85 protein-coding genes and 6 tRNA genes are annotated in these 100,913 nt (G+C 68.5%); 30 read left to right on the forward strand and 61 right to left on the reverse strand.

Annotated features, from left to right (window positions below; all coding sequences use genetic code 11):
• A partial coding sequence (locus Q664_RS34155; protein ID WP_152622505.1) for a fibronectin type III domain-containing protein occupies positions 1 to 1,775 on the reverse strand: 1,775 nt, incomplete at its 3' end.
• 328 nt (positions 1,776 to 2,103) lie between these two features.
• Here Q664_RS34155 and Q664_RS53055 point away from each other — a divergent pair.
• Entirely contained in the window at positions 2,104 to 5,124 is a 3,021-nt protein-coding gene (locus Q664_RS53055) for a protein kinase domain-containing protein (RefSeq protein WP_052519017.1), read from the forward strand.
• Here Q664_RS53055 and Q664_RS34165 read toward each other — a convergent pair.
• From Q664_RS34165 to Q664_RS34235, 15 genes are all read right to left on the reverse strand, one after another.
• A complete protein-coding gene (locus tag Q664_RS34165; RefSeq protein WP_052519018.1) occupies positions 5,094 to 6,386 on the reverse strand; it encodes a sigma 54-interacting transcriptional regulator in 1,293 nt (430 codons plus the stop codon). The two genes, Q664_RS53055 and Q664_RS34165, sit on opposite strands and share 31 nt — an antisense overlap.
• A gap of 82 nt (positions 6,387 to 6,468) precedes the next feature.
• Positions 6,469 to 6,789, reverse strand: a complete 321-nt coding sequence (gene grxD / locus Q664_RS34170) for a Grx4 family monothiol glutaredoxin (RefSeq protein WP_043405557.1) — start codon at positions 6,787 to 6,789, stop codon at positions 6,469 to 6,471.
• A gap of 15 nt (positions 6,790 to 6,804) precedes the next feature.
• Positions 6,805 to 7,062, reverse strand: a complete 258-nt coding sequence (locus Q664_RS34175) for a BolA family protein (RefSeq protein WP_043405371.1) — start codon at positions 7,060 to 7,062, stop codon at positions 6,805 to 6,807.
• Positions 7,062 to 7,607 (reverse strand): YqgE/AlgH family protein, encoded by a 546-nt coding sequence (locus Q664_RS34180; protein ID WP_043405374.1) that lies wholly within the window; start codon positions 7,605 to 7,607, stop codon positions 7,062 to 7,064. The genes Q664_RS34175 and Q664_RS34180 overlap by 1 nt, the downstream gene beginning before the upstream one ends.
• 81 nt (positions 7,608 to 7,688) lie before the next feature.
• On the reverse strand, positions 7,689 to 8,144 hold the full coding sequence (locus Q664_RS34185) for a response regulator (RefSeq protein ID WP_043405376.1): 456 nt from the start codon (positions 8,142 to 8,144) through the stop codon (positions 7,689 to 7,691).
• 99 nt (positions 8,145 to 8,243) lie between these two features.
• Positions 8,244 to 9,059, reverse strand: coding sequence for an ABC transporter permease subunit (locus Q664_RS34190; RefSeq protein ID WP_043405379.1), 816 nt, complete (start codon positions 9,057 to 9,059; stop codon positions 8,244 to 8,246).
• Positions 9,056 to 9,940: an ABC transporter permease subunit gene (locus Q664_RS34195; protein WP_043405382.1), complete on the reverse strand. Its 885-nt coding sequence runs from the start codon at positions 9,938 to 9,940 to the stop codon at positions 9,056 to 9,058. Before Q664_RS34195 ends, Q664_RS34190 begins: the two co-directional genes overlap by 4 nt.
• A gap of 3 nt (positions 9,941 to 9,943) precedes the next feature.
• A complete protein-coding gene (locus Q664_RS34200; protein ID WP_043405387.1) occupies positions 9,944 to 11,605 on the reverse strand; it encodes a peptide ABC transporter substrate-binding protein in 1,662 nt (553 codons plus the stop codon).
• A gap of 312 nt (positions 11,606 to 11,917) precedes the next feature.
• Entirely contained in the window at positions 11,918 to 14,356 is a 2,439-nt protein-coding gene (lon, locus tag Q664_RS34205) for an endopeptidase La (RefSeq protein WP_043405390.1), read from the reverse strand.
• Between the two features lie 199 nt (positions 14,357 to 14,555).
• A complete protein-coding gene (locus Q664_RS34210) occupies positions 14,556 to 16,631 on the reverse strand; it encodes a prolyl oligopeptidase family serine peptidase (protein WP_043405392.1) in 2,076 nt (691 codons plus the stop codon).
• A gap of 213 nt (positions 16,632 to 16,844) precedes the next feature.
• On the reverse strand, positions 16,845 to 18,125 hold the full coding sequence (gene clpX / locus Q664_RS34215) for an ATP-dependent Clp protease ATP-binding subunit ClpX (RefSeq protein WP_043405394.1): 1,281 nt from the start codon (positions 18,123 to 18,125) through the stop codon (positions 16,845 to 16,847).
• Between the two features lie 206 nt (positions 18,126 to 18,331).
• The gene (clpP, locus tag Q664_RS34220) at positions 18,332 to 18,952 is read right to left on the reverse strand and encodes an ATP-dependent Clp endopeptidase proteolytic subunit ClpP (protein WP_043405396.1); all 621 of its coding nucleotides are present in this window, start codon (positions 18,950 to 18,952) and stop codon (positions 18,332 to 18,334) included.
• 35 nt (positions 18,953 to 18,987) lie between these two features.
• The gene (tig, locus tag Q664_RS34225; protein WP_043405398.1) at positions 18,988 to 20,268 is read right to left on the reverse strand and encodes a trigger factor; all 1,281 of its coding nucleotides are present in this window, start codon (positions 20,266 to 20,268) and stop codon (positions 18,988 to 18,990) included.
• A gap of 118 nt (positions 20,269 to 20,386) precedes the next feature.
• A tRNA-Leu gene (locus Q664_RS34230) sits at positions 20,387 to 20,468 on the reverse strand.
• 108 nt (positions 20,469 to 20,576) lie between these two features.
• Positions 20,577 to 20,649: transfer RNA gene (locus tag Q664_RS34235), tRNA-Lys, on the reverse strand.
• A gap of 262 nt (positions 20,650 to 20,911) precedes the next feature.
• Here Q664_RS34235 and bet point away from each other — a divergent pair.
• A complete protein-coding gene (gene bet, locus Q664_RS34240; protein ID WP_043405401.1) occupies positions 20,912 to 22,063 on the forward strand; it encodes a phage recombination protein Bet in 1,152 nt (383 codons plus the stop codon).
• Positions 22,064 to 22,102: 39 nt separating this feature from the next.
• On the opposite strand, the gene Q664_RS34245 is transcribed toward bet, so the two are convergent.
• From Q664_RS34245 to Q664_RS34255, 3 genes are all read right to left on the reverse strand, one after another.
• Positions 22,103 to 22,176 (reverse strand) — tRNA-Arg (locus Q664_RS34245).
• 24 nt (positions 22,177 to 22,200) lie between these two features.
• Positions 22,201 to 22,274, reverse strand: a tRNA-His gene (locus Q664_RS34250).
• A gap of 279 nt (positions 22,275 to 22,553) precedes the next feature.
• Positions 22,554 to 24,455 (reverse strand): glycoside hydrolase family 15 protein, encoded by a 1,902-nt coding sequence (locus Q664_RS34255; RefSeq protein WP_052519019.1) that lies wholly within the window; start codon positions 24,453 to 24,455, stop codon positions 22,554 to 22,556.
• 357 nt (positions 24,456 to 24,812) lie between these two features.
• Between Q664_RS34255 and Q664_RS34260 the strand changes: the two genes are divergently transcribed.
• The gene (locus Q664_RS34260) at positions 24,813 to 26,420 is read left to right on the forward strand and encodes a vitamin K epoxide reductase family protein (protein WP_084610544.1); all 1,608 of its coding nucleotides are present in this window, start codon (positions 24,813 to 24,815) and stop codon (positions 26,418 to 26,420) included.
• 100 nt (positions 26,421 to 26,520) lie between these two features.
• On the opposite strand, the gene Q664_RS34265 is transcribed toward Q664_RS34260, so the two are convergent.
• The 10 genes from Q664_RS34265 to Q664_RS34310 form a co-directional block, all read right to left on the reverse strand.
• A tRNA-Arg gene (locus Q664_RS34265) sits at positions 26,521 to 26,594 on the reverse strand.
• 32 nt (positions 26,595 to 26,626) lie between these two features.
• Positions 26,627 to 26,700, reverse strand: a tRNA-Pro gene (locus Q664_RS34270).
• Positions 26,701 to 26,764: 64 nt separating this feature from the next.
• Positions 26,765 to 27,373 carry an RdgB/HAM1 family non-canonical purine NTP pyrophosphatase gene (rdgB, locus tag Q664_RS34275; RefSeq protein ID WP_043405403.1) on the reverse strand — a complete coding sequence of 203 codons (609 nt, stop codon included), beginning with the start codon at positions 27,371 to 27,373 and terminating at the stop codon, positions 26,765 to 26,767.
• Positions 27,370 to 28,086: a ribonuclease PH gene (gene rph, locus Q664_RS34280; RefSeq protein WP_043405406.1), complete on the reverse strand. Its 717-nt coding sequence runs from the start codon at positions 28,084 to 28,086 to the stop codon at positions 27,370 to 27,372. Before rph ends, rdgB begins: the two co-directional genes overlap by 4 nt.
• A 93-nt stretch (positions 28,087 to 28,179) precedes the next feature.
• Positions 28,180 to 28,989 (reverse strand): N-acetylmuramoyl-L-alanine amidase family protein, encoded by an 810-nt coding sequence (locus Q664_RS34285; protein ID WP_043405409.1) that lies wholly within the window; start codon positions 28,987 to 28,989, stop codon positions 28,180 to 28,182.
• Between the two features lie 59 nt (positions 28,990 to 29,048).
• Positions 29,049 to 30,101: a selenide, water dikinase SelD gene (gene selD / locus Q664_RS34290; protein WP_200883803.1), complete on the reverse strand. Its 1,053-nt coding sequence runs from the start codon at positions 30,099 to 30,101 to the stop codon at positions 29,049 to 29,051.
• A gap of 11 nt (positions 30,102 to 30,112) precedes the next feature.
• Positions 30,113 to 31,063, reverse strand: a complete 951-nt coding sequence (locus Q664_RS34295) for a DUF4388 domain-containing protein (RefSeq protein ID WP_043405412.1) — start codon at positions 31,061 to 31,063, stop codon at positions 30,113 to 30,115.
• A gap of 101 nt (positions 31,064 to 31,164) precedes the next feature.
• Entirely contained in the window at positions 31,165 to 31,878 is a 714-nt protein-coding gene (locus tag Q664_RS34300) for a hypothetical protein (RefSeq protein WP_043405414.1), read from the reverse strand.
• A 10-nt stretch (positions 31,879 to 31,888) separates the two neighbouring features.
• Positions 31,889 to 32,668, reverse strand: a complete 780-nt coding sequence (locus Q664_RS34305) for an outer membrane protein assembly factor BamD (RefSeq protein WP_043405417.1) — start codon at positions 32,666 to 32,668, stop codon at positions 31,889 to 31,891.
• A gap of 15 nt (positions 32,669 to 32,683) precedes the next feature.
• A complete protein-coding gene (locus tag Q664_RS34310; protein WP_043405420.1) occupies positions 32,684 to 33,181 on the reverse strand; it encodes a regulatory protein RecX in 498 nt (165 codons plus the stop codon).
• 34 nt (positions 33,182 to 33,215) lie between these two features.
• Between Q664_RS34310 and Q664_RS34315 the strand changes: the two genes are divergently transcribed.
• The gene (locus Q664_RS34315; protein ID WP_043405423.1) at positions 33,216 to 33,956 is read left to right on the forward strand and encodes a hypothetical protein; all 741 of its coding nucleotides are present in this window, start codon (positions 33,216 to 33,218) and stop codon (positions 33,954 to 33,956) included.
• Between the two features lie 165 nt (positions 33,957 to 34,121).
• Here the strand turns inward: Q664_RS34315 and Q664_RS34320 are convergent, their stop codons facing one another.
• The 4 genes from Q664_RS34320 to Q664_RS34335 all read right to left on the reverse strand — a co-directional run bounded on the left by Q664_RS34320 (position 34,122) and on the right by Q664_RS34335 (position 38,816).
• Positions 34,122 to 35,498: a type IV pilus twitching motility protein PilT gene (locus Q664_RS34320; protein WP_043405426.1), complete on the reverse strand. Its 1,377-nt coding sequence runs from the start codon at positions 35,496 to 35,498 to the stop codon at positions 34,122 to 34,124.
• Between the two features lie 151 nt (positions 35,499 to 35,649).
• Complete coding sequence (rpsI, locus tag Q664_RS34325; RefSeq protein WP_043405429.1) at positions 35,650 to 36,051, reverse strand: 30S ribosomal protein S9; 402 nt, start codon at positions 36,049 to 36,051, stop codon at positions 35,650 to 35,652.
• 51 nt (positions 36,052 to 36,102) lie between these two features.
• Positions 36,103 to 36,549, reverse strand: coding sequence for a 50S ribosomal protein L13 (gene rplM, locus Q664_RS34330; protein ID WP_043405432.1), 447 nt, complete (start codon positions 36,547 to 36,549; stop codon positions 36,103 to 36,105).
• 143 nt (positions 36,550 to 36,692) lie between these two features.
• Positions 36,693 to 38,816 carry an ATP-dependent helicase gene (locus Q664_RS34335; RefSeq protein ID WP_043405435.1) on the reverse strand — a complete coding sequence of 708 codons (2,124 nt, stop codon included), beginning with the start codon at positions 38,814 to 38,816 and terminating at the stop codon, positions 36,693 to 36,695.
• A gap of 34 nt (positions 38,817 to 38,850) precedes the next feature.
• On the opposite strand from Q664_RS34335, the gene Q664_RS34340 reads away from it, so the two are divergent.
• Positions 38,851 to 39,477, forward strand: coding sequence for a hypothetical protein (locus Q664_RS34340; protein WP_043405438.1), 627 nt, complete (start codon positions 38,851 to 38,853; stop codon positions 39,475 to 39,477).
• Complete coding sequence (locus Q664_RS34345) at positions 39,471 to 39,965, forward strand: caib/baif family protein (protein WP_200883804.1); 495 nt, start codon at positions 39,471 to 39,473, stop codon at positions 39,963 to 39,965. The genes Q664_RS34340 and Q664_RS34345 overlap by 7 nt, the downstream gene beginning before the upstream one ends.
• Positions 39,966 to 39,984: 19 nt before the next feature.
• On the opposite strand, the gene Q664_RS34350 is transcribed toward Q664_RS34345, so the two are convergent.
• The 8 genes from Q664_RS34350 to Q664_RS34385 all read right to left on the reverse strand — a co-directional run bounded on the left by Q664_RS34350 (position 39,985) and on the right by Q664_RS34385 (position 51,544).
• On the reverse strand, positions 39,985 to 41,172 hold the full coding sequence (locus Q664_RS34350; RefSeq protein WP_043405442.1) for a class I SAM-dependent rRNA methyltransferase: 1,188 nt from the start codon (positions 41,170 to 41,172) through the stop codon (positions 39,985 to 39,987).
• Between the two features lie 8 nt (positions 41,173 to 41,180).
• A complete protein-coding gene (locus Q664_RS34355) occupies positions 41,181 to 42,371 on the reverse strand; it encodes a metallopeptidase family protein (protein ID WP_043405445.1) in 1,191 nt (396 codons plus the stop codon).
• Between the two features lie 149 nt (positions 42,372 to 42,520).
• Positions 42,521 to 47,113: a PilC/PilY family type IV pilus protein gene (locus Q664_RS34360; protein ID WP_052519020.1), complete on the reverse strand. Its 4,593-nt coding sequence runs from the start codon at positions 47,111 to 47,113 to the stop codon at positions 42,521 to 42,523.
• An 11-nt stretch (positions 47,114 to 47,124) separates the two neighbouring features.
• Positions 47,125 to 47,637 (reverse strand): hypothetical protein, encoded by a 513-nt coding sequence (locus Q664_RS34365; RefSeq protein WP_043405448.1) that lies wholly within the window; start codon positions 47,635 to 47,637, stop codon positions 47,125 to 47,127.
• A gap of 6 nt (positions 47,638 to 47,643) precedes the next feature.
• Entirely contained in the window at positions 47,644 to 48,828 is a 1,185-nt protein-coding gene (locus Q664_RS34370; protein ID WP_043405569.1) for a PilW family protein, read from the reverse strand.
• A gap of 9 nt (positions 48,829 to 48,837) precedes the next feature.
• Positions 48,838 to 49,350, reverse strand: coding sequence for a prepilin cleavage protein (locus Q664_RS34375; protein ID WP_152622507.1), 513 nt, complete (start codon positions 49,348 to 49,350; stop codon positions 48,838 to 48,840).
• Between the two features lie 107 nt (positions 49,351 to 49,457).
• A complete protein-coding gene (locus tag Q664_RS34380) occupies positions 49,458 to 50,132 on the reverse strand; it encodes a pilus assembly FimT family protein (RefSeq protein WP_052519023.1) in 675 nt (224 codons plus the stop codon).
• A gap of 455 nt (positions 50,133 to 50,587) precedes the next feature.
• Complete coding sequence (locus Q664_RS34385; protein ID WP_043405455.1) at positions 50,588 to 51,544, reverse strand: DHH family phosphoesterase; 957 nt, start codon at positions 51,542 to 51,544, stop codon at positions 50,588 to 50,590.
• Positions 51,545 to 51,783: 239 nt separating this feature from the next.
• On the opposite strand from Q664_RS34385, the gene Q664_RS34390 reads away from it, so the two are divergent.
• Positions 51,784 to 52,017: a hypothetical protein gene (locus tag Q664_RS34390; RefSeq protein WP_043405458.1), complete on the forward strand. Its 234-nt coding sequence runs from the start codon at positions 51,784 to 51,786 to the stop codon at positions 52,015 to 52,017.
• A gap of 60 nt (positions 52,018 to 52,077) precedes the next feature.
• Here the strand turns inward: Q664_RS34390 and Q664_RS34395 are convergent, their stop codons facing one another.
• Together Q664_RS34395 and Q664_RS34400 are read right to left on the reverse strand one after the other, a co-directional pair.
• Positions 52,078 to 52,323 carry a hypothetical protein gene (locus Q664_RS34395; RefSeq protein ID WP_043405461.1) on the reverse strand — a complete coding sequence of 82 codons (246 nt, stop codon included), beginning with the start codon at positions 52,321 to 52,323 and terminating at the stop codon, positions 52,078 to 52,080.
• A 179-nt stretch (positions 52,324 to 52,502) separates the two neighbouring features.
• Positions 52,503 to 53,987, reverse strand: coding sequence for a TolB-like translocation protein (locus tag Q664_RS34400; RefSeq protein WP_043405464.1), 1,485 nt, complete (start codon positions 53,985 to 53,987; stop codon positions 52,503 to 52,505).
• 131 nt (positions 53,988 to 54,118) lie between these two features.
• On the opposite strand from Q664_RS34400, the gene Q664_RS34405 reads away from it, so the two are divergent.
• The 4 genes from Q664_RS34405 (at position 54,119) to Q664_RS58250 (ending at position 57,126) form a co-directional block, all read left to right on the forward strand.
• Complete coding sequence (locus Q664_RS34405; protein ID WP_043405467.1) at positions 54,119 to 54,910, forward strand: TatD family hydrolase; 792 nt, start codon at positions 54,119 to 54,121, stop codon at positions 54,908 to 54,910.
• Between the two features lie 34 nt (positions 54,911 to 54,944).
• The gene (locus tag Q664_RS34410) at positions 54,945 to 55,811 is read left to right on the forward strand and encodes a tRNA threonylcarbamoyladenosine dehydratase (RefSeq protein WP_043405470.1); all 867 of its coding nucleotides are present in this window, start codon (positions 54,945 to 54,947) and stop codon (positions 55,809 to 55,811) included.
• Positions 55,812 to 56,002: 191 nt separating this feature from the next.
• Positions 56,003 to 56,476 carry a hypothetical protein gene (locus Q664_RS59495; protein WP_160174562.1) on the forward strand — a complete coding sequence of 158 codons (474 nt, stop codon included), beginning with the start codon at positions 56,003 to 56,005 and terminating at the stop codon, positions 56,474 to 56,476.
• Positions 56,473 to 57,126: a hypothetical protein gene (locus Q664_RS58250; RefSeq protein ID WP_075207591.1), complete on the forward strand. Its 654-nt coding sequence runs from the start codon at positions 56,473 to 56,475 to the stop codon at positions 57,124 to 57,126. The genes Q664_RS59495 and Q664_RS58250 overlap by 4 nt, the downstream gene beginning before the upstream one ends.
• A 95-nt stretch (positions 57,127 to 57,221) precedes the next feature.
• On the opposite strand, the gene Q664_RS34415 is transcribed toward Q664_RS58250, so the two are convergent.
• From Q664_RS34415 to Q664_RS34420, 3 genes are all read right to left on the reverse strand, one after another.
• Positions 57,222 to 57,590, reverse strand: coding sequence for a hypothetical protein (locus tag Q664_RS34415; RefSeq protein ID WP_052519024.1), 369 nt, complete (start codon positions 57,588 to 57,590; stop codon positions 57,222 to 57,224).
• Entirely contained in the window at positions 57,587 to 58,225 is a 639-nt protein-coding gene (locus tag Q664_RS61495) for a hypothetical protein (RefSeq protein ID WP_075207592.1), read from the reverse strand. Before Q664_RS61495 ends, Q664_RS34415 begins: the two co-directional genes overlap by 4 nt.
• 101 nt (positions 58,226 to 58,326) lie before the next feature.
• Positions 58,327 to 59,280, reverse strand: a complete 954-nt coding sequence (locus Q664_RS34420; RefSeq protein WP_043405474.1) for a PD-(D/E)XK nuclease family protein — start codon at positions 59,278 to 59,280, stop codon at positions 58,327 to 58,329.
• A 115-nt stretch (positions 59,281 to 59,395) separates the two neighbouring features.
• Between Q664_RS34420 and Q664_RS34425 the strand changes: the two genes are divergently transcribed.
• From Q664_RS34425 to Q664_RS34435, 3 genes are all read left to right on the forward strand, one after another.
• The gene (locus Q664_RS34425) at positions 59,396 to 60,205 is read left to right on the forward strand and encodes an SDR family oxidoreductase (RefSeq protein ID WP_043405477.1); all 810 of its coding nucleotides are present in this window, start codon (positions 59,396 to 59,398) and stop codon (positions 60,203 to 60,205) included.
• A gap of 13 nt (positions 60,206 to 60,218) precedes the next feature.
• The gene (gene mutY, locus Q664_RS34430) at positions 60,219 to 61,349 is read left to right on the forward strand and encodes an A/G-specific adenine glycosylase (RefSeq protein ID WP_043405480.1); all 1,131 of its coding nucleotides are present in this window, start codon (positions 60,219 to 60,221) and stop codon (positions 61,347 to 61,349) included.
• A 138-nt stretch (positions 61,350 to 61,487) separates the two neighbouring features.
• Positions 61,488 to 61,703, forward strand: a complete 216-nt coding sequence (locus tag Q664_RS34435; protein WP_043405483.1) for a DUF2934 domain-containing protein — start codon at positions 61,488 to 61,490, stop codon at positions 61,701 to 61,703.
• Between the two features lie 83 nt (positions 61,704 to 61,786).
• On the opposite strand, the gene Q664_RS34440 is transcribed toward Q664_RS34435, so the two are convergent.
• Positions 61,787 to 62,878, reverse strand: coding sequence for a uroporphyrinogen decarboxylase/cobalamine-independent methonine synthase family protein (locus Q664_RS34440; RefSeq protein ID WP_043405486.1), 1,092 nt, complete (start codon positions 62,876 to 62,878; stop codon positions 61,787 to 61,789).
• A 15-nt stretch (positions 62,879 to 62,893) separates the two neighbouring features.
• The gene (locus tag Q664_RS34445; RefSeq protein ID WP_052519025.1) at positions 62,894 to 63,811 is read right to left on the reverse strand and encodes an alpha/beta fold hydrolase; all 918 of its coding nucleotides are present in this window, start codon (positions 63,809 to 63,811) and stop codon (positions 62,894 to 62,896) included.
• Between the two features lie 51 nt (positions 63,812 to 63,862).
• Here Q664_RS34445 and Q664_RS34450 point away from each other — a divergent pair, with 51 nt between their 5' ends.
• Positions 63,863 to 64,714 carry a YwqG family protein gene (locus Q664_RS34450; RefSeq protein ID WP_043405488.1) on the forward strand — a complete coding sequence of 284 codons (852 nt, stop codon included), beginning with the start codon at positions 63,863 to 63,865 and terminating at the stop codon, positions 64,712 to 64,714.
• Between the two features lie 96 nt (positions 64,715 to 64,810).
• Entirely contained in the window at positions 64,811 to 66,220 is a 1,410-nt protein-coding gene (locus tag Q664_RS34455) for a cytochrome P450 (RefSeq protein WP_052519026.1), read from the forward strand.
• 52 nt (positions 66,221 to 66,272) lie between these two features.
• On the opposite strand, the gene Q664_RS34460 is transcribed toward Q664_RS34455, so the two are convergent.
• The 4 genes from Q664_RS34460 to Q664_RS34475 all read right to left on the reverse strand — a co-directional run bounded on the left by Q664_RS34460 (position 66,273) and on the right by Q664_RS34475 (position 73,400).
• Positions 66,273 to 67,811: a prenyltransferase/squalene oxidase repeat-containing protein gene (locus Q664_RS34460; protein ID WP_043405491.1), complete on the reverse strand. Its 1,539-nt coding sequence runs from the start codon at positions 67,809 to 67,811 to the stop codon at positions 66,273 to 66,275.
• Positions 67,811 to 68,821: a terpene synthase family protein gene (locus Q664_RS34465; protein WP_043405495.1), complete on the reverse strand. Its 1,011-nt coding sequence runs from the start codon at positions 68,819 to 68,821 to the stop codon at positions 67,811 to 67,813. The genes Q664_RS34460 and Q664_RS34465 overlap by 1 nt, the downstream gene beginning before the upstream one ends.
• 170 nt (positions 68,822 to 68,991) lie before the next feature.
• A complete protein-coding gene (gene metH, locus Q664_RS34470) occupies positions 68,992 to 72,507 on the reverse strand; it encodes a methionine synthase (RefSeq protein WP_043405499.1) in 3,516 nt (1,171 codons plus the stop codon).
• Complete coding sequence (locus Q664_RS34475; RefSeq protein ID WP_043405502.1) at positions 72,504 to 73,400, reverse strand: ArsR/SmtB family transcription factor; 897 nt, start codon at positions 73,398 to 73,400, stop codon at positions 72,504 to 72,506. Before Q664_RS34475 ends, metH begins: the two co-directional genes overlap by 4 nt.
• Positions 73,401 to 73,508: 108 nt before the next feature.
• On the opposite strand from Q664_RS34475, the gene Q664_RS34480 reads away from it, so the two are divergent.
• The 3 genes from Q664_RS34480 (at position 73,509) to Q664_RS34490 (ending at position 76,222) form a co-directional block, all read left to right on the forward strand.
• Positions 73,509 to 74,384, forward strand: a complete 876-nt coding sequence (locus Q664_RS34480) for a patatin-like phospholipase family protein (RefSeq protein ID WP_084610546.1) — start codon at positions 73,509 to 73,511, stop codon at positions 74,382 to 74,384.
• A 75-nt stretch (positions 74,385 to 74,459) separates the two neighbouring features.
• Positions 74,460 to 75,584 carry a saccharopine dehydrogenase family protein gene (locus Q664_RS34485; RefSeq protein WP_200883805.1) on the forward strand — a complete coding sequence of 375 codons (1,125 nt, stop codon included), beginning with the start codon at positions 74,460 to 74,462 and terminating at the stop codon, positions 75,582 to 75,584.
• Entirely contained in the window at positions 75,581 to 76,222 is a 642-nt protein-coding gene (locus Q664_RS34490) for a TetR/AcrR family transcriptional regulator (RefSeq protein ID WP_043405508.1), read from the forward strand. The genes Q664_RS34485 and Q664_RS34490 overlap by 4 nt, the downstream gene beginning before the upstream one ends.
• Here Q664_RS34490 and Q664_RS34495 read toward each other — a convergent pair.
• The 3 genes from Q664_RS34495 to Q664_RS34505 are packed head-to-tail and all read right to left on the reverse strand — an operon-like array spanning position 76,210 to position 78,412.
• Positions 76,210 to 76,650 carry a CoA-binding protein gene (locus tag Q664_RS34495; protein ID WP_043405511.1) on the reverse strand — a complete coding sequence of 147 codons (441 nt, stop codon included), beginning with the start codon at positions 76,648 to 76,650 and terminating at the stop codon, positions 76,210 to 76,212. The two genes, Q664_RS34490 and Q664_RS34495, sit on opposite strands and share 13 nt — an antisense overlap.
• On the reverse strand, positions 76,650 to 77,552 hold the full coding sequence (locus Q664_RS62355) for a hypothetical protein (protein WP_043405514.1): 903 nt from the start codon (positions 77,550 to 77,552) through the stop codon (positions 76,650 to 76,652). Before Q664_RS62355 ends, Q664_RS34495 begins: the two co-directional genes overlap by 1 nt.
• A 50-nt stretch (positions 77,553 to 77,602) precedes the next feature.
• Entirely contained in the window at positions 77,603 to 78,412 is an 810-nt protein-coding gene (locus tag Q664_RS34505; RefSeq protein ID WP_043405518.1) for a hypothetical protein, read from the reverse strand.
• Positions 78,413 to 79,300: 888 nt separating this feature from the next.
• On the opposite strand from Q664_RS34505, the gene Q664_RS53060 reads away from it, so the two are divergent.
• Together Q664_RS53060 and Q664_RS53065 are read left to right on the forward strand one after the other, a co-directional pair.
• Entirely contained in the window at positions 79,301 to 80,137 is an 837-nt protein-coding gene (locus tag Q664_RS53060; protein WP_160174563.1) for a DUF2381 family protein, read from the forward strand.
• Positions 80,134 to 81,987 (forward strand): serine/threonine protein kinase, encoded by a 1,854-nt coding sequence (locus Q664_RS53065; RefSeq protein WP_052519028.1) that lies wholly within the window; start codon positions 80,134 to 80,136, stop codon positions 81,985 to 81,987. Before Q664_RS53060 ends, Q664_RS53065 begins: the two co-directional genes overlap by 4 nt.
• A gap of 2,187 nt (positions 81,988 to 84,174) precedes the next feature.
• Here the strand turns inward: Q664_RS53065 and Q664_RS59500 are convergent.
• The 4 genes from Q664_RS59500 to Q664_RS34535 form a co-directional block, all read right to left on the reverse strand.
• On the reverse strand, positions 84,175 to 84,405 hold the full coding sequence (locus Q664_RS59500; protein ID WP_043405521.1) for a hypothetical protein: 231 nt from the start codon (positions 84,403 to 84,405) through the stop codon (positions 84,175 to 84,177).
• Positions 84,406 to 85,503: 1,098 nt separating this feature from the next.
• The gene (locus Q664_RS34525) at positions 85,504 to 85,794 is read right to left on the reverse strand and encodes a hypothetical protein (protein ID WP_160174564.1); all 291 of its coding nucleotides are present in this window, start codon (positions 85,792 to 85,794) and stop codon (positions 85,504 to 85,506) included.
• Positions 85,795 to 86,839: 1,045 nt separating this feature from the next.
• Positions 86,840 to 87,070 carry a hypothetical protein gene (locus tag Q664_RS34530; protein WP_043405527.1) on the reverse strand — a complete coding sequence of 77 codons (231 nt, stop codon included), beginning with the start codon at positions 87,068 to 87,070 and terminating at the stop codon, positions 86,840 to 86,842.
• A gap of 9 nt (positions 87,071 to 87,079) precedes the next feature.
• On the reverse strand, positions 87,080 to 87,397 hold the full coding sequence (locus Q664_RS34535; RefSeq protein ID WP_043405530.1) for a DUF2795 domain-containing protein: 318 nt from the start codon (positions 87,395 to 87,397) through the stop codon (positions 87,080 to 87,082).
• Between the two features lie 180 nt (positions 87,398 to 87,577).
• Between Q664_RS34535 and Q664_RS34540 the strand changes: the two genes are divergently transcribed.
• The 5 genes from Q664_RS34540 to eutB all read left to right on the forward strand — a co-directional run bounded on the left by Q664_RS34540 (position 87,578) and on the right by eutB (position 93,373).
• Complete coding sequence (locus Q664_RS34540; RefSeq protein ID WP_052519029.1) at positions 87,578 to 89,182, forward strand: YiiX/YebB-like N1pC/P60 family cysteine hydrolase; 1,605 nt, start codon at positions 87,578 to 87,580, stop codon at positions 89,180 to 89,182.
• 13 nt (positions 89,183 to 89,195) lie between these two features.
• The gene (locus Q664_RS34545; protein ID WP_043405533.1) at positions 89,196 to 89,474 is read left to right on the forward strand and encodes a hypothetical protein; all 279 of its coding nucleotides are present in this window, start codon (positions 89,196 to 89,198) and stop codon (positions 89,472 to 89,474) included.
• A 69-nt stretch (positions 89,475 to 89,543) separates the two neighbouring features.
• Positions 89,544 to 90,380 carry a SirB1 family protein gene (locus tag Q664_RS34550; protein WP_235216986.1) on the forward strand — a complete coding sequence of 279 codons (837 nt, stop codon included), beginning with the start codon at positions 89,544 to 89,546 and terminating at the stop codon, positions 90,378 to 90,380.
• Between the two features lie 4 nt (positions 90,381 to 90,384).
• Positions 90,385 to 90,945 carry an NUDIX hydrolase gene (locus Q664_RS34555; protein WP_043405537.1) on the forward strand — a complete coding sequence of 187 codons (561 nt, stop codon included), beginning with the start codon at positions 90,385 to 90,387 and terminating at the stop codon, positions 90,943 to 90,945.
• A 91-nt stretch (positions 90,946 to 91,036) separates the two neighbouring features.
• Positions 91,037 to 93,373, forward strand: coding sequence for an ethanolamine ammonia-lyase subunit EutB (gene eutB / locus Q664_RS34560; protein WP_084610548.1), 2,337 nt, complete (start codon positions 91,037 to 91,039; stop codon positions 93,371 to 93,373).
• Between the two features lie 22 nt (positions 93,374 to 93,395).
• On the opposite strand, the gene Q664_RS34565 is transcribed toward eutB, so the two are convergent.
• Complete coding sequence (locus tag Q664_RS34565) at positions 93,396 to 94,376, reverse strand: alpha/beta hydrolase (RefSeq protein WP_043405597.1); 981 nt, start codon at positions 94,374 to 94,376, stop codon at positions 93,396 to 93,398.
• A gap of 238 nt (positions 94,377 to 94,614) precedes the next feature.
• Between Q664_RS34565 and Q664_RS34570 the strand changes: the two genes are divergently transcribed.
• Both Q664_RS34570 and Q664_RS34575 read left to right on the forward strand, forming a co-directional pair.
• Positions 94,615 to 95,421, forward strand: a complete 807-nt coding sequence (locus Q664_RS34570; protein WP_043405540.1) for a lysophospholipid acyltransferase family protein — start codon at positions 94,615 to 94,617, stop codon at positions 95,419 to 95,421.
• A complete protein-coding gene (locus tag Q664_RS34575) occupies positions 95,418 to 96,398 on the forward strand; it encodes an SDR family oxidoreductase (protein ID WP_043405543.1) in 981 nt (326 codons plus the stop codon). The genes Q664_RS34570 and Q664_RS34575 overlap by 4 nt, the downstream gene beginning before the upstream one ends.
• Before the next feature lie 15 nt (positions 96,399 to 96,413).
• Here Q664_RS34575 and Q664_RS34580 read toward each other — a convergent pair whose 3' ends face one another.
• On the reverse strand, positions 96,414 to 96,869 hold the full coding sequence (locus Q664_RS34580; protein ID WP_043405600.1) for a DUF4265 domain-containing protein: 456 nt from the start codon (positions 96,867 to 96,869) through the stop codon (positions 96,414 to 96,416).
• A 125-nt stretch (positions 96,870 to 96,994) separates the two neighbouring features.
• Between Q664_RS34580 and Q664_RS34585 the strand changes: the two genes are divergently transcribed.
• Positions 96,995 to 99,280, forward strand: a complete 2,286-nt coding sequence (locus Q664_RS34585; RefSeq protein WP_043405547.1) for a mucoidy inhibitor MuiA family protein — start codon at positions 96,995 to 96,997, stop codon at positions 99,278 to 99,280.
• Complete coding sequence (locus Q664_RS34590) at positions 99,280 to 100,836, forward strand: DUF4139 domain-containing protein (protein WP_043405550.1); 1,557 nt, start codon at positions 99,280 to 99,282, stop codon at positions 100,834 to 100,836. Before Q664_RS34585 ends, Q664_RS34590 begins: the two co-directional genes overlap by 1 nt.
• Positions 100,837 to 100,913 lie beyond the last annotated feature (77 nt).

The raw sequence follows: 100,913 nt of genomic DNA on the forward strand, positions 1-100,913 counted from the left end.
CCGCTGAGGGTATCAATGACGCACTCTGCTTCGGGCAGACATACGGACGCGGAGATCGGCTCACAGTCCTTGTCGAAGATCCCGTTGTCCACGATGTGGTAGGATTTGTACTGGGAGCGCGTGTTCTTCTCGAGCTGATGGATTCTTGTTCCCAACCAGGAAAAGAGGTTCTCGCCCTCGGGGATGACGCCTGGATTCGGCGCGTCGGGTCCCGGTGTCTCGTAGACACTGGGATGGCGGCACTCATTCCAGAAATTCGCATTCATGCACGCGGTCTTGGCCGTCTGCAGATCCTGATGGCCCTTGAGGCAGTCTTCCGTCCACTGGCCATAACTCTTGAGGAGGTCGCAGCGCGCGTCCCTCTGGATATCGAGCAAGATCCAGTTCTTGAGATTCTGGAGCATCGGGTTGTAATTGGTGAAGATCTGGAAGTAGCTGTAGTTGCTCAAGGAGAGGGGGATTTCATAGTCGCGCAGGGTTTGAGTGACGACCCGGTGGTTGGCCGGCTTGACACTGTTCACGAACGCCTGGAATACGCTATCGAAGTTGAACTGGCTGATACCTGCCAGGGTGAGCGGGTCGCCGCCCACTGAATAGGCCTCCACGGAGACATTCAACTTCTCCAGGAGCTCGCGGGTCTGCGCCGACACCTGGCTGGTCCCATTCGCATTCAGCGACGTCTTGAGATTGGCCTCCAGGCTGAGGGCCGCGCTCTCGCTTTCCTGAGCGGAGAAACGCTTGCCGTCGAACCGGAACACCATGTACAGCTTGGCGCCCTGGGTGAGCGAGTTGACATACTTGTCACCGCAGCGCGCCCGGAACCACTTCTGCTGGTTCGCATCCCGGAGCGACAGGAGATCGACGAACTCTGGCTTGAGCTGCTCGATGGGCGTCTCGAGCGACCAGCTTTCGGCTTCATAGGACCACCGGAGCACGATGAGCTTCTGGTAGATGTCCGTCACCTGATGGATGACACGCGCCTTGCCTCCGGCCAGCTCGCCCCGATAGCCGCCGTCCTCGAAGGAAAGGGCTCCGGACATGCTCACGTCGAGCAGACTGAAGAGGTGGGTGGTGCTGGTGGACAGGTTGATGGACATGCTCGATGAGCCCACCGGAACCTTCTTGACGCGGAAGTCCGGATGGACGTTGTTGAGGCAGAACTGGCTGTAGGCATCCAGGAGCAGGTCGAATCCCTGGCCGAGGTAGAACAGCCCATCTCCTGCGCTGGAGCTGCTCGTGGCGGACAACTCCGCCAGGTCGCTCCGGAAGCCCACCTGGGTCGAGGCATACTGTGCGTTCTGCTGATCATGGGCGGCCAGGAACGGCAACTGGCTGTACAGCTTCATGTCCGGCGGCAGGTTGACGATCATCTGCGAGCCCGTCCTGTAGCCGCCGCATCCCACCGAATTGCACCCGCGAACCCGGTAGCGGTACACGCCCGAGGTCCGCCCGGTCACCCCAAAGGAGCGGCCAAGCCCCCTGTAGCGCATCTGCCAGGCGCCGTTGCCGCGCTGCTCGTACAGCTCATAGGTCACCGGCCCATTCAGGGAGAGGCTGAAGCTCCAGCTCACCGTGAAAGCGGGCTTGCTGGTGTAGGAGACATGGCTGATCTCCCGGGGCACGGACGGCCCCAACAACTCGTTCGAGATGGAAGCACAGCCCTCGTCCGGGCACGGGGACTCCAACTCCGAGGCCACCTCCAGGTCGGTCCCACAGGCCCCCAGCAGCAGCGACGACAAACACAACAGCATGGCGCTCAACCGGTCACGTCTCACGTATCAGCACTCCCGCGAATGAGGTGGGACGCCGCGCGCCCGTCCGTGCAGTCCGGTTCGAAGCCCGCGAGGTCCGCCGCGGTGTTCAGCAATGCACGTACCAGGACGCCCCCGGCCCCCGCGCTCCCGCGCTCCCGCGCCCGGGAGCGGCGGCACGGGCCCCGAAGGCCGCCAGCTGCATCCACCTGGAGCCACCTCCCCCACCGCACTGCCTCCGCTCGGATTCAGCGAGGCACCTTGGCGCCGGGCCCATCACACCTTGGCCGTCCCGCCCCGCCCCACCTATGCTTGGAGTGTAGTTGGGGCTCGCCGCGACCCGGTGTGAAGTATGTCTGCCACGAACGAGAGAACCGCCACGGCGGGCGATGAGCAGATGGCCCGGAAGGAGCCGTGCCCGCTCGGCCCGGGCGACGTCGTGGCCCGGCGCTATGCCATCGAATACCCGCTGGGAGAAGGGACGTTCAGCTGGGTGCTGGCGGCGCTCGAGCTGACGGGGGCCCCCCCCAGACGCGTGGCCCTCAAGGTGCTCCGGCCCCACTTCGCCACCCTCCCGGACGTCGTGCACAGGTTCGAGCAGCGGGAGTTGGCGCTCCTGCGCCGCGTCCAGGCCACCGGCCCCTCGCCCCACGTCGTGCGCGCCATCGAGCCCACCCTCGTGCGGCACGGAGGGCTGCTGTGCCTGGTGCTCGAGTTCATCGACGGCCCCTCCCTCCGCGAGCGCCTCGAGGCGGGCCGGTTCGAGCCGGCTCAGGTGAGGCGGCTCGGCGTGGGGCTCGCCCGGGGGCTGGCCGCCATCCACGCCGCGGGCGGCGTGCACCGGGATCTCAAACCCACCAACGTCCGGCTGCGCGGTGGCCAGGAGCCCGTCATCGTCGACCTCGGCATCACCCGGGCACTCTGGGAGGGACGGGAGTACTCCACCCCCGGGCTCGCGCCGATGACGCCCCGCTATGCGTCTCCCGAGCAGCTCGCCGGCCGCGACGCCGGTTTCGCCAGCGACATCTACTCGCTGGGGGTGCTGCTCTACGAGCTGCTCACCGGAGACGTGCCACACGCCGGAGAGGCGCTCGCCCGGGGACATGACGAGCTGTTCGGGTGGGTGGCGCGCTGCCTGGAGCGCGACCCGGAGCGGAGACCGGCGGCCCACGAACTGGCCACCGCGCTCGCCACGCCCTCCCGCCCCCGGCGGCGTCCAGGGCGCCCGTGGGCCCTTCCGGGTGCGCTGCTCCTGTTGGGGCTGGGAGCCGCCGTGCTCTGGCGCGCCCCACCGGCTCCGGCCCCTCGCCCGCGCCCGGTGGAGGGGGCTCCCTTCGCCCCGGACCTGACGGGCCCCGCCTGGAGCCGGAAGCTGGGAAGCACCGGCCGGCGTCAGTACATCCACCTGGCGTCCGGGGCCCGCGGGGACGTGTTCGCCGCCGGGGCCTTCCAGGGGAGCCTCGACTTCGGCCTCGGGCCGCTGGTGAGCGCGGGCAACGACGATGTCTTCGTGGCCCGGCTCGCCCCGGATGGGCGGCCACGCTGGAGCCGGCGCTTCGGCGATGGCGGGGTGCAGCAGGCCACCACCCTCGCCGTCGATTCCGAGGAGCACGTCTTCATCGCCGGACACTTCATCGATGCCCTGGACCTCGACGGCCACCCCCTCTTCAACCCCGCGGGCTCCGACGTCTTCCTCGCCCGCCTGTCCCCCGACGGACGGACGCAATGGAGCCGCCGCTTCGGCGACGCCAGTGAGCAGCACGCCGTCTCCCTGGCCGCCCACCCCGAGGGAGGCGTCGTGCTGGCCGGAAGCTTCCGGGGCACCATCGACTTCGGGCCGGGAGCGCTCGTCAGCGAGGGCCACACGGATGTCTTCCTGGCCCGCTTCTCCCCCGAGGGCCAGCCCCTGTGGAGCCACCGCTTCGGCGACGCGCGGAGCCAGTCTCCCCTCCACCTCGCCGTGGACCCGTCGGGCACCATCGTCCTCACCAGCGTCACCGAGGGCGGCCCCGGGCCCGGTGGAGAACGCCTGCCCGGCGCCCCGGAGGGCTGGAGTCATGTCGTGGCCCTCTTCGGCGCGGACGGGCGTCACCTCTGGAGCCAGCGGTTCGACGGCGCGGGAAGCGGGGCCACGGCGCTCGCCACCTTCGACTCCCGGGGGCAGGTCGTCGTCATGAGGCGGGAGGGAGAGGCTCCCGGCTCCAGGCCCGGGCTGTCCGCGCTCTGGTTCACCCCCTGGGGCCATCCGCTGCGGCGTCAGCGGCTCGACGGCCTGGAGCGGGCCTTCCCCGCGAGCCTCTCCGCCGCCCCGGAGGGACGGCTCGTGCTCACCGGGACGCTCCGGGAAGAGGGCGGGCCCTCCGCGCCGGGCGGGGTGGAGATGGATCTCTTCCTGCTCGAGCTCGAGCCGGACGGGAGCATCCTCGCGCTCCGCCGAGGCACGGGCCCCGGCCAGCAGGTGCCACGCAGCGTGACCGTGGATCCATGGGGCCGCATCTTCCTCGCGGGGACCTTCGAACGGACCCTCGCGCTGGAAGGACCACCGCTGTCGAACACGGGGGAGGCGGAGCTCTTCATCACCCGGCAGAACCCCTCCCCCCCGCACGAGCCCGGGCGGCTCCGGTGCCTCCCCCCCCCCGCCGGACTGGTGGCGTGGTATCCGCTCGACGCGCCGGACCCGGGCGCCGTGCTGGGAGACGCCCTCCCCGGCCGGACCTCCGGCGCCACCCACGCCGTGACGGGCCGGGTCCGCGACGGGCTCGCCCTGGACGGCGGCTACCTCGAGGCACCCGCTTCCGCCGCGCTCGACTTCGGCCGCGGTGCCTTCTCCGTCAGCGCGTGGATCCGCACCACCGATACCCGCGAAACACGGGTGCTGCTCGACAAGCGCCTCGAGCAGGAGGACACCTCCGCGGGCCCCACGCGCGGCTATTGCCTGTTCCTCTACCGCGGCAGGCTGAGCTTCCAGCTCGCGGACGGACACGGCTCCGGCAGGTGCAGGATGCGGCCCTCCGTCTCCTGCACCAACTACTGGTCCGGGCACTTCGTCGCCGATGGCGCCTGGCACCTCGTCACGGTGACGGTGGACCGACTGGCGCCCGACGGAGGGACGTTCTACGTCGACGGGCGGGCCGTGGCCCGGTTCGATCCCACCCTGCGCTCCGGCAGCCTCGACAACGGCCAGCCGCTGCGACTCGGCAGCCGCTCCTCCAGCGAGACGGGCCAGTGGAACGGCCACCTGGACGAGGTCGCCTTGTGGAACCGCGTCCTGACGCCCACCGAGGTGGCGCTCCTGTACCACGCGGGTGGCGAGGGCATGTGCCGCGACGCGCACGCGCCCCGTCAGTCCTCGCCGCCCCCGCGCAGCCCGTGACGCTTCATGGCCTGCTGCATGAACTTGCGCCCCACCCCCGCCAGCGCGGCGGCCCGCGAGACGTTGCCGCCCGTCTCCCGCAGGGCGCGCTCGATGTACTCCCGCTCGTAGGCCTCCGCGACGCGCTGCCGTCCAGCGAGCAGCGGCTCCGAGAGCTCCACCCCCAGCGCCCCGGGAGCGGGCCCCGCCCTGGCCCCGGGCTCCACGGGCTCCGGGGGGCCAATCGCATGGGCGCGCTCCACCGCGTTGCGCAACTCCCGGACGTTGCCCGGCCAGCTCTGCTCACAGAAGGCGTCCACCACGCTCTCGGGCAGCGGCGTGCGTCCCTTCTCGAAGTGCCGGACGAGCAACGGGATGTCCTCGAGACGCTCACGCAGGGGCGGCATGCGCACGGTGATGACCGCCAGGCGGTAGTAGAGATCCTCGCGGAAGCGGCCCCGGTCCACGTCCTGGGGCAGGGAGCGGTTCGTCGCCGCGATGACCCGGACGTCCACCCGCCGCGAGCCGCTGCCCCCCAGGCGCCGCACCTCGCGCGACTCCAACGCGCGCAGCAGCTTGGGCTGGAGCTCCAGGGGCAGCTCGCCCACCTCGTCCAGGAAGAGCGTCCCTCCGTGGGCCTCCTCGAAGACACCCGGGCGGTCCACCGTCGCGCCCGTGAAGGCGCCCCGCATCTGCCCGAAGAGCGCGCTCTCTATCAACGAGGGAGCCACGGAGGAGCAGTCGAAGACGACGAAGGGCCCCTCGGCCCGAGGGCTCTCCTGGTGCAGGCCGATGGCGGCCCACTCCTTGCCGGTGCCCGTCTCCCCCTCCACGAGCACGGTGGCGTCCGTGGGAGCGGCCCGCTCCAGGAGCGAGAACACGCGGCGCATGGCGATGCTCCGGCCGAGCAGCTGGCCAAACGCCTCGCGGGAGGAGATGGGCAGCTCCACCACGTCGGCGAGCATGCGCAGGCGCAGCGTCGTCCCGCCCAGGGTGATGAGGGAATCCGGCCGGGCGTAGGCATCGCGCACCTGTGTGCCATCGATGCACGTGCCGTTGCGGCTGCCCGCGTCACTCACCCGGAGCGCATCCTTCTCGATGCGCAGATACAGGTGGAGCCGGCTGACCGTCGGGTCCGTCAGGACGAAGTCACAATCCCCGCCGCTGCCGATACACACCGAGAGCCCGGGAAGCTCGGCGCTCCTGCCCGCATCGGGTCCCTTGACGACCTCGATGCGGATCCTGTGCGAGCGCAGCTTGAGCCGCCCGGTCCCCTCTTCCATGGGATTGGTTCGCTCGTCCGCCCTCACGCTTCCCACGCTCCTCTGGGGACCCGGCGGCCCGCCCCGCGAGAATGCTCCGGACTCAGGCGGGCGTCTTGCCGGCGATCATCTCCGCCAGCTCGCCGCGCTCTTCCAGCTCCATGAGGATGTCCGAGCCCCCCACGAACTTCCCGTTGATGAACACCTGGGGAATCGTGGGCCAGTTGCTGTACTCCTTGATGCCCTGACGCACCTCGGGGTCCGCCAGCACGTCCACCGTGTGCACCTGCCCGTGCTGCTGCAGGATCTGCAGCGCGCGCGCGGAGAAGCCGCACTGCGGGAACATCGCGTTGCCCTTCATGAAGAGGACGATCTTGTTGTTGCGGACAGCCTCGTCGAAACGGGCCTTCAACTCGGGGGTCATCATTCGTTTACCTCGTCAGCGATTGCCGAACTTCTTCCACTGTTCGGGCGAGTAGGTCTTCAGCGCCAGCGCGTGCAGCTCGCCGGTCTTCAGCCAGTCCTGCAGCGGCGCATACACCAGCTGGTGCTGCTCCACCATGGACTTGCCCGCGAAGGCGGGGCTCACCACGCGGGCCTCGAAGTGGTCTCCGGTCCCCGTGGTGTCGCGCACGTCCACTTCCGAGCCGGGCAGCGCGCCCACGATCCGCTCGCGGATGGCATTTGGATCAAGCATCAGTTCAGTCCCTTCCCCTTCAAGAGCATCACGGGATCCACGCCCATGCTCTTGAGCGTGTTCTCCCAGAGCATTCCAGGGTCCCCCTCTAGCACGGGCCGGGCGGACGCCTCGGCATAGAGCCAGGAGCCGGAGGAGATTTCGTTCTCCAGCTGCTGGGCGCCCCAACCGGCATAGCCCAGGCAGAAGCGCACGTGGGCCGAGGGATCCTTCAGCAGGGGTCCGAGCGTATCCAGGGTGAGGCTCAGGAAGAGGCCGGGCACCACCTCGTGCTTCTCCTCGACGTTCTCGACGTCGTGGAGGACGAAGCCGCGGTGGTTCTCCACGGGGCCGCCCATGAAGACGGGCTGGTTCACCCGCTCGGGGGCGATGGTGAGGGACTGGTTCTTGGCCAGCTCCCCCAGCGTCAGCGAGGCCCCCCGGTTGATGATGAGGCCCATGGACCCGCCTTCACTGTGCTCGAGCATGAGGATGACCGAGCGGCGGAAGTTGGAATCCGTCAGTTGTGGCATGGCCACCAGGAGGCCAGGAGCGAGTGTCTGCATCAGAGGGAAGTGTCCGCCCTTCCCCCGCTTCGCGCAACCGAATCGTACCCACCCTGGACCGGGGGCCAGAGGGGTGCCCGCTCAGTGCCAGCTGGTGTGCCGGGACTGGAGCGCCTGGGCGAGCTTCTCGGGAGCCAGCGGCTTGCCGATGAACAGATCCGCGCCCAGCCCCTTGCACTTGCGGGCCATGGACGCGTCGCTCATCGCGCTCACGCCGATGAGGACGGCCTGGGGGAACTTCTCGCGCAAGCGGGCCATGAGGTTGGTGCCGCTGCGTCCGGGCAGGAAGACGTCCACGATGGCCGCGTCCATGCGCTTGTTGCGCACGGCGAACTCGGCCTCCTCGGCGCTGCCCACGGGGAGCGGTGCGTAGCCCCACTGCGTGAGCAGTTCCACCAGCAGCTCGCGGTGGGCCGGATCGTCCTCGACGATGAGGACCGTGCCCCGGACGGGCTCCAACTTCAGGTTGTCTTCGTCCCGGGTCTTGGAGCGGGCGTGACCCGTGGCGATCGGAAGCTCCTCGTTGACGATGGACATGGCAACCTTCTGGGCAGGGGGTTCGTGTGGTGCCAACGTCCACCGCACTGCCCGGAATTCCACACTCGCGGAGGGTGAAACGGAGGACCGCCGCTCCCCTCAGGCGCGGCGCGTCCCGGCCCCGAGTGCTCGAGAGGAGAGCGAGGCGCCGAGCACGAGCAACACCAGAAGCCCCCAGGCGGGCAGCACCACGCGGGCACCGCCCTCGTAGATGAGGGCCGCGTAGCTGGTGCCGAGGTAGCGGCCGAGCGACATGGGCTCCATCCGGGCGATGCCGAAGAAGCTGACGGTGGACTCGGTGAGGATGGCGGTCGGCAGGCGGCTGAGGAAGACGGCGAGCACGAAGGGCCGCAGCGAGGGCCAGAGGTGGACGCGCAGCAGGTGCCAGCGGCCGGCGCCGAGGGCCCGGGAGGCGGCGATGAACTCCTGGCCCTCCAGCGTGGCCAGGCGGTTGCGGAACATGCGCGCCGGGCCCGCCCAGCCCACCAGGGCCAGGGACACCACCATGAGGCCAAAGGGGCCCAATCCGCCCGCGTGGCCCGCGTCCAACATGGACTGGCCGGCGAGCTGGAGCACCATCACCACCAGCACGTCCGGCAGCGCGAAGACGGCGTCCACGGCGCGCAACACCCAATGCTCCACCCTGGCGCCCGCCGCCCGGGCGCTCATGGCCACGCCGAGCCCCAACACGGTGGACAGGGCACCGGCTGTCAGGCCGATGGCGAGGGAGACCCAGAGGCCACCGAAGGCCAGCTCGCACACGGTGCGGTCCGGATGGGTGGGGTCGGTGCCCAGGGGGCAGGTACGGGCGAGCGCCTCGGGGAAGACGCGGCCGGCGAGCCAACTGGCCAGCCCCAGGCCCACCAGCAGCACGAGGCCCACCCAGGCCCGCGTGGGGATGCGGCGGGCGCTCATGAGCGGGCCTCCCGGGCGCGGGGGTCCACGAGGAGCCGCACGAATTCCACCGCGAGCCCCACGAGGACGAGCAGCGAGGCGAAGACAGTGGTGGCCACCACGACGACGGCCACCTGCTTCTGCAGCACGGCGAGGACGTAGAGCTGGCCGAAGTATGGGAGGCCGAAGACGCGCTCGGCGGCGAAGGAGCCAGCGAGGAGCGCGGTGGCCACGGGCCCCACGGCGTCGAGCAGCGCGGGCAGCACGTTGGGCAGCACGTGGCGCCACAGCACGGAGCGTGGCGAGAGGCCCTTGCCGAGCGCGGTGCGCACGTAGTCGCGGGCCAGCTCGGTGTCCAGCGCATCCGCCACCAGGGTGCCGAGGAAGATGCCGGGCCAGACGGAGATGACGAACGCGGCGGTCAGCTCGGGCAACAGGTGGCCACGCTCCACCACGGCGGGCGCGAGCAGCAGCGCGGGGATGAAGACGGGGGTACCGAAGGCCGCGGCGGGCAACGCGTCGCCGAGCACGGAGAGCCGGCTGCGCCGCCAGCGGGCCCGGAGCAGCGCGAAGGCCAGCGCCCACCCGAGCGCGAGCACCAGGGCCACGAGTCCCACGCCCACGCTGCCGGAGAGCTTCCACAGCAGCTCGTCGCCGGTGATGCCCTGGGCGCTGGTGCCCAGGCGCTCGCCGCGGAAGAGCTTCTCCCACGGGCGGAGGAAGCCGAGCGGTTGTCCCAGGCCGAGGTCCCTCTGGTAGGACGCGAGCACCTCGGGGGCCACCTGGCGCTTGGCGTCATCCGCGGTGGTGAGGGGCAACGCGGCCATGAGGAAGTAGGACGCGATGGCGACGATGGGCACGAGCACGAGCTGCCGGCCGAGACGCAGGAGCGCGGGGGGCATGGCTCAGCGCACCTCCGTGGGAGTCCCGCTCAGGCGCAGCTCGCGCAGGGAGAGGAAGTTGAAGGGGTCCACGTCCACGCCACGCAGGGAGGCCCGCGTCCGGAAGTAGCGGTCCGGGTGGTAGAGCGGCGCGATGACGGCCATCTCGTCGAGGAGCACCGCCTGGGCCTGGCCATAGAGGGCACGCGAGCGGGCCTCGTCGGGCTCGGCGTCGGCCTCGTCCAGGAGCCGCTCGAAGCGGGCCATGGGCTCTCCGCCCCGCTGGGTTTCCCAGCCCGTCTGGTGGAGGCCGTTGCGCTCGAAGAGGGTGAAGAAGGTGTTGGGGTGCGCGTAGTCCGCGCCCAGGCGGCGCAGGTAGAGATCGTAGGCACGAGGGCCCTCGGCGGTGCGGCGGGCCACTTCGGCGGAGAAGTCCGAGCGCGCATCCAGCGTCACCTTCACGCCCACGGCGGCGAGCTGCGCGGCGAGGCGCTCGGCGATGGCCACCTCGGGCACGAAGGAGTCTCCCGAGCGGTAGACGAGCCGCAGCGGCCGGTCCAGTCCGGGGACTCCAGCGAGATCCGCGCGGGCCCGCTCGGGGTCGAAGTGGGGCAGACGCGCGGCCTCCTCGGGTGGGGCGGCCCCGGGCAGCTCGGGCGGGAGGAGGACGTGGCTGGGGCGTGCGGCGGGCAGCAGGCCCTTCATGAGGGCCTCGCGGTCGATGGCGTGGGACAGGGCCCGGCGGACCTCGGGCCGGTCGAGGGGTGGGCGCTCGGTGTTGATGGCGAGGAAGTAGGTGGAGAGGAGCGGCTCGCGCTGGAGATCGTCCGGGCGGCGGCCCTGGAGGGCCACGGCGCTGTCCACGAAGACGAAGTCCACGCGGCCGCGCTCGTAGAGGGCGGGACCGATCTCGGACTTCATGAGGGTGAGCACGGGGGCGGGCCGCTCCCCAGGGGCGAGTGGTGGCTGGAAGGCGGAGCGCGGGTTGTGGACGAGCCGTACGCGCTCGCCCGCGCGGTCCCAGTTCTCCACGCGGTAGGGGCCGAGCGCCAGGGGGTGGCCATCGCGAGGCCGGTCGAAGTAGTCGCGCACCTGCTCCTCGGTCTTGCCGGCGAGCACGGCGGAGGGCGCGGGGAAGAACAGGTACACGTTGGCGAGACGCGCGAGGAAGTAGTTGCGCGGGCGAGCCAGGGTGACGCGGAGGGTGTGCGGGTCGAGCGCCTCGACACCGGTGCGGGCGAGCGCGGCCTCGAGTTGCGCGGGGGGAGCGCCCTTCTCCTGGAGGTCGAGCACCTCGTCGGCGCCGGCGAGGTCGGCCAGTTCCCCGCGTTCACGGCCCTGGAGGGCGCGGTGCCAGCCGATGACGAAGTCCTGGGCGGTGAGGGGGGTGACACCGTCGGACCAGCGCACGTCCTGGCGGAGGTGGAAGGTGTAGACCTCCTGGCCGGTGGCGGTGCGGGAGCGCTCCCAGCGCTCGGCGAGCCCGGGCTGGACGGAGTGGTCCGGCGCGAGCGTGGTGAGCCCGCGCTGGGTGGCGAGCATGACGGGGTAGTTGGCCCAGCTGGTGGGGTCGGAGTAGCTCCAATCGAGCGTGGTGGGCATCGAAGGGACGACGACCTTGACGCCGGGGTCGGGCTGGAAGCCGCAGCGGCCACAGCCTCCGGCCACGAGGACCAGGACGAGCATCAAGGCGAGTGAGCGCACGCGGGGAGCCACCGGGGTGGGGTTGTATCGCGCAACCGGGGCCCATGGGGTGTGGAGTGCGCGCCCCTCCCCTCGCCCCCGGGAGGAGGGACGGGTGAGGTGCCTCGCATCCCTGGTTGCCCAGGTGGAGGCCCCACCGTGCCGCACGGGTTCACGGTCCAGTGGGGAACACTGGGACGGATACCCTCACCCCGTCCCTCTCCCGGAGGGCGAGGGGAAATGGGCGAAGAGGAAAGAGAGGCCAAAAAAAACGGGCCCCAGGGAAATCCCCGGGGCCCGCGAATCACATCATCCCTACGCCGGTGCCGAAGCAGCCGCGGTGGGAGCCACCTCGGTGGTCTTCTGCTGATCCTTGCGGCCGAACTCCTCGGGCTTCTCCAGGAGCAAGGCCTCGCGGAGCACATCGTCCACGAACTCCACGGGGATGATGCGCAGCTGGGAGCGGATCTTCTTCGGGATGTCCTTCAGATCCTTCTTGTTGGCCTTCGGGATGAGGACGGTCTTGATGCCGGCGCGGTGGGCGGCGAGCGTCTTCTCCTTCAGGCCGCCGATGGGCAGCACCCGGCCGCGCAGGGTGATCTCCCCCGTCATGGCCACGTCCTTGCGCACCTGGATGCGGGTGAGCGCGGACACGAGCGCCGTGCACATCGTCACACCGGCCGATGGACCGTCCTTCGGGATGGCGCCCTCGGGCAGGTGCACGTGGATGTCGTAGTTCTCGAACATCTTGCGGTCGATCCCGAACCGATCGGCCCGGGTCCGCACGTACGACATGGCCGCCTGGGCGGACTCCTGCATCACCTCGCCCAGCTTGCCGGTGATGATGAGCTTGCCCTTGCCCGGCATCACCGTGGCCTCGGTGGTGAGGATCTCTCCTCCCATCTCCGTCCACGCCAGGCCCGTGACGATACCCACCTGGTCCTCGCGCTCGGCCACGCCGTAGCGGAAGCGCGGGGTGCCCAGGTACTTCATCGCCTGCTTGCGGTCGACCACGATGTCGCGCCGGCCGTTCTTCAGGATGTCACGGGCGATCTTCCGGTACACGCCGCCGATCTCACGCTCCAGCGAGCGCACACCGGACTCACGCGTGTAGCGGTGGATGATGGTCCGCAGCGCGTCGTTGGTGATGTCGATCTTCAGGTCCAGGAGCCCGTTGGCCTCCTGCTCCTTGGGGATCAGGTAGCGCCGCGCGATGTTGAGCTTCTCGGGCTCGGTGTACCCCGCGATCCGGATGACCTCCATGCGGTCCTGCAGAGGACCGGGGATGTTGTGCATCGTGTTCGCGGTGCAGATGAACATCACCTTCGACAGGTCGTAGTCCAGGTCGAGGTAGTGGTCGTTGAAGTTGTGGTTCTGCTCGGGGTCCAGCACCTCCAGCAGCGCCGCGCTCGGGTCGCCGCGGAAGTCAGTGGACATCTTGTCGATCTCATCGAGCAGGAAGACGGGGTTGTTGCTGCCCGCCTTCTTCAGCGACTGGATGAGCTTGCCCGGCATGGCGCCAATGTACGTGCGCCGGTGGCCACGGATTTCCGCCTCGTCACGCACGCCGCCCAGCGACAGACGCACGAACTTGCGGCCGGTGGCGCGGGCGATGGAGCGAGCCAGCGACGTCTTGCCGACGCCCGGGGGCCCCACGAAGCAGAGCACGGGGCCCTTGAGCTTCTTCACCAGCTGCTGCACGGCCAGGTACTCGAGGATGCGCTCCTTGGGGCGCTTGAGGCCGTAGTGGTCCTCGTTGAGCACCCGCTCGGCCTCGACGACATCCAGACGGTCCTGGGTCTCCTCGTACCAGGGCAGGCTGATGATCCAGTCGATGTAGTTGCGGACGACGGTGGCCTCGGCGCTCATCGGGCTCATCATCCGGAGCTTCTTCAGCTCCTTCTTGACCTTGAGCGTGGCCTCCTTGCTCATCCGCTTGTTCTTGAGCTTCTCCTCGATCTCCTGGATCTCGTTCTTGAACTCGTCGCGCTCACCCAGCTCCTTCTGAATGGCCTGCATCTGCTCATTCAGGTAGTACTCCTTCTGGGTCTTCTCCATCTGCTTCTTGACGCGGGTGCGGATCTTCTTCTCGACCTGCAGTATCTCGATCTCACCCTGCATCAGCTCGTAGAGCTTCTCCAGCCGCTTGGCCGGGCTCTCCGTCTCGAGCAGCGCCTGCTTGTCGTTCAGCTTGAGCGACAGGTGGGCGACGATGGTGTCCGCGAGGCGCGCCGGATCGTCGATGCTCGCCACCTGCATGAGCATCTCGGGCGGAATGCGCTTGTTGAGCTTGACGAAGGCCTCGAAGACCGAGTGCACGCTGCGCACGAGCGCCTCGAGCTCGACGGACTTCTCGCTCTGCTCCTCGACCTCCTCCACATCCACCATGAAGAAGGCGTCGTTGGGCATGAACTTCTTCACGCGCGCCCGCCGCACGCCTTCCACGAGCACCTTCACCGTGCCATCGGGCAGGGGGAGGAGTTGGATGACGTGGCCGATGGTGCCGAAGTGGAAGATGTCCTCCGGCGTCGGGTCATTCGTCTTGGCCTTTTTCTGAGCGGCCAGGAGGATGACGGCCTTGTCGTCGGGGCCCTTGTGGGCCATCGCGTCCTTCAGCGCCGCGATGGACTTCTCCCGGCCGACGAACAGCGGGACCACCATGTGCGGAAACACGATGATGTCCCGCAGCGGAAGGAGCGGTACGGTGCTCCCACGCTTCTGGGCATCCCTCTTGTCGTCTCGTCCGAAGAACATGTATTCGCCACCTGCCTGCTTGCCACCCTTGGTTGCAAGCCCCTGGTAAAGTTGCCCGCCCGCACACCGAGAGTACGGACAGGTAAGACGGTCTCTATAACACGGCCCCTCCAGCGGCCGTTCCCCGGGTGAAAGATGGGGAACGTTGGCCTGCAAGCAAGGGAACACCCGGGGGGCCATCGGGTGTCCGGCCGGTGCTTTAGCGGGCCCGATTTGCGTTCGCAGCGGATGCAATGCCGCCCGCTTGAACGCCCAGCACCTCGAAAAGGAAGCTGTAGAGGTCCACGTTGGACTCGATGGCCTTGGCCACCTGGTCCGCCCCGCCGTGTCCAGCGTTGGCCTCGATACGTAACAGGGCGGGCGCGGCATGTCCCGCGTTCTGTACGAGGGCCACGAACTTGCGGGCATGCAGGGGGTCGACCCGGTCGTCGTGGTCCGCGGCCATCATCAGGAGGGCTGGGTAGCGCCCCCCCGCTCTCACGTGGTGATAGGGCGAGTAGGCGTGAAGCACCCGGAAGTCCTCCGGTTTTTCCGCCGTGCCGTACTCCGGAATCCACGTCTTGCCACTGCCGAACAGGTGGTAACGCACCATGTCCAGCAGGGGTACCTGGCACACCACTGCCCCGAAGAGCTCCGGGCGCTGGGTCATCGCGACCCCCACCAGCAGGCCGCCGTTGCTGCCACCGGCGATGGCCAGCTTGTCGGGCCGGGTATAGCCCTCGCGGATGAGGAACTCGGCCGCCGCGTGGAAGTCGTCGAAGACGTTCTGCTTGCGGTCCAGGCGGCCGGCCTCGTGCCAGGCCTTCCCGTACTCCCCTCCCCCGCGCAGGTTGGCCACCACGTAGATGCCCCCCGCGTCCAGCCAGGGGTAGATGCTGGAGCGGAACGAGGGCAGCATGCTCACGTTGAAGCCGCCGTACCCGTAGAGGAGCGTCGGGTTGTCCCCCGTCTTCTTCAGGTCCTCGCGGTGCACCAGGAAGAGGGGCACCCGCGTGCCATCCCTGGAGCGGTAGAAGGCCTGCTCCACCGTGTAGCGCTCCGGCTCGATGGGCAGCTCCACCCGGGCCCACAGCTCCACCCGCCCGCTGGACACGGACGTCTTGTAGACCTGCGGCGGAGTGCTGAAGGAGCTGTAGACGAACCAGGCCTCGTCGCGATCCTCCAGGCCGTAGAGGTTGCTCGCCGCGCCCAGGCCCGGCAGCGCCACGTCGCGCACCGGCTGGCCGTCCAGTGTCACCAGCCGCACCCGCGTGGTGGCGTCCTTCAGGTACGCCAGCGCCAGGTGGCCGCCCACGATGTTCATGCCCTGCAGCGCGGCCGTGGGGTCCTCGGGAACCAGCTCCTTCCACGCCGAGCGCTCGGGCCGCTCGGGAGACACCTTGAAGACGCGCTCCATGGGCGCGCCCTCGTCGGTCTGGACGTAGAAGGCGTCCTCCCAGACGTCCACCGAGTACCGGGCGCCCTCGCCCTTCACCAGCAGGCGGAAGTCCTTCTCCCCCACCCGCTTCCACCAGACGTCGTTCTCGCTCCAGCCGCGGGTGATGTAGACGAAGAGGTACTTGCCATCCCGGGTGACGTTGCCGCCGAGGAACGTCTTCGGGTCCCCCGTGCGCGGGTGCACCAGGGTGTCCGTCTTCGGATCCGTGCCCAACCGGTGCAGGCGCAGCTCGGTGTAGCCGGGCCGCTCGGCCACGGGGATGGACGGGTCCGTGGGCAGCCATGCGTAGTAGAAGGACTCGTTGTCCGGCGTCCAGCTCGGGGAGGCGTATTTGGCCCCCTCGATGACGTCCACCTCGCTCCACTTCCCCGTGTCCACGTCCAGCACGTGGAGGATGGCCTCGTCCGCCGCGTTCGGCTTGCGGCTGAAGGCCACCTTCCGGCCGTCCCACGAGGGCACCCAGACCCCGAGCGACACCGTGCCGTCCGGGCTCCAGGTGTTCGGGTCCAGCAGGACGCGCTCCTCGCCCTTCTCGCCCTCGCGCCAGTAGACGACGGCCTTTTCCTTGTCCTTGTGGGTGCGGACGTAGAAGTAGCGGTTTCCCCGCACCGCCGGCGCGGACAGGGACTCCACGTAGAAGAGCTCCGTGTAGCGCCGCCGCAGGGCCTCGCGGCCGGGGAGCCGCTCGAGGTGCTCCCGGGTGAAGGCGTTCTGGGCCTTCATCCACGCCTGGACCTCGGGGGACTTCTCGTCCTCGAGCCAGCGGTACGGGTCCGCCACCTCCACCCCGTGCAGGGTGTCCACCACCGCCTCGGTCCGCGTGGCTGGGTGATTCATCCGCTTCGTCTCCATATGAGGGACAGCAGATAAGGCAACGCCCCCGTCCGTCCCACGAAAAGCGCGGGACTGGAGGGGGCGCTCATGCGGCACGGTGCGGCGAGGGGAAGACCCTCACCCTGGCCCTCTCCCAGGGGGAGAGGGGACATACACCGTGAGCAACCCATTGGGCCCTCTCCCTCTGGGAGAGGGTCGGGGTGAGGGTTTGCGCGACTACGCGCTCTCCTTCTTGGGCTCCGTCTCCTTGTTCTCCTGGGAGTGGAGCACCACCGGCTCGCTCTTCTTGAGGATGACCTCCTCGGAGATCACCACCTCGCGGGCCGTCTTGCGCGAGGGCAGCTCGTACATCACGTCCAGCATCGCGCTCTCCAGGATGGAGCGCAGGCCGCGCGCTCCCGCCTTGCGGCGGATGGCCTCGGAGGCAATCGCCTTGAGCGCCCCATCCGTGAACTTCAGCGAGATGCCGTCCAGCTCGAAGAGCTTCTTGTACTGCTTCGTCAGCGCGTTCTTCGGCTGGCTGAGGATGTTCACCAGCGCCGACTCGTCCAGCTCCTCGAGCGCCGTCACGATGGGCAGACGGCCGATGAACTCCGGAATCATTCCGAACTTCAGCAGGTCCTCCGGCTCCACCTGCTTGAGCAGCTCGGTGAGGTTGCGCTGCTTCTTGGACTGGATGTCCGCGCCGAAGCCCAGGCTGCGGCCGCCCAGCCGCCGCTCGATGACCTGCTCCAGCCCGCCGAAGGCGCCGCCGCAGATGAAGAGGATGTTCGTCGTGTCCACCTGCAGGAACTCCTGCTGCGGGTGCTTGCGGCCACCCTTCGGCGGAACATTGGCGACGGTGCCCTCGATGATCTTCAGCAGGGCCTGCTGCACGCCCTCGCCCGACACGTCGCGGGTGATGGACGGGTTCTCCGACTTGCGGGCGATCTTGTCGATCTCGTCGATGTAGACGATGCCGCGCTGGGCCCGCTCGATGTCGTGGTCAGCCGCCTGGAGCAGGTTGACGATGATGTTCTCGACGTCCTCACCCACGTAGCCGGCCTCGGTGAGGCACGTGGCGTCCGCGATGGTGAAGGGCACGTTGAGGATGCGCGCCAACGTCTGCGCCAGCAGCGTCTTGCCGCTGCCCGTGGGGCCCAGCAGAAGGATGTTGCTCTTCTGCAGCTCCACGTCGTCCATGGCCACCTTGGACTCGATGCGCTTGTAGTGGTTGTGCACCGCCACCGAGAGCGTCTTCTTCGCCCGCTCCTGGCCGATCACGTACTCGTCGAGGATGGCCTTGATCTCACTGGGCCGCGGAATGCGCAGCTTCGTGTCCTTGGTCTCCTCGCGGTCGATCTCCTCCGCGATGATGTCGTTGCACAGCCCGATGCACTCGTCGCAGATGTAGACCGTCGGTCCCGCGATGAGCTTCTTCACCTCTTTCTGCGATTTGCCGCAGAACGAACAGCAGAGGGACTGGTTATCTCGCTTCTCCACGTTCTTACCCGCCATGTTTGCCCTCGCTGCAACTGCCTGGAGGTGCGCTCCCCAACCGGCCCGCCCCCCTGCCTTGAAACCAATCTAGTCAGCCCCTGTCCGGGACGTCCACGCACCTGCTCGATACTTAACGGCCCAAAACGACAGGCGCAGAAAACAGAAGCCGGAGACGCGGTGCAGCATTCCCGCGGCTCCGGCCCGTATGCCCCGCGAGGGGGCGCCTACTTGCGCTCGCCCGTGGGCGGCGTCAGCACCTTCCGGGGGTTCTGCACCTCGTCGAGGATGCCGTACGCCTTGGCCTCCGCCGCCCCCATGAAGTAGTCGCGATCCGTGTCCTTCTCCACACGCTCGATCGGCTGGCCGGTGTGCTTGACGATGAGCTCGTTGAGCTTGGCCCGCATGCGGAGGATTTCCTTGGCCTGGATTTCAATATCCGTGGCCTGCCCGCGCACCCCGCCCAGCGGCTGGTGGATCATGATGCGCGAGCTGGGCAGGGCGTAGCGCTTGCCCTTGGCCCCGGCAAGCAACAGCACCGCGCCCATGGAGGCCGCCTGGCCCACACAGATGGTGGACACCTGCGGCTTCACGTACTGCATGGTGTCGTAGATGGCGAGGCCCGCCGTCACGGAGCCACCGGGCGAGTTGATGTAGAGGTTGATGTCCTTGTCCGGGTCCTCGGACTCCAGGAACAGGAGCTGGGCGACGATGACGTTGGCGACGTCATCGTCGATCTCCGTGCCCAACATGACGATCCGGTCCTTCAGGAGCCGGCTGTAGATGTCGTACGAGCGCTCCCCGCGGTGGGTCTGCTCGATGACGTAGGGAACGGGCATGAAGGGCATGACAACCTCGTGAAGGGTCGAAGGAAGAAGAACTCCTAGGAATACTTCGCCTGACCCTTCAGGAATTCAATCGTCTTTTCTTCGCGAAGTCGGAGGCTCAACCCCTCGCGCTCGTTGGCGCCCTTGAAGTACTTGCGGACGACGGAGATGTCCTGCTTCGCCTCCTTGGCCAGCTCCTCGAGCTTCTTCTCCACGTCGGCGTCGCTGGTCTGGATGTTCTCCTTCTGAGCAATGGCCTCGATGAGCAGCGCCCCCTTCACCTCCTTGGTGGCCTCCTCACGCAGGTCCTCGCGCAGCCGGGCGAAGTCCAGGTTGAGCTGGCGGGGATCCATGCCCATGCGGGCCATGGCGCGCAGCCGGTTCTCCAGCATGTTGTCGATGGTGCGCTCCACCATCGCCTTGGGCACCTCGAAGGAGTTGCGCTCGATGAGGGCCTTGAAGAGCGCGTCGCGCTCCTCGCCCTGGGCCTTGTTGCGCTTGCCCTGCTCCAGGTCCGCGCGGATCTTCCCGCGCAGCTCCTCCATCGTCTGGGCCTCGCCCGTCTCCTTGGCGAAGGCGTCGTCGAGCTCGGGGACGACCTTCTTCTTCAGGCCCTTGACGGTGAACTTGAAGCGGGCCGTCTTGCCCTTGACGTCCTCCACCCGGTAGTCGGCGGGGAAGGTGTAGTCCAGCTCCTTGGCCTCGCCCACCTTGGTGCCCTCGAGGGCGGCCACGTTGGACTCCACCAGCTCGCCAGGGGCCAGCTCCACCGTCACGTCGTCGGCCTTGCTGCCGGGGAAGTCCTTGCCCTCCACGGTGGCGTGGTAGTCCACGGAGGCGAAGTCGCCCATCTGCGCCGTGTCACGGCCCTCGACGTTCTCCAGCCGCGCCATGCTCTCCCGCAGCTGGGTCAGGCGGTCGTCCACCTCCTTGTCCTCCACCTGGGTGGAGGAACGGGTGAGGGGCAGACCCTGGTAGTCCTTGGCCTCCACCTTGGGCTTCACCTCGACGCGCGCCTCGAAGGTGAAGGGGGCGTCGGTCTTGAGACCGGAGTTGTTGGTCACCTGCGGCGGGGCCACGGCGTCCACCTTGTGCTCACGGGCGGCCTCCAGCCAGGCGCTCTGCACCACGCGCTGGATGACCTCGTCCTCCACCTGCTCCCGGTAGCGCTGCTCGAGGATGCGGCGGGGAACCTTGCCCTGCCGGAAACCGGGCAGCTTCACCTGCTTGCCGAGCGCGGTATACGCGCGGGTGAGCTCCTCGGTCACGCGGGAGTTCTCGACCTCGATGGAGAGCTTCTTCTCGATGGGAGAGAGCTCCTCGATCTGGACCTTCATGGGGATGCCTCGCTCGCGCCGGGCACGGCCGGCGTGTCGAATGGGTGAAGAACAGAAGAAAGCAGGACGTGCGCGTTTAGGAGATAGGTCCGATCCGGTCAACGCGAAATGGCCGGAATGGGCGAGGAGGGACTCGAACCCTCACACCTTGCGGTACCAGATCCTAAGTCTGGCGCGTCTACCAGTTTCGCCACCCGCCCGGGGGCTGACCGTGCGTTCTAACCCGAAAACGGGGCTCCGGCGCACGGCAATCCAGGAGCCCAAAAAGGAACCGGGGCCCCCTCATCGCTGAAGGGGCCCCGGTCTGTTGAGAGCGGAGGGAATCGAACCCACAACCTATGGATTAAGAGTCCATTGCTCTACCAATTGAGCTACGCTCCCGACTCTTGTGCGCCGCCGCGGTTCGTCACCGCGCGTCGACGGGGACGGCTTGTACGGTGCGACGCGGTCCACGTCAAATGCTTTTTTTCGCACCCTCTCGCAACCCCTCCAGACCCCCTCCGCTGAGCCCGTCTGCCCTCCGAGCTGGCGCTGGACAGGCGTTCAGTATTGGGATGCCAACGCGCGCCGTCCAGGGTTGAATCCTCCCCGAGGTGCGGGCGGACGGAGGTCGTTCGCCCTTTTCGAAGGCGGAGACAGAGCAGTGGAAGCACACAACAAGGCGGAAACCGCGCAGGGCCAGTGGAGCTCCGAGCGCGTGGAACTCATCAAGCGGACCATCTGCCCCCGAGGAATCGGGGAGGACGAGTTCGCCCTCTTCATCGAGCAGTGCAAGCGCTCCGGGTTGGACCCGTTGCTGAAGGAGGCCTTCTGCGTGGCCCGGCGGCAGAACGCGGGCAACCGGGAGAAGCCCAACTGGGTGACTCGCTACGAGTTCCAGCCCTCGGAGGCGGGGATGCTGGCGCGCGCGGAGCGCTTCCCGGACTTCAAGGGCATCCAGGCGAGTGCGGTGTACGCCGAGGATGAGATCATCGTGGACCAGGGCAGGGGCGAGGTGCTGCACCGCTTCAACCCGGCCAAGCGCAAGGGCAGCCTGGTGGGAGCCTGGTCGCGCGTGGTGAGGGACGGGAAGTTGCCGGTGGTGGTGTGGCTGGACTTCGCGGGCTACGTCCAGCAGACGCCGCTGTGGGCCAAGATTCCCACGACGATGATCGAGAAGTGCGCGCGCGTGGCGGCGCTGCGCAAGGCGTACCCCGAGGCCTTCGGCGGCCTGTACGTGCGCGAGGAGATGCCGGCCGAGGAGTTCGAGCCCACACAGGCCGAGCCCGCGGCGTCGCACGGCTACGAGGTGCTGGGTGCGCGCTCCGGTCCGGTGAAGGCGTCCTTCCCTCCCCCGCCCGCGGCTCCGGAACCGGCGCCCGTGCAGGCCCAGGAGACGCACAGGGAGACCGTGCGTGAGCCCGAGCCGGTCCGGGAGTCCGTGAAGGCGCGTCCCGCGGCCACCTCCGCCAAGGAGGTCCGCGAGCCCGTGGTGGCCCGGGAGACTCCGGCGAAGGACGTGAAGGCCCGGGAGAAGGCCCCCGAGCCGGCTCCCGCCGCCGAGCCCACTCCGGCCGTGGAGGCCCCGGCGAAGCTGAAGAGCTCGTCGGTGGTGGTGGCCTTCGGTCCGCACAAGGGCAAGACGGCCTCCGAGCTCAACGACGAGGAGCTGGCCGAGACGATCGACCTGGCTCACGAGAAGTTGATGGAGCAGCCCAAGGCGAAGTGGGCCCGGCCGATGCGCGAGAACCTCGCGGCGCTCGAGACCGAGGCCGAGCTGCGCTGCCGCGTTCCCGCGGTGGACGCCAAGGCCTGAGGTCGAGCGTGGCAGCACCCTCGCAAGGGGGTGCTGCTGTGCGCCCAGAGGGACTTGAACCCCCAACCCTCGGCTTCGAAGGCCGATGCTCTATCCAGTTGAGCTATAGGCGCGAAAAGCGGGGGGGATGCAAAGAGGGCGGCCAACCGGGATCGAACCGGTAACCTCAGGAGTCACAGTCCTGCGCTCTAACCAGTTGAGCTATGGCCGCCGTTACGACGAACAACCCACGCGGGAACAACCGCGCTGAAGCGTGGCGGCTTCCCTACCGTGGAAACCGTTACGGTTCAAGCCCCTTTTGTCACCACGGAGAGGGTGGCGCGCCAGGCGGGGGGGCGAATCCTCCAACGGGCAGGGACTTTCCAACCTCCCCACCCGCCTCCAGGGGCCACGCCAGGGATGGGCGGCGAGGTAGGCGGCCCGGCGCTGGTCGCGCGGGGCGGCTCCCGTTCACAGGGCTCCGCCAGTCGTCACGCGCACCTCCGAGGCGTCAGGCCGGGGATTTCCCGTGGTGGACCGCCGCCGGCGCAGCGGGAGCACGGCCCCGCCGTCGCGTCTCGGCCTCCCCCAAGGTGAGCGCGGCCCGGATGAGCGTGAGGTGTGTGAATCCCTGGGGATGGTTCCCCCACAACTCGCCCGTTCGCGGGTCCACCTCCTCCGACATGAGGCCGAGGTCGTTCGCGTACTCGAGCAGCCGGCCGAAGAGCGCGTGCGCCTCGTCCAGCCGCCCGGCGAGCGCGAGGAAGTCGACCCACCAGAAGTTGCAGGCGGTGAAGGTGCCCTCCCGCCCTGGAAGCCCGTCATCCGCGGCGTAGCGGCGCAGCAATCCTCCGTCCGCGAGCCGCTCGGCGAGGCGGGCCTCCGTGGCGGCCATCCGCGGATCGTCCGCGGGCAGCAGGCCATAGCGGGGCAGGAGGAGTGGGCCGGCTCCGAGCTCCTCCTCGCCAATCGCCCAGGTGAAGGCCTGAGCCCCGGAGTGGAAGCCCTCCTCCAGGAGACTCCTGCGTGCCCCCTCCCGCGCCCGCTCCCAGGTGTCACGCCGCTCAGGCATTTCCAGCCCATCCCGCCTGGCCATCTTCAGTGCGCGATCGAGCGCCACCCAGCACAGCAGCCGGGACGTGAGGAAGTGCCGTGAGGGGCCGCGCAGCTCCCACATCCCTCGGCCGGGCTGGTGCCAGCGCTCGGCGGCGACGTCCGCCAGCCTCGTCACCAGGGCCCAGAGCTCCGGCTCCAGTGGACGCATGGAGGGCATGGCCTCCGAGCAGAGGTAGATGGCATTCACCACCTCCCCGAAGACGTCGTTCTGCCGCTGGGCAGCGGCCCCGTTGCCGACCCGTACCGGCCGTGAGCCGCGCCAGCCGGCCAGGTGTGGCAGCTCCACTTCCTCCTTCGGCGTCGTGCCATCCACCGCGTAGAGGATGGCCGGCACCCGGCTGGCGTGCCCCCGCTGCTTCAGCCAGCCGAGGAAGGCCATGGACTCGTCGTGGTAGCCCAGGCCCATCAAGGCCTCCACGCTCCACGCCGAGTCGCGGAGCCAGCAGAAGCGGTAGTCCCAGTTGCGCCTCCCGCCCGGCGCCTCGGGCAGCGAGGTGGTGGGCGCGGCCACCACCGCACCGGTGGGCGTATGGGTGAGCAGCTTGAGCAGGAGGGCGCTGCGCCGGAGCACGTCCGCGTACGGCCCGTCGTAGCGCCCCCGCGCGCTCCACTCCTCCCAACCGCGCTGGGTGTGGGCGAGCGCCGCCTCCGCCGCTTCCGCTGTCGGGGCCCTGGGCGCCACCTCCCTTCCGGCGGTCAGCGCCAGCCACCGCACCTCGCCCGCGTGCAGGACGAAGTGGCCCCGCACCCCGTGCTGGACCTGTTGCACCGCCAGGCCGCCGTGGATGACGAGGCGGAGGCCCTGCCCCGCACCGGAGGCACTCCACCCCCCGTCCACGGGAGCGAGCCGGGCCTCGGCGCGCGCATAGTCGGGGGTGGGGACGAAGTCCACGGCAACGTCCACCTGCCCCGCCAGGCACTCCACCCGGCGCAAGAGGCGCGAGCCCGCCTCCTCCGCCCGCGCAGGCAGTGGCATCAGGTCCGTCACCCTCAACCGCCCGGAGGGCGTCTGCCACTCGGTCTCGAGAATGTTGGTGTGGCCCACATAACGCCAGGCCACGCGCGCCGGTCCCACCGGCCCCACCCGGAAGAAACCGCCCTTGCGTGCATCCAACAGGCGGCAGAAGACCGCTGGCGCGTCGAAGCGCCCGGGACAGAGCCAGTCCACCGAGCCATCACGCGCCACGAGCGCCGCGGTGTGCCCATCACCGATGAGGGCGTAGTCGCGCAGCGGCAGGTCGCCCTGGCGAGCCCCCCCGTCCATCACCCGCTGCTGCTTGCCGCCGGTCTCGCCCATGGGTCTCTCCTCGGCCATGCCGTCGCATCACGGTGGACGGTGGCCCCTCGCGGCGGGCCGTCTCCTGGCCCCCGGGCACGCAGCGCGCAGGCCGCCGCGGCGCACAGCCGTCCCCGCCGCCACCGCACTCCACCCGCTCGCCTTCCCAGGGATGACGCTGTGCATGCGTGGGTGGGGCGCTACCCTCGTTGGCCCCTCCCCCACCACACGGACAGGCAACCACCCGCCGGGCACGGGCACCCGAGGGGCTCGGCTGGAGCCATCACGGCGGCCAGGCGGCCCTGCTGTCTCCTGGAAGGAAATCCCCCCCCTCTCCAGAGCCCCCCAACTTGGGGCAAGACCAGGAGGCCATACACCATGAGTGAGCACGAGGGCCCGCATGAGGGACAGGAGCCAGAGGGGAGACCCGAGAAAGAGGGCCACGGCGCTGGGGGCGAGCGGCACTCCGGAGAGGGCCATGGAGGCATGGGCAAGCGCGGGGTGACTCGCCCCATGGGCCCGCGCCAGCACAAGCAGCACGGGCCCGAACACGGCGGCAAGAAGGGACACGGCGGGGGACACGCCATGTCCTCCGAGGACCGGAAGAAGATGCTCGGCATGCACCACGCCCAGACGGTGTGGGTGTGGTGGAGCATCATCCTGCTCGGGGTGTGGATGGTGCTGGCGCCCCTCACCTTCGGGCAGGCGGGCATGCGCGTGGAGCCCAGCGGCGGCCGGGACGTGTGGCTGTCGATGGAGTGGCGGGTCCGGTTGATGGGCGGGAGCGACGTGCTCAGCGGCCTGGCGCTCCTCTTCTTCGGCTGGCGCAGCCTCAAGCCCGGCCGCCCCCTCAGCCAGTGGGCCTGCTGCTTCGTGGGCATCTGGCTTTCGATGGCGCCTGTCCTCTTCTGGGCGCCCACGGCGGTCAGCTACCTCAATGGCACGCTGGTCGGCATGCTCGTCATCGCGCTCTCCCTCCTCGTGCCGGGCATGCCGGGCATGGTGCGCTACATGAAGATGGGCCCGCCGCGGCCACCGGGCTGGACGTACAACCCCTCCAGCTGGCCGCAGCGCGCGGTGATGATTGGCCTGGGCTTCGTGGGCTTCCTCGTCTCGCGCTACCTCGCCGCCTTCCAGCTCGGCTACATCGACACCATCTGGGATCCCTTCTTCGGGGAGAGCACACGCAACGTGCTCAACTCGAACATGAGCCATTCGCTGCCCATCTCGGACGCGGCGCTCGGCACCCTCGCCTACACCTTCGAGTTCCTCATGGGCTTCATGGGAAGCCCCGCCCGCTGGCGCACCATGCCCTGGATGGTGACCTTCTACGGCATCCTGGTGATTCCCCTGGGGCTGGTGCACATCGGGCTCGTCATCTCCCAGCCGGTGGTGGTGGGCGAGTGGTGCACGTTCTGCTTGCTGGCCGCCGCCATCATGCTGCCCATGCTTCCGCTGGAGGGCGACGAGGTGGTGGCCATGGGCCAGCACCTGGTGCAGGCGAAGCGGCGCGGAGAGAGCCTCTGGAAGGTGTTCTGGAAGGGGGGAGAGCCCGAGGGCTCCCAGCCCGACGAGCGTGACCCGGGAGTGCAGGCGTTCCCGGAGGCGCCCGTGAAGGTGGTGCGCGCGGGCCTCTGGGGGATGAGTGTTCCCTGGGGACTCGCACTGTGCGCGCTGCTGGGCGTGGGACTGATGGCCGTCCCCGGCCTCCTGGCCGTGCAGAAGCCCGCGTCGGCGGTCTTCCATCTGTGCGGGGCCTTCATTGTCACGGCCTCGGTGGTGGCCTGGGGAGAGGTGTTCCGCCTGGCACGCATGCTCAACCTCCCGCTCGCCGGGGCGGTGGCGGTACTGCCGTGGGTGCTCGGCGGCGGCGGCATGATGGCGAAGGTGGTGGGCCTGCTGGCCGGAGTGGCCGTGGCGGCGCTCTCCCTGCCGCGCGGCCCCAAGCGAGAGTCCTACGGGAGCTGGGACCGCTTCGTGCGCTGAACCCGCGGACGGCGGAGGGGCCCTTGCCGCAAGGGCCCGCGAAGAAGAAGGGGCTGGAACCAGCGGGGGTGTTCCCCACGATTCCAGCCCCTCGAGAACTCGCGCCAGGCGGGACTCGAACCCACGACCCTCGGCTTAGAAGGCCGATGCTCTATCCAGCTGAGCTACTGGCACGCAATCCACTCCGTTACCGCGGTACTGCTGTATCGGGGCGAGAGGATTTGAACCTCCGACCCCCTGCGCCCAAGGCAGGTGCGCTACCAGGCTGCGCTACGCCCCGATGAAGCTCAACATTGTTGAACCATCCGGAACGGACGCGCAAGGCAAACGTTCCTGACGCCTGCTCACCCTCCAACAGGTGGTCCGCCCGCCATCGCCCTCAGATGGGGCAGCATCTTCTGGAAGGCGACACCCCGGTGCGAGATGGCCGCCTTCTCCTCGGACGTCAGCTCCGCCATCGTCTTGCCGCCCGGAAGGACGAAGACCGGATCGTAGCCGAAGCCGTGGGAGCCCCGGGGCTCGTGGCCGATGCGGCCCTCGCAGCGGCCCACCTCGATGATGGCGGGGCCCCCGCCCGGACGCACCAGGCAGAGCGCGCACGCGAAGGCGGCGGTGCGCTTGTCGTCCGGGACGCCCGACAGCTCGGCGAGCAGCTTCTGGTAGCGCGCCTTGTCATCCCCCTCGGCGTAACGCGCGGAGTGCACGCCAGGACGGCCTCCCAGTGCGTCCACGCACAACCCCGAGTCGTCCGCCAGGGCCGGCAGTCCGCTCGCCGCGGCGTAGGCGCGGGCCTTGAGCTCGGCGTTCTCCGCGAAGGTGGCGCCGGACTCCTCGGGCTCGGGGATGGGCGGCAGCTCCTCGAGGGAGACCACCTCCACGGCGTCCCCCACGAGTCCACGCAGCTCGCGCAGCTTGCCCGCGTTGCCGGTGGCGAAGAGCAGACGGGGCTTCATGCGCCGAGCACCTTCTGCTGGGCCTCGGTGAGCTGGCGGATGGTGGCCAGGCCCGCGTCCAGCATCGCGTCCATCGTCTTGCGGTCGAAGAGCTGGTGCTCGGCGGTGCCCTGCACCTCGACGATGCGGCCGTCTCCGGTGGCCACCAGGTTCAGGTCCACGTCGGCGGAGGAGTCCTCGTCGTAGTCGAGGTCCACCCGCACCTCGCCCTTCACCACGCCCACGGACACGGCGGCGATGGGGGTGAGCTTGGGCATGCGCGGCATCACCCCGGCCTTGTGCAGCTTGCGCATGGCGAGCACCAGGGCCACGTAGGCGCCGGTGATGGAGGCGGTGCGGGTGCCGCCGTCGGCCTGGAGGACGTCGCAGTCCAGGGTGAAGGTGCGCACGCCCAGGCCCGGCAGGTCCACCGCGGCGCGCATGGAGCGGCCGATGAGCCGTTGAATCTCCAGCGTGCGCCCGGTCTGCTTGCCCTTGGCGGCCTCACGCTGCGTGCGGGTATGCGTGGAGCGCGGCAGCATGCCGTACTCGGCCGTCACCCAGCCGGAGCCCTTGCCCATCAGGTGGGGCGGCACCTTCTCCTCCACGGAGCAGGTGACGAGCACGCGGGTATCGCCGAACTCCACCTGGGTCGAGCCCTCGGCGTGACGGGTGATGGCGGGGGTGAGGGTAACGGGGCGCATGTCCAGCGCCCCACGGTTGAAGGACCGCATGGGGAGGCTCCTCGGCTAGGGAAACGGGCCGCCTCTCTAGCAGACGCGCCGCCCCGCTGTCCGTCGCGAGTGCGCTCCTCTGTCGCTCCTCTGTCAGGGCGTCGCGGGAGCCGCCACCTTCGCGGGCTTGGGCGAATCGCGCCGGCGCACCTCGGCCAGGAAGGCCCGCACGCCCTCGGTGATGGCGGTGGCGAGCCGCTCCTGGTACTCGCCGCGGGCCAGCCGGCTCCCCTCCTCCGGGTGCGAGATGTAGCCAATCTCCACGAGGACGGCGGGGGCCTCGACGCCGTTGAGCACGTAGAAGGGCGCCTGCAGCACCCCCCGGTCCGAGCCCCCCGTGGCCGCGATGAGCTTCTGGTGGATGGCGTACGCCAGGCGCGAGGAGTCCTGGTGCGCCTCGGTGCGGGCCAGGTCGTGGAGGATGAAGGCCAGCGTGGAGTCTCCCCGTGCACCCCGCGCTGCTGGAGCCTCGGCGTTCTCACGGTCCGCGGCCGCCCGCGCCGTGGCGTTGGAGGCGCTGGCCGAGAGGAAGTACGTCTCGATGCCCTGGACGCGCGCGCGGGTGCGCCGGGTGGGCATCGCGTTGCAGTGGATGGAGACGAAGAGGTCCGGCCGCTGCTTGTTGGTGAACTCCACCCGCTCGGGCAGGGGCAGCGACTGGTCCTCTTCCCGCGTCATCAGCACCTGCGCGCCCAGTTCCTCCTCCAGGTGATCCCTCAGCCGCTTCGCCACCTGCAGCGACACGTCCTTCTCGAGCAGGCCCGTGGGGCTCGTGGCCCCGCCCTTGTCTCCACCATGGCCCGGATCCACCACGATGCGCGCGGGGCGCTCGGCCGCGGGGGAGGCGGAGGGTAGACACAGCAGGACGAGCACGCCGACGAGGGGGGGGAGGCGGAGTGTCATGGCCGAAGCGGATCGTAGAGGCGCTCCCGGTGGAGCGCCAGCGGCCGGCCGTATGTCCTTCAACCCACGACTTCGACGCCGGGGCGGCCCTCGCCCACCTCACCGATGAGGGCCACGTCCACGCCGGCCTTCTCCAGCGCGCGGTAGGCCTTGGCCACGTCCTTCGCGGGCACCGAGGCCAACAGGCCTCCGTTCGTCTGCGCGTCGGCGAGCACCCACTGGATGTCCTCGGGCAGCCCCTTGGGGAAGCGCACCTTCTTGCCCACGTGGGCGAGGTTGGACTTCGTCCCGCCCGGCACCACGCCCTGCTGCGCCAGCGCCGGCACCTCCGAGAGGATGGGGATGCGCTCCAGGTCCAGGAAGGCCCTGGTCTTCGCCCCCGTCATCATCTCCAGCAGGTGCCCCAACAGGCCGTAGCCCGTCACGTCCGTGAGGGCGTTCACCTTGAATTTCCCCGAGGCGAACACCTCTCCCGGCTTCTTGTTCAGCTCCGACATCAGCGCCACCACGCGCTTCGTCAGCTCCTTGGACGCCACGCCGCGCTTGATGGCCGTGGTCGCGATGCCCGAGCCCAGGGGCTTCGTCAGCAGCAGCACGTCGCCCGGCTTCGCCCCGGCGTTCGTCAGCACCTTCTTCGGGTGCACCTGACCCGTCACCGCCAGCCCGTACTTCGGCTCGGGGTCCTGCACCGAGTGTCCGCCCAGGATGGGGATGCCCGCCTCGTCCGCCTTCGCCTGGCCGCCCGCGAGAATCCGCGACAGCTCCTCCATGGGCCGGTCCTTCGGGAAGCCCACCAGGTTGAGCGCGAACAGGGGCTTGGCCCCCATGGCGTAGATGTCCGACAGTGCGTTCGCCGCGGCGATGGCCCCGAACTGGTACGGGTCGTCCACCACCGGCGGGAAGAAGTCCACCGTGCTCACCAGCGCCAGCCCGGGCGCCACTCGATACACAGCCGCGTCATCGTTGGTGTTGAAGCCCACCAGCGCCCTCGTATCCTTCGAAGTCTTCAGTTGGCGCAGGACCTGCGCCAGATCCGCGGCGCGGATTTTCGCCGCTCAACCCGCGCAATGCGCCAGCTCGGTGAGCCGGCGCGGCTTCTGCTCTTCGGACACGATGAACCCCGTCAGCTGGCGCGCACGTAGTCGCGCTTGATGAGCTGCAACACCGCCTCGGCCGCCTGCACGTCGTCCTGCTCCGAGTGGTCCAGCACCCCACCCAACGAGCCGTAGTTGTGCACCTGCTGCAGCACGTCCAGCAGCTCCGGCGTCAGCTCGCGCAGCTTCGCCGTCATCGGCATCGCCAGCGACAGCTGCGTGGCCATCGACGGCAGATCCTTCTGGATGCGCTTGTACTCGTCCAGCTGCCTCAGCGCGTCCATCAGGAGCGCCTCGGTGGACGAGTCCAGCTCCACCATGAACTCCTGGGGGTCGGCCGGCTGCAGCTCGAAGTCACCCTGCTCCCAGGTGATGATGCGGTTGAAGCTCTTCTGAGGACCCAGGTTGTGGTTCTCGTCGATGACCGCGTAGTACACGCGGCCCTGGCGCAGGTAGATCTTCGCCTCGTGGTCGTTGGTGACCACCAGCACGCCGTTCTTCTTGGACGTGTGGAAGAGCTGCAGCAGGTCCGGCAGCGGAATCTCCTCGATCTTCCCCGTCATGGACGAGGCCTTCGTCGAGGTCCGCGCCGCCTGCACCGCCACCTCTTCCAGGCGCTGCTTGGCCACCGCCTCGTCGACCTCGCCCGCCCCCACGCCCTGCAGGATGAGCTTCAGGATGGAGGTGCCGATGAGGATGCGGTCCCCCTCCTTGAGCGTCGCCTGCTTGACCTTCTCGCCGTTGACGAACGTGCCGTTCGTCGAGCCGAGGTCCTCGATGGAGATCTGCCCGGTCCCGTTGACCATGATGCGCGCGTGCTTGCGCGACACCATGTCCTCGACGAGCACCATGTCCAGCTCGCTCGAACGGCCGATGACGATCTGCTTCTCCGCCTTCAGCGGGAACTCACCGCCCTGGTACTTGCCGGAGATGAACTTGAGCGCGTACGTCTTCGCCGGCGATCCGCTCGGAGTGCTCACGGTGCTACGACCTCGATGATGAGTGTGGCCATGGCCTTCAGCCTCCCTCCCACTGCCCTGTCCGTCCCACCCGGCTGAGCCCTGCTGCGATGGCGCCTAGCCTACATGAGACTGGACGAAAACAAGAATTCCTCTTCGTGACGAATGAGCGAGAACCGGCGCTGGCCCCTCTCGTCCACGGGCCGGGAAGGCAGTTGTCCCTCCAAGCGCCAGGCCTCGGTGGCCACCGCGTCGTCCCGCTCCAGCCGCAGCAGCCACGTCTCCGCCCGGTAGCGGCGCCGCTGGAGCCCCAGCACCCGCTCCAGCTCCGCCTCCCCTCCCCCCGTGGCCGACTCCAGTCCCGGCGCGAGCAGGGCCTTGAGGGCCTCGCGGTCTCCCGCCTCCAGCGCCCGGCGCCGGGACTCCAGCACCCGGACCACCGCCGCCAGCCGGGGCGCGGCCAGGCGCTCCGGCACCCACTCCCCTTCGCGGCGGACGAAGGGCACCCGCTCCACACCCAGGGAGCTGATGGCCGTGCGGCCCAGCAGGCCGTCGAAGTCCAGGGTCGCCCAGGCCACGGCCCGCTCTCCTCCGGGCTCCACGTTGACGGTGATGCGCGCGAAGTAGTGCTTCTGGGACCGGAGAGGCTCCTCCACTCCGGGCAGGGTCAGCGACAGCCCGTCCCGCTCGGTGCTCTTCAGGGCGGTGATGATCTCCGCCTCGGGCCCGGCGGCCACGCCCAGGAGCCGGGGCACAAGGAGCACCGCCACGGCCGCGACGGCCAGCACGGTGATGACCACCCCACCCAGTCGGCTCCAGTCCTCGGCGCTCCTCATGAGCCCATCCTCACGAGCCCATCATCCTCCGCGCCCGCTCGGCGGCGGGCGTCCCGGGAAGGCGCTCGATGATCCGCTGCAGCGTCTGCTTCGCCTGCTCGGCGTCGTTGAGCTTCACATAGGCCTCATGCAGATCGAAGAGGGCCTTCTCCTCGACGGAGGTGCCCGGGTAGTTCTTCAACAGCCCCTCCAGCCGCTGCACCACGGCCTTCCAGCGCTCGCGCCTGGCGTAGAAGGAAGCCACGTACAGCTCGTGCTCGGCCAGCCGCCGGCGCGTGTCCTCGATGTTCTTCTTCGCCTCGGCGACGTACTGCGAGTTGGGGTACTGGCGCACGAAGTCGTTCAGGGAGACCAGCGCCGCCCGGATCTCCGTCTGATCCTTCTCCGTCGACGGAGGCAGGATGAAGAAGTCCGAGGGGATGTCCGCGTAGTGCGAGAGGGCCGAGCGGTATGCGGCGTAGTCCACCTTGGGGTGCGTGGGGTGGAGCTTGATGAAGGACTGGTACTTCTCGCGCGCCTCCGGGTACGTCTCCTGGGCGTAGGCGAGGTCCGCCAGCTTCAGCTCGGCCTCGTTGGCCACCTCGAGGTAGGGGTACTTGGTCCGGACGTGCTCGTAATACCGCTCGGCCTGGAGGAAGTCCTTCCGCTCCACGGCCTCGTCGCCCAATTGGAGGTTGGCGGCGGCATCCGAGGCGAAGTCCGGATCCCCGGACTGGCCGGAGGAGAGGGCCGCGCAGCCGGCGGCGGTACACAGGAAGGCAGTCAGGCAGGCAGCTCGAAGGAGACGCATGGGTAGGGAAGCAAGCTAATCGTCCGGACCCGAAGGTTCCAGCGCCGCGTCACCGAGTACCCGCTGGATGACGTCCTCGGAGAAACCCCGGCTGAATAGGAGACGGCCGGCCCGGGCATGCTCCTTGGGTCCCAGCTTCCGGCCGGACAGGCCCCGCTGCGCCAGCACCTGGCGCGCCGTGGCCTCCGCGTCGAACTCCACCGAGCCACGGGCCTCGGCCACCGCCTCGCTCGCCGCCTCGCGGCTCAGCCCGTGGGCCTGGAGCCGCTGCTCCACGGCCTGGGGGCCATATTTCCCCCGCTGGAGCAGCACCGCCGCCCGGTCCCGGGCGAAGCGCTCGTCATCCAGGTAGCCCCACCCCGCCACCTGCTCCAACGCCGCTTCGCGCACCGGCTCGGAGAAGCCCTTGCGCTCGAGCGCCGTCAGCAATTCGTGCCGGCTGCGGGCCCGCACGGCCAACAGTCGCAGGCACGCGTCCGTCGCACGTTTGACGTCCTCGGGGGTGAAGTCCATCGCCTGCTCTCTAGCATGTGGTAACAGGCGCGGCATGCACCCCCTCATCACCCGCTACCTCAGCCCCGAAGCCGCCCGCGAGACGCTCGAGAAGGAGAAGAACGGAGAGCCTCTCGGGCCCGAGGAGCGGCTCTTCGCCCAGATCGCCGCCGCCCACCCCGACAAGCGCAACGAGTTGATGGGCGGCAAGGGCAAGCGCCACCTGTCCTCGGACGCCGAGGCGGCCGTCGTCTTCCTGGCCGCCTACGCCGCCACACGCGCCATCGCCGAGGACCCCGCGCTCAAGGACGCCACCCAGAAGGCCCGGGAGTCCCTCAAGTCCGAGGGCGCCACCGACGACGAGACGGATGCCTTCATCGCCGCCATCCTCCTGGAGGAGGCCTTCGGCTACGAGGAGGAGGTGGAGACGTTCGACAGCTCGTTCGTCCAGGAGGCGCTCGGCGAGGTGCCCTCCCTGGCCGCCCTCACCCGAGAGCAGGTGGATGCCCTCATCCTCGGCTTCGAGAAGGGGGCGAAGGACGAGGCGGAGCGCAACGTGCGCGCGCACATCTCGCGGGCCCTGGTGAACATCGCCTGGGGCGAGGGCCCCACCCCCATCAACCCCGAGCACATGGAGGCGCTCTACGAGACCGAGATCGCCGCCAAGCCCGAGGCCGAGATGGAGGCCGGGCTGCGCGCCACCGTGGACTTCCTCCAGTTGCTGGCGAAGGAGGGGCTCATCGGCACCCAGCGGCTCACCCGGCTGCGGGCGCAGCTCGGGGACGAGGAGGCGTGACCCGGGTTCAGCCCTCTCCCTCTGGGAGAGGGACGGGGTGAGGGTCTACGGCGATACGCTGTGTAACTCGAACGCCCAGGTGGGAAGGCAACAACCCTCACCCTAGCCCTCTCCCAAAAGGGAGAGGGGACGTCACGCGAGACCCACGCGGATTCACCGCGAGCCCTAGAACCGCTCGATCTGGAAGTCGTCGTCGGCGGCGGGCGCCTTCGGAGCCGCGGGAGCCGGAGCCGCGGGACGGGCCGCTCCCACGGCCGGTACCCCAGGCCGGGACGCGGCGGCGGGAACAGCGGGCACACCCGGACGAGGCACGGAGGCTGCCGCCGGACGGGGCGCGGCCATCCCGGGAGCCGCCACACGCGGGGCCGGCGTCATGGCGGGCGCGGGTTGCTGGTTCTGCCCGAAGCTGGCCGAGCCCGGCACCGGCTTGGAGGCACCCCCGTCGAAGTTGTCCCACTTCGAGTCCGAGGTGGCGCTGATGCCGGAGAAGCGCAGCGCGAAGTCGTCCGGATTCGTGGCCTGCCGATGGGCCTCCTCGTAGGTGACGAGCCCCTGCTTCACCAGCGACATCAGCGACTGGTCGAAGGTCTGCATCCCATACGTGTCGAAGCCCTGCGAGATGGCATCCGGAATCTCCTTCGTCCGGTCCTTGTCCTCGATGAGCTCCTTCACGCGGGCGGTGCAGCGCAGCACCTCCACCGCGGCCACGCGGCCCTTGCCGTCCGCGCGCGGAATCAGACGCTGGCTCACCACCGCCTTGAGCACGCTCGCCAACTGGATGCGCACCTGCTTCTGCTGGTACGGCGGGAAGGCCGAGACGATGCGGTTGATCGTCTCCGTGGCGTCCAGCGTGTGCAGCGTGGACATCACCAGGTGGCCCGTCTCCGCCGCCGCGAGCGCCGTTTCGATCGTCTCGTGGTCTCGCATTTCGCCCACCAGGATGACGTCCGGATCCTGCCGCAGCGCGCTCTTGAGCGCCTGGGCGAACGACATCGTGTCCACGCCCACCTCGCGCTGGTTCACGATGGAGCGCTTGTCGCGGATGAGGAACTCGATCGGATCCTCGATCGTCATGATGTGGTTCGTCTCGGTGGCGTTGATGTGATCGATCATCGCCGCGAGCGTGGTGGACTTACCCGAGCCCGTGGTGCCGGTGACGAGGATGAGGCCGCGCTCGTCCAGGCAGATCTTCTCCAGGATGGGCGGGAGCATCAGCTCCTTGATGGCCATCACCTTGGTGGGGATGACGCGCATCACCGCGCCGATGGTGCCGCGCTGCTGGAAGACGTTGACGCGGAAGCGGCCGAGTCCGGGGACGCCGTAGGCCAGGTCCACCTCGTTGCTCTGCTTGAACTTCTCCTTCTGGAACTCGTTCATGATGCCGAAGACCATGCGCGCCACCTCCTCGGGAGGCAGCCGCTTGCCGTCCTTCAGCGGGACCAGCGAGCCGTCGACACGGAACATGGGCGGCAGGCCCGCCTTGAGGTGGATGTCGGAGGCACCGCCGCGGAGCGCAATCTGGAGGATCTCGTTGAGTTCCATGGATGCGCCGATGGTAGCACGCCCAACGGAACCGACGAGGGGCCCTGGACCACCACGTGCTCGCCTGCCCTGGCCCGCAAAGCACAACGGCGGAGGCTCCCGAAGGAACCCCCGCCGTGCGTGTACTCCAGCGATACCGTGTGAGGACGGATTAGCGCTTGGAGAACTGGAACCGGCGACGCGCGCCCGGCTGGCCGTACTTCTTGCGCTCCACCGCGCGAGCATCACGCGTGAGGAACCCGGCCTTCTTCAGCGCGGGACGGAACTCGGGGTTGTAGTTGCACAGCGCACGGGACAGACCGTGGCGGATGGCGCCGGCCTGGCCGCTCAGACCGCCGCCGCGCACGTTGACCTCGATGTCGATCTTGCCCTTCTGCTCCAGCACGTCCAGCGGCTGGTTGAGGATCATCTTCGACGTCTCGCGGCCGAAGTACACGTTGATGTCGCGGCCGTTGATGATCACAACACCGGTGCCCGGGCGGATCCACACGCGCGCGGTGGCCTCCTTGCGGCGGCCGGTGCCATAGAAACCCTTCTCGGTGGCGGTAGCCATGTCGTCTCTTCTCTAAATGGGGTGCGGAAAGTGGGGAAGGTAGGACAGCGCTTACGCCTCGACCTCGCGCGTCGCGGGCTTCTGCGCGGCGTGCGGGTGGGTGTCACCGGCGTACACCTTGAGCTTCGTCATCATCTGACGGCCCAGGGCGTTGCGCGGCAGCATGCGGCGCACGGCGTTGAGGATGATGTCCTCGGGGTGCCGGGCGCGCAGCTTGGCCAGGTTGGTGCTCTTCAGGGCACCCGGGAAACCGGCGCGGGGGTGCCGGTAGTACATCTTGTCCTGCTCCTTCGTACCCGTCACCTTCACCTTGTCGGCGTTGATGACGATGACGTGGTCACCCGTGTCGATGGACGGGGTGTACGTGGGCTTGTGCTTGCCCTTGAGCAGCGTGGCGATCTGGCTCGCCGCGCGGCCCAGCACCTTGCCGTTCACGTCGATGATGTGCCACTCGCGCTTGATATCCGCCGGCTTCGCGCTGTAGGTCCTCTGCGACATTGTTTGAACTCCAAAAGCATGGTTGGCGCCTGAAGCGCCTGTAGCCGTAGCAACCACGGGTCCGACCCGTAAACTTCCAAGCCGTCCCGGAAAGGCCGACCGTCTTAGAGGGGGGCGGGGGGCAAGTCAAGGTCGCACTGCGTTCACCGTACCCCACCCGTGGTTCCGGTCGCGGCGGGCCCCCCGGTTGTCGGAGCCCCTACGGCCGGTTTGCTCCCGGGGGCCACTCCCCCACTCGTCCCAGGCGCCTTGAAGCGCTCCTTCAGGCTGGCGAAGAAGTTCTTCTCCTGATCCGTGGGAGGTCCCTTGCGCGGTGCGTCAAGGTCGAGCACCTCCACCAGCTCCGGGGGGATGTCCTCCAGGAAGCGCGAGGGGGTGCGCGGCACCTCCTTGCCCCGCTTCACCCGCGTGACGGAGCGCGTCAGGTAGAGGAGTTCCTTGGCCCGGGTAATGCCCACGTAGCAGAGGCGGCGCTCCTCCTCGAGGTTCTGCGCCTCGCCCTGCATGCCCTTGTGGGGCATCAGCTCCTCCTCCATGCCGATGAAGAAGACCACCCGGTACTCCAGGCCCTTGGAGGCATGGAGGGTCATCAGGGTGACGGCCTTGTGGCCCCCGGGCACCTCCTCCTCCTCTTCCTGGCGGGTGTCGAGGCTGAGCCGGTTGAGGTAGGTGAGCAGGCTGGCCTTCGGGCCCTCGCGCTTCTCGAAGGCCTCCAGGGAGTTGATGACCTGGTCGATGGACTTGAGCTTCCGGTCCGCGCTGGCCTGCGAGGTGATGAGCGACTTCGCGTCGTCCTTGTAGCCGATCTCCTCCAGCAGCTTGCGCGTCACCTCGGCCAGCTTGCCGGTCTCGTACGACTGCCGGTAGCGCTCCACGAGCTGGAGGAAGTCCTTCACCTTCTCGGCGGCGCCCTTGGGCAGGTCCTCGTAGCCCTCGGCGCGCTCCATGGCGCCCCAGAGCGTCACGCTGTCCCGCCGGGCGTGCGCCACCAGCCGCTCCATGGTGACGTCGCCAATGCCCCGCGCCGGCACGTTGATGATGCGCAGGAGCGCCGTCTCGTCCCGCGGGTTGGCGATCAGCTTGAAGTAGGCGATGACGTCCTTCACCTCGCGCCGGTCGAAGAACTCGCTGCCCGACACCACCTCGTAGCGGATGCCCTTCTCGCGCAGCATCTCCTCGATGGGGTGCGACTGACCGTTGACCCGGTAGAGGACGGCGATCTCATCCGCCGGAATCCCTCCGGCCACCAACCGGGAGATCTCCGTGGCCACGTACCGGGCCTCCTCCTCCTCGGTGGGAGCCGATACCACCTTGATGCGCTCGCCGCCCTTGCGCTCGGACCACATCTTCTTGGCCTTGCGCTCGGGGTTCTTGGCGATCACCGCGTTGGCCGCGTCCAGCACCACCTGCGTGGAGCGGTAGTTCTGCTCCAGCCGCACCTCCTTGGCCTCGGCGAAGTACTTGTCGAAGCTCAGGATGTTGCGCACCTCGGCGCCGCGCCAGCTGTAGATGCACTGGTCGTCGTCCCCCACCACGCACACGTTGCGCGTCTCGCCGCTGGCCAGCAGCGTCAACAGATCGATCTGCGCCTGGTTGGTGTCCTGGAACTCGTCCACCAGGAGGTAGCGGAAGCGCTGGGTGTACTTGTGCCGCAGGTCCTCGTGCTCGCGCAGCAGCCGCGAGGGGAGGATCAGCAGATCATCGAAGTCCACCGAGCCCTGCGCCTTGAGCGCGAGCTGGTAGGCCTCGTAGACCATGTGGGCGATGAGATCATAGTCGTCTCCCATCCCCTCCCCGAGCGGCTCGGGCGTCTTGCCGGCGTTCTTCGCCTTGGAGATGAGGGTGAGCACCTTGCGCGGATCGAAGGTGCGGTCGTCGATGCGCCGCTCGCGCATGGCCCGCTTGATGATGGCCGCCTGGTCGCCCTGGTCGGCGATGGTGAACTTCTTGGGCCAGCCCAGCCGGTAGATGTCCTCCCGGAGCATCTCCGCGCCGAAGGCATGGAAGGTGCACACCAGCACGTTCTGGGCCCGGGGACCCGCCATGTGCACCAGCCGCTCCTTCATCTCCGTGGCGGCCTTGTTGGTGAACGTGACGGCCAGGATGTTGCGGGCCAGCAGTCCACCCGGCCGTTTGTCCAGCAGGTGGACGATGCGGTGGGTGATGACGCGAGTCTTGCCGCTGCCAGCGCCCGCCAACACCAGGAGGGGGCCCTCGGTGGTGAGCACGGCTTCGCGCTGCGGGGGGTTGAGCTTCGAGAGGTCCATTGCGCGCGGCCCGGGGATACCCTTTGATTCCCCTGTGCGCGACTATTCTTCTCTCCAGCGGCTCTTTCTCCTCGCGCTCGTCGCGGGCACGGCCTGCACCGATGGTGGAAAAAAGACACCGGGAGACGCGGACAGCACGGCCGCGAACACCCCGGCGGACTTCCCCTGCGCGCATTTCGAGGACCTGCGGGCCTTCCTCCCGGAAGACCTGGAGGGCCTGCAACGCGCCCAGGAGGGGGGCTCCACCGGCCGGTATGGCGAGGTGTCCATCAGCGAGGTCGAGCGCAGCTTCACCCGCGGTGAGGAGCGGGAAGTGAAGGTGCGCATCGTGGACACCTCCGGGGGCCTGGGCAAGAAGCTGGGGCAGACCATCCGCGCCGCGGCGGACGAGGGCCGGGAGCGGGCCACGAATGATCCCACCGCCCCCATCTTCTGGAAGGACAAGGAGGCGGTGGGCTTCGTACGCTACGACGCGTCCACCACACTGGCCGAGGCCAGCCTGCTGGTGGGCAACCGGTACGTGGTGGCGGTGAGCAGCCGGGGATTCCCGGGCACGGTGGAGGTGCGCCGGGTGGCAAAGGACATCGACCTCGAAGGGCTGGCGCGGCTGCACCAGGCCCCGGCGGATCGGACCGCCAATAGAAAGGAGCTTCCGTGGTGAAGGACAGAGGGTCGCGGGCGAACGTACCGGAGGTGCTCGAGCAGGAGGCCCAGGCGCGCCAGCAGGTGGCGGGCATGGGCAAGCGCGAGTTCCTCGAGCAGTACCAGCGGCTCGCCAAGCTGTACACGGCGGACCCGGGCAACCCCGGCTCCTACGCGTGCGAGGGCTGTGAGCGGTGCGCCAACTGCATGTTCTGCAAGGACTGCGACAGCTGCTACCAGTGCACCCACTGCACCCGCTGCGAGCTGTGCAACAACTGCTCGCACTGCGTGGACTGCAAGCAGTGCCACAACTGCGCCTACTGCGTGCAGAGCGAGAACTGCACCGGCAGCGCCTACCTCGTGCTCTGCCGCAACATGTCCGACAGCAACTACTGCTTCGGCAGCGTGGGCCTCTCCAAGAAGGACTTCCACATCCTCAACGTCCCCTTCCCCCGCACCGAGTACTTCAAGCAGGTGAAGCGGCTGCGCGCGGAGATGGGCATCTGAACCGACGCCCCTCCGGGCACTACAGCAGCACGCGGACGAAGAAGGCCTTGAGGTACTCGGTCTCCGGCAGGCCGCCGAGCACCGGGTGATCCAGGCCCGCCCCCCGGCGCTCGAGAATCTGGACCGGCCGCTTCGCGTCCGCGGCGGCCGAGAGCACCATCTCCTCGAAGGCCTCGCGCGTCAGCTTGCCGGAGCACGAGCACGTGACGAGCAGGCCCTCGGGGCGCAGGCACTTGAGGGCGCGCAGGTTGAGCTCGTGGTAGGCGCGCAGCGCGGTGGCCAGGCCCTCGCGCCGCTTGGCCAGCCCCGGCGGGTCCACCACCACCGTGTCGAAGCGGCGGCCGGACTCGGAGAAGCGGCGCAGCACGTCGAAGGCGTTGGCGTTCTCCACCGTGACGTTGGTGCGCCCGTTGCGCGCGGCGTTCGCCCGCGCCCGCTCGGAGGCCTTCGGGTCCTGCTCCACCGCCAGCACCGAGTCGCACGTGCGGCTGAGCGCCAGCGCGAAGCCCCCGTGGTAGCTGAACAGGTCCAACGCCTCGCCCCGGGCCAGCTCGCCCGCGCGCACGTGGTTGTCCACCTGGTCCAGGAAAGCACCCGTCTTCATGTCCCCCAGCAGGTCCACCTCGAAGAGGTTCTCCCCCTCGTGGTAGCTGAAACGCGCCTCGCCCTGCCCGTGCAGCAGCTTCACCTCGCGCGTCAGGCCCTCGAAGTCACGCCCCGAGGCATCGTCGCGGCACACCACGTGCGTGGCCCCGGTGAGCTCCGCCAGCGTGCGCGCTACCCACTCCTTGCGCACGTCCATGCCCTCGGAGAGCGTCTGCAGCGACAGGCCCGCGCCATAGCGGTCCACGAAGAGGCCGGGCAGCAGGTCCGCCTCGCCGTGCACCAGGCGCACGCCGTCCCGCTGGCGCAGCGGCGCGCGCCTCGCGAGCGACAGCTCCAGCCGGTGGCGCAGGAAGGCCTCGTCCACCTTCTCCTCGGCGGGGCCCTTGCGCGTGAGCAGCCGCAGCGCCAGCGGCGAGCGCTGGGCGTAGAAGGCCTGGCCCACGGGGTTGCCCTGCGGGTCCACCACCGACACCACGGCGCCGCGCTCCTCCGTCTGGGGCGGCTCCAACAGCTCGGTACGGTACAGCCAGGGGTGGCCCTTGCGCAGGGCCTTGGCCCCCTTGAGGCTCACGCGGGCGGTAGGGGGGGTTGGGCGAGCCATGTCTCGTGTCACTCCAGGCCGCGGGCGGCCAGTTCCTGATCGTCCTCGCCCCGAAGGTGCCCCACTTCGTGGAGCAGCGTTACCTTTATCTGCTCCCTCAGCTCCTCCCGGGTGCGCACCGCCCGGGCCAGGTTGAGCCGGTAGAGGGCCACCGAGCGGCACGGCGTCTCCGAGCCATCACAGGGCTCGCCCAGCGGCGGACCCCGGAAGAGGCCGAGAATCGCGGGCGACAGCGGCGGCTCCCCGGAGAGCAGGTCCTCCTCCGCGGGCAGATCCTCGGCGCGCACCGGCACCCCGGTCAGATCCTTCCGCATGTCCTCGGAGAGCGCCGCCACCGCGCGGGCCACCTCCTCGCGGAACTCGGCTTCCGTGGGCGTGGGCGGCACGGGGAAGTCCTCCGGCGAGACGCGCCGCGCCTTGTCGAAGTGCTCCCGCGCCTCCTTCCACTTGCCCTCGCGCTCCAGCAGCAGCCCGAGGTGGTAGTGCGCGTGCGCCCCACGCTGCGGATCATTCCGCAGGGTGCCAAAGGCGGCCCGGGCCTCGGCGAAGCGGCACAGCTCGAAGAGGGCCAGGGCCTTCTCGTAGGCGGCCTCACGGTTGTCCGGCTCGCGCGCCAGGACGAGCTGGGCGCGCTGGAGCGCCTCGGCGGCCTGCCCCAGGTCATTGAGCGCCATGGCGGCCACCAGCGCGAAGCGGGGCAGCAACTCCGGCGCCGCGTCGGACTGGGACAGCCCACGCTCGGCGTAGAGGGCCCCCAGCTCGTCGTACTCGCGGCTGGAGGGCAGCTGCACGGCGTAGAGGTGCGCCGCGCCGAGCAGCGCGTCCGGCTGGCCTGGCTCAATCGCCAGGGCCCGGGCGTAGGCCACCTGCGCCTCGGCCGTGCGCTGGAGGGCGGCCAACGCCTCGCCCCGCGCCGAGTGGGCGGCGGCCGAGTCCGGCTCCAGGGCGGAGGCCTGGGCCGCGCAGGAGAGCGCCTCCGGGTACCTGCCGGTGTCGAGGTAGTCCAACGCCGCGCTGAGGGGGCTGGAGCCCTTCGCCCGGCACGGGGGAAGCGGCTCGGGCACGGGCGCCGCCGTGGGCACGGGCGCCGGCGCCGAGGCAACCGGGGCGGTGCCCGCGTCGGGAGCGGACGTGGGAGACGTCCACTGGCAGGAACCGAGGAAGAGGAGGCAGAGGGCGAACGGACCGCGCCGGGACATGGGGGGCCGAAGGCTACGGCATCGCCCGCGGCACGGGAAGATGCCAGCAGCCCGCCCGCCCGTCCGCCATGACCGCCCCCCTGAAAACGGCGGGGCCCGCCCTCGCCGCGCGGCGAGGACGGGCCCCGGTGTGACAGCTCAGCCCTGGCTCAAATCCCCGAGGGCAGGCAAGCCTGCTTGCCTCCACCGTTCGGACCCGGCTGCAGGTGGCGGCACTCGTGCAGACCCCGCGAGACAGGCAGCTCGTAGATGGACTGCAGCACGTCCGTGCTGGCGGACACCTGCGTCTGGTTGGCCTTCTCCCTGTTGGGCCCGGGCTCCAGGAAGATGGTGGAGTACTTCACCTGGCCCGTCTTCGAGATCTGGATGGACGTGGACACATCGGGCGGGGGCGCGATCACCGAGCGCTCCTGGTAGCGAGCGAACGTGTTGTTGTTGGAGAAGCCCACCGCGCAGTTGGGCGCACCCGTGATGAAGTCCGCCTGGAAGAGACGCGCCCGGCTGGCATACGAGCCGGAGCACGCCAGGGACTCGCCCGCCTGCGGCTGGACGGCCTCCGAGTACATGGAGTTCCACATCGTGCAGCTCGCCAGCACCGCCGAGCCGCTGGCCGTCTTGTGATGCGGACCGTCGTACTCGTAGAACCAGCCCCGGCTGTCCGGAGCGGCCAACGGCCTGCTCGCGACGCAGCTCGTGCTCCCGCTGGCGCACGTGCAGGAGCCGTCGGCCTTGCACACGACATCCGTCACGTTGCGCAGGTCATCGTTGGAGTCCGACAGCCGCCGGTTGTCGTACTTGTCCGCCTTGTTGGCCGAGGCCGAGTTCGGGTCCTCGGTGAAGACACGATCCTGCGCACCACCGTAGGCCCAGATGCCGAAGAAGCGGTTCTTGCCAACGGAGCTGCTCGTGGCCAACGGCTGCTTGACGTCCAGATCGCCCATGTTCTTCGTGTCGATGGTGGCCGTGGCGGGCACGCGGCAGTCGAAGACGTCCGACGCGTACTGGCCACACTCCACGCTGGTGGAAGCGAACGCGTAGGTGGACGAGCCGCCATCCTGCCGGGTGCAGGTCTGGGCCTCGCGCTTGTCGAACGCGGCCTTGATGAAGGACTTGCTGGTCGTCGGACCGCAGTAGTCGAACGAGGCCGGCGTGTCGTTCCACTGGGTGGCCGTCGCCTTGGCGTAGGTGCCCTTGCCCCACTCGCTGTTCATCGTCTGGGCGTCGGACGTCCCACGCGTCACCTTGTAGTTGACCAACGTCTGAGCGCACCCGAGCTTGGAGCACGCCTGGGGGTTGTCGTAGCGGCAGATACCGACACCTTCATCCAGGATGGAGTAGCGGTTGCCCGTCCCCACGAAGGCGCGCAGGGCCCGGGTGTCCTGCTGGTACGCCAGCGAGCTCAGGTAGAAGAAGGGCGAGCGCTTGTCGATCCGCTCCGCGGTGGACGAGGACACATCCTGCCGGTCCATCGCGAAGGCGCGCCCGGCGCTCCAGTTGGTCACCAGACCCGAGCTGTCGATGATGCCCGGCTCATGGAAGCGCATCGTCCAGAGCTGGCCTCCCAGGTCACCCACCACCGCGGTGTCGAAGAAGCCATCCAGCGCCGGCTCGGTGCTGGGGCCGTAGTCCGCCATGGCCACGGGTGCCACGAAGCCGTACTTCAGGAACTCACGCGTCTTGTCCGCGCCGCTCGAGGCCTTGCCCGGCGAGGCGAACTCCCACTTCCACAACAGGTTGTCGCGACGGGAGTCCACCTTGCCATTCCACACGTCCACCATGTAGATGCCGCGGCCCTTCTCGCCACCCGGAGACCAGCCACCGGACAGCATGGTCACCCAGCGCTCGGAGAAGTCCTTGGGCGGCAACCCCTCCGCCTGGGGCATGGGACTGGCCGACCTGAACCGGACGGGACCGATCGGGGGCGACTTGGGGCTGAGGCTGAAGAGCGTCTTGCCGAAACGCAGCGCCTCGTCCGTGCACGGCTGCGGGAACATCCACCGGAAGCCGGGAGCCAGCGCGGCCGGCTTGGCGGCATCATCCCAGCGCAGCTCCAGGGCGAAGTAGTGCGTGCCACCGCGGCCCTCGGCCACCACGGCCACCGTGTGGTACTCGTCCTCGTCCTTCCAGCCGTTGTTGTTGTCGTCCGACCAGATGTCGCGGACCATGATGTCGCCATCCACGTAGTAGGCGTGGCCCTGCATCATGTCCTGCAGCCGCGGCAGCAGATCCGACGGGATGAAGGCCCACACTTCCTTGCCGCCGCTCTGCTCACCGGCGACCGGGGCGTAGTGGATGTTGCATGCCTGGTCCACCGCGCCCTTGCCATCGCTGAAGGCGTGCAGCATGCCGTCGTTGGCGCCCACGAGGATCAGCCGCTCGCGCATGCGATTCTTGTGGTGGTAGCCGTCGTAGGCATCCCCCTGATTCATCGCGGCGCCCGGCTTGCAGGTCGCGGGGATGGGGTCCTTGGACGGCTTCAACGGCGTGGCCTGCCCGCCCAGCTGCTCCGCGCTGGAGTAGAGCGTGCGCACGCACTGGGTGCTGACGCCCAGATCGCACAGGAACTTGTCCACCGGCGGGCTCACCACCACGGGCGCCGAGTGGAAGATGTCGCCCAGCGCGGACGGCCGCATGTTGGCGCGGGAACCATCGCCATCCTCGTCGAAGAGATCCTGACCGCGCACGTACTGGATGACCAGCGCCGCGCACAGCTTGTCGTAGTCGGCCTGGGACGTGGGGTCCGCCGACACCACGCCCGAGCGCACCTTGTTCATCATCTCCGCGGCCTGCTTGGAGGTGAGCCCCATCTTGCTCAGGATGAAGCCCGGCTTGTAGCCGGAGCCCGTGCCGCTGGGGCACATGGGCGCCCCGCTCACGGCCAGGTACTGCTGCAGCTCGGCCAGCTTCTCGAGCTTGAACTCGACGAGCTCGTCGTCCTGGTTGATCAGCCCATCCTTGAGGCCACCCTTCAGCCGGCCGTTGTCCGTCACCGTGTAGATGTTGCGGCCGAAGTCGGGCTTCTTGGCGCCCCCGGTCTCCGCGCCCTGCTCCCAGTCCTTCTTGAGCTCCTCTCCCGCCTCCCAGTAGTGCTGGGCCGCCTCGCCGAACTGGGTGACGGTCGCGGGGGTGCTGAAGGCCGTGATCTTGCGGAAGTCACCCTCCTGGGTCTCCGCGACGACATCCCCATTCCTGTCGATCAGGTAGACGTCGTCGTAGTCCTTGTCGTCATTCCTGTCCTCGTTCAGGACGAACTCGTTGAACTGCTCGTAGCGGAAGAGCTTGCCCGCCCACCCCTTGTTGCTGGCGGGGACCATGCGGGGGATGATCGCCAGCTGCGACGAGTTCTGCGACTGCAGGCTGTTGACGGCCACCGAGGTGAAGGCGTTGCTGCGCGCGTTGATGTTGTCCAGGATCTTCAGCAGGGCCTGCTTGAGCTCGCTGGTGCTCCGGGCCGGGAAGAACTCGCCGCCACCCACCCGCGCCGTCTCCTGCAGCAGCTTGCTGGAGGTCACCGCCTCGGAGAAGCCGATGGTGTAGGTGGCCACGCGCTGCATGCCCCCCTTCTCCTCGCGCATGTCGTTGTCCCAGAAGTACCTGGCCACCTTGTGCAGGTTGCCCTTGCAGTCCGTGCAGTTGGAGGACTGCTTGGTGATGGCGCTGGGGAGGGAGACGTAGTTGCCTTCGCTGGTGGGATCACCGTCCGTCAGCAGGATGACGGCGTTGAATCCGCACTCGTAGCAGATGGCGTCGCCGCGGTTGTACGCAGTGGAGCCGACGCTCGCCGGCTTGGGGTGATTGGAGCCGAAATACTTGGAGAAGGGCGTGGTGCCGCTGCTCCTGCTCTGGAAGTAATAACCCGCCGCGTAGAGCGTGTCCGAGAGCGGGGTACCGATATGGCCCCACGCCAGCCGCTTCGTCGAGCTCCCGTTGTTGGTGAGATTCCTGAGGAAGGTGTCGCGGCCGGCCTTCATCGCGTCGGCGTCCAGCGGGTAGGCGCACGAGGGGCTCATCTCCTGGAGCATGCAGAGGCTGTTGACGCTCCACGAAGAACCCCAGCACCCCTCCGAACCCACCGTCTCGAAGGACATCACCGCGAAGCGCGCCTCGGGCAACGCGTGGACGACATCCGCCAGCACCTTCACGGCGCCCGAGTCACGCGGCGCGTAGAAGTTGAGGAAGTTGCCCTTCACCCGGCGCGTCGAGCCATCGACGTAGTACCCCTTGGTGTCCAGGCACTGCTGGCACAGCGTGCGGTCCGCCGACTTGCTGGAGACGCCCTTGCACGCATCCGTCACGTTCGACCACGCGTCGACCTGGTCGTCATTCTCCGGGGGGTTCTGGAAGCTACGGCCATACCCGTCCGAGGGCGCGTTGTAATACTTGTTGGTCGCGAACCACTCGCTGGACTGGGTGGACATGCTCGTCCACAAGCGCGGGTACACCTCGTCCTTGTCGTAGCCCAGCTCCTCGAAGAACGAGTGCGAGCAGCCCTTGGCCGTGGGCCAGGTCGTCGGCCACGCGTACATGGAGCTGGAGGTGTCGATGATGAAGAGGATGTTGGGTGAGCCGCTCGGGCTGGAGAAGAACTTCTCGTCTCCGCTGAACTGCGTCGGATTCATCAACGAATCCAGCCGCGAGGTCGTCGGCAGACAGCAGGCGGCCTGATCGATGGCGGCCGCCGTGTCCGCCCGGAGCACCACCAGCACCGAGGCAACAAGGTACAACGTCAGCTTACGAATCATGGCGCCTTCCCTCACAGGCCATAACGGAAGAGGAACTCCACCTCGGACTGACGGCCCTTGGCGGCCGGGTTGCCCGAGGACTCCTCGCACTTGACCACCACCCGGTAGTACTGCCCACCGAGGATGGTGGAGCGGGGCATGTTGTTGGCCAGCTCTACCGCCTGGCCAGCGGCCGCTCCCATCGTCACCGCATCCACGGTCGTCACCGTGGCGATCGCTTCCGAGTCATAGTGTCCGGTCATCAGCCGCGAGCGCGCCTCCGGATCCGGATCATCGATGAGCTTCGTATCGAGGATCTCCAGCGTCCCGGTGGCCTGGAACAACGACAGGCGGGAGAGCAGGTGGCGGCGCGCCGCCTCCGCGCAGACGTTGACGCGATCTCCGCGCAGCTTCTCCGCCGTCGCCTCGCGGTTGCGATTGGTGAACTGGATGGCCCCTCCCACCAGCACCATCAACACGGAGATGGCGATGACGGTGAGCAGCAGGGCATTGCCTCGGGGGGCCCGGGTTCTGGGATGGATCATGATGGGTCAGCCTCCCCATGAAATGTCAGTGGGCTCGTCACCCACCTCGGGAATGAAAGCGGAGCGGGACAGCATGTTTGGCACACGCACCGTCAGGGTCATGTTGGTCCGGTAGTAGCCGTCCGCCTCCACGGCTTCGTTGGAGTCTTCCAGATCCACGCGCTCGAAGGCACGGCGCCCGTTGGATTCGGCGCGCGTCGAGCGCACGCTGATGCTCAGGCGCACCGCCCGGATGTTCGCGGGGTGCTGGTTGTAGCGCGTCGCATCGTCGTAAGCCGTGCCATACACGGGCGCCGGGGTGACGTCCGGGTCGGGGAAACGCTCCGAGTCGTCGCTGCCCACGTCTCCCAGCACCCAGTTCGAGGGATCCGAGCTGGCATCCACCGGAGGCAGGACCGTGGCGTGGACGCTGTTGGGCAACGGGCGGTTCATCACGTAGGCCACCTGGAAGGACTCCACATCCGCGGCCAGGGGCACGGCATTGGCCAGGTCCAGCGTGTCCAGGCGATCGAAGGCCATCAGGAACGGACGGCCATCCAGGTCCATGATGCGGACGCGCAGCTCATGCAGGAGCATGATGTAGGGCGCATCCGTCCCGGTCCAGGACAGACACCCGGCATCCGCGCCCACGGAGGACAAGCGGGCGTCCACCGCGAAGTTCTTCGAGCTGATGGTGTCGGACTGCAAGCCTCCCGCGCTCACCCGCAGGACCACGTAGTCACGCCCGCCCCGGCACGACACGAGGAAGCGCTGGCTCTCGGGAAAGTCCACGCCGAACGTATCCCCGCCCTGCAGCTGCAGGCCATCGGCGGCGGTGTAGAAGCCCCGGCGCAACCACGAGGGATCCCGGTAGCGGAAGGCCAGATCATCCGTCACGGACTGGGGAACGCCGGGCGCGAAAGCGAGAACCTGATTGGCCTTGGGGGCCAGGGTGGCGTCGAAGTCGAAGGCGAAGCGGGGATCCACTCCATAGCCGGCCATCCGCAGCCGCTGCTCGATGAAGGTCGCCGCCGTGCGCGCCCCCTCCACGGCCACCTTGACGCGCGACTCGGCCTGATAGGAGCCCTGCACCGCCAACACGGAGAAGGCCACGGCGAAGAGGATGATGCTCGTGGTGGCGGCACCCACCAGGAGCTCGACGAGGGTGAAGCCGCGCGGCGCGTGGGATGGGGGGGATTTCGAACGCGTCATGAAGACCACTCAGATTTCGATGTTGGTCCCGTTACCGAACGGGCTCGCGTCGTAGAACCCGACGAACTGCCGCAGGAAGCGCCGGCGCCCCAGCTCGTTCCACGACACGACGATCGCCACCTCGTCGATCGACACATTGGCGACCGGATCCAACCGCGACACCCGCACCAGGACCCGGCGGAAGCGCTCCCTGTCCGTCTTCGGGTAGCCAGGCAGCAGCCTGTCGGCCTCGTCCGCGGTCTCCTCGAAGGCGTCCAGATCCATGATGCAGCGCACCGCCCACGGCTCCGCGCCGGGATCCAGACTCTCCAGCCCGCCGGCCAGCTCCTGCACGCTCGCGCCCGCATGACAGGCCGCGCCCGTGAGCATGCCCTCGACCACCCGATGCCGGCCCAGCGTGTCCAGCGCCACGCGCACCTGGGAGCCGATGCCCGCGGCGCGGCTGGCCTGGTTGGCCATGGAGTTCTGCTCGCTGGCCACCAGCACGCCCTGGAACACGCCCAGCAGACCAATGAGCAACACGACGGAAGCCACCATCCCTTCGATGAGTGACACTCCGCGCGGAGCGGAACCCATACGGCGGACACGGCGTCGGGAAGAGAGATCCACGGCAGAGCCTCCGATCGGCATCAGTGGGAGAAGGCCGCCACGTAACCCGTGGGACCCGCGATGGCGAACAGGTATTCGGACTTGCGGTCCTGGCTGCTGAGGGCCAGTCCCTGGTTCTTGGTGAAGACGTACTCGCCCTGCCCATTGACGAAACGGGCGCTCCCATCCGGGAAGAAGGCGATGGCGCCACGCAGCGGCGCCCCCGAGCAGAAGCCACAGGTCCGCACCTGGAGCGCCGCGAAGGGCTGAGCGTACTGCCCCGCCTCACCGGGCTTCAGCGCCTCGAAACGCACTCCCTTGCTGTAGTCCTCCAGGAAGTACGACGCCGACACCAGGGCCGAGCCCCTGGGATCCATGGCGAAGAGGCCAGCGGGCGCACGCACGTAGCTGCTCCCGGAGTCCTCCACGAGGAAGAACGCGCCCGGGCCTCCCTCCATCGCCTTGCGGCCGGCGGACGGATACAGGAGGACCCACATCGGATAACCCCGCGAGACCGCCTGGGCCCGCGCCGTGGTCAGCACGCCCTGCATGTCGAACGCGGCATTCTGCAGCGCCCCACGCCGGCCCAGCGAGTCGAAAGCCACCATGGACAGCGCCGCCAGCACGCCGATGATCGCCACCACGACCATCAGCTCGACGAGGGTGACTCCCCTCATGCGCCGCTCGTGCTTCGCTGGAATTCCCTGGGTGCGCATTTGACCAACTCTCACTGGGAGAACAGATTGCCCGGCTTTATGGGAAATGTAAATAATTCTCAGCCCATCGAAAGATGGATGGTCAACACCTTTTGGGAGGAAAGCCGATCTCCGGGGTTGCGTCCCTCCCCGCGGAAGAATCCCTCAACGCACCGAGAAGAAGCAAACCGGCCCACCTGAGAGGAAGGCTCCCAGGAAAACCCGGCTACGTCTATTCCCGGGCAAGCCAACGCCAGACAGCTCGCCCGCTCCGGAGTCGCTGGCCTGAAGCCGCGCCCCGCGTTGCGAGCCTGCTGGAAAAATGGCGGAAAACCGATCACATCGGGGACGCCAAGCAAACGGTGGGCCGCCTGCCAACCCCCCGAAAGCACGACTGTCCGGTGGCGATCACCGCAGGTGTTGCGGCCCAGACCCTCGCAAACTTTGCGAGGTGCGCAAAATGTAGTGGGTCCGGATTAAGCGGACAGCTCGGACAGGATTTCCGTCCAGGCGGAGCGGGCACGCGCCAGCTCCCCGGGCTTGAAGCTGATGGCGGCCACCACGGGGTGCCCGCCGCCGCCGTAGCGCGAGGCGATGGCGGCCAGGTCGTGCCGCCGCTCCTGGGGACGCCACGGGTTGGAGCCGAGCGACACCTTGGCGCGCGAGGGGCCCTGCCCCACCCAGAGGGTGTAGCGGGCCTCGGGATAGAGGGCGTAGGCGATGAACTTGTTGAGGCTGTCCACGCCCTCGTCCGCCAGGTCGAAGGAGACGACGCCGTTCTCGTAGCGGGCCTTGGCGCGCACCAGCTCGATGTGCTGACGGTGGCGCTCGAGCAGCGGCGCCAGCGGCGTGGCGATCAGCGGCGAGGCGGCGATGGCGGCCAGCGAGTCGGTCTGCATCCGCTCGATGACCTGGGGAATGAGCGCGGGGTCCTTGTTCGCCTCGAGCACCGTCATGATGCGCAGCGCGGGCTCCTCCAGCGCCACGGCCATCTCCGGGTTGGGGAAGAGCGCGCCGTCGATGATCTCCGCCCAGTGCAGCAGCTCCTTCAAGGGAGAGGGGTCCCACCCGAAGCGCTCGCGCGCCACGTCCGCCAGGTACACGGTGCAGCTCTTGCGGTGCGCGTCGTGGAACTTGTGCCCGCTGGTATCGGCGCGGAAATGGGCCTCGTCCCCCGGCTGCTGGAAGGCGGAGACATGGTGATCGAACCACCAGGTGAGCCGCGCGTCCTGGCTGTAGCGGAAGTCGACGATGACGTTCTCGTCCCCGGTGAAGACGGCCGGATCAATGGCCGCGCCCCCCGCCTGGTGGGACAGGCCCCGGTAGCTGAAGCGGGCATCCGGGCGCACGCGCTCGCGGTAGAAGCGGGTGAAGACCGCCGCGCTCGCGGCCCCGTCGAAGCAGCTGTCGTGGAAGAGAACCTGGACGTTCATGCCGGTGGCCTTACCTGACTCCCATGTCAGATGTGTACGAAAAGCCTCAACGAAACGAGTCATTCCCCCACGGAACATTGAACGAAGTTTGGAATCCCTCCCCCGGGTCCGAGGCAAGTGGTGACTGCAAGTCCCTGATTCTTCGAGACAGGCAGGCGGACGAGCCCCTGGCATGCCGCATGCATTCCATTTGGGCCTGTTCAGTCCATCGACCCACGGGCAGCAGGTGGGAGGACACCATGGCCAAGACGGCGACACGCAAGCGCGGTTCGGTCCAGCGGCAGGGACGCAGGACAATGCCCACGCCCCGGAGGAGCACCCATCGCCGGGCGGCTCCGGCGTTGCTCACCCTGGGAGATCTCATCGCGGCGGCCTACGACACGGCCGGCGGAGAGAGCTTCGAGGTGCTCAAGCTCGTCACCTCGCAGCAGATGACCCGGGCCCTGGGACGGCGCATCGTCCTGGAAGGCTGAGTCTCCCCTCCCCCACCGGCCTCGTGGCCCCAAGGGAGTGGTGAGCCCACGCGGAGGCCCTCAGGGCACGTCCGTGATGGAGATGTACTGCTTGTCGGTGGGCTCGCCCGCGAGCAGCTTGCCGAGGTCCTCGGCGTTGTTGGGGTGCACGAGGAAGGTGCCCGCGGGCGTCTCCATGCGCACCGGCTCCGGTACTCCCTGCACGTCCCCGGCGGGGCCTCCGCTTCCAGCGACGGAGGAACGCGACGACGGCAGGGTCGCGCAACCGGCCAGGGCCAGCAGACAGAGCACGGCGTGGAGCTTCATCCAGGTCCTCCCCAAGCAAGAGCGGCCCGCGGCGCGGGAACGGGGGCGCCTGGGTACGTCGCTTTGGCCCGGGAGGCAAGTCCCCGGCCTCCGGACGCGGCCGACTGTACACAGGACAACGCCCGCGCCCCGTGGCTTCCGGGACGCGGGCGCCAGGCCCTGCTCCATGCGTCAGGGGACTACCGCGGCTGCCAACGCGGGCGGTGGTCGTTGCCCAGGCCCGTCTGCACCCTCAGGGTCGTCGGGGTGAGCACGGTGGCCGGCTCGCTGCTCAGGGTGCCATCCGCGTTGATGCCGCGCACGTAGAGGCGCTGGCCCTGGATGTAGGCCACGTAGCGCCCATCCGGAGAGACCGAAGGCAGGGTGGCGTTCTCCGACACGAGGACGGGAGCCCCCGACGCCTGGCCCGTCGTGGGATCGATGCGCTGCAGGTAGACGTTGGGTCCCGCCTGGGCCCCGCAGGCCTCGGCCCCCGTGTTGCCGCAGATGATGGAAGGCGCCGTGTCCCCATCGGGGTCGAAGTAGAACGCGCGGACGTAGGCGACGTACGTGCCGTCCGGCGCCCAGTCGTGGGCGGTGATGAAGGACTTGAGCTCACCGCCCGTCACGGCCGTCGGCGTGCTCACCGTGGCGATCTCGTTGGAGCTCGCCGCCCCCGCCGCGGGCAGGGTGAGGAGCTTGTAGAGGGACTGCGAGCCATCCGCGAAGTTCGTCGAGCCGGTGCTGGCGAGATAGAGCAGGAAGTCCGTCACCCGGTTGTAGCGGGGCTGCTCACCGCCCGAGCTCCCGCCCACATCCGAGGATGAGCCCCCGAGCGTCACCGACAACAGGCCAGAGCCCGCGGCGCTGTAGAAGAGGCTCTGGTCGTCCTTCCACGAGGGGAACCCCCCGTTGGGGCTGGCCGTCTGGACGAGGGCGCTCAGGATCTCGAAGACGGAGATGCCCGTGATGCTCGCCCCCGACTTCCGGGTCCAGGCGACGTTCGACGACGGCTCCCACTCCATGTGCCGGAAGTCCTCGGTGCTGGCCGCCGCGGCGGTGGTGAGGTCGGTCTTCTGCCCCGTGGCGAGCGGAATCGTCCGGGAGACGAGCACCGGGCTGCCCGCGGTCTCCTCCTGCACGAAGGCCACGGCCGAGCCGTCCTTGTTCCAACGCGGGAAGCGGCTCGCGCCCGCGGCCTCACTGAGCTCGAACGGCGCGGCGCCCGCTTCCGCGCGCACGGCCACCGCCTCGATGGGACCGGCCCCGCTGTTCACGGAAGCCGTCACCGCGAGGTGCAGCGGCTGGCAGGTCTTGCTGCCCGTGGCCCCCTCGCACCGCAGGCCGCCCATGCAGTTGATGGAGTCGGTGCAGGGACCATCCTTGCCCACGGTCATCGTGCCCGCGTCCGTGCCCGCATCCGTACCGGCGTCCGTGCCCGCATCCGTACCAGCGTCCGTGCCCGCATCCGTGCCCGCGTCCGTCTGCGTTCCCCCATCGGGGATCGGCGTGGGAGTGATGTCCTGTTCCTGGCACTTGTTGTCGACGCAGGCCCACCGCTTGCCTTCGCCCGGCTCCCCTTTCTCGTTGAGGCAGTCGATCTGATCGACACACTCCTCCGTACAGCCCGTCGCCACCATCATCAGCGCGCTGACGAGCGCACCCAGGACAACACGCTTGGTCATATGGATCCTCCGAAACCGCCGCGTGCGTATAGGCTCGCTCCCCTGGCTTCGGGGACTGAACCTGGGCGCCACATCGCGGCGGCTGTCGCGGGCTGAACGGCGGACGAACGAAGTGCCACCGGACCTTTCCGATGATTGACACCCACTGCCATCTCGACGCGTCGCGTTTCGAACCGGACCGGGACGAGGTGCTCGCCCGCGCCTGGGCCGCCGGACTGCACGGAATCCTCGTCCCCGGTGTGGGACCGGACAACTGGGAGCCCCTGCTCGCCATGTCCCGCGCCGAGCCGCGCCTCCAGGTAGGACTCGGCATCCACCCCCAACTGCTCCCCGACCTCCCACCCGAGGAGGACGAGGCACACCTCGAGCGTCTGGATGCACTGCTCTCCCAGGGCGGCGCCATCGCCGTGGGTGAGTGTGGGCTGGACGGGCCCTCGGCCGCGGGCGCGCCCATGGAGCGGCAGGTGGCGGTGCTGCGGCGGCACCTGGCGCTCGCGCGCAAGCACGACCTGCCCGTGCTCATGCACTGCTTCCGAGCGCACCCCGCCCTCATCGAGCTCTTCAAGCAGGAGCCCCTGCCCGAGGCCGGCGTGCTCATGCACAGCTACGGCGGGGGCGTGGACCTGGCGCGCTTCTACATCCAGAAGGGCTGCCACTTCTCCTTCGCGGGCCCCGTCACCTGGGCCGAGGCACGCAAGCCGCTGGACGCCCTGCGCGTCATCCCGCCGGATCGGCTGATGGTGGAGACGGATGCCCCGGACCAGGCGCCCACGCCCCACCGGGGGCAGCGCTCGGAGCCCGGCTACCTGCCGCACATCCTCGAGGGCATGGCCCGGGTGCTGGGGCAGCCGGTGGAGGAGCTTGCCCAGCGGACGACCGAGAACGCCCGCCGCCTGTTCCGGGAAGCCTTTCCCCGGCCTTAGCGGTAGGGAGGCGGTCGCGCTATAGAGGCCCTTCATGAATCCGCAGCCCACTCCCCCGGAAGCCGTCCCCGCCGCCACTGGCACCCCCGCTCCCTCGGAGCCCAAGCCCTTCAAGCTGCACCGGCGCTTCGACCGCACCGGCCGTCTGCTCGGAGACCCGGCGATGGAGCGGCTGGCGAAATCGCGGGTGATCGTCTTCGGCCTGGGAGGCGTGGGCAGCTACGCCGCCGAGGGCCTCGTGCGCAGCGGCATCGGCCAGCTGACGCTGGTGGACTTCGACACCGTGTGCGTCACCAACGGCAACCGCCAGCTGCACGCCACCGCGAAGACGGTGGGCAAGCCCAAGGCGGAGCTGATGGCGCAGCGCTGCAAGGAGATCAACCCCGACGCCCAGGTGCAGGGCCTGCGCGAGTTCTACCGCGACGAGCTGGCCGACCAGTTGCTGGCCCCGGGCAGCTACGACTACGTGGTGGACGCCATCGACAACGTGAAGGCCAAGCTGCACCTGCTGCACCGGTGCGTCAGCCTGGGCATTCCCGTGGTGAGCTCCATGGGCGCCGCGGCCCGCCTGGACCCCACCGCCATCCGCGTGGAGGACCTGTGCGAGACGCACATGGATCCCTTCGCCAAGGACATCCGCAAGCTGCTCAAGCGCAAGTACGGCGTGCCCACCGAGCGGCCCACGGGCATCACCGCCGTCTACTCCATCGAGCAGCGGCGCCAGCCCCTGTCCCTGCGCTATGACTCGGACGACGGCTTCTCCTGCGTGTGCCCCAACGACAACGACTTCCACAGCTGCGAGCACCGCAACCAGATCGACGGCAGCGTGGCCTTCGTCACCTCCGTGTTCGGCATGAACGCGGCCGGTGTCGTGGTACGCCGCCTGTCCCAGGGACGGTGAGCCGGAACCAGCGGGGTTTGAGTTCGCGACGGAAGAGCTGGCCTGGAGAGGAGCGGTTAGCTCCACTCTCCCCCTGATTGGAGCTTGATGTGAACTGGTCACTTATTTCCTACACACATGGGACTACCCTGTCTGGCACTCCGGCAAGCAAGCATGATGCAGTACCTTGGTAGTCGCTATATTCTCTGTCCATGCCGTTCGAGCCAGATGTCATCGTCACTGCATCCGAGGGACTTGGAGTCTCGCTTGTAGCCGAGGTGAAGCGCTCCTTGACCGACAAGTCACACGCGGAAGAACAGCTGAAACGGTACATGGTCAGTATGCGATGTCCGGTTGGGCTGTTGGTTACACCGGAAAAGCTCTGGATCTATAACGACAGTTACAGCCGCCCTGGCTTGGCATCCGTCGAGTGCGTGGGTGAATTCCCGCTCACAGGGCTTCGAGTCCTACCGATGGATGCTGCTGCATTTCCTTCCCAACCTGCTTTCGCCCTGGAGCAGGCGTTTCAGCGCTGGCTCGAAGGGATCTCAACGGACTCAGAGCGACAGAAACTCCCGCCAGGACTGAGAGAGGCACTTGAGGAGTATGTCGTCCCCGCGCTCAATGAGGGTCAGGTGCGAGCTGCCGGACCAAGGAGCGCCCTCTCATCCGGCGTTGCTAGATGAAACACGTCTTCGTCGAAACCAACTGGGTTGTCGATGTTGCCACGCCTGAGCACCATCGAGTTCCCGCTGCCCTGGAACTCCTGGAGCGCGCGGGCCGCGGGGAATTGCAACTACACCTTCCATCCATTTGCATCACCGAAGCCCGGCGGACGATTCCAACCAAGTTCCAACCCAGGCACGAAGCCGACGCGATCCGCAAGTTCCTGTCCTTGCCACGACCCGGCTCGATTACTGATGCCGACGCGCAGACCGTGCGACGTATCCTCGGAGTGTATGAGCAACAGGTCAAAAAAGAACTGAAGCAACTCGAAGAGACGCTGCGATCGTTTTTGAAGAAGCCAGGGCTTGAGGTATTCCCGCTCAACGAGCGGATGTTGGAGTACGAAGTCGAGTTAAGCCCATTAGATCTCGGGCTCCAGTCCTTCGATCATGCCGTACTTGCCTCCGTCCTGGGTCGAGCGGACGAATTGAAGGCAGCCGGCGAGTTGGATTTGGCCTTCTGTGAACTCGATTCGCATCTCCAGCCCTGGGATAAAGACGGTAGAGCGAAGCAACCTCTCGCGAACTTGTACGATGAACGCTGGATTTGGGTTTATGGGAACTTCACCCTGAAAGACCCTGCTCGCCCCCCGGATTGGCCATTCCGCTAGCTTGCCTGATGCGGCTCGAAGCTTACGCGCACCCTGGCCAAGCACTCCAAGTCGCGCCAGATGCTCGCGACCTGCTCCACGCAATGCCGTGGTTCTCACTCCAGCGTGCGTTTCTCGAGAGAGGGGGTCGGGAGTAGCAGTCTCTTGTCGAGGTGGCGGAAATAGAAGACGGCGTAGGGCTGGCCGGAAACCAGGACATAGGCCCCATGCGGCGGTTCCGGGTGCTCCTTCAACCAAGTCTCCGCCTCCTCGCGAGAGCCAAAGGACGCCAACGTGGGAAGTGTGCCCTCCGGACTGTTCCAACTCTGGAGAAACGCCTCGAAGGGATAGAAGTTGCCCGTCACCTCAATGAAGTCCAGAGCGAAATAGGCAACCGCCAGGAGTTCTTTCTCTTCCGAGGAGGCGCTTGTCCGAAGGCGTACGAGCAACTCCCGCACCTGGGGAAGAAGTTCATGCATGTTCATGGGGACACCGTCACAAGGCGCGGGTCAGCAATGATTTCCGACGAGGCCAACAGCATGGCAGGTGCGAGCATGAGAGCCCCAGCCCCAGCGGAAACCACAACAAAGACCACTCCCGCGATAACAACGCCGCTTCCAACCACAACCGCATGGCGGTTGCGTTTCAGCCATTCAATAGCGCTATCTGTGGCAGTGAATTCTTGAGTCTGGCGCCCTCGCAGTTCTTGCAGTTCCTCACAGTCCCGGTAGGCCTGCCAGCATCCATCTCTGCAGATGCGGCGATGTGCGCCACTTCCTTGCTTGACATGTTCATATCCGGGAGCAAGGGGCCGTTCCAAGCAATTATCCTGACAATCATTGAACTCCGCATGGCAGTCGCGCGGACTAGCCGCAGTAAAGACAATGCTCGCGGACAGCCTGTTGCTGCTTGACAGGTAGTGAAACTGCGAGAAGTCGAAATCTCCAACGCTCCGCCAGGAGTGGGTTGCCTGCCCGTCGGCTGTCTCCTCGATAAGGAGCACGAGCCCCATGAGTTCCTTGGAACTGACAGGGGATGTGTGACGAGTGGCGCTACAGGAAGTCAGCAGGACAATGAAGATGGGGGCAAGGAATCCTGCGGATGTCTTCGGGGTATTCATCCAGAAACTCTGAGGACTGGCTGCGAATGATGTCAAAGGGATTCCGGCACGCCTGTCCCACTACACCAACGCCCCCACTCATCAGCCCTCGCCCCTTGGACTCAGGCCACCTTCGCCGCGGCGGCCTCGCGTCCACAGGGCCGGCGGAAGGCGCAGCGCGTGCACGACGACAGGTTCTCCGTCTGCGGGAAGGCGGACTCGTCCTTCGGCGTGTTGCTGGCCGGGTCCGCCAGCAGCTCGCGCATCCGCGCCACGCTCTGCGCGAAGCGGACCTTGAAGCCCTCCACCGCGTCCGCGTCCACCTGCACCTGATGCTCCACCCCGTCGTTCAGGTACACCAGCGACGCGCGCACCTTCTCCATCGGCAGCCGGTAGCGCTGCGACACGTACAACGCGTACCCCAGCACCTGCTCGTCGTACCCCTCGCGCACCTTCCCCGTCTTCCAGTCCACCACCACCGGCGCGCCCTCCGCGTCCACGTACGCGAAGTCCGGAATCGCGAACACCTTCACCCCGTCCATCGTGAAGGTGGAGAAGTCCGCCCCCGCGTCCACCTCCAGCCACTGTGCCGGCTTCAGCCCCCGCGCCAGCTCCGGCCAGCGCGAGCTGAAGAACCACGCCAGCGCCGAGCGCACCGTCTCCCAGTTCTGCTTCCACGCCTCGTCCGCGACGGACTCGTCGTACTCGTGCTCCACCAGCCCCGAGAACGTCTTGCGGTACTTCTGCGTCCAGTACGACTTGCCCCGCGAATAGCGGAAGTCGTCCTGCATCAGCTTGCGCGCCCTCGCCTCCACCTTCTCCGGCTCCACCGCCCGCCCCGCACGGATGTCCAGCAGCGCGTCCTTGATGGCGTCATGCACGATGCTGCCCGCCCACGCGTAGCGGTTGCCCAGCTTCTTGAGCACGTACAGCTCCCGCACCTCCTTCGGCGCCCCTGACTCCCAACCGCCCCAGGAGCGGTAGTAGTAGAAGTAGTAGGCCCTCAGGCATTCCTGGAGCTTCTCGTGACGGCTCTTGGACCAGGAGAAATCGTTGGCGAAGGAAGTGCGCCGCATGGGAGGCCGCGCATCCTAGACGCTGGCTCGCTGAAGTCGAAAGAGGGACAGGCGTGCAGGCACTCCCCAGCAGGTCCTTTTCCCGCTCCCGCCAGCCGCTAAGGTGCCCCGCCTCATGGCCACCAGAGACTTCCAGGGCAAGGTCGTCCTCATCACCGGCGCCTCCAGCGGCATCGGCCGCGCCGCCGCCTCCGCCTACGCCTCCCAGGGCGCCCACATCGTGCTCGCCGCCCGCCGCGAGTCCCAACTCCAGGACGCCGCGCGTGAAGTGGAAGCACTCGGCGTGCGGGCCCTCCCCGTCCGCTGCGATGTCACCGTGGAGGAGGAGGTGCACCGTCTCATGCGCGAGACGGAGACCGCGTTCGGCGGGCTCGACATCCTCGTCAACAACGCCGGCCTCGGGCTCTACGGCCCCGTCGAGGGCTTCAGCGAGGCGCAGTTGCGCCAGGTCTTCGACATCAACTTCTTCGGCCTCGTGCGCGTCACCCGCGCCGCCCTGCCCCTGCTGCGCAAGCGCGCTCCCGGCTCCCAGGTCGTCAACGTCAGCTCCGTGCTCGGCCACCGTGGGTTGCCGCTGCTCGGGGGTTATGGTGCCTCCAAGGCCGCCGTGAATCTCCTCACCGAGTCCCTGCGCGCCGAGCTCGCCGCCGAGGGCATCTCCGTGCTGCTCGTCTCCCCCGGCCTCACCGAGACGGAGTTCCGCGATGCCCGCCTCAACGCCGAGGGCTGGAAGCAGGACGCCATCCCCTTGAACGCGATGAGCTCCGCCACCGTGGCCTCCGCCATGGTGCGCGCCAGCCGCCGCAAGCGCCGGGAAACGGTCCTCACCCTTCCCGGCCGCGTCATGGTGCTCGCCAACCGCTGGGTCCCCGCCCTCTTCGACCGCGTGGCCCGCCGCATCGTCAACGCCGCCAAGGCGCCGTGAGCCCTCCGCGCACATGAGCTCTCCGCGCAAGCGCAAGGCGTCCTCCCCCGCCCCCCTCGTCGAGCCCGCGCGCCGTGAGGCCATCCGCGCCGGGTTGCTCGCCTGGTACGACCGGCAGAAGCGCGACCTCCCCTGGCGCCGCACCCGCGACCCCTACGCCATCTGGCTCAGCGAGGTCATGCTCCAGCAGACCCAGGTGGCCACCGTCATCCCCTACTGGGAGCGCTTCCTCCAGCGATTCCCCACGGTGGAGGCGCTCGCCGCCGCGCCCCTGCCCGACGTGCTCGCCGGGTGGCGCGGGCTCGGCTACTACTCGCGCGCTCGCAACCTGCACCGCGCCGCACAGGAGATCGTGTCCCGCTTCGGCGGCAGGCTCCCCTCCACCGCCGCCGAGCTGCTCACCCTCCCCGGCTTCGGCCGCTACACCTCCGGGGCCGTGGCCTCCATCGCCTTCGGCGAGCCCGCGCCCCTCGTGGATGGCAACGTGGCCCGCGTCCTCTCGCGCCTCTTCGAGGTCGAGGGCGTCCCCGGAGACAAGGCCCGCGAGGCCCGGTTGTGGGAGCTCGCCACCGCGCTCGTCCCCGGCGAGCGGCCCGGTGACTTCAACCAGGCCCTCATGGAGCACGGCGCCACCGTGTGCCGCCCGGAGAATCCCCTGTGTCTCCTGTGCCCCGTGCGCGAGCAGTGTCTCGCGTACCGTCATGGCCGCGTGGACGAGCTGCCTCCCGCCAAGGTGCGCGCCGCCCCCAAGCGCATGACGCTCGCCGTCGCCGTCTGGGCCCATGAGGGCCGGCTGCTGCTCGCCCGGCGCGCCGAGAAGGGTCTCTTCGGCGGCCTCTGGGAGCTGCCCGCCGCCGAGGTCGAGGACGACACGCCCGACCCCGACTCCGCCACGAAGCTCGCCGAGGCGCTCGGCGCGGAGGTCCGTGTGCGGGGGCACCTCGGCACCGTGCGCCGGCAGCTCACCCACCGCGCCCTCTCGCTCCGGCTGTTGCGCGTCACCGGACGTCAGCACCCCACCCGCGCCCCCGCCTTCCAGGAACTGCGCTGGTGCACCCCCGATGAGGCCTCCTCGCTCGGCATGAGCACCGCCATGCACAAGGCGCTCGAGGCCGCTGTCAGCGCCGGTGCGCTTCGCGACTGAGGACCGTCCGTTGGAGGACAGACTCCCGTTCACCGTGTCTCTCCGACAACGGAGGCTCACGGGGCCAATTTCCCTCCCCCGGCCCCATGCCGATGCTGCGGGCCGCAGTCTTCCCTTGCTCCTGGAGGAGAGCCCCGCATGGCACGTACGCACTCCAAGACGTCCCACAACGCACCGACCCAGCAGATGCCGGAGACCCCGGCTCGCAATGCCTCGGCCTCCCACCGCAACGGCCCCACCCATGAGCAGATCGCCCGGCGCGCTTATGAGCTCTTCGTCGCTCGCGGCGGCGGCCACGGTCAGCACGAGCAGGATTGGGCCCAGGCCGAGCGCGAGCTGAAGCTCGGACGCTGAGTGCCGGCGTAGACCCTCCCCCCCCGCCCTCTCCCAGAGGGAGAGGGGGCTTGCCACGGATTCAATCCCTCCGGGGTGGGGGCTCAGCTGGCGTACGGGGACCTCGGGGTGGACTGCTCGGCTGACAGTGCCTCTCGGAGCCGCCGCTGGGCCACCTTGAGTTGCTCGAGGACTCGCTCCGCGTCCACCACCGTGCGCATCGCCAGCCCACACGCCGGCGTCAGCAACACCTGAGAGCCCACTCGCTCGAAACCGTGTCCCGGTGGCAGCGCCGCCTTCAGCGATACCTCCACCGCGTCCACCAGCTCGTCCACCGCGTAGGTCGACGCCAGGTCCGTGGGGATGATGCCCAGGCTCAGCGTCGCCCCCGACTCCAGGAAGCGCGAGAACGCTCCCGACTCCTCCAGCACCGCGTCCAGCGACAGCCTCACGTCCAGCGACAGCACGTCCAGCCCCGCGTCCAGCAGGTTCGCCCAGTCCGTGTTGCCGCAGCAGTGCACCCCCACCAGCGCCCCCTCGCGCTGCAGCGCCACCACCAGCAGCCGCAGCTCCTGCATCGCCAGCAGGTGCCTCGGGTTGGAGCGCTGGAAGGCGTACAGGCCCGGCTCGTCCAGGAAGAAGAGCGGCGTCGTCCCCGCCCGCCTCAGTGCCTTCACCATCCCCAGCGAACGCGCCAGCACCAGCCGGAAGATGGCCTCGTCCAGCCCTGGCACGTCCAGCGTCGCGTGCCCCTCGCTCGTGCGCGCCACCGAGCGCACCGTGAAGGGCCCCGCCAGCTGCGCCTTCGCGAACGCCAGCTTCCGGTTCTCCACCTCCCAGAGGAACGGCCTCCACGCCCGGCAGTTGTCCAGCGAGGGCTCGAAGGCCTCCAGTGCCCCCGAGGACAGCCCCGCCTCCAGCCGCGCCAGGAAGTCCCCGCGCCCCGCCTCCCACGCCCCCAGGTCCACCGTGCACATGCCCTCGTCGTCCCACCTCAGGCCCGGCAACCCCTCGAGCGCCTGCGGAATCATGAACTCCGCGGGCCTCCCCACCGGCAGCTGCGGCAGGAAGGGAATGTCCAGCGCGAGCGCGGCCTGCAGGCCCATCTCGAGCTGCGTGTGCGGAAGACTCCCGATGCCCGTGGTGGCACACGTGGGGAGCAGCTGGATGGCCCGGCGGATGTTCGGCGCGCTCATGCGCCCGACTCTAACTCAGGAAGCCCGCGCCACCCGCTCTCCATTGCCCAGCGCACTCCGGCCCGGCCCATCCATCCACGTTTCCACAGTCGCGATGAACTCGTCCGGAATCTCCATCATCGGCGTGTGGCCAACTCCTTGGTATTCCACGTACGTCCAGTCCGGCCGCACCCGCGCCAGCTCCCGGGAGTTCGTCACCGGCACCAGCCGATCCTCCGAGCCCTGCACCAGCAGCGTGGGCACCCGGATGCCCTTCTCCATCTCCCGGTACTGCTGCTTGCGCAGCAGCAGCTTCACCAGTGAGCGCGCCGCCTCCACGAACGCGTCATGGCTCCAGGGCATCCGCTCGTGCCGCTCGCGGGCGAAGTCCACGTGCGCCTGCACCACCCCCTCCGGGAAGCGATTCAAATCCTGGCAGCACAGCTTGAGCATGCCTCGCGCCAGCTTCTCCGGTCCGAAACGCGCCGCGCGCCGCTTCACGAAGAACTCCCCCACGCCCGGAATCACGTAGAGCGCGAACTGGGCCAGCACCCTCCGCTCCATCTTCGTGTCCTCCGCCCGGGGCTGCGCGGGATTCACCAACACCAGCCCGGACACCCGCTCGGGCCGCCGCGCCGTCTGCAGCACCGAGATGGCTCCGCCCATGGAGTTGCCCATCAGCAGCACCGGCTCGTTCGGAGACACCGCCTGGATGAACCGGTCCAGCAGCGCCTGGTTGGCGTGCACGCTCGCCGAGCGCCCCTCCGGCGGCGTCAGGCCGAAGCCCACCAGGTCCACCGCCACCACCCGCGCCCGCCGGGCCAGCTTCTCCCCCACCTTCATCCAGTTGAGGTGCGAGCCCCCCAGTCCGTGCACCAGCACCAGCGTCGGCCCGGTGCCGCCGAAGTCCATGTAGTGAACGGGTCCGTCCAGGTCGAGCGTGCGCGTGAGCATGCGCCCTTCCCTACCACGGAGCCGCCCCGGGTCGGATAGCCTCCCGCGCCCATGCTCGAGCTCCCTCCCCTTCCCTCCTCACTCCACGCCTGGCACGAGCGCCTCGAGTCCGTCGCCGCGCCCTGCCTCCTCTTCTCCGCCCGGGACGCGGAGGACCCGGACATGCCCGGGTGCCGCTACGGAGGACACCCGCTCGTCCCACCGGGCACGCAGTGGCCCCGCTCGCCCCGCGGGCTGCTCGTCTTCGTGGGCCAGCTCGATTTCGCCGAGCTCGCCGCGTGCCGGGGCGAGGCCCTGCCCCACCTGCCCAACGACGGCGTCCTCTCCCTCTTCTACGACGCCCAGGAGCAACGCTGGGGGTACGACCCCAAGGACAGCCAGTATTGGAAGCTCCTCTGGACACCACGCAGCGACGAGGCCGTGCCCCTCGCGCCCCCCAGGGAATTGGAGGACGCCGGCCTGGCCTTCGATCTGCCCCTGCGGTTGGAGCCCCGGCTCGGCGTCTGCCTGCCGGACCCGTGGGACCGCCGCGCGCCCCTGCCCGCGGACGAATGGGGCCAGGAGCAGGTGGATGACTACGCCGTGCTGCGCGAGCGGCTCACCGGCGGCGAACACACCCACCAGGTGGAGGGCCATCCCTGGTGGATACAGAACGACGCCCGCCTGGAGGCCCAGCTCGTCTCCCATGGGCTGCACTGCGGCGGCTCGCGTGCCTACGCCTCCCCCGAGGCGCGCAAGCTCGAGCCCGGTGCCTCCTCCTGGCGCCTGCTGTGGCAGATCGGCTCGGATGACCAGAGCGGCTTCACCTGGGGGGACGCAGGCAACCTCTACCTCCTCATCCGCGAGCAGGATTTGCGCGCCCGCCGGTTCGACCGATCCTGGCTAGGCCTGCAATGCAGGTAAGGTCCGACGGGTCTACCCAGGAAGGCGGTTTACTCCTGGAAAAATCCAGCGCCGTTGTCTTGGAGACTCCAGGAGTCACGGTGTACGACTCGACTTATGGAAGCTCCTGCCCCCGCTCCGGCCCCTGAGTTCACCCCCCTCACCACCACCACCGCCAGGCCCATCCCCCGGTTTCCGGGCGGCTTCCTCCAGGGGAACCTCTCCGAGTTCCGGCACCAGCGGCTGAAGCTGTTCCGGGACCTCAAGGAGACCTGTGGGGAGATCGGCACCATCCGCCTCGGTCCGGTCTCCACCCATGTGGTCACCTCCGGGAGCATCGCGCACACCCTCCTGCACGGCCACGCCAACGACGTGGATGGCGGCCCCCTGGTGAAGACCTTCACCCCGCTCGTGGGCGAGCGCAGCCTGGTGCTGCTCCACGGGCCCCAGCACCGCAAGCAGCGCAAGCTCCTGGCGCCGAGCTTCCAGCGCGAGCAGCTCGCCCACTTCACGCAGACCATGGTGCGCTACACCCTGGATGCCATCGACGGCTGGCGCGACGGACAGACGTTCGACGTCCACGACGAGATGGCCCGCCTGACGATGCGCATCATCGGCAAGACGCTCTTCGACGTGGACTACCGCCACGAGACGAACGAGCTGCTCGGCGCCATGGGACAGGCCCTGGAGCACATCGAGTACCTCACCTCGAGCCTCGTGCGGATTCCCCTCTCCTGGCCCACGGCGCGCAACAAGCGCGTCCGCGAGGCCCTGCGCACCATCGACACGACCTTCCGCGAGATGATCCGCCAGCGGCGCGTGGACCATGGGCAGCGCAAGGACATGCTGTCCTCGCTCGTGCGGGTGCGCGACGAGGAGGGCCAGCCCATCGGCGAGGATCAGCTCCACGACGATCTCATGACCATCTACTCCGGGCATGAGTCGACCGCGCTCTCGCTGGGCTGGACGTGGTACCTGCTGGCGCGCCATCCCGAGGTGCTCGCCCGCGTGCGCCAGGAGGTGGACACCGTGCTGAGCGGACGCCCGCCGGCCTTCGAGGACCTGCCCCACCTGCGCTACACGCTCCAGGTCATCAAGGAGTCGCTGCGGCTCTACCCCGTCATCTTCATGCTCGCCCGCGCGCCCACGAAGGACCTGGAGGTCGCGGGGTACCGTCTTCCCAAGGGGCAGATGATCCTCATGCCGCCCTACATCATCCACCGCGACGAGAAGTTCTTCCCGGATCCGGAGCGCTTCGATCCCGACCGCTTCCAACCGGAGCGCGAGAAGCAGTTGCCGCGCTACGCGTACTTCCCCTTCGGCGCGGGCCCGCACACCTGCATCGGCAACCACTTCGCCCTGATGGAGAAGCAGCTGATCGTCGCGACCATGGTGCAGCGGCTGAACGTCACCCTGGTGGACGGCCAGGAGCTCGCCCCCGAGGTGCTCACGGTGACGCTGCGCCCCTCGCACCTGAGGATGCGGGTGGAGCACCGCAAGGACACCGCCGTGAGCCGGGTGGCGTAGCGCACCGCCCGGGACGAGGCCCGGGGCACCCGCGTGGGGTGCCCCGCTGACCTCAGGTGCCGCGCTCCTTCGACTTGCGCTGATCGAGCATCAGCATCGCGGCCAGCTCGAAGAGGGTGTCGATGCGGTCCACGCGGTACAGCTCCTTGGCGATCCAGCACTTCACCTTGGTCTCGGGACGCGCGAAGGGCCGGTAGTTCTGCAACATCCACGCGAAGGCCCGGTCCAGCGCCAGGGAGATGCCCTGGTGGGTGACGCCCTGACGCTCCAGGTAGGCGAGCATCAGCACCGCGTAGGCCGTCTCCGTCAGGTTGGTGGGGCCATTGGTGCTCCAGCCGCCGTCGCGGTTCTGGCACACGAGCACGGCCTCGACGGCCTCGCGCAGCGCCTCCACGTGAGGGGAGCCGACGAGCGCGATGGCCGCGTGGCCCGTCGTGTACAGCCAGGAGCGGTTCCACTTGTCCACCGTCCAGCGCCCGTCCGCGTCCTGGCGATCCAGCAGGAAGCGCTGGAAGGGCGCCACGTCCCGGCCCATCACCATCAGGGCGTGGATGCAGCGGGCCGTCACCGTCGGCGAGGGGTGCAGTTCCCCCGCGTAGGCGACGAAGTGGTCGTCCTTCTGGAAGCGGTAGAGGACGGACAGGTCCACCGGGTAGCCGAACTCGTGCAGGAGCAACAGGGCCGCCGCCGTGTCATCCCCGTCCTGCAGGAAGTAGTCGCTCATGGCGATGCCCTTGGGGCCCAGGGCCGTGGCCAGCTCCCGGACGATGGGCATCACCACGCCCTCGAGGCGCGGATCCTTGAGCACGCCGGCGATCTGCAGGGCGTAGAGCGAGAAGAGCTGCTCGTAGCGATCGAACGGGTAGATGGTGGAGGTGACGCCGGGGATGCCCATCTCGCACGCGCGCTCGGCGTTGGCCAGGTACCCGCGGGCGCGCTGCGCGGTCTCCTCCAGCTCCGGCCGGCCCGAGGCGGCCTTCACCCACGCCGCCGTCGCCGCCGGGCTGTGGCTGAGGCCTCCCGAGGCGTCGATGAGCCACGGCTCGGGCTCGGTGCCGGTGATCTCCCAGACATGATTCCAGGGCATGCCCTGCACCTTCGGCAGCTTCGCGACGGACTGGCGCTTGCGCTCACCGAATTCGATCAACTTGCCATAGGGCCTGCGGGGGATGTGCATCTCCCCGGCCGCGTCGAGTTGGTTCAACAGGCTGGGCAGGACGATCTCCCCACCCACGGGCAGATCATCCTTGGCCATGCTGGCCCACAGCGCCGCCTGCTTGCGCAGGAAGGACACGCCCTCCTGGATGGCGGCGCGGGTTCCCTGGCGGCGCCCGTACTCGCGCAGCGCGAGGACGGCGGCCAGCGTGGGAATGTCCCGGTGCAACGGCATGGCCGGGTCTCCCCAACCCCCATCCGGGTGCTGCTGGGACTGCAGCCACTCCACCGCGGACCAGCCGCCCTCCGCGGGAGGCAGCGTCAGGAGCATCTGCGCCGTGTCGTAGACGGAGGGGCTCATCAGCCCGCCCTTCGCGCCCAGGGAGGACACCAGCGAGTGCAGCTCCGCCAACAAGACATCCTGGATGCGTTTCATCAGACCTCTTCGGACGAGCTGGACTCGGGGTGGTGGAACTCGCGCTGCATGTAGAACATCCGGCTGAAGTGGCCCGTCGCCACCAGCGTCCTCCCCCAGGGACGCAGCGGCTCGGGGAGCCGTCCGGCGACGTCCGTGAGCGACGCGAGATGCTCGCCGGAGCGCTTCACCGCCTCGCGCTCGGCCTCCGCCTCGGACATGCCCGCCGCGCACAGCAGGGTCAGGCTGTTGACCTTCCCCTCGGCGCGCTCGCGCTCCAGGCTGCGCACGTCATTCATCCACCGGCCCAGCAGCGCCATGTCCGACAGGGCCTGCTCGACGAGCGGCTCCTGGAGGGGATCCGCCGCGAAGTCCGGCCCGAGCACCACGAGCGCCGCGCCGTGGTACATGGGCGCACCACACGTCCACCGCGACACGTCCAGGTAATGCTCCAGCGTGGGCAGCGCGCCCTCGCGCTGGTAGCGGCGCTTGTCGTGCAGCTCCGTCAGGTGGCCGGAGCACATGCGCCGGAAGTGCTCCTGCCACAGCGCCAGGAAGCGCCCCGCGCCCGGAGCCGCGTGCAACTGCCTCGCCACGTCCCGCACCGCGCCGCCCACGAAGCTGGCCTCGTCCGTCCCCGCCCACTCCTGGGAGTCCGGTGCGCGCACCGTCTCCACGTAGCGCTCGAGCACGCGCTGCATCTCCGCGTCGTCCAGCGAGCCGATCTCCCCGTCCGCGATGTCATCCACGGCGAACACCAGGAGCCCCGCCTTGGCGATGAGCAGGTGTTGCTCGAGCGTGACCTCCGGGTGACCCGCCACACTACCCAACGTGGCGGGTTTGAGCCGCGAGGCCATGACGGCCGGGAAGCGCTCCCGCCAGGCCATCAGCGACGGCAACAACTCCTTCACCCGCGCCTGGATGCGCTCCAGATGCTCCTTTGGAACACCCGGGGACTGAGCCTCGGCGTACTGGTTCTTCAGCTCCCGAACGACTCCGAAATGACGGCCTTCCGAACTGCGTGTGCTCATGGGCCTCCAGGTTGAGGCGATCCGCCCCACCGAGCTACCAGTGGGGATGGAGTTCTACCATGATTTCGCAAGTCGAGTATCGCGAATGACCCACCACTGGGACAAAACTGACCCAGGTGTTAAAATGTGGGCTTCATACCCCCATCAACCCTACTCTGGCGTCAACCATCTCACGACACTGAGAAGTAGTGTGCCTGGGGGTGGTGGAAGACGAGCGCGGAGACGCTGGCCTCGGGCTCCATCATGCAGCCGTCGGTGAGCTGGACGCCGATGTCCTCGGGGCGCAGGGCCTGGAAGAGGAGCGTCTGGTCCTCGAGGCGGGGGCAGGCGGGGTAGCCGAAGGAGTAGCGCTTGCCCTGGTACTCGGCGCGGAAGCGCTCGAGCATCGTCATGTCCGGCTTGTCCGGGAAGCCCCACATGCTGCGCAGCTGGGTGTGGAGCATCTCGGCGTAGGCCTCGGCCGTCTCCAGCGCGAGCGCCTGCACGGCGTGCATCTTCAGGAACTCGCCCTTGGCCTTGTACTCCTCGCTCAGCTCGCGGATGCCCTGGCCGGCCGTCACCACGAACATGGCCAGGTTGTCGCGCGGCTGGCCGTTCTCCAGCGGCTTGACGAAGTCGGCCAGGCACAGCCCGTCCGGCTTCTCCTGGCGCGGCAGCTCGAAGACCACGGACGGCTGCCCCGTCTCCCCGTCGAAGAGGTGGAGGCGGTTGCCCTCGCCACCCACCTTGAAGAAGCGGAACACGGCCTTGGCCTGCATGCGCCCGCCGCGCAGCGAGCCCTTGATGAGCTCCACCTGCTCCTTGAGCGCGAGCGCCTTGCGGCCCTCCTCCGTCTTCGCCAGCTCCGCCTCGGCGGGAGTGCCCAGCGCACGCGAGGCCGTGCGCAGACCCAGGTGGCGCCCGTAGAGCATCACCGGGTTGATGAAGCGCCAGATGGTGTCCAGCGGGGTGTTGGTCAGCACGTGCCGCGTGTAGTCCGGTGCGGGCGGCACCTGCTCCAGGAGGGAGACCTCCTTGCTGCGCACCGCCGCCACGGGGGCGCTGGCCTTGGGCCGGTCCTTGTCCTGCTGCGCCAGCTTCGTGCGGCGCTCGGCCAGCTCGCCCTTGAGCTTCGCGTGGGCCGTCGGGTCGACGATCTGCTTGGCCAGCTCCAGGCCGCTCATGGCGTCCTGGGCGTACGCCACCGTGCCGCCCCCGTAGGCCGGGGCGATGTTGCGGTCCACGAAGTTGCGGCTCAGCGCGGCGCCGCCCACCAGGATGGGCACATCCACGCCCTGGCGCTTGAGATCCTCCGCCGTGGCCACCATCTGGTGCGCGCTCTTCACCAGCAGGCCGCTCAGGCCGAGGATGTCCGGGCCGTGCTCACGCACCGCCTGCACGAGCTGCTCGGGCGGCACCTTGATGCCCAGGTTCACCACCTGGAAGCCGTTGTTGGCGAGGATGATCTCCACCAGGTTCTTGCCGATGTCGTGCACGTCGCCCTTCACCGTGGCGAGCACGATCTTCCCGCGGCTGGCCGCCTGGGCCTTGCTCATCCGCGGCTCCAGGTAGCTCACCGCGGCCTTCATCGACTCGGCGCTCTGGAGCACCTCGGCGACAATCAGCTCGTTGGCGCCGAAGAGCCGGCCCACCTCGTCCATGCCCTTCATCAACGGGCCGTTGATGATCTCCAGCGGGGCGTACTTCTCCAGCGCCAGGTCCAGGTCCGCGTGGAGGCCGTCACGGCTGCCCTCGATGATGTAGCGCTGCAGCCGCTCCTCCAGCGGCAGCGTGCTCACGTCCGCCTTCTTCGGCTTGCGCTCGCGGAAGTGCGCGGCGAAGGGCGTCACGGGATCTCCACCCCGGTTGTAGAGCAGGTCCTCGGACAGCTGGCGCTCCTCGGGAGGCAGCGACGGGTAGCGCTCGAGCTTCTCCGAGTTGACGAGCGCCATGTCCAGGCCCGCCTGGACGCAGTGGTAGAGGAACACCGAGTTGAGCACCTCGCGGCCCGCGGTGGGCAGGCCGAAGGACACGTTGGAGATGCCCAGCACCGTCTTGCACTGGGGGAAGCGCTGTTTGATGAGGCGCACGCCCTCGATGGTCTCCACCGCGCTGCCCGTGTACTGCGCGTCGCCCGAGGCGCACGGGAAGACGAGCGGATCGAAGTACAGGTCCTCCGCCTTCATGCCGTACTTGCCGGTGAGCAGCGCGAAGGAGCGCTCGGCCACCTCCAGCTTGCGCTGACGGGTGACGGCCATGCCCTGCTCGTCGATGCAGCCCACCACCAGCGCCGCGCCGAACTCGCGCGCCAGCGGCACCACCTTCTCGAAGCGCTCCTCGCCATCCTCCAGGTTCACCGAGTTGATGATGGCCTTGCCCTGCGAGTACGTGAGCGACATGGCGAGCACGCGCTCGTCCGTGGAGTCGATCATCAGGGGCACGCGCACCTTCTTGACGACCACCTCCAGGAAGCGGCGCATGTCCTCGAGCTCGTCCCGGTCCGGGTTGGCCAGGCAGATGTCGATGACCTGCGCGCCCCGCTTCACCTGGGCGCGGGCGATCTCCGTGGCGTCCTCGAGCTGCCCCGCGACGATGAGCTCCTTGAACTTCTTGCTGCCGATGACGTTGGTGCGCTCGCCGACGATGACGGGGCGCTCCTCGTCACGGACCTCCAGGAAGTCCACGCCGGAGAGCGTGGAGCGCGGAGGCGGGAGCTGGCGGCGGGGCACGAGTCCCTTCACCGCCGCGGCGATGGCGCTCACGTGGCCGGTGTGCGTGCCACAACAACCCCCCACCACGTTGAGCCAGCCCTGGTCACAGAAGCGGCGCAGCGAGCGCGCCAGCATCTCGGGGGACTCCAGGTAGTGCCCGTTCTCGTCCGGCAGGCCCGCGTTGGGCACGCACGACACGGCGAAGGGGCTCATGGAGGCCAGCGAGCGGATGTGGTCCGTCATGAACTCGGGGCCGGTGGCGCAGTTGAGGCCCAGGTAGAGCAGCTCCACGTGCTCCAGCGAGGCCGCGAGCGCCTCCACGGACTGGCCGGCCAGCATGGTGCCCATGGGCTCGATGGTGCCGGACACCGCCACCGGCAGCTTCCACCCCAGCTTGCGGAAGGCCCGCTCGCACCCGAGCAGCGCCGCCTTCACGTTGCGCGTGTCCTGGCACGTTTCGATCAGCAGGTAGTCCGAGCCGCCCAGCGCGAGCCCCTCCGCCTGCACGGCGAAGTTGTCCACCAGCTCCTCGAAGGTGATGCCACCCGTCACGCTGATGGCCTTGGTGGTGGGGCCGATGGAGCCCGCCACCCAGCGCATCCGCCCGTCCTTGGCCTCGGCGGCCTCGGCGGCCTGGAGCGCCAGCTTCGAGGCGGCGATGTTGATCTCCATCGCCTTGTGCGACAGGCCGAACTCGCCCAGCACCACCGGCGTGCCGCCGAAGCTGTCCGTCTCCGTCACGTCCGCGCCCGCGGCGAAGTAGGCGGCGTGGATGCCCTGGATGACGTCCGGCCGGGTGAGGACGAGGTTCTCGTTGCAGCCCTCGTACTCGGCGCCGCCGAAGTCCGCGGCCTTGAGGTTCTGGTTCTGCAGAAGCGTGCCCATGGCGCCATCCAGCACCAGCACGCGCTCGCGCAGGGCGGCCCGCAGGGCCTCCACACGGCGGCCGTGCTGCCCCGGAGGAGGAGGAAGGGGGGCGGGAAGGTGGCTGCTCATGGCTGTTTGACTCCAGTGAGGAGGAAGACGCGGAAGGGACTCGCCCCCTCCCGTGCATGTGTTTCGCGCGTCAGGGCGCCAAAGCCCACCTCGCGCAGGGAAGCCTCGAGCGTCTCCGGCGCGAAGCCGAGGTGCCGGTGGCCCAACCGCTCCAGCACCCACCGCTCGTCGTGGGGCATCAACTCCAACAACACCAGCTTGCCCCCGGGCTTGAGGATACGCGCGGCCTCCGACAGCACCGCCGGCGGGGACTCCATGTGGTGGAGGCTCTGGGAGATGACCACCAGGTCGCGCTGGCCCGGGGGCAGCGACAGCCGGTGCAGATCCTCGCGCAGGAAGGTGATGTTGGTGCGGCCCTCGCGGGCGGCGCGCTCGCGGGCCTGGGCCAGCGCGGCCTCGCTCTGGTCGATGGCCCACACCCGCGAGGCCCACCGGGCGATGGCCACCGAGAGCACCCCCGTGCCGCACCCGAAGTCCGCCACGTCCAGCGCCGGCAGCAGCGAGGCCAGCGCCCCCGCCCACAGGAACCAGGACTGGCCGGGCTCCAGCAACCGCTCGTTGAGGGCCTGCCGGTCCTCGCGCTGGCGCAGGAGGTCCTCCAGGCGGGCCAGGTCCCCTTCCTCATCGGCGGCCTCGCGGGCCAGGCGGATGAGGGGCCAGCGCGCGTCCTGCGGCTCCAGCGCGAGCGAGTAGTAGGTGAAGCCCGCCTGCCGCTCCTCGCGGATGAGCCCCAGCCCCTTGAGCTTGCCCAGGTGGTGCGACACCGAGGACTGCGCCACCCCCACCAGGGACACCAGCTCCGACACGTTCAGCGGAGCCCGCGCCATGAGCCGCAGGATGCGCAAGCGTGTCGGGTCACCCAGGGCCCGGAAGGATTGGGACAGCTCTTCCATATCGGTGAATCAACATACGTCGATGCGGCGCGGAAGGCCAGGGAAGTTCGCGAGGGCGACGCGTCGCGTTGCCATGTGGGGAAGCGTCGTCTAGAGACGGGCCCCAACATGGCCGCCCCCACCCTGAACCAGCTCCTCGAAGGCAAACGTTTCGGACTCGTCCTCTCCGCCGGGTACTTCGGCTTCTATGGGCACGCCGGCTTCCTCAAGGGGCTGGCGGCCACGGGGTTGAAGCCCTCCGCGTACGCCGGGACGAGCGCCGGAGGCCTGGTGGCAGCGTATGCCGCCGCGGGGGCGAGCGTGCAGACCATCGAGGAGCTGGTCCTCAAGCAGACGCGGCAGGCGTTCTGGGATCCGGATCCGATTGGAGCGGTGCTCAACGGGTTTCCGAGCGAGGGCCATGGGGCCACGGGCCTGCTCAAGGGCGAGCGCTTCCGCCGGTTGCTGGAGGACACGCTGCCGGTGCACGGCTTCGAGGAGCTGCCGCATCCGCTGCTGCTGGTGAGCGCCAACCTCACGCAGGGCACGCACGAGGTGTTCACCGCGGGCGAGCTGGCGCCACGGGTACACGCGACGTGCGCCTACCCGGGCCTGTTCCGCGCGGTGCGGCTGGGACGGGACCTGTACTGGGACGGAGGCCTGGTGGACAAGGCGCCCGCGCTGGCGATGCGGGAGAGCAGCTTCGGGAAGGACCTGGATGCCATCCTCGTGCACTACCTGCCGAGCCGGACGCGCAAGATGCTGGGCGGCCCCATGGCGTACGCACAGGGGATTGCCGCGGGCTCGGCGGCGCTGAGGCAGGACCACTTCCGGCTCCAGTTGTCGCTGCTGAAGGAGCGCGACGTCCCCGTCTACGTGGTGGTGTCCACCCTGCCGCCGGTGTCGCCGTCGCAGATGGAGCGCGGCTTCGATGCCCTGCACCAGGCGAAGCTGAGCGCCGAGCGCGCCATCGCCCGGCCTCCCGTGCCCTTCGAGCAGGCGTGAGCTGAAACAAGGCCCGACGTGCCTCGAGCCCGTCGTCGCGTTGACAATTAGGTCATCCGACCTAATATTCATCCCATGCACTCCGAGACACAGGAAACAATCGCGCGGGACACGCTCCGGTATGACCCGGAGGGGGCCGTGGTGCTCGTCGGCGGGTATGGGGTCGTTGGCGCCGAGGTGGCCCGCATGCTCCGGGCCCGGCATCCCTCGCTGCCACTGGTGTTGGCTGGACGGACGCCCTCCCGGGGCAGCGCCCTGGCAGCGGAAGTGGGAGCCACGCTTCAAGCGGTGGATCTCTCCGGCACGGCGCCGCTCGAGTTCTCCGCGCGTGCCGTCATCGCGCTGGTGAATGATCCGATGGATCGGCTGCTGCGCGCGAGCACGCGCGCCGGCATTCCCTACGTGGACATCACCCGCTGGACGGCGCGCGTCCAACAGGCGCTGACGTGGATGGCGGTGGAGCCGCCCCGAGCCGCCGTCGTGCTCGCTTCCGGGTGGATGGGAGGCCTCGTCCCGGTGGTGGGCGCGGCGCTGGCGCGGGAGCTGGGGGGCGCCTCCGCCATCGACACCGCCATCCTCTACGACCTGGCCGATCGCGCGGGCGAGGACTCCATCGAGTTCATGGACCGGATGCACGTCGCCTTCGAGGTGATGGAGGACGGACAGCGCCAGGTGGTGGAGCCGCTGTCCGGAGCGCGCCGGGTACGCTTCGAGGACCGCTCGCGCCGGGTGGTCCGGATCGACACGCCCGAGCAGCTCACGCTGCCGATGGTGCTCGGAGCCCGGACGGTGTCCACGCGCATCGGGTTCAGCGACGAATCGGCCACGATCGCGTTCCAGGTGCTCCAGGGGATGGGGCTCTTCCACCTGCTCCGGGGGGAGCGCTTCCGGAACCTGCGCCGCGCCCTGCTGCGCGGCTCTGGCCAGGGAGGACGGGCCGTGCTCCGCGTCGACGTCTCCCGGGGTGGGGAGTCGCGCTCGGCCACGCTGGTGGATGCACGGGGACAGGCCCACCTGACCGCCGCGGGAGCCACCCTCGCGCTGGAGCGTGCACTGGGATTGGATGGAGACGCGCCCCCGCGTGGCGTTGTCTTCCCGGAACAAGCGGCCTCACCCGGACGGGTGCTCGAGGCGCTGCGCTCCCTGGGAGTGGAGCTCGAGGTGCGGGGCGGCGCGGACGCGGAGAGGCGGGCGGCATGAGCACGCGCGGTGCCTCCCCCAAGGGGCAGGAGCGGAGCGAGGCCATCCTCGACGCGGCGGAGCGGCTGCTCGTGGACGAGGGGCACTCGGCCCTCAGCCTGCGAGGCGTGGCGCAGCGGGCCGGCATCCGGCTGGGCAACCTCCAGTACTACTTCGCCACCCGCGAGGAGCTGGTCCGGGCCCTGCTCGCGCGCGTCCTGGAGCGGGCCACGGCACAACTCGAGGAGCGGATGGGTGCGGCGGACACTCCGGCCCGGGCGCTCGACACTGCGGTGGAGGCCCTGCTGGAGGACCAGAAGGACCCCGCCAGCTACCGGCTCTTCTACGACTTGTGGGCGCTGGCGGCGCGGGAGCCCACCATCGCCACGGAGCTTCGAGCCTTCTACGCGCGCTACATCGGCACGGTGGCGGAGCGGCTGGGCCTCGCCGCCCCGGAGCTGTCCCGCGCCGAGGTCCACGCGCGAGCGGAACTGCTGGTGGCCCTGTTGGAGGGGCTCTCGCTCTTCCGCTCCGGGACGCTGGGCGCGCCCGACCGGAAGGTCGAGGCCGAGCTGTGGCGGGTGAGCACCTGGCTCACCACGGTAAGCGAGCCCGCCCCGCCCGCTCCGAGCCGGAAGAAAGGCCCTCAGCGGCGGTAGCGGCGGTGGTCCACCATCAGGCAGCGGTCCTGCACCACCTTGATGCCCGCCTTGGCGAACTTCTCGGCCGCCGCGTCGTTGCGGATGCCGGACTGGAACCAGACGGCCTTCGGCTTCTTGGCGAGGATGTCCTCCACGTGCTGGTCGATGTCCTGCGGCCGCCGGAAGACGTCCACGAGATCAATGTCCCCCGGGATGTCCACCAGCCGCCGGAACACCGGCTTGCCGAGGATGTGCGTCACGTCCGGGTAGTAGACGGGCACTGGCACCACGTCCACGCCCGCCTCCGCCAGGTACTGCGGCACGTAGAAGGCCGGCTGGCCCTGCTGCTGCTCCGTCTTGATGCCCAGCACCGCCACGCGCTTGCTGCCCTGCACCACCGCGCGGATGCCCGCCTCGTCCTCGATGAGATTCTGCTGGTAGCTCATCACCGTTGCTCCTCGGGCGCCCGCAGCGACTCCATCTGCGACCTGGCTGCCCATGTCCACGTCTCTCCGTCCAACGTCGCCCGCAAGGTGAGCCCGCGCCGCACCGGGATGAAACGGCCTCTTCCGAGCAACTGTTCTCCCTCGCACTGAACCCCCGGCGACAGCTCCGGGTTCCCCGCCTGACTCAACGCCTCGAGCACCTGGGGAGAGGCGTCCGCTCCCGGGGCCTCCAGACAGCGCAGCGAGAACAACATCGCCTCACCGTGCTCGGTGGTCACCGTCCCGGAGAAGGTGCGCTCCAGGAGGTACGCCACCTCTCGCCCGCCCAGGGGCACCGTGCCCACCACGTAGGAGCGCGCTCCCGGCTCCCAGGAGCGTCCATAGAGGCCACCGTATTTCACGTCCCACTCGCTCCGCGTGCGCGCCTCCAGCGCATCCGGGGCAAAGAAGCCCTCCAGTGGAGAGACGTCCTGCCCCGCCGGGGCCACCGCCGCGAGCGCCGCCAGCGCGGCCTCCGGCTCCACCAAGCTCACGTAGGTTCCGTCGCCCGAGAGTCGCACGCGCAGGATGAAACGCGTAAGGACATCATCCACCAGCGTCTCCACCGGGGCTCCGTCACGCGTGTAGCGCGCCTGCGTCACCCGCTGCGTAAGGAGCCAGCCGTTCTGCTCCGGTGTGAAGCGCGTAACGGTGGTCAGCTCCGCGTCCTGCGTGCCCGGTGCGCTGCTGCGTCCCACGGAACTCTTCAGCGACTCGGTGAGGACCGCGTCATCGGGAGGGCGGAACTCGAGCCGCGGGGAAGGCGGCGCACCCGACTTGGGCACCAGCGAAGGAACGTTGCGGCTGCACGCGCTGGCCAGGGCCACGAGGAGCAGCAGGAAGCTCGAACGGAGAAGGCGCATGACGACCGCGCACGCTGGCAGAAAGAACCCTGACTCGCGAGCGCTTCGTTTTACGGCGCTTGGGTGTCCAGTTCTCGTTGCGTGGGGATGCGGATCAACAAGCGCATCTTCCGGCGACGATTGTAGCCCACGGAGTAGAACTCGTTCCCAATGGAGATCACCGCTGGAGACGGAGGCTCGGGTTGAGTCGCCAACCAGGTATCCGCCTCCTCACGGGTCGCGAAGGACGCGAGAGGGGGTGCGGTCCTGGCGGAGCGAAGGCCCTCCAGGTACGCCTCGAAGCCATACTCCTCCCCCTCGCGCATCACGAAGTTGAAGGAGATCCTGGCGGTCCTGATGGCTTCGAGTTCCTCGGGTGAGGACATCCGCTTCTCCATCTGATGGAGGTCGTAGCAGGTCCTGTCGTAGAGCTTGAAGAGGCTGAACTTCGTACCAAGGACTGGTCTTGGGGGCTCGGGAGATTCCTCGACTTCTTGAGCGGGCTCATCCCCGGCCTCATCCGTCTGCGTCACTTCTTCAGGAGAGGGAAGGCGCAGCAACTTCCGGTGGCGGAGAGCGCGTGCGTCGACGACGGTATAGAAGTCATTCGCGGCCCTGATGAGGGCGCCGTGAGGTGGGGCAGGATGATTCTGCAGCCAGGTATCCGCCTCATCCTTGGTGATGAAGGACAGGAGGGGTGTCACGGGGGCGGTGTCGAAGTTCTCTACGAATACCGCGAATTCACCTGTCTCGCCCCTGCCCTGAATGAAGCACAGCATGGTCCTGCACACCTTGAGGGCGTCGACCTGGTCCGAGGTAGTGGCATGCCGTTCCACCTCGTGGAGCCGTGCCAGGGTCATCTTGATGAGGTCGAGGTTCATCTCTTCAACTCGCCACGAGCGCGATGGGGGCCAAGATGAAGAATCCCGGCCCGGCCGAAAGAGACACGAAAGCAGCACCAGCGATGACTACTATCGTTCCAGCAAGGAGTTCCTTCCGGTTTCGCTTCAGCCACTCCACTGCATCATTTCCCGTGGAGAACTGGAGCGAGCGAGCCTTCTCCACCTCAAGACATTGCTGATATTCCATCAGACACCTTGTCTGACAAAACCCATACTTGTTTCCGTTATTGCGATTGATGTGGCTTTCGTGGGACGGACGCCTGCGCTTCATACAGTCCCTGACGCAGGCAATTTGCTCCTGGTCGCAATCCCTGGGACGGCGTGAAATGAGGACAATGGCTCCAGTGCTGGGTGGCAGGACATACCCGCTCAGGTCGACCTCGTCAGCGCGCCGCCACGAATGGATGGCTTGACCGTCTGGCGCCTCTCCAATAACGAGCACGAAGTCGGAGATTTCCGCCTCGCTTGGGGATGGAGCGTGATGGGTGCTGACACAAGAGGCAAATGACAATGCGAGGGCTACCGCCCAAAGCAGCCCCCTCCTCCCACGCATGCGCATGGAGCATGCAGCGTTGGGGAGGATGGCTCCAGGGAGGAACGAACGAAGGAGGAGCATGACGTCCGTGCACATTGGCAGAAAGCACCCCGGCTCGCGAGTGCTTTGTCCTCAGAAGACGGCCTGCCATTCCCTCTGGAGTGATGCCATCCAAGCATGTCATCCCACCGAGAGGACGTCGTGACCAGCGACCTGCCGGAACTTCCTGACCTTGGGAGTTCTCTCCATGGGGGCGACGGCGGAAGTGGGTTTCTTCTTGCCCCCAGGAAAGCGCCTCCCCTACCCTGCACTCCTGCCCTGTGAGTGCTCGCGTGCGCCCTGGTTCCTGGCTCCTCGTCCTGTCCATCCTCCTCTCCGTTCCGGCCGCCGCACAGGCCCGGTTGGACTCGCCGTGGATCCGTCGGCGAATGCTCGTGGTCCCCATCCATCCCGGGCAGGTGCCGCCGCTGGAGCTACAGGTGCGCGCGGGTGTGGCCTCGCTCCTCCTGTTCGAAGCACCCCTGAAGCGCGGAGCCGTGACGCTCCCCGAGGACGAGAAACGCCTCCAACTCGTGCCGATAGACGACGGCTCGCTGATCATCGTCCCCATCACGGACCTGTCCGAGGGGACGCAGGTGCCCCTCTCCGTGGAGACCGGGCCCGGAACCGAGCCGCTCCGCTTCGTGCTCGTCACCCGGCCAGACGCGGTGGATATCCAGGTGCGCGTGGTGAAGGGCGAGCCCTCCGCCGATGAAGCCACCTTGTCGGCGCTGGCTCGGAACCTGCTGTCCACAGCGGACGGCCGGGCCACGCTCGCCGTCCCCCAGAGGACGGTGAACCTTCAGCCGCGAGCGTCGCGGGGAGAGGCCGAGTCCGTGCTCTGGATGGAGCGGCGCTTCTTCGCCACCGTGGCCCTGCGCAGCTGCAAGAAGGGCTCCTCCCCGTGGAAGCTGATCCAGGCACGTCTGCGGGCGACACTCGCGGACGGCGTCCTCCTGGAGTGGCCCGCCCACCTGTTCTCTGGAGAAACGGGGGCGATACGTCAGCGCCACATCCTGAGTGGTGTCCTCCCGGAAGGAGCCTCGCGGCTGGATCTGGCTCTGGACGGAGAGGACTCGCCTGGGCCCTTCCAGCCACTCCCCCTCGAAGAAGTACGGGTGCGCCCATGAACGCGCCCCTGCACCCCCAGCAGCTTCGCCCGGGGCATCACATCCGGGACTTCCTCATCGTGCGCCGGTTGGGCGTCGGGGGTTTCTCCTTCGTCTTCCTCGTAGAGCGAGAGGGGCACCGTTGTTCGTTGAAGATGGCGGCCAGGCCCGTCTCGAAAGAGGACGAGGATCGGGTCGACGACTGGATACGCCGCGAGGTGGCCTCCCTGGAGCACCTGGAGCACCCCCACCTGCTGCCAGTGCTCGAGCGGGGCCGGTGGCCCGACCCGGAGACGGGATACACCTATTTCGTCACCCCTTACGTCGCTGGAAGCACCTTCCACGTCTGGCGCTGGCACGAACGCGCCACGTTGCAGAGGAGCGTGGGCGTGGTGTGCGAGTTCTTGAAGTCGCTCGAGGTGCTGCACGAGCGCGGCATATGCCACCGGGACGTGAAAGCGGAGAACCTGCTGGTGCGTGAGGGAGACGACGCGCCCTTCCTCATCGACTTCGGTACGGTGCACCTGCCCTGTGCGCTCGTCCTGACAGATGGGCTCGCGCCGGGAACGCTCCATTGCCAACCACCCGAGGCCGTCCTCTTCCTGGCGTCCCTGCTCTCGTCGGACCCGCCCCGGGACGCCCGGCTGGAGGCCCGCCCCGCGGCGGATCTGTATGCCGTGGGCGTACTGCTGTACGAAACACTCACCAACTGCCGTCCCTTCAGCACGCGGGTGCCACTGGAGCATTTGCTGGCGGCCATCGCCTCCACGCCGCCGTTGGAGCCCGGACGGCTCGCGCCCGGTGCCCCTGAGTCGTTATGCGGGCTGACCCTGCGGCTGCTGGCGAAGGAACCCGCCCAACGTCCTCCGAGCGCCCGGGTGGTCCGCGAGGAGTTGGAGCGGCTGCTCGGGGAAGAGGGACACACCGCGTCCTGGCAGGCTCCGGCACAGCGCCCCGCCGAGTGCACGCGGGTGCGGGAGCTGTTTCCGGATGTGGACCTGCTGGAGGAGCCACGAGAGGAACCCACGGAACCGGAGCCCTCCGCCCCTCCTCCGGAGAACCCTCCGCCCGAGCACGCGGGGTGGACGGGAAGGTGGCTGCGGCGCCTGGCCGCGCTGGCCCTCGGAATGGGAGTGCTCGGGATAGGGTGGATGCTGCTCCGCGCGGAGCCCACCGCACCGGTCAATCCGGCGCATTCCGAGAAAGGAACATCTCCCATGCCGCCTCTTGCCACCGAAGCACCCGATACCTCTTCCACGCCGCCTGTGGCGGGCTCACGCAGGTGCGCGCTGCTCACCAGCCTGTTGGGAGCGGCCACCGCACAGATGCTCGGGTGCGCCACCACTCCCGTGCGGCCCGACCCCATCGGATACCTGGCGAGTTGCTCTCCCGAGGCCCGTGCCACCCCGGTCAAGCTGGGCATCAAACCCGACGAGCAGGGCTCCTTCATCGAACCGGAATCGGGCACTCCCGTGTCGGATGAATCCATCGAGGATGGAGGTGCCCTCAACCTCAAGCCGGGCCCCATCACCGCATCCATGTTCGTGGAGATGAACGGCCAGGAGCTGTACCTGAAGATCACCGGCGAGGTGGTGACGACGCCCCAGCGTGTCTACATCCAGTTCGACAGGCTCTATCTGTCGGACGGCACCATGTATCCCATCTGTGGCGTGGCCCTGGATGGCAAGCACCAGTACGGCATTCCAACGTACGCGAAGTTCCCCATGCATGGCGCCAAGGTGGACCCGGCGCGGGTGGACAAGAGCCCGGGCAGCGTGGTGCTCAACGACCCGCGCTTCGAGACGGTGTTGCAGGGGCCCGAGGGATACTACGTGCCCCGCGTCAGCATGGCCCCGCCGGACTGGCGCTGAGCGACCGGGCCCGTACCGAGGCAGCGGCGCTCCGCGCGCCGCGTGTCTCCGGAAGGGACACATGAATCCGAGAGCTGCTCACTTGCCGAAGTCCACCCTACAAAACCCGGGTTCGCTCTCGGAGAATCCCACACATTTCTCACCTGGTCCGCAGGCGCCCGGTGCGTCTGAGTTGCATTGTCGGGCGCAGCGGTCTCCGATGCACGAAAAGCCATCGGGGCACGATTGCGACTGGGAATCGCAGGTAAGCAGACACTGCATCCGCACCTCATTTCGTGACGCTCGAGCCGAGACTTCGCATTTTTGACCCACCGGGCAGGGGTCGAGCTGGCAGTCCGGCCCTTGCACCCGTGCGCAAATCGATACGCCATGCTTCAATGCCACGCATCGCTGCCCATCGGGGCAGGAGCGCCCCTCACACGTCGGCAGACATACGGAGCCCTTCGCATCCGCGGCATGACAGTATTGGCCCTCCGGACAACTCCGAGGATCCTGAAGCTGGCAGGGGCGACGGCACTTCCTGTGGGTACACACCAGTCCTGGCGCGCACGCCATGCTCCGGGAGATGGGCAATTCCATGCACAACTTCCCCTCCGCCTCCTCACCGGGGGCACCACAAAGGCGCACCACGCGGTCACCCGCTGCGATGGAGTAGCAGGAAAGGCCCTGGCTGCAGTCCGCGTCTGTCGCACAGGTGCTCGCCACACACGCATGATCCAGCATGAGCTGGCCGCGCAGGCAGACGAGCGGAGCGTCGCAGTCCTCATTCCTTTCGCAGGACCGCTCAAAGGTGAGCAACCGTCTTGTCTCGTCTGGAGGGAGCATGGGGACAAGTCTGCTCCCCTGCTTGTGCGCGACAGCGGCCCCATCCGAGCCGACCAGCAACAGCCTGTTCAAAACCCACATCAACGGGACCAGCAGCACAAGGCCCGACCCAACGGCAAGCCACGCCCGCCACTTCACTTCCCGCCTCTCTTCTCCATCTCCTGCCTGCAGGCCTCCATGCAGTCATCGTAGTCGTCAGGCCCACACACGACATCGACGTCCGCAGGGCGGCAACGGCCACGGGCTAGTCTGTTGATCTCGTCCTTGAGGAGGGCTTGATGAAGGACTCCCGCATCTCCCCCACCGGGCACCCTGTCTCCAGCGCCACCAACAATCCCCATGCCACCAGGTACGCGCGATTCATCGGACCACTCCCGGCAAAACCCCTTGGAGCCGTGAACCATAGAGGCCGCAAGCCAGACGAGTCCACCCCAATGGTCAGACCGAGCACGTGCGAGCAGCCCCACTGCATCGGGCGCCGGGCACTTCATGGCTCGAGGTCGAAGATACACACGCCTGGGGCGCGCTCCGAGAATCCCGCGCACACCTCCCTCGGACCGCACGAGCCAGGTGCATCCGAGGTGCAGCGCTGACGGCATCTCCCCCCGATACACGACAAGCTCTCGGGGCATGAAGGTCCCTGCTTGCCACAAGGAAGCGCGCACTTCATCCACACCTGCCCATGCGCCTTCCCGGCCGAGACGTCGCATACCTGACCCGCTGGGCAGGGATTGAGCTGGCAATCCGTTCCATGCACCCGCGCGCACACTGAAACGCCATGGTTCAGCGCCACGCATCGTTCACCCCCGGCACAGGTCCGTCCCTCGCAGGTCGGCAGACACACGGGCCCCTTCACATCCGCGGCACTACAGAAATAGCCAGCGGGACAGCCCTGGGGCTCCTGCGGCGGACAGGGGCGGCGGCATCTCATCTGGGTACACACCAGGCCCGGAGCGCATGCCCAGCTCCGTTCACGAGGGAGCTCCGTGCAGAACTCCCCCTCCGCGACTTCGCCTGGTGCGCCACACATGCGCACTACGCGTTCACCCGCTGCGATGGAATAGCAGGAAAGGCCACTGCGACAGTCCGCATCCGTCACACAGGTGCTCGCCACACAGGCCATCTTCCACTTCAATTGGCGAAGGCAGACGAGCGGAGCCTCGCAATCCTCATTCCCCGTACAAGACCTCGCGAAGGTGAGTAATCGGCTCGTCTCGTCCGGCGGAAGCATGGGGACGAGTCTGCTCGCCTCATTTCTTGCAACGGGCACATTCAGCTCACCGACCAGTAACTTGCTCAAGACCCAGATCAGTGGGAGCGGGAGCAGAAACGCCAGCAGGACAGCAAGCCGGGCGCGCCACTTCATTTCCGGTCCCTCTTGTTCATCTTAACGATGCATGCCGCCATGCAGTCATTGTATAACTCGTCCCCACACCGCTCCTGGATGTCCGCGGGTTGGCAACCGTCATGAGACAGTTCATTGGCGAGGTCCATGAGCATGGCCTGGCGCAGCACTCCCGCCTCACCACCCACGGGACAACCTGTCCCAAGCATCAGCACCAGCAGCCCTGCCGTCACGCGCACGCGGTTCATCACCCTGGCCCCTCGAGTCCGAACGAACTCGGAGCCTACATGGCCAACCTCGAGAAAAGCCACCGCATGCCAGGAAAAAACAGCCCGAGGGCTATTACGTGCCCCGTGTCGATCTGGCTCCGCCGGACTGGCGCTGAGTGCTTCCGCTCGGGCGCGTTGAACCGCGGCGCTTCGCGCGCCGCGTGTCACTGGGAGAAAGATGAGGCGATGCGCACGCGCATCACCCGTCGAGGTCGAGCATACACAGCCCGGGGTGGTCCTCCCGTAGACCGGCGCATTCCTCCATTGGCCCGCAGGCGCCCGGCGCATCCGAGGTGCATCGCTGGATGCAGTGACCATTCAGGCACGAGAAGCCCTTGGGACATGAGCTTGCCTCGGGCTCACATTCAAGCAGACACCTCATCTTCACTGCATTCCGTGATTCTCGAGCCGCAATATCGCACACCTGCCCCGCTGGGCAGGGATTGAGTTGGCAATCCGTTCCATGTACCCGCGCGCAAATCGATACGCCATGCGCCAGGGCCACGCACCGCTGCCCCTCGGGGCAGGAACGTCCCTCGCAGGTCGGCAGACACACGAAGCCCTTCACATCCGCAGCATGACAATAATAGCCCTGCGGACAACTCCCTGGCGTCTCGGGTTGGCAAGGACGGCGGCAAGACTTGTGCGTACAAACCAGGTCCGGCGCACACGCCATGCGACGAAAGCGGGGCAGTTCCATACAAAACTCCCCTTCCACGACCGCACCTGGCGCACCACAGAGCCGCACCACGCGTTCACCCGCTGCGATCGAGTAGCAGGAGAGGCCCTGGCCGCAGTCCGCATCCTTCGCGCAGGTACTCGCCACACAGGCCTTCTTCAACATGAACTGATCACGAAGACAGGCGAGCGGAGCTTCGCAGTCTTCATTCCCTTCACAAGGCCGCTTGAAGGTGAGCAAACGGCTCGTTTCGTCCGGAGGAAGCATGGGGACCAACTTGCTGCCATGCTCGTATGCGACGGGCACATCCAATCCGCCAAGCATCAGCCTGCTCGTGGCCCACATCAATGGGACTGGCAGCAGAAGGCCCAATGCAATGGCGAGCCACGTACGCCACTTCATTTCCAGCCCCTCTTCTCCCTCTCACTCAGACAATCCGTCATGCACTCCTTGAACCTGGGCCCACACGCGGCTTGGAGTTCCTCCTCCGGACAGTTGTCATGGGCCATCTCCTCGATCAGGTCCTTGAGCATGGCCTGGCGCAGCACTCCCGCCTCACCACCCACGGGACAACCTGTCCCAAGCATCAGCACCAGCGTCCATGCCACCACGTATACGCGGTTCATCACCCTGGCCCCTCGAGTCCGAACGAACTCGGAGCCTACATGGCCAACCTCGAGAAAAGCCACCGCATGCCAGGAAAAAACAGCCGCGCCTGGCTCCTCCCATTCCGAAGCCTCCGAGACACAAGGTAGACCCAGCGCGGGTGGACAAGAGCCCGGGCAGTGTGGTGCTCAACGACCCGCGCTTCGAGACGGTGTTGCAGCGGCCCGGACGACCTGAAACCGGGCACGTCTCACTTGCTGGAATCGATGACACAAAACCCAGGCTGGCCCTCGGAGAATCCCACGCACTTCTCCCTCGGCCCGCAGGTGCCTGGAGCGTCCGAGCTGCATTGTTGGTGGCAGCGCTCGCTCATGCACGAGTACCCCTCGGGGCACGAGGGCCCCTGTTCGCCACACGGAAGCGCGCATTTCATCCATACATCACTTTTCAGCTCTTGGGCCGAGACGTCACACACCTGCTCCGCCGGGCACGGGTTGAGCTGGCAATCCGTGCCATGGACCCGCGCGCACACGGAGGCTCCGTGCGGCAGCGACACGCACCGTTGTCCCGCCGGACAAGATTGCCCCTCGCAGGTCGGCAGACACACGGGTCCCTTCGCATCCGCGGCACTACAGAAATACCCACTGGGACAGTCCTGGGCCTCCTGGAGCCGGCAGGTGCGGCGGCATCTCTTGCCAGTACACATCAGACCCGGCGCGCACCCCATTTCCGGTTTGAGGGGCAACTCCACGCAAAACATCCCCTCTGTCGCCTTGCCTGGGGCCCCACACCTGCGGACCACGCGTTCACCTGTACGGATGGAGTAGCAGGAGAGTCCTTCGCTGCAATCCGCATCCGTCTCACATTGACTGGCCACGCAGGCCGCCTTCCACATCAATTTGCCTCGGAGGCAGACGAGGGGAGCATCGCAATCCGCATCTGCGCTGCACGGCTTTTCAAACGTGAGCAGCCGTCTCGCCTCGTCTGGCGCGAGGATTGGAACCATCCTGCTGCCATCCTCGCGCGTTTCAGACGTCTTCAGGCCTCCCAGCAGCAGCTCGTTCAGCGCCCACATCAATGGGATTGCCAATGAAAACGCCAGCAGGACGGCAAGCCGGGCTCGCCACGTCATTCCCGGCTCCTTCTCACCCTCGCCATCTCCTCCTCACAGGCGGCCTTACAGGCGTCGTAATCCTCCACGCGCACACGGTTCATCGCCCTGGCCCCCTGAGTCCAAAGGAACTCGGAGCCTACACAGCGGACCGCGTGAGAAGCCACCGCGCCCCGGAAAACCACAGCGCCCGCGAGGTCCGGCCGCTGCTGGCCGGCGCCCGCGAGCGCCTCGACTGCCTCTGTCATCCCCCGTGACTACGGATGCCGCGAGTTCCCATCCGGGGCGTTCTCCACCAGGTCCCGGCCGATGTTGCGCCGATCCCGATCCACCCCATCATCATCGCGCAGGCCGCCGCTCGCGAAACGCCGCGCCGCCTCCGCCAGGTCTCGCATCGCCTCTTCGCGAGACTGGTACTCCTCCCGTGGCAGCGACTTGAGGACGTTGATGATGTCCACGTACGCACCGTTGTCCGCCGCGGCCATGACAATCTGCTCGCGCGTGGCCGGGTAGTCCACGGAGTCCAGGTGGGGCGTGATGGAGAGTGCCGGGTTCTCCGCAAATCCGAATGCCATCTCGTGTCCTGTGCCTTTCCGCCCGGGCTTCCCTCTCCACTCCCGGGCCTCGGCTTCAACGTGTGGATGGAATGTCCGGCGGGCCACCTCGGCATCGCCCCTTCGTCCATGCCTCCCGGGCGGCCTTCCGGCCAGGGCCAGGGTAGACTGCCGCTCCCCAGAACTCCTCCGGGACTCCCGATGCTCCTCACTCCCCTGCTCGTCACCTGGCTGGCGCTCTCCCCGCCTTCCGCCGCTCCCTCGCCCGCTCCCCAGACACCCGAGACTCCTTCCTCCGACGCAACGAGCGTCTACTCGCTCGATGACGGCGCCTTCGTGGACCAGGCGCTCCGGGACCTCGAGGCCATCGAGCGCTACGCCCAGGGTCTTCGCGCCCTGCAAGCGCAGATCTCCAAGACGCGCGGCCTCTACGACCGCAAGCAGGACGTCCCCTACTCGCCGGACGAGAAGCGCACCCTGCTCACCACCTGGGCGGCCTTCTCCGATTACTTCGCCTCGCTCGAGCTCATCCGCCAGCGTTACTGGGACTTCGTCAAGCAGCCGGCCCCCACCCGGCAGACGAAGCACGCCTGGGGCTTCCTGCTCACCCACGGCGCGCTCACCACCGAGCTGGCCCACGGACTCACGTACGCGGAGCTCACCAACGGCCGCAAGCAGCTCGAGGTGCTCCTGGACGAGTCCGCCGAGGAGTACGGCCTGCCCGCCGGCACCTTCGCCCGCTTCAAGGAGAAGGCCATCCACGTCTCCACCACCACCCAGCTCCTGACGGGTGACACCTACGCCGAGCAGCTCCGGCCCCTGCTGAAGAAGACGGGCATCCTCAACGTGCGCCGCGCCGTGTGGCTCATCCAGGAGACGCGGCTCAACTCCAAGGCGGCCCGCGGCAAGCTGCTCGAGCGCGGCTTCACCCTCTTCGCCAAGGCCGGCGCGGACGTGCTCAAGGACTCCACCGCCAGCGCTGTCTTCCCCGTGCAGCGCTCGGTGGCCGAGTGGATGGGCGACACCCGGGTGAAGCGCATCGGCCAGCCCCTCATCCGCCGCGAGCAGACGCTCGCCCTCCTGGCCCACCTGCAGCCGGGCGACATCCTGGTGGCCCGGCAGAACTGGTACCTCTCCAACATCGGCCTTCCCGGCTTCTGGCCCCATGCCGAGCTCTACGTGGGCACGCCCCAGGACTGGGCCGCCTTCCTCGATGGCGACCCCGGCGTGCGCGACTGGCTGAAGACGCTGCCCGGCGCTCCCCAGACGCTCGCCCAGCACCTGGCCCGCGAGTACCCCTCCAAGTGGGCCACCTATACCGCCCCGGACAGCCACGGCGACGCCCTCCGCATCATCGAGTCCATTAGCGAGGGCGTCTCCTTCACCGGCCCCGAGCACGGCATGCACGTGGACTACCTCGGCGTCATGCGCCCGCGTCTGTCCCCGGTGGAGAAGGCCCGCGCCATCGCCCGCGCCTTCCACCTCCAGGGCCGGCCCTATGACTTCAACTTCGACTTCTTCTCCGACGCCTCCCTCGTGTGCACCGAGCTCGTCTACAAGTCCTATGCCCCCTCCCAGGACATGACGGGCGTGCGCATCGGCCTGGTGGACGTGGCCGGCCGGCGCACCCTGCCCGCCAACGAAATCGTCCGCCTCTTCGACTCCGAGTACGGCCAGCCCGGCCAGCAGCTCGATTTCGTTGCGTTCCTCGACGGCCGTGAGCAGGAGCGGGATGCCGTGCAAGGCGATGTAGAGTCCTTCCGGCGCACCTGGCGCCGGGTGAAGTGGGACGTCGCCCAGCAGTGACGAGAGGAGACACATGACGGAAGAGAGCGGACTCGAGATGCTGGAGATTTCCGGCAAGCTCTTCGAGCGGATGATTTCCCAGCAGCAGGCCAAGGTCCTCCGCCTGGCCCGCGAGGTGGTGCCCAACATCACCCCCGAGGAGTTGCGCAACCCCCATGACTTCCCGAAACTCAAGGAACACCCGACTTTCGAGTTCGAGGACGGTCTCCTTTCGGGACTCATCTCCGCCCAGGTGGCGATGCGGGCGGAGCTCAAGGGCCGGTTGTTGCCCCCCGAACCCCCTGGGAGCTGACTGCCTGCCTGCCTTTGCCGTTCCCTCTTGCCTGGGTTAGTCCTTCCCGCCGTGAGCATCACCTCGACCTTGAGCCCGTCAGTCGCCCGCGAACGCCTCGTTTCCGCGCTCGCGGCCGATCCACCCCGGTTGGATCTGGCGGCATTGGCCATCGCGACGCTCAACCGGCCGGAGCTGGACACCTCGGCGTACCTGCACACGCTGGACGCGCTGGCGGCCCGGGTGCAGTTGGAGATGGAGCGGCACACCGGTCATGGCGAGGTGCTCGCCGGCCTCACCGCGCTGCGCCACGTGCTCGCGGACATCGAGGGCTTCAGCGGCAACGAGGACGACTACCAGGCGCCGGAGAACAGCTTCCTGGACCAGGTGCTGGAGCGGAAGGTGGGCCTGCCCATCACCCTCTCCGTGGTGTACCTGGAGGTGGCGCGGCGCGCGGGTATTCCCCTCTACGGCGTGCCCTTCCCCGGGCACTTCCTGGTGGCCTGCAGCGCGGGAGACCACAAGCTGGTGGTGGACCCGTTCCACGGCGGGGAGATCCTCACCGAGGAGGGCTGCAAGGAGCTGCTGGAGCGGGTGGCGCCGCAGCTGCGCTTCAACCCCTCCATGCTGGCGCCGGCACCGGTGGAGCTCATCACCTACCGGATGCTGTCCAACCTGCGCCGGGTGTTCCTGGAGCGCGACGAGAGCGAGCGCGGGCTGGCGGTGGTGGACCTGCTGCTGATGCTGGCCCCCAACCATCCAGGCGAGCTGCGCACGCGGGCGGCGCTGCTGGCCAACCTGGGGGCCTACCGGGCGGCGCTCAAGGACGTGGAGCGCTGCCTGGAGCTGTCGCCCGAGGCACCGGACCGGGATCGGCTGGAGCTGACGGCCCGGGAGTTGCGCGAGCGCGCCGAGCTGTTGAACTGAGCCGATGAGCTCCATCAAACCGTGGCCCCGCCTGCGCCGGGGCCTGGAGTACGACTACCGCGTCCTCAAGGTCCGCCAGGACATGGTCGCGGATCCGCGCACGGGCCACGAGCATCCCCGCGTCATCATCGACAGCGCCGACTGGGTGAACGTCATCGCGGTGACGCAGGACGATCAGCTCGTGCTCATCCGCCAGTTCCGCTTCGGCACCCGGGAGACGACGCTGGAGGTTCCCGGCGGCCTCGTGGAGCCCGGAGAGGATCCCGGGGCGGCCGCCGCGCGCGAGCTGGAGGAGGAGACGGGGTACGTGCCGGGCCGCGTGGTGAGGCTCGGCCAGGTGCACCCCAATCCCGCCATCCAGAGCAACGTGTGCCACAGCTACCTGGCGCTCGACTGCGTGAAGCAGCACGAGGGCAGGCAGGAGGCGGGGGAGGACATCGCCGTGGAGCTGCACCCCCGCTCGGCGGTGCCCCAGCTCATCCTGGGTGGGGCCATCACCCACTCGCTGGTGGTGGTGGCCTTCTACCTGGAGCACCTGCTCGCCCAGGCGGGAGAGAAGCGCTGAAATTTGCCGGGGGGTGCTCCGCGTTGGAGGGGGCCCCCCGTGACACCCGGCCGGGGCGGCACTAGCCTCTTTCCCCCGAGGTGAGTTCGCCATGGCCGAAAGCCTGACGCAGCCCCGCGAGGAGCGCTCCGAGCCGCTTCCCGCAGCCCCACTCCCCGGCGCCAGCGCCGAGGCCGCTCGTTCCCACGAGAGCGCCCCGGCCCGCGTCTCCATCCCCAGCCTCCTCCCCGGCGAGGACGTGTTCGCCTACGTGCGGCGCGTGCACGGCGCCTTCGAGCCCCGGCTGTACCAGCAGGTGGTGGGCGCGGCGAACGAGTTCAAGGAGGGGGACGCGGCCATCGGCGTCGCCGCGGCCGACGAGGAATCCCGCCGCAACGCCCGGGAGCTGCTCGCGCGCACGCGCATCGGCGACCTGGACGCGTATCCGCTCATCCAGGAGCGGCTCCACACGGAGCGGCTCTACACGTACATGCAGGGAGCGCTCGACGCGAAGGCCCAGGCACGCACCGCGGGCTGGACGCTCGGCGAGCTCAAGGCCTTCCTGCTCTCCGCGAGCGAGGAGGACATCCACGAGCTCAAGGGCGGGCTGAGCAGCGACGTCATCGGCTGCGTGGTGAAGCTGATGAGCAACGAGGAGCTCGCCGCCGTGGGGCGCGAGGTCTTCAATCCGCTCCCCGGTAGCAAGGTGGGCGCCAGGGGCTACCTGGGCGCGCGCATCCAGCCCAACTCGCCCACGGACCACCCGGAGGACATCCGCTGGCAGGTCTTCAACGGCTGGAGCTTCGCCCTGGGAGACGTGGTGCTCGGCACCAACCCGGTGTCCTCGGCGCCCGAGTCCGTGGCCGCCGTGGAGTCCGCCCTGCACGACATCCTCGTGACGTTCGGGCTGAGGGACGTGATGCCCCACTGCGTGCTGGCGCACGTGGACGTGCAGGCGGTGGTGGAGGCCATGCAGCCGGGCACCACCGGCATCTGGTTCCAGAGCCTGGGCAGCACCGAGGCCGCCAACCGCACCTTCGACGTCACCCTGGAGAAGATGGAGACACACGCCGCGGCGCGCACCGGGCGCTGGGGCATGTACTTCGAGACGGGCCAGGGCGCCGACGCCACCAACGGCCATGCCGCCGGGGTGGACATGGTGGTGCACGAGTCGCGCAAGTACGGCTTCTCGCGCGCCCTCACCCAGCGCATCGCCGCCGCGCAGGCCCGCGCCGGCCGCGAGCCCGCTCCGCATGTCATCGTCAACGACGTGGCCGGCTTCATCGGCCCCGAGGTGTTCCGCACCCGGGAGCAGCTCGTGCGCTGCTGCCTCGAGGACATCGTCATGGGCAAGCTGCACGGCCTGACGATCGGCCTGGACGTCTGCTCCACGCTGCACATGGACGTGTCGCTGGACGACCTGGGGTGGTGCCTGGAGCAGCTCATGCCGGCCAACCCGGGCTACCTCATGGCGCTGCCCACCCGGAATGATCCCATGCTCAGCTACCTGACCACGGGCTTCCAGGACCACGTCCGCCTGCGCGAGCGGTTCGGCTACAAGGTGGATGACCGGATGTGGGCCTTCTTCCAGAAGCTGGGCGTCATCGACGCGGAGGGCCGCCCCACCGGGCACTTCGGGGACCCCGCCTGGGTGTACCTCCAGTACCGCCGCCACAAGGGCGACACGCGCCCGGACGCGGACGTGCTCGCCGAGGCCGCGCGGCAGATGGCCGAGGTGCGCGCCCGCGGCGTGCCGCTCGCCGTGGGCCATGGCGAGCACCCGTGGGACCTGGAGCCCTCGCTGGACGCCGAGCTGCGCCGCCTCTACGACGACGCGAAGGCCGGCCTCTGGTCCGACCTCACTCCGGACTTCATCGCGTCGATTCCCGGCGCCGTGCCCCTGCGCACCCGCGCCTCCACCCGCCGCGACTACATCCTCCACCCGCCCTCCGGCGAGCAGCTCGAGCCCGCCGCCGAGCGCGTGCTGGAGTCCCTGCGCGCGCGCCATGCGGGCCGGTACGACGTGCAGCTCGTCATCTCGGACGGGTTGGACGCGCGCTCGCTCATGGACGAGGGCCACCTGCGGCCCTTCCTCACCGCGCTGCGCACCCGGCTCGAGGCCGCTGGCCGCCGGGTGGCGCCCGAGCACCTCGTGCTGTCCCTGGGGCGCGTGCGGGCCGGCTACCGCGCGGGGGAGATTCTCTTCGCGGACGCGGCGGCGGACGGGCCTCGTGCCCTCATCCACGTCGTCGGCGAGCGCCCCGGCTCCGGGCACCACAGCTTCTCCGCCTACGTCACCGCGCCTCCTGCCGGCGTCTGGGCCCGGCCGGGCACGGTGGACCACAACATCACCCGCGTGGTGGCCGGCATCTCCGACACCAGCCTGCGTCCCGAGGCCGCCGCGACGGAGGTGGCGCGCATCCTGGGCGAGCTCACCTCCGCGTCCTGAGCCTCGGAGCGCGTCCCGGGCCTCAGCGAACCACCAGGCGCAGCCACAGGTCGATGGCCGCCCAGCCCCGCTCCTTGCCGTAGTGGCCGTTGAAGACGTGCCCGGTGTTGTCCAGCGTGTCCACCCACACCAGGCGGGAGCGCGGGTACATCCTCGCCTCGGCCCTGGCGTAGGAGGCCGACGCCACCAGGTCGTTCTCCCCCAGTTGCACCATCACCGGCACCCGGATGTCCGCCGTCGGAATGGACGCCGGCGAGCCCAGCATGGTCAGCAGGTCCAGGTACTGGCCGCGCGTCACGGCGTCCGCCGTCTCGTTGTCGTAGGCGATCAGCTCCGGGTTGGAGTGCGCCGGGTCATAGAAGAGCGCGCTGCGCATCTCGCTGGGGATGTGGATGTAGGGGCCCTGCTCGAGGAAGCCCAGGAGCACGCTCTGCTCCACCGGCACCTCGTGCGCGGTGTTCAGCCAGCCCGTGTTCACCAGCGCCTGCGCATCGCCGTACTGTGCCTGCGCGAAGGTGGCGATGAGCGCCCCGTTGGAGTGCCCCACGTAGATGAGCGTCTCGAAGGTGTTCTTCGCCGCCGTGGCCCGGAGGTGCCGCGCCACCTGGTGAAGGGCGCTCGCCGACTCCGCCAGGTTCAGCGCGTCCCCATCCAGCTTGTCGCTCTCGCCCGTGCCCGGCAGGTCCAACGCGAGCACCGCGTAGTTCCGCCGCGCCATGTACCGCGCATACGAGTAGTCCTGGCCGTCCACCTCTGGCATGTCCCAGTAGCCGTGGTTGTAGGTGATGCCATGGGTGAGGATCTGCACCGGACGGTTCTTCAGGCTGCCCTGGTAGTAGAGGTAGCCCACCACCGTGTACCGCTGACCGTTGGCCAGCCGCACCGGGAACTCCCTCCGCTCCACCTTCACGCCCTGAGACCCGTGGGCCTCGGCCATCGCCGGAAGAGCCAGCGCCAGCAACAACACCAACCAGGCGCTCATCGAACGGATCGTCTTCTTCATCTCCACCCTCCCTCTTGCAGCCATTCCGGAAATCCCTGCTTCCTAAAAATAACGGGAGAGCCTGATATTCCTGACCTTCTAGTACTTCCAATGAAATTAACTTTTCAACAAAAACTCAAGGTGAGGGGAAGTGGGTCCTGGCATAGGGACCCGGAGTGCGAGGGACCGCGACACTTGCCCCCGGGAGCGGGCGGGATCTGACACGATGGTGGGGCGTATCCCGGGAGGGGGAGAAGGCGTGAAGCAATCCGAGTCGGTGAAGGAGCGGCTGGAGCGGCTGGAGTTGCCATTCAACGCGTACGGAGTGGACCCGTACGGAGTGTCCAAGTGGCACCTGCGCGTCATCTTCGAGATGATGAGCTTCTTCTACCGGAGCTACTTCCGGGTGCGCTGCCACGGAATCGAGCACATCCCGGCGCGCGGCAGGGCCATGGTGGTGGGCAACCACTCGGGCGGGGTGGCGGTGGACGGGGCCATGGTGGTCACCTCGTGCCTCCTGGAGATGGAGCCACCCCGGCTGGCGCAAGGCATGGCGGAGAAGTTCATCGCCGCCACGCCGGTGGCCTCCACGTGGGCCAGCCGCTGCGGCCAGTTCCCCGGCCTGCCCGAGCTCGCCGCCCGCCTGCTGGAGGAGGATCGGCTGCTGATGATCTTCCCCGAGGGCGCGCGCGGCACCGCGAAGCTCTACCCGCAGCGCTATGACCTGGTGGATTTCGGCACGGGCTTCATGCGCCTGGCGCTCAAGACGCGCACGCCCATCATCCCCTTCGGCTTCCTGGGAGGCGGGGCGGCCATTCCCACGGTGGCCAACCTCTACGGGCTGGGCAGGGCGCTCGGAATGCCCTACGTGCCCGTCACTCCGTACGTGCTGCCGCTGCCGCTTCCCGTGCCACTGGAGATCCACTATGGCGAGCCCATGGTGTTCGAGGGCACGGGCAACGAGGAGGACACGGTCATCCAGGGGTACGTGGAGCAGGTGAAGGAACGCATCGCGGGCATCATCGAGCGGCGCCGTCACGAGCGCTGGAAGGGCGTGGCGTCATGAGGGTCCTCATCCTGGGGATTGGCGGAGCGGTGGCCCGGCGCGTGGCGCTGCAATTGAGGGACAAGGGACACACGGTGTCCGGCATCGACACGCGGCCGTGGGAGGACGCGCCGGCGGACATCGAGGTGCACGACGTGGACCTGCGCAAGCGGCCCGCCGAGGACGTGTTCCGGACGCGGCGGCCCGAGGTGGTGGTGCACATGGCCACGGTGACGTCGCTGCGCGTGCAGGGCGAGGAGCGCCACCGCATCAACCTCGGCGGCACGCGCGTGGTGTTCGAGCACTGCCGGACCTACGGGGTGAAGCACGCCGTCTTCGTGGGCCGGCACACGTTCTACGGTGCGGCGCCGGACTCGGTGCTGTACCACACGGAGGACGAGCCGCCGAAGGAGCTGGCCTCCTTCCCGGAGCTGGCGGACCTGGTGGCCGCGGACCTGTACGCCTCGACGGCGCTGTGGCGTTACCCGGAGCTGACCACGTCGGTGCTGCGCGTGTGCTACTCGCTGGGGCCGTCGGCGCAGGGCACGCTGGCCACGTTCCTGCGCGGCCGGCGGGTGCCCATGGTGGCGGGGTATGATCCGCTCTTCCAGTTCCTGCACGAGGACGACGTGGCGTCGGCCATCGCGCTCGCGGTGGAGAAGCGGGTGCGCGGTGTGTACAACGTGGCGGGTCCGCAGCCGCTGCCGCTGTCCGTCATCATCCGGGAGGCTCAACGCCAGCCCGTGCCACTGCCGATGATGGTGTTGCGTCAGCTCATCGGCCGATTCGGACTGCCGAAGCTGCCGCCCGGGGCGCTCTACCACCTGCAGTACCCCATCGTGGTGGACGCGAGGGCCTTCAAGGAGGCCACCGGCTTCACCTACCGCTTCGATGAGGTACGGACCATCGAGTCCTTCCTGGCGGACCACCCTCCCCCACGCCCACGCCGGGAAGAGCTCTTCGACCGGCTCGAGGCGCTCGGAGTGCTGAAGCAGTGATGGCCCGGCGTGCCATCAACGCCCAAGGCACGCCTCCTCGTACTCCCAGCGCTCGGAGGCAGTCCCTGTCTCGAGCAGGCTCCTCACTGAATCCAGGGGGACGGCCGGAGGGACATCGACAGCCATCAGGTTGGGAATGTGGCTCAGTTCGGTGTCACACCCGAGCGCCTCCAGTTCCTGGCGCAGAGCCGGAACCTCCGAGGCTTCGTAGACGATGACGCGCAAGGTGCTGTGCCCGGAGGGGCGAACAACCTCGACAAAGCCCCGCGTGCCATCGTCACGACGGACCGCCGAGACAACATCCTCATAGGCGACTCCACTCGCGAAGAAGGGGATGTTGCCCAAGCGGTAGAGCCCATTGCCAACAGGTGTGGCCCACATGCTTTCGCACGTGACAGGCGGATAGCCATCCTCATCCTGCTCGAGTTCGAAGAAGACCTTGACCAGCTGCTCGGATTCTTCACCGGCCATTTGAGTGGAGCGTATCAAGCACACGTGCCACGCCGCTCCCATTCTCCTCCCCTACCTCACCAGGGCTCGCGCTCCCTCTGCATCCCGGCTAGCCTCCGCGTGCAATCTCGACCCAGGGGGCTTCGATGGTCGTCGTACCGTCCACGCTGGATGCCGTCACCGTGCACGCCGAGGGCGCGCTCTGCACGCGCCTGGCCGCGGTGCCGTCCAACAACGGCCGGCTTCCCAATCAGGTGCGCATCGAGAGCCTGCCGCTCGGGCTGCGCACCGGCTCGCTCCGGGCCGCCGTGCTGAAGGGCCCTCAGGGGCTCCGCGTGCGGGACATCCGCCCCGTCTACGATGTGCGGCTGCCGCCGGAGACGGACCTCCCCGCCGAACAGCGCGCCCTGGAGGAAGCCAGGGAGAGGCTCAACACCGTCTCCTCCGAGCTGGTGCGGGTGCGGCAGGAGGTCGCCACCCTCCAGAAGCTCAAGCCCTCCTTCCCGCCCCGGAAGAAGGACGAGCCTCACGAGCCGCGTGAGTCCGCCCTCACCGCCATCCTCTCGCTCGCGGGCTTCCTCGATTCGGAGCTCGCCTCCCTGAACGCCCGGCAGCTCGAACTGGAGCGCCAGCAGCGCGACGCAACTGAAGAGGTGGAGTTGCGTCAGCGGCGGCTGGAGGAGGGCTCGTCCGCGGTGCGCGGCCAGCGTGCCCAGCTCTACCGGGCGGCCATCATCACCCTCTCCGAGGTGGGCCCCGCGGACGAAGCCGCGCAGCTCGCGCTCGAGTACGCGGTGTACGGTGCCCGCTGGGTACCAGGCTACGACCTGCGGATGCCCCAGACGCTCGACGGAGGCACGCTGCGCATGCGCGCCTCCATCATCCAGCGCACCGGTGAGGACTGGAGCAACGTGCGGCTGGCCCTCTCCACCGCGAACCTGGAGCGGCGCGCCGATGTACCAGAACTGAAGGCCCTGCGCATCGGCCGGCGCCAGCCGCCTCCGGCCCGCTCGGGCTGGCGAGAACCGCCCCCAGGGCTCGACGAGCTGTTCGTTGGCTACGACACCGCCCGGCCCCTGATGCCTCCGCGTCCCGAGCCCAGACTGGAGCGCAGGGCGCCCGAGCCCGTGTACGCCGAGGCGCCCATGCCTCAAGGCGCGGTGCTCATGGAGGAGGCCGCGGCTTCACCCTCTCTCCCCAAGCCGATGCGCGCATCCCATGCCATGCCTTCCGTGTCGGCGCCTCCCCCCATGCAGGTAGCCGGAGCCGCCACTGGCTCCTTCCGCGCGGGAGGCCCCCCTCCCCCGCCCCGGGCACCAGCCCCCGGAGGAGCGCCCGCGGCCCCGAAGAAGGCGAGCTCGAGCCTCATGAAGCGCCGTGTGGTCGCCGATGAAGCGCCCATGGAGATGATGAAGGAGGCGGCTCCCGAGGAGCTCGAGGACACGGACGGGTACGGTTACGCCTCACAGGATCTGGACACCCTGGGTGGCGGTGGCGGTGGCGGCCCGGCGGACACTCCCGCCCGTCCCACCGGCCTGGAGCCGGCGGTGGATCTGCTCGACTACGGCAGCCTGGAGCTGGCGGGCGTGGAACAACCCGGACAGCGCGGACGGTTGCAGCCCCAATCCGAGGACAAGTCCCGGGAGCTGTTGATGCTGCTGGGAGTGCACGTGCGCGTGGACGTCTTCACGCTCGTGGCCCTGTACGAGCAGACGGCGGCCTCCGTGCACCACGCGGCGCCCCCGGCCTGGTCCGTGCCGCCACGCCAGTCCACGCCGCACTTCGACTACCGCTTCGACGTGGAGACGCGCGCCGACGTGCCCTCGGACGGCGTGTGGCACACCGTGCCCGTCTTCTCCGCCCCCGTGGGACTGAGCGCCGAGTACATCTGCGTGCCCTCGATGGAGCCGCGCGCCTTCCGCACCGTGAAGGTGGAGAACCGCACGCCCCACGCATTGCTCGCCGGCCCGGTGGACATCACCCTCGGCGACGAGTTCCTGATGACGTCTCCCCTGCCCACGCTCTCCCCCGGTGCCACGCAGCGACTGGGGCTGGGCGTCGAGGAGTCCATCAAGGTGTCGCGCAACACGCGCTTCGACGAGGCCTCCGGCGGCGTATTCGGCGGCTCCAACATGCTCACCCACCACGTCCGCGTCGAGCTGGCCAACCGGACCTCACAGCGTGTCACCGTGGAGGTGCTGGAGCGGGTGCCCGCGGTGCCCTCCGCGTCGGAGAAGGACATCAAGGTGGACGAGGCCGAGGTGCGGCCCGCCTGGAGCAAGCGCGCGCTGCTGCCCGGAGAGACGCCCGTGGAGGGCGAGCGGGCGTGGAAGGTCACGCTGCAGCCGGGTGAAGCGCAGACGCTGAACGCGACGTGGGCCGTACGGATTCCCTCGAGCAAGATGCTCGTGGGCGGCAACCGGAGGACGTGATGAGCAACCCCATCCATCTCCCCATCGTCAAGGTGACCCTCCTCGAGGATCGTGCGCTGGTGGAGCGCCGCGCGGACGTGGTGCTTCCCGCCGGACCGCAGCGGCTGCGCGTGGAGGGGCTCTCGCCGCTCGCGGTGGACCGGTCGCTTCAGGCCCAGCTCACGGGAGGCACGGTGGCGCAGGCGCGCGTGAGCCGCATGTGGAAGGAGAAGCCTCGCGGCGAGAGCGCGCGGGCGCAGTGGACGGAGCTGCGCCGCCGCGTGGAGGACCTGGAGGCCGAGTGGAAACGCGCACAGGTGGACGTGCAGCGGCTGCGGGCCCGGATGGAGGTGGTGAACGTGGCCCGCGAGGACGTGTTGCGGGCCATCGCCGAGCTGTCGGGCGCCGGCCGTGCCAAACCAGAGTCCTGGCACGAGCAGCTCGCGACGGTGCGCAAGGAAACGGCCTCCGTCGAGGACGCGCTCCAGAAGGCACATGGCCACGTGGAGGAGACGTCACGGCGGCTGGCGGAGGCCCGGGCGGCGCTCGTCCAGAGTGAGCAGCCGGAGCAGCAGCTCGTCACATCGGCGGAGCTGGAGGCGAACCACCCGGCGGGCGGGACGGTGTCCCTGCGCGTGACCTACCTGGTGCCCTGCGCGGTGTGGCGGCCGGCGTACCGGGCCACCCTGGCTCCGGCCGAGGGCGGTGAGGCGGTGACGCTCGAGTGTGAGGCCGTGGTGTGGCAGCGCACGGAGGAGGAGTGGAAGGACGTGGAGCTGCTGTTCTCCACGGCGCGGCCGACGCTGGGCGCCTCGCCGCCGCGGCTGGTGGAGGACTGGCTGCGGCTGCGCGACAAGAGCGAGCAGGAGAAGCACACGGTGGAGGTGAGCATCCGTGAGGAGGTCATCCAGACCACCGGCGAGGGAGGCGCCAGCAAGGTGGAGTCCATGCCGGGCCTGGACGACGGCGGAGAGGCCCTGACGCTCCGGGCAACCCACCGGGTGACGGTGCCCAGCGACGGAGCGCCGCACCGTGTGCCGCTGTTCCAGTTCAGCGCCCCGGCGGCGTCCGAACTCATCGGCTACCCCGAGCACTCGCCGCTGGTGCATCGGGTGGCGCGCTTCGACAACCGGGGCCCGGCGGTGCTGCTGGCCGGCCCGGTGGATCTGGTGCGCTCGAGTGGCTACGTGGGCCGCTCGCAGCTCAAGTTCACCGGAGTGGGCGAGAAGCTCAAGCTGGGCTTCGGCAGCGAGGACACACTGCGCATCGCGCGGCTGGTGGACTCGAAGCAGGACACCCAGCGCCTCACCGGCAAGCGCACGCGGACGCACCAGGTGAAGCTGTTCCTCTCCAACACCGGCCCCCGCGCGGAGAAGGTGGTGCTCGAGGAGCGCATGCCCGTCTCCGAGGTGGAGGCCGTGGAAGTGAAGCTGCTGCAGGAGCAGACGAAGCCCGCCCCCGCGAAGGTGAGCGAGGACGGCATCGTGCGCTTCGAGCTGGCCGCCCCACCCCGCTCGCAGCAGGAGCTGGCCTTCGCCTACTCGGTGGCCAGCTCCGCCAAGGTGGCCGGGCTCTAATCCCTTTCAGGAATGTGACCGATATCCCCTCTCCCCTCGGGAGAGGGTCGGGGTGAGGGTATCTGTCCCCGTTCTCC

The sequence above is a fragment of the Archangium violaceum Cb vi76 genome (assembly GCF_000733295.1).
GTDB classification, from domain to species: Bacteria; Myxococcota; Myxococcia; order Myxococcales; family Myxococcaceae; genus Archangium; species Archangium violaceum.

Bases quoted from the DNA above. Each gene is read 5' to 3' on its own strand.
- Q664_RS34580 (WP_043405600.1), bottom strand. From the start codon at position 96,869: ATGGCCGGTGAAGAATCCGAGCAGCTGGTCAAGGTCTTCTTCGAACTC.
- tig (WP_043405398.1), bottom strand. From the start codon at position 20,268: ATGAAGGTCCAGATCGAGGAGCTCTCTCCCATCGAGAAGAAGCTCTCC.
- Q664_RS34575 (WP_043405543.1), top strand. From the start codon at position 95,418: ATGAGGGTCCTCATCCTGGGGATTGGCGGAGCGGTGGCCCGGCGCGTG.
- Q664_RS34450 (WP_043405488.1), top strand. From the start codon at position 63,863: ATGCTCGAGCTCCCTCCCCTTCCCTCCTCACTCCACGCCTGGCACGAG.
- Q664_RS34195 (WP_043405382.1), bottom strand. From the start codon at position 9,940: ATGCCCCCCGCGCTCCTGCGTCTCGGCCGGCAGCTCGTGCTCGTGCCC.
- Q664_RS34315 (WP_043405423.1), top strand. From the start codon at position 33,216: ATGCACCCCCTCATCACCCGCTACCTCAGCCCCGAAGCCGCCCGCGAG.
- Q664_RS34200 (WP_043405387.1), bottom strand. From the start codon at position 11,605: ATGCTCGTCCTGGTCCTCGTGGCCGGAGGCTGTGGCCGCTGCGGCTTC.
- Q664_RS34505 (WP_043405518.1), bottom strand. From the start codon at position 78,412: ATGAACCTCGACCTCATCAAGATGACCCTGGCACGGCTCCACGAGGTG.
- Q664_RS34335 (WP_043405435.1), bottom strand. From the start codon at position 38,816: ATGGACCTCTCGAAGCTCAACCCCCCGCAGCGCGAAGCCGTGCTCACC.
- Q664_RS34285 (WP_043405409.1), bottom strand. From the start codon at position 28,989: ATGACACTCCGCCTCCCCCCCCTCGTCGGCGTGCTCGTCCTGCTGTGT.
- Q664_RS53065 (WP_052519028.1), top strand. From the start codon at position 80,134: ATGAACGCGCCCCTGCACCCCCAGCAGCTTCGCCCGGGGCATCACATC.
- Q664_RS34460 (WP_043405491.1), bottom strand. From the start codon at position 67,811: ATGAAACGCATCCAGGATGTCTTGTTGGCGGAGCTGCACTCGCTGGTG.
- clpX (WP_043405394.1), bottom strand. From the start codon at position 18,125: ATGGCGGGTAAGAACGTGGAGAAGCGAGATAACCAGTCCCTCTGCTGT.
- Q664_RS34445 (WP_052519025.1), bottom strand. From the start codon at position 63,811: ATGCTCACGCGCACGCTCGACCTGGACGGACCCGTTCACTACATGGAC.
- Q664_RS34440 (WP_043405486.1), bottom strand. From the start codon at position 62,878: ATGAGCGCGCCGAACATCCGCCGGGCCATCCAGCTGCTCCCCACGTGT.
- Q664_RS34355 (WP_043405445.1), bottom strand. From the start codon at position 42,371: ATGTCCCGGCGCGGTCCGTTCGCCCTCTGCCTCCTCTTCCTCGGTTCC.
- Q664_RS34415 (WP_052519024.1), bottom strand. From the start codon at position 57,590: ATGAACATGCATGAACTTCTTCCCCAGGTGCGGGAGTTGCTCGTACGC.
- Q664_RS62355 (WP_043405514.1), bottom strand. From the start codon at position 77,552: ATGCGCCTTCTCCGTTCGAGCTTCCTGCTGCTCCTCGTGGCCCTGGCC.
- Q664_RS34490 (WP_043405508.1), top strand. From the start codon at position 75,581: ATGAGCACGCGCGGTGCCTCCCCCAAGGGGCAGGAGCGGAGCGAGGCC.
- eutB (WP_084610548.1), top strand. From the start codon at position 91,037: ATGGCCGAAAGCCTGACGCAGCCCCGCGAGGAGCGCTCCGAGCCGCTT.
- Q664_RS34165 (WP_052519018.1), bottom strand. From the start codon at position 6,386: ATGGAAGAGGGGACCGGGCGGCTCAAGCTGCGCTCGCACAGGATCCGC.
- Q664_RS34260 (WP_084610544.1), top strand. From the start codon at position 24,813: ATGAGTGAGCACGAGGGCCCGCATGAGGGACAGGAGCCAGAGGGGAGA.
- Q664_RS34395 (WP_043405461.1), bottom strand. From the start codon at position 52,323: ATGAAGCTCCACGCCGTGCTCTGTCTGCTGGCCCTGGCCGGTTGCGCG.
- Q664_RS34365 (WP_043405448.1), bottom strand. From the start codon at position 47,637: ATGATCCATCCCAGAACCCGGGCCCCCCGAGGCAATGCCCTGCTGCTC.
- Q664_RS34180 (WP_043405374.1), bottom strand. From the start codon at position 7,607: ATGCAGACACTCGCTCCTGGCCTCCTGGTGGCCATGCCACAACTGACG.
- rpsI (WP_043405429.1), bottom strand. From the start codon at position 36,051: ATGGCTACCGCCACCGAGAAGGGTTTCTATGGCACCGGCCGCCGCAAG.
- Q664_RS59495 (WP_160174562.1), top strand. From the start codon at position 56,003: ATGCCGTTCGAGCCAGATGTCATCGTCACTGCATCCGAGGGACTTGGA.
- Q664_RS34565 (WP_043405597.1), bottom strand. From the start codon at position 94,376: ATGAAGAAGACGATCCGTTCGATGAGCGCCTGGTTGGTGTTGTTGCTG.
- Q664_RS34535 (WP_043405530.1), bottom strand. From the start codon at position 87,397: ATGGCATTCGGATTTGCGGAGAACCCGGCACTCTCCATCACGCCCCAC.
- Q664_RS34400 (WP_043405464.1), bottom strand. From the start codon at position 53,987: ATGACCAAGCGTGTTGTCCTGGGTGCGCTCGTCAGCGCGCTGATGATG.
- Q664_RS34495 (WP_043405511.1), bottom strand. From the start codon at position 76,650: ATGAGCTACCAGCAGAATCTCATCGAGGACGAGGCGGGCATCCGCGCG.
- Q664_RS34410 (WP_043405470.1), top strand. From the start codon at position 54,945: ATGAATCCGCAGCCCACTCCCCCGGAAGCCGTCCCCGCCGCCACTGGC.
- lon (WP_043405390.1), bottom strand. From the start codon at position 14,356: ATGTTCTTCGGACGAGACGACAAGAGGGATGCCCAGAAGCGTGGGAGC.
- Q664_RS34305 (WP_043405417.1), bottom strand. From the start codon at position 32,668: ATGCGTCTCCTTCGAGCTGCCTGCCTGACTGCCTTCCTGTGTACCGCC.
- Q664_RS34475 (WP_043405502.1), bottom strand. From the start codon at position 73,400: ATGGAAGAGCTGTCCCAATCCTTCCGGGCCCTGGGTGACCCGACACGC.
- Q664_RS34545 (WP_043405533.1), top strand. From the start codon at position 89,196: ATGACGGAAGAGAGCGGACTCGAGATGCTGGAGATTTCCGGCAAGCTC.
- Q664_RS34530 (WP_043405527.1), bottom strand. From the start codon at position 87,070: ATGACAGAGGCAGTCGAGGCGCTCGCGGGCGCCGGCCAGCAGCGGCCG.
- Q664_RS34390 (WP_043405458.1), top strand. From the start codon at position 51,784: ATGGCCAAGACGGCGACACGCAAGCGCGGTTCGGTCCAGCGGCAGGGA.
- Q664_RS61495 (WP_075207592.1), bottom strand. From the start codon at position 58,225: ATGAATACCCCGAAGACATCCGCAGGATTCCTTGCCCCCATCTTCATT.
- Q664_RS34585 (WP_043405547.1), top strand. From the start codon at position 96,995: ATGGTCGTCGTACCGTCCACGCTGGATGCCGTCACCGTGCACGCCGAG.
- Q664_RS34455 (WP_052519026.1), top strand. From the start codon at position 64,811: ATGGAAGCTCCTGCCCCCGCTCCGGCCCCTGAGTTCACCCCCCTCACC.
- rplM (WP_043405432.1), bottom strand. From the start codon at position 36,549: ATGTCGCAGAGGACCTACAGCGCGAAGCCGGCGGATATCAAGCGCGAG.
- Q664_RS34540 (WP_052519029.1), top strand. From the start codon at position 87,578: ATGCTCCTCACTCCCCTGCTCGTCACCTGGCTGGCGCTCTCCCCGCCT.
- Q664_RS34255 (WP_052519019.1), bottom strand. From the start codon at position 24,455: ATGGGCGAGACCGGCGGCAAGCAGCAGCGGGTGATGGACGGGGGGGCT.
- Q664_RS34370 (WP_043405569.1), bottom strand. From the start codon at position 48,828: ATGACGCGTTCGAAATCCCCCCCATCCCACGCGCCGCGCGGCTTCACC.
- clpP (WP_043405396.1), bottom strand. From the start codon at position 18,952: ATGCCCTTCATGCCCGTTCCCTACGTCATCGAGCAGACCCACCGCGGG.
- Q664_RS34485 (WP_200883805.1), top strand. From the start codon at position 74,460: ATGCACTCCGAGACACAGGAAACAATCGCGCGGGACACGCTCCGGTAT.
- grxD (WP_043405557.1), bottom strand. From the start codon at position 6,789: ATGACCCCCGAGTTGAAGGCCCGTTTCGACGAGGCTGTCCGCAACAAC.
- Q664_RS34590 (WP_043405550.1), top strand. From the start codon at position 99,280: ATGAGCAACCCCATCCATCTCCCCATCGTCAAGGTGACCCTCCTCGAG.
- metH (WP_043405499.1), bottom strand. From the start codon at position 72,507: ATGAGCAGCCACCTTCCCGCCCCCCTTCCTCCTCCTCCGGGGCAGCAC.
- Q664_RS34480 (WP_084610546.1), top strand. From the start codon at position 73,509: ATGGCCGCCCCCACCCTGAACCAGCTCCTCGAAGGCAAACGTTTCGGA.
- Q664_RS34310 (WP_043405420.1), bottom strand. From the start codon at position 33,181: ATGGACTTCACCCCCGAGGACGTCAAACGTGCGACGGACGCGTGCCTG.
- Q664_RS34350 (WP_043405442.1), bottom strand. From the start codon at position 41,172: ATGGCTCGCCCAACCCCCCCTACCGCCCGCGTGAGCCTCAAGGGGGCC.
- Q664_RS34190 (WP_043405379.1), bottom strand. From the start codon at position 9,059: ATGAGCGCCCGCCGCATCCCCACGCGGGCCTGGGTGGGCCTCGTGCTG.
- Q664_RS34175 (WP_043405371.1), bottom strand. From the start codon at position 7,062: ATGCTTGATCCAAATGCCATCCGCGAGCGGATCGTGGGCGCGCTGCCC.
- Q664_RS34405 (WP_043405467.1), top strand. From the start codon at position 54,119: ATGATTGACACCCACTGCCATCTCGACGCGTCGCGTTTCGAACCGGAC.
- Q664_RS34425 (WP_043405477.1), top strand. From the start codon at position 59,396: ATGGCCACCAGAGACTTCCAGGGCAAGGTCGTCCTCATCACCGGCGCC.
- rdgB (WP_043405403.1), bottom strand. From the start codon at position 27,373: ATGAAGCCCCGTCTGCTCTTCGCCACCGGCAACGCGGGCAAGCTGCGC.
- Q664_RS34465 (WP_043405495.1), bottom strand. From the start codon at position 68,821: ATGAGCACACGCAGTTCGGAAGGCCGTCATTTCGGAGTCGTTCGGGAG.
- Q664_RS58250 (WP_075207591.1), top strand. From the start codon at position 56,473: ATGAAACACGTCTTCGTCGAAACCAACTGGGTTGTCGATGTTGCCACG.
- Q664_RS53055 (WP_052519017.1), top strand. From the start codon at position 2,104: ATGTCTGCCACGAACGAGAGAACCGCCACGGCGGGCGATGAGCAGATG.
- Q664_RS34185 (WP_043405376.1), bottom strand. From the start codon at position 8,144: ATGTCCATCGTCAACGAGGAGCTTCCGATCGCCACGGGTCACGCCCGC.
- Q664_RS34380 (WP_052519023.1), bottom strand. From the start codon at position 50,132: ATGCGCACCCAGGGAATTCCAGCGAAGCACGAGCGGCGCATGAGGGGA.
- Q664_RS34320 (WP_043405426.1), bottom strand. From the start codon at position 35,498: ATGGAACTCAACGAGATCCTCCAGATTGCGCTCCGCGGCGGTGCCTCC.
- Q664_RS34385 (WP_043405455.1), bottom strand. From the start codon at position 51,544: ATGAACGTCCAGGTTCTCTTCCACGACAGCTGCTTCGACGGGGCCGCG.
- Q664_RS34420 (WP_043405474.1), bottom strand. From the start codon at position 59,280: ATGCGGCGCACTTCCTTCGCCAACGATTTCTCCTGGTCCAAGAGCCGT.
- Q664_RS34300 (WP_043405414.1), bottom strand. From the start codon at position 31,878: ATGAGGAGCGCCGAGGACTGGAGCCGACTGGGTGGGGTGGTCATCACC.
- Q664_RS34435 (WP_043405483.1), top strand. From the start codon at position 61,488: ATGGCACGTACGCACTCCAAGACGTCCCACAACGCACCGACCCAGCAG.
- rph (WP_043405406.1), bottom strand. From the start codon at position 28,086: ATGCGGTCCTTCAACCGTGGGGCGCTGGACATGCGCCCCGTTACCCTC.
- Q664_RS34360 (WP_052519020.1), bottom strand. From the start codon at position 47,113: ATGATTCGTAAGCTGACGTTGTACCTTGTTGCCTCGGTGCTGGTGGTG.
- Q664_RS34555 (WP_043405537.1), top strand. From the start codon at position 90,385: ATGAGCTCCATCAAACCGTGGCCCCGCCTGCGCCGGGGCCTGGAGTAC.
- mutY (WP_043405480.1), top strand. From the start codon at position 60,219: ATGAGCTCTCCGCGCAAGCGCAAGGCGTCCTCCCCCGCCCCCCTCGTC.
- Q664_RS34210 (WP_043405392.1), bottom strand. From the start codon at position 16,631: ATGAATCACCCAGCCACGCGGACCGAGGCGGTGGTGGACACCCTGCAC.
- Q664_RS59500 (WP_043405521.1), bottom strand. From the start codon at position 84,405: ATGAACCGCGTGCGCGTGACGGCAGGGCTGCTGGTGCTGATGCTTGGG.